The following is a 115,343-nucleotide window of genomic DNA, read 5'->3' on the forward strand; positions in this document are numbered from 1 at the left end:
GGACTCAAACTAGTTGCAACGCGAAAGTATAGTAATGACAACAACGATAAAATACTAAAGCCCCCTAATAAATGCCCCATCACTATAAAAGGTTGCAAATTCATAGTTACCGTCCACATTCCCAACGCGCCTTGGAATAAAATGAGTAAGGTTAATAAACAAACAAGCTTTGTAGGTAAAGGACTTTCCCGCTTATACCTAATCGCTATTACACACAAAAACAGAACAAGTAACCCTAAAATCGCCGCAAAATATCTATGGATCATTTCAATCCAAGCCTTTTCATGTTCAATCTCGCTTTCAGGGAACTGAGACTGCGCAACAAGCACATCTTCAGCTAATGTAGGTACTGACATAAAGCCATAACACCCTGGCCAATCTGGGCAGCCAAGGCCTGAGTTACTTAAACGCGTATATGCACCTAACGTGACAACCACAGCAGCCAATAAGCAACCGAAGAGTGCTATTTTTCGATAATTATATTGCATACTCCCCCCTAACTACTTCTTGCATAATTCAACAACTTCTTCAGATCTTTCAACATTCCTTTATGATTCATACGATTTTCTTGAGCATCAAAGCTATGATCATATGCCAACACGACAAGCCCTCGATGGTCTATCAAATACAACTTACCGGCCTCCAGTTCGGTCAAACTAGGATATGCCAGCATCTTACTATCGCCTGTCTCTCTCCCTAAAATAGCCAAACTGACCCGTTTTTTATTTTTCCCTAACGCTGTATACGTATTAGTTAAATCATTTAACTGATGAGTGCATGCTCGTGTACAATGAAGCGGTGCATTTAAAGCGATGGTCCAAAGTACGCCAGGCTCTTGTTGCCAACCTGCAATAGAAATCTCACCCTCAACGAACTTTCCATTATTTGTTACACGATCAGGTAACCAATTAAAAGACACTGCAATATAAGCAAACAAAAATGGCACACTACAGCAACATAGAAATAACCACATTGGTTTATTTTTCATTGAGTTTCTTCCTTTTTTTTCAACATAAAATATCCAATTGCAGCAGCGGATATGCCTATTAACAACCATTGCAGCGCATAGGCTTGATGCTTTTGAGGAGACATAACTACAGCTTGATAATGCGGTTGCCCAACGACTGCTTGAGTACCTACTTGATACGTCAAAAATGGATATATACTTAACCCCGTAATATTCAAAAAATAAGATAGATCGATATATTGAAGTAAATTAGGCTGATTAATATCCATTGCTGGCCGTGATGCTAACGTAAATCCTTGAATATCTTTGCTCTTAATCTGTAAGTTCAGCTCTATTTGCTCATCCGGCAAATTCAATAAAGGTAATGTTCTAGATGCAGGCGCTGCCACAAACCCTAAATTAACAAGCAGCATTCCATTGAGGTTATTGGCGTCAAATAGGGTCACCACGTCATACCCTGTTTGACCTTCAATAACTTTGTTATCTAAAAACCAGATATTCCCCTGTACAAAATGCCCAACAACTTTTATTTTTGCACTATGTAGCAGATCCGGTGACGTGGTCAGAAACTTCCTTAAATCAGGCCTAGGCGCGGCTAAGTGTGCTAGCTCCTGATTGAGTAGTGATTCTTTATTCTCCCCCCTTAACCATTGCCATCGCGCGAGCAATACACACACAGTAACAACAAGTATTACTGCCAATGTCGCCAAAATTGAACTAAGCTTGTAACGACTCACTTCTTGCATATAGGCCTCTAAATGTTGATTAAACTTGTTATCGTATTTTTATTATTATTTATCTTATTCAACCTATTTAGAGCACTGTATTTAATGGTCTCTAACACTCAAGAAAATAAACCTATGTCTTTTTACCTCGGGCGCCGGGTTATTTACTCTGTGTTTGTGGTTTTACTTATCTTATGTAGTGCACTATTCGGACTTATTCCGCTTAATAGCACACCATTACTCATAGAACATACACAAATACAAACAAACACAACCATACAACATCAACAAAATGCCAATACCAAGCAGCCGCTTGAAAAGCAAAGTGTTGTTTAGAGTCCAAATGCCCCTTGAATATACGTAGTAAAACAACCAATAACATCAAAGTGCCTAGTGTCACATGCATACCATGAAACCCTGTAAGCAAGTAAAATGTATTGCCATAAAGCCCTGATTGTAATGTCAAATTCAGATCATTATAGGCATGCATATACTCTGCGACTTGCAACCCTAAGAACACCACGCCAAGTAACACAGTTAAACTCAAAAATACTTTCAGTTTTGCTCGTTCATCACGTTCTATAGCGACATGTGCAAAATGAATTGTGACAGAAGAAGTTAAAAGAATAATTGTGTTGATTAACGGTAAGCCCTGCCACCCCATCGCATTTGTGGTATCACCTGCTGGCGTAGTTAACAGCGGCCAAACGGCCTCAAAATTTGGCCAAAGCACCTCGTAGGTCATCGCATTGTTGCTAGCCCCTCCTAACCAAGGCACAGATAACACTCGGGCATAAAACAATGCCCCAAAGAATGCTAAAAAAAACATTACCTCAGAAAAAATGAACCAACTCATACCCTGACGAAACGAACGATCCATTTGCGCCGAATATAATCCTTTTTGCGACTCTTCAATTACATGTTTAAACCATCCAAATAACATGTATATCAAAACACCAATCCCAGCATATAAAATATAACTCCCACTGGCGTTTTCGGAATTAACTTGCATGACAGTCAAACCAGCACCAATGGCAATTAAAAACATCGCGACTGCGCCGATTATTGGCCACTGACTTTGCTCTGGTACATAATAGTTTTCATATTTTTGTTCCACGAATCTCTCCTAACTTGCGACTGCACTTGCAGTCACAGTATGAATATTGGCTTGTGCTGAGTCACTAATATCAAATACGGTGTATGACAACGTTAACTCTTTCACATCAACGGGTAACTCTGTGTCTACATAAAATAATAGCTTGAACTCAAGTTGCTCACTTGCAGCAAACGCCTGCTTATCAAAACAAAAACATGCCATTTTATGTAGATACTTTGCTGCTCTTCCTGGAGAAACTGAAGGAACGGCTTGCATAACTCGTGCACTTTTACTTAAGTTTTGTGCTGAAAATGTCACTTCTGTCATCTCCCCAGGCTTAACTTGAACCATATACTGCTGCGCTTTCACAGCAAATGGCGCACTTTGTTGTGCATGGGTCGTAAAGCTCACATCAACCGTTCTTGAGTTGACAATTTGTTGGCTTTGCGTAGCCACTTCCATATTCGGCTTGCCATTAAGGCCCGTCACATCACAAAACACGTCATAAAGAGGCACTAATGCAAAAGCAAAAGCAAACATTGCCACCGCACTCAACAATAATTTCTTTAATAAGACACTGTGTTCCATTATTTAACCTCTGGCGGAGTACTGAAGGTATGATATGGTGCAGGGGATGCAACCTCCCACTCAAGCCCTTCAGCCCCATCCCAAACTTTGCTTGGGACAGACTCTCCACCACGAGCACATTTATAAACAACCAAAACAAACAATAACTGCGATAACCCAAAAGCAAAGCCGCCAATACTTATTATGGCGTTAAAATCCGCAAACTGGAGGGCGTAGTCAGGAATACGCCGAGGCATACCAGCAAGACCGACAAAATGCATAGGAAAGAATAAGACATTAACGCTTACTAATGACAACCAAAAATGCCATTTTGCAAGGGCAATGTTATACATGTGGCCAGTCCATTTCGGCAGCCAATAATAAGCTCCTGCCATAATTGAGAACACAGCGCCGGTTACCAATACATAATGAAAGTGCGCAACGACAAAATAGGTATCATGATACTGAAAATCAGCAGGTGTTATTGCTAGCATCAAGCCTGAGAAACCACCTAACGTAAATAACACTATAAAGGCAATGGAAAACAGCATTGGGATTTCGAACGTTATTGACCCTCGCCACATCGTCGCCACCCAATTGAATACCTTCACCCCTGTTGGAACCGAGATCAACATAGTCGCATACATGAAAAATAGCTCGCCAGCCAGTGGCATCCCAGTAGTAAACATATGATGCGCCCAAACAACAAAAGAAAGCAGTGCGATTGAAGAAGTTGCATACACCATTGAGGCGTATCCAAATAATTTTTTCCGTGAGAAGGTTGGTACAATGGTAGAGATGATCCCAAAAGCGGGCAAAATCATGATATATACCTCAGGATGGCCAAAGAACCAAAATATATGTTGGAACATTACCGGATCACCACCACCTGCGGCATCAAAAAAACTGGTGCCAAAATACTTATCAGTTAATACCATAGTGACAGCACCAGCTAATACAGGCATAACCGCTATCAAAAGAAATGCGGTAATTAACCACGTCCATACAAATAACGGTAACTTCATCCAAGTCATACCTGGTGCTCTCAAATTGACTATGGTTACAATCACATTAATTGCCCCCATAATTGAGCTGATCCCCATTATGTGAACCGCAAATACAAATAGCGCGGTGTTATCATTGCTATATGTCGTCGATAATGGCGCGTAGAATGTCCAACCAAAAGCTGGCCCACCACCTTCCATAAACAACGACATTAATAGGATCGAAAACGCGAATGGCAGAATCCAAAAGCTCCAGTTATTCATTCTAGGCAAAGCCATATCTGGCGCACCTATCATCATTGGTATCATCCAATTTGCTAACCCCGTAAACGCTGGCATTACAGCCCCAAAAACCATAATTAGACCATGCACGGTAGTCATCTGATTGAAAAAATGCGGATCGACTAGTTGCAGTCCAGGCTGAAATAGCTCGGCGCGAATGACCATTGCCATCGCCCCTCCAACGATGAACATAGTCAGAGAAAAAATTAAATACAGAGATCCTATATCTTTATGATTTGTTGTATAAAGCCAACGCTTAAATCCTTTCGGCATATGGTGGTGTTCATGGTTTTGCTCTTGAGATTCAACCAATGTACTCATTGTTCTTTCTCCTTAGTCGCGTCTATTTCTAATTGTATTTGACTAGGTTGAACCACTTCACCAGTATCATTACCCCAGCTATTACGCTTATAGGTAATAACACCAGCTATTTGTTTGATAGACAGTTGCTTCCCAAATGCCTGCATGGCCGTTCCTGGTTTACCATTAAGTAAAATATCAATGTGAGGTTGCAAATCACCTGTCACCATAGGGCTCCCCTTTAAAGCAGGAAACACACCAGGTAATCCCATTCCTGTTGGTTGATGGCATGCTGCACAGTAACCCATGTAAACTTGCTCCCCAACGGCCATTAACTCTTCTTTGCTTAACGTTTGGTCTAGTAATGCAGCACTTGCTGCCGCTTCTATCGATTTTTGTTGTTTGGCCTGAGCCAACCAGAGATCAAATTCATCAGGCGCTCTTGCATCAACGACAATTGGCATAAACCCATGATCTTTTCCACATAGCTCTGCACATTGTCCTCTATAAATTCCTACCTCATTTACATTAGTCCAAGCTTCATTAATAAAACCGGGATTTGCATCTTTTTTCACTGCAAAGTCAGGGACCCACCAAGAATGAATTACATCATCAGAGGTCATCAAAAATCGTACTTTTTTTCCGGTCGGTATAACCAATGCTTTGTCAACTTCCAACAAATAATGCTCACCTTTTTCTTCCTTATCATTCATCTGCTCTCTAGGTGTGGAAAGTACAGAGTAAAAATCTACATCATGACCCATATACTCGTAATGCCACTTCCATTGAGAACCGGTCACTTTAATGGTTAAATCTGCTTTACTAGCATCTTCCATCGCTATCAACGTTTTAGTAGCCGGTATAGCCATTACGACCAATATAACGAATGGAATCGCAGTCCAAAGGATTTCTACCTTGGTACTTTCGTGAAATTGGGCCGCAATAGCGCCTTTAGATTTTCGATGATGTATGAGTGCCCAAAACATCACCGCAAAAACGATGACACCTATAACACAGCATATCAGGAAGATAGTCATATGGAGTTGATAGACATTTTGACTTATGTCTGTCACCCCTTGTCGCATATTGTAAGCACTATTACTGGTCGCACTAAACGAGAGTAATAAAACGAATAAGCTTACAAACGCATGGCATGCTTTCATGTGACGCCCCTTTATTTTGCGCTAGTAAATGACCTTTTCACTAAAATGCGCTGGTGTTTTTATTATCGGATGACTGTCATGAGCTGCGACTTTCGTCGAATGCTAAACTGCGTGACTATTAACTAATTAGTCAATAAATAAGCAATTTGCAAGTTTTAAGGTGTTTTAAAACAACTAGAGGGGAAGTGTTTGAATTTATTTGGCTCAATAGAAATAAAATCTAAGTGAACGAGGTGAATTTAGAGATAAACTCACCATTTTACTTTATGAAGTTAATGCTATTGGATGTAATTACATCCAATTACCATTTCTTATCACACCAACGGCTAAGCCTTCTATTGCAAAAGACTCATGCTCTAAGTCAACCTCAATCGCCGAAAAGTCGTCATTTTCTGCATGTAATAAAACACGTTTACCTGCTTTTTCTAAGCGCTTTACAGTTACGTCTTCATCCACTCTAGCAACAACTACTTGGCCATTTTCAGCAACTTGAGTACGATGTACCGCGAGTAAATCCCCATCGATAATACCGATATCTTTCATACTCATACCATTAACCCGTAATAAATAATCAGCCGTAGGTTTAAATAAAGACGGATCGACTTGGCAATGCGTTTCAATATGTTGCTGCGCTAAAATGGGTTCACCAGCGGCAACCCGACCAATCAAAGGGAGACCTAATTGCTCAGCTTCATCTTCGACAGCTAATCGAATTCCTCTACTTGCTCCAGGGACCATCTCAATAACCCCTTTTTTTGCTAGTGCTTTCAAGTGCTCTTCTGCAGCATTTGCACTTTTAAAGCCTAATGCATCTGCAATTTCTGCACGCGTCGGTGGCATTCCTGTATCTTTAATAAATACCTTAACGAGTTCAAATACTTGTTCTTGTCTTTTTGTCAGAGGTCGCATACAACTGGTTTTCCATACAGTGTTATTTACTGTGAGTATATACAGTTAGATATAAATCGCAAATATTTGTCATAAAAATAGGTGAAGATACAAAATCGGGAAGCAAATAGCGATATAACCTAACATATTTAGGATTTCTCAAAGCGGTTTATTTCACCTGCTTAATTTAAAAGTTTTCTCTCCTATACGCATTAGCTACAACCTTTAAATTCAAAGGTAACCGCATCTAGAATTGATAAAAAACTTATTAAACATAACACTAAAAAAATGAACGTTATTTAATAGGGTACATTCACAAAAGTGATATGCTGATTTATAGGTCTATTATAAAAACATTAGCAAAAGAGCGAAGCGGCTAATAGATAGACTAATGAGACACTTAAGATCCTTTTATTGTTCTTGGATCAATTAAAAGTTCGTATCTTTATCGATGGGACTGCAGAGCTTAGGTAAGTCATAAAATTTCATTAAAGCTCCAAATATTTAAGAGCCAAAAATCCGCACGCTTTAACAAGTACAATCTCTTTCATCTCAACCAATACAACTTCATCTTTTTTGAACTTGCTTCAGAAGTATTCATAAGCCCTTTACATAAAAATTTATACTTAATATGAGTGATGCTTATTTTGAAAAGTAGATCCTATAGTACATCAAAAAATAATAAGGTATGGCTTGTCATTCAGGTAATGAACATCCCAAACCCCCAAACGCAAAAAACCCGTCGCATCTCTGCAACGGGTTTCTCTAATTTAATGCCTGGCAATGTTCTACTTTCACATGGCAACTGCCACACTATCATCGACGCTGTTTCGTTTCACTTCTGAGTTCGGCATGGGGTCAGGTGGGTCCAAAACGCTATTGTCACCAAGCAAATCTGGTGTGTCAACTCGCTATCGCAAGCCAACTAAAATCTGGAATGCTAATAAATTCTGTAAAACGCTACTTTAGTTACACTAACTTCTGTCGCTTAAACCACTTTGGCGTTGTATGGTTAAGCCTCACGGGTAATTAGTACTGGTTAGCTTAACATGTCACCATGCTTCCACACCCAGCCTATCAACGTTGTAGTCTCCAACGGCCCTTCAGAGAGCTTATAGCTCTAGTGAGAACTCATCTCGAGGCCTGCTTCGCGCTTAGATGCTTTCAGCGCTTATCAGTTCCGAACGTAGCTACCGGGCAATGCCATTGGCATGACAACCCGAACACCAGCGGTTCGTTCACTCCGGTCCTCTCGTACTAGGAGCAACCCCTCTCAATTCTCAAACGCCCACGGCAGATAGGGACCGAACTGTCTCACGACGTTCTAAACCCAGCTCGCGTACCACTTTAAATGGCGAACAGCCATACCCTTGGGACCGACTTCAGCCCCAGGATGTGATGAGCCGACATCGAGGTGCCAAACACCGCCGTCGATATGAACTCTTGGGCGGTATCAGCCTGTTATCCCCGGAGTACCTTTTATCCGTTGAGCGATGGCCCTTCCATTCAGAACCACCGGATCACTATGACCTACTTTCGTACCTGCTCGACGTGTCTGTCTCGCAGTTAAGCTGGCTTCTACCATTACACTAACCGTACGATGTCCGACCGTACTTAGCCAACCTTCGTGCTCCTCCGTTACTCTTTGGGAGGAGACCGCCCCAGTCAAACTACCCACCAGGCACTGTCCGCAATCCCGATTAGGGACCTACGTTAGAACATCAAAACTACAAGGGTGGTATTTCAAGGTTGACTCCACACAATCTAGCGACTGTGCTTCTAAGTCTCCCACCTATCCTACACATGTAGGTTCAATGTTCAGTGCCAAGCTGTAGTAAAGGTTCACGGGGTCTTTCCGTCTAGCCGCGGGTACACAGCATCTTCACTGCGATTTCAATTTCACTGAGTCTCGGGTGGAGACAGCGTGGCCATGGTTACACCATTCGTGCAGGTCGGAACTTACCCGACAAGGAATTTCGCTACCTTAGGACCGTTATAGTTACGGCCGCCGTTTACCGGGGCTTCGATCAAGAGCTTCGACCTAAGTCTAACCCCATCAATTAACCTTCCGGCACCGGGCAGGTGTCACACCGTATACGTCATCTTACGATTTTGCACAGTGCTGTGTTTTTAATAAACAGTCCCAGCCACCTGGTCACTGCGGCTCTCAATCGCTTAAGGAGTAAATCCCATCACAATCAAGAGCGTACCTTCTCCCGAAGTTACGGTACAATTTTGCCTAGTTCCTTCACCCGAGTTCTCTCAAGCGCCTTAGTATTCTCTACCTGACCACCTGTGTCGGTTTGGGGTACGATTCGAAATAATCTGAAGCTTAGAGGCTTTTCCTGGAAGTAGGGCATCAGCAACTTCACTACCGTGGTAGCTCGTCTCGTGTCTCAGCCTAACAACGACCCGGATTTACCTAAGTCATTAGCCTACTCACTTTCACATGGACAACCAACGCCATGCTTGCTTAGCCTGCTCCGTCCCCCCATCGCAATTATTCCAAGTACAGAAATATTAATCTGTTTCCCATCGACTACGCTCTTCAGCCTCGCCTTAGGGGTCGACTTACCCTACCCTGATTAACATGGGATAGGAACCCTTGGTCTTCCGGCGTGCGGGTTTTTCACCCGCATTATCGTTACTCATGTCAGCATTCGCACTTCTGATACGTCCAGCATACCTCCCGGTACACCTTCAACCGCTTACAGAACGCTCCCCTACCACTTGTCCTAAGACAAATCCGCAGCTTCGGTGATATGTTTAGCCCCGTTACATCTTCCGCGCAGGCCGACTCGACTAGTGAGCTATTACGCTTTCTTTAAAGGGTGGCTGCTTCTAAGCCAACCTCCTAGCTGTTTTAGCCTTCCCACATCGTTTCCCACTTAACATATACTTTGGGACCTTAGCTGGCGGTCTGGGTTGTTTCCCTCTTCACGATGGACGTTAGCACCCACCGTGTGTCTCCCGGATAGTACTTTACGGTATTCGGAGTTTGCAAAGGGTTGGTAAGTCGGGATGACCCCCTAGCCTTAACAGTGCTCTACCCCCGTAAGTATTCGTCCGAGGCTCTACCTAAATAGATTTCGGGGAGAACCAGCTATCTCCCGGTTTGATTAGCCTTTCACTCCTAGCCACAGGTCATCCCCTAACTTTTCAACGTTAGTGGGTTCGGTCCTCCAGTTGATGTTACTCAACCTTCAACCTGCCCATGGCTAGATCACCGGGTTTCGGGTCTATACCCTGCAACTAAGCGCCCAGTTAAGACTCGCTTTCGCTACGGCTACCCTAATCGGTTAACCTCGCTACAGAATATAAGTCGCTGACCCATTATACAAAAGGTACGCAGTCACCTAACAAGTAGGCTCCTACTGCTTGTACGTATACGGTTTCAGGTTCTATTTCACTCCCCTCACAGGGGTTCTTTTCGCCTTTCCCTCACGGTACTGGTTCACTATCGGTCAGTTGGGAGTATTTAGCCTTAGATGATGGTCCACCTATATTCAGTCAAAGTTTCACGTGCTCCGACCTACTCGATTTCACTGCTTATAAATTTTTGTGTACGGGACTATCACCCTGTATCGTGGCACTTTCCAGAGCCTTCCACTAATTACAAAACAGCTTAAGGGCTGTTCCGATTTCGCTCGCCGCTACTTTCGGAATCTCGGTTGATTTCTTTTCCTACGGGTACTTAGATGTTTCAGTTCTCCGCGTTCGCCTCATATGGCTATGTATTCACCATATGATACCTGCAAGCAGGTGGGTTTCCCCATTCGGAAATCCTAGTCTCAAGCGCCTCTTACTGGCTCAACTAGGCTTATCGCAAGTTAGTACGTCCTTCATCGCCTCCAACTGCCAAGGCATCCACCGTATACGCTTAGTCACTTAACCATACAACCCAAAATAGTTTTAAGTTGTACTGTCAAAGACAGTTTAAACTTCGCCAGAAGTTAATATTGAATACTAAAGTAGATGCTAATTAATCATTGATTAATTGGCATTGTTTTACTTTTGAAAACTCTTTATAGATACGAATATCTATAAGAATTTATTTATCAGCTTTTCCAAATTTTTAAAGAGCAAGAGAATTTAACTTCTCAAAGAGAAACACACTTCATACTCAGGATATACCTGAAGTATGCTTTTCTTTCAAAAGTAAGGTGGTGGAGCTAAGCAGGATCGAACTGCTGACCTCCTGCGTGCAAGGCAGGCGCTCTCCCAGCTGAGCTATAGCCCCACAATACTGGAATGACATTGTTTGATACCAAAGCTAAAAGGTTAGCAAAGTGGTGGGTCTGAGTAGACTTGAACTACCGACCTCACGCTTATCAGGCGTGCGCTCTAACCAGCTGAGCTACAGACCCAAACAATGTTTGTGTTCTCTAATTCTATTCAGCAATCATCTGTGTGGACACTACGAACAAACAAGTTCTAAATCGTATAAGGAGGTGATCCAGCCCCAGGTTCCCCTAGGGCTACCTTGTTACGACTTCACCCCAGTCATGAATCACTCCGTGGTAAGCGCCCTCCCTAAGGTTAAGCTACCTACTTCTGGAGCAACCCACTCCCATGGTGTGACGGGCGGTGTGTACAAGGCCCGGGAACGTATTCACCGCGGCATTCTGATCCGCGATTACTAGCGATTCCGACTTCATGGAGTCGAGTTGCAGACTCCAATCCGGACTACGACGCACTTTAAGTGATTCGCTAACCTTCGCAGGCTCGCAGCACTCTGTATGCGCCATTGTAGCACGTGTGTAGCCCTACACGTAAGGGCCATGATGACTTGACGTCGTCCCCACCTTCCTCCGGTTTATCACCGGCAGTCTCCTTAGAGTTCCCACCATTATGTGCTGGCAACTAAGGATAGGGGTTGCGCTCGTTGCGGGACTTAACCCAACATCTCACAACACGAGCTGACGACAGCCATGCAGCACCTGTATCAGAGTTCCCGAAGGCACCAAACCATCTCTGGTAAGTTCTCTGTATGTCAAGTGTAGGTAAGGTTCTTCGCGTTGCATCGAATTAAACCACATGCTCCACCGCTTGTGCGGGCCCCCGTCAATTCATTTGAGTTTTAACCTTGCGGCCGTACTCCCCAGGCGGTCTACTTAATGCGTTAGCTTTGAAAAAGTTGTCCGAAGACCCCAGCTTCTAGTAGACATCGTTTACGGCGTGGACTACCGGGGTATCTAATCCCGTTTGCTCCCCACGCTTTCGTACATGAGCGTCAGTGTTGACCCAGGTGGCTGCCTTCGCCATCGGTATTCCTTCAGATCTCTACGCATTTCACCGCTACACCTGAAATTCTACCACCCTCTATCACACTCTAGTCTGCCAGTTCGAAATGCAGTTCCCAGGTTGAGCCCGGGGCTTTCACATCTCGCTTAACAAACCGCCTGCGTACGCTTTACGCCCAGTAATTCCGATTAACGCTCGCACCCTCCGTATTACCGCGGCTGCTGGCACGGAGTTAGCCGGTGCTTCTTCTGTCAGTAACGTCACAGCTAATAGCTATTAACTACTAACCTTTCCTCCTGACTGAAAGTGCTTTACAACCCGAAGGCCTTCTTCACACACGCGGCATGGCTGCATCAGGCTTGCGCCCATTGTGCAATATTCCCCACTGCTGCCTCCCGTAGGAGTCTGGACCGTGTCTCAGTTCCAGTGTGGCTGATCATCCTCTCAAACCAGCTAGGGATCGTTGCCTTGGTGAGCCATTACCTCACCAACTAGCTAATCCCACTTGGGCTAATCTCTTGGCGTGAGGCCCGAAGGTCCCCCACTTTGGTCCGTAGACGTTATGCGGTATTAGCAGTCGTTTCCAACTGTTGTCCCCCACCAAAAGGCATATTCCCAAGCATTACTCACCCGTCCGCCGCTCGTCAGCAGATAGCAAGCTATCTCTGTTACCGCTCGACTTGCATGTGTTAGGCCTGCCGCCAGCGTTCAATCTGAGCCATGATCAAACTCTTCAATTAAAAGTTTTGTTGAAACCCTTTACTAGAAAGTATTTCGTGCTCATTGAATTCTGATTTTGATTCTTTCGAATCGAATTGACTGTGCTGAAACAAGTAAACTTGTTTCCGTTGGTCACTCAGTTTCTCCGAAGAGAAAATCAATTGAGACTCTAAATTTTTTTGCTTGCTTCAATCTAAGAAAGAAGTTTCGCTGTTAGAACTCAATCTGTACGAGTGCCCACACAGATGATTGCTTCATATTTTTAAAGAACAGTTCCTGTTTAAAACAGGGCGATGATTAAGCGCTTTGCTTTATCTCGCTAGGGCTGCGCATATTACGCCTTCCTATTTTTTTGTCAACACTTAAATTCAATATTTTCATAAAGAAATTTTAAAATTAAGTTTTACTCGACGCTGACTGCGTTTTGCTTTGCTAAGTTAGCGTAGCGCTCCGTGTCAGTGGGGTCGCATTATAGGGAGATGCAGAAAAAGCGCAAGCCTTTATTTTCAGAAAAGTGATAAAAACAATGAGTTCGAGCGAATATCATTCGAAAAGCACATTTTTAATACATTAAAAAAAAACCAGCATGTTTTACGTACAAAATGTTTTATGACATAAAAATGACAAAAACAAGCCACTTGAATGAAAATCATACTAACCTGGCTTTTTTGCTTATTTAGCATACAAAAAGAGCGCTAATTCTAGCGCTCTATAAATAATTTCCAAGACATTCTTTGCTGGTAAATGGTTTCTTGTTCCAATTCACTTACCATAAGTGGATGTGCCGACAGCCAATCTCCCGCAAATTCAAGCTTAACCGCATCAAATTTATCTGCGCATACGAAGAAATCAGCTAACACATCATCTTCACGCCTCATTGATAAGATCACAGCAAGCCTTACCAAACGTATCAATCTCGTTACAAGTAATGTTTGGTTACCTACTTCACTAAATTGCCTTTGATTTAAATCAGCTCGATGAGCATTCGTAATGGCGACTATCAGTTGCTTTTCAGCTTTAGTAAAGCCAGGCATTCCCGTATTATTGAGTATATATGCACTGTGCTGATGATATAGCTTATAATCAATCACCAAACCAATTTCATGAAGATGCGCCACAGCGGTCAAAATAGGTATGATTTGTTCCATTGGCAACTGCCATGTAGCAGAAAGTTGCCCTGCCAGTTCGATACTTACCTCAGCAACACGTTGTGCTTGGCGTTTATCAACATGATAACGCTCAGTAAACCCATCCAACGTACGCTTACGAATATCGGTATTATGAAAATCAGATATCATGCTATATAGCACACCTTCGCGCAGTGCACCCCCAGCCAAACCCATATATTTTATATCTAAGCTTTGAAATAGAGCAATTAATATTGCCAAGCCCGATACAAAGACTAAACGTCGCTCTTCACCTAAGCCCGCTAATTGCAACTTGTCTATACTAGCAAAGCCCATTGCTTGTTTTTTAATGGAGTCTAAACGCTCAAGCGTCAGTAATTCACTTTCCCCAGATGCCGCAAGTATCTCTTGAATTGCTTGTATTGTGCCTGATGCGCCAATCGCCAACTCCCAGCCAGCATCAATGTACGTTTGCTTAATCGGCGAAATAACTTGATTCGCGGCACTAATTGCATGGTCAAAATTACTCTGACTTAATGTACCGTCAGAAAAATAGCGCTCAAGAAATGTGACACACCCCATATCTAGGCTTTTATAGATCTCAGCAGTAAACCCCTTACCGATAATCACTTCAGTGCTAGCACCACCAATATCGATAACAAGCTGTCGACCTTGACAAGCAGACGTATGTGCAACACCTTTATATATGCTTTTAGCTTCAAGCTCACCACTGATAACATTAATCCGATGGCCTAATATACGCTCAGCTTCAGATTTAAACTCATCCGCATTTGAAGCCAAGCGCAGTGTCGCAGTGGCCACAATACTAATATTACTTGCAGGAATATCTTGTAAACGCTCAGCAAACAAAGCTAAGCACTCCCACCCCCTTTGCATTGCCTCAAGGGATAAAAGGTTATCTTTATTCAATCCTGCCGCTAAGCGCACTTTTCGTTTTACTCTGCCAATGGTATGAATCCCACCGGCCATATGCTTAGCAATTAACATATGAAAGCTGTTAGAACCGAGATCAATAACAGCAAACACATTATTTTGTGGAAAATCTTGCCCCACTTTAAATACCTCTTGCTACAACCATATATCCATAATCGCGGTTACGAATTAGAACGCGGTTTATGGTAACTGTTTTGACGGCGACCATTGTTGCTGCGGTTACGCTGTGGGCCCGACGAATAGTTTCGCTTTCTTTGAACTTGTGGCTTTGTCAAATCATCAAGTAATGCTGACTTGTCATAATGAGAAAGAGGAATAGCATGTTCAATATACTGCTCTATTTCATGTAAATTATATGCATACTGCTCACAAGCAAAACTAATTGCATTACCTGAAGCTCCAGCTCGGCCCGTTCGTCCTATACGATGCACATAATCTTCACAATCATCAGGCAAATCAAAGTTGAAAACGTGACTTACTTCAGGAATATGCAACCCTCTCGCAGCTACATCGGTTGCAACCAAAAAGTCAATTTCACCTTTAGTAAATTGTGCCAATATTGCTTGTCGTTTTTTCTGATTGACGTCACCTGTTAACAACCCTACCCGATGCTTATCTGCTTTTAGCCAAGCATAAACGTTCTCACAGCTTTGCTTAGTATTCGCAAATACAATCGCTTTGTCAGGCCATTCTTCTTCAATCAAAGTTAAGAGAAGCGGTATTTTATCATCGTGTGATGGGTGGAACAGCTCTTCTTCAATCAATTTACCTGTTTTAACATCAGGTTCAATTTGCACATGTTCAGGATTTGTCATGTGTTCAAATGCGAGTTCTTGTACACGATATGATAGCGTTGCAGAAAAAAGTAAATTTAGTCTCTCTGCCGTATCTGGCATTCGGTTAAATAGATAACGAATATCTTTAATAAAGCCTAAATCAAACATTCTATCGGCTTCATCAAGTACAACGACTTCGATTTCATTGAGGCTATACGCGCCTTGTTTGTAGAAATCGATCAAACGACCAGTAGTGCCAATTAAAATATCTACACCATTTTCAAGTTGGACCCGTTGTTTTTCGTAATCCTCGCCACCATATATTAAACCAAGTTTAAGATTACAGTGTGGCGCAATGATTTTTGCATCTTTGTGGATCTGAATCGCCAACTCCCGTGTGGGAGCCATGATCAGCGCTCTTGGGTGCTTTCTGGTTACACCTTTATTTTGCAACAAACGATGACAGGTGGCTGTTAAAAAAGCCAAAGTTTTACCTGTTCCCGTTTGAGCTTGGCCTGCAATATCACGACCATCGCAGATAAAAGGCAAACACTTTGCTTGGATTGGCGTACAGTATTCGAAGCCATTCTCAGCTAATCCGGCGACCACTTCCGGAGCTAAAGCAAAGTCAGAAAATTTATTATTGGTCAAATGTGTCTTAGTCATAGCAATTAAGCATAACGTTTAAACTTGCAATAAGAAACAAGAGTGTTTAAATACGCAGTAAATAATTCGCCTAATTCTAACGGAGAGCGTAATGAGCGACAAAATTATTCAACTAACTGATGAAAGTTTTGAGTCGGATGTACTTAAATCGAAACAACCTGTACTAGTAGACTTCTGGGCAGAATGGTGTGGCCCTTGCAAAATGATTGCGCCAATTCTAGATGAAGTTGCAACGCAGTACGAAGGTAAAGTAACTATCGGGAAACTAAACATTGACCAAAATGCAGGTACGCCCCCTAAGTTTGGTATTCGTGGTATTCCAACGTTATTACTTTTTAAAGATGGCGCAGTCGCCGCTACGAAAGTAGGCGCACTATCAAAAACTCAACTTATCGAATTTTTAGATACGAACACCTAAGTGCCAGACAGCATCAATATACGTTGTATCTTGATGCTGTTTTAAAACAAAATTGTATTTTTTTATGTTATTTTACATAAAATTTGTTTAAAGACTGGACGACTAGCCCCCTACCTGCTAGTTTATAAAACCACAAACCTTAGTAGTATCAAATCAACCTCCTCGTTACGACGAGAATGACAATTGTAATAAAGAACCCACCAATATGCATTTACGCGAACTGAAAGACAAGTCAATCAATGAACTTGTAAAACTAGCCGAGTCCATGGGACTAGAAAACGTAGCACGTCTTAGAAAACAAGATATTATTTTTGCAATTTTAAAAGCACATGCCAAAAGCGGCGAAAATATATACGGCGGCGGTGTTTTAGAGATTTTGCAAGACGGCTTCGGCTTTTTACGCTCATCGGAAGCATCATACTTAGCTGGCCCTGACGATATCTACGTATCACCAAGTCAAATAAGACGCTTTAGTATGCGGACAGGTGATACCATTAGCGGTTTAATCCGCCCACCTAAAGATGGTGAACGTTATTTTGCATTGTTAAAAGTTAATGAAGTTAACTTTGATAAGCCAGAAAACTCTCGTACCAAGATTTTATTCGAAAACCTAACGCCTATCCATGCTAACGAACGTTTCGTTATGGAACGCGGCAATGGCAGTAAAGAAGATATTACCGCTCGTGTACTAGACCTGGCATCGCCAATAGGTAGAGGCCAACGCGCCTTGATCGTTGCACCGCCAAAAGCGGGTAAAACGATGTTGCTACAAAATATCGCTCAATCTATTACATACAACAACCCTGATGCCACACTGATGGTGCTGCTGATCGATGAGCGCCCAGAAGAAGTTACTGAGATGCAGCGTCTAGTGAAAGGGGAAGTCATTGCATCTACATTCGATGAACCTGCTAACCGTCACGTACAGGTCGCTGAAATGGTAATCGAAAAAGCAAAACGACTTGTTGAACATAAAAAAGATGTCATAATTCTTCTCGATTCAATTACACGATTAGCGCGTGCATATAACACCGTCATTCCTTCTTCTGGTAAGGTACTTACCGGTGGTGTTGATGCTAATGCACTTCACAAACCAAAACGTTTCTTTGGTGCAGCACGTAATGTAGAAGAAGGCGGCAGTTTAACAATTGTTGCGACAGCACTTATCGATACCGGCTCTAAAATGGATGAAGTCATCTACGAAGAGTTCAAAGGTACTGGTAACATGGAACTTCACCTTAACCGTAAAATTGCGGAAAAACGTGTATTCCCGGCGATTGACTTTAATCGCTCAGGCACCCGTCGTGAGGAGCTACTTACTAAAGCAGATGAGCTTCAGAAGATGTGGATCCTACGTAAAATAGTGCATGATATGAGCGAAATTGATGCGATGGAATTCTTAATTGATAAACTATCAATGAGTAAAACCAACGATGAGTTTTTCGATCTAATGCGTCGTAAATAGTGATTTAAATCAATGATAAAACCTGCTTATGCAGGTTTTTTTATGTCTTAAAAATATGGAAGTATGCGCCATTATGTTCTATACCTAGATAGTCATTTTGCAGTTTTAACAAGGACTCGTCCGTTCATGAAGCCTAAACATGTTGTTATTTGGTATTTTGCAACCAATGTGTTGTCTGTTTTTACCATTATGCTAATTTTCTCTCTTCATTGGCCTGCAGTCATATGCCTATTAAGTGTTTCTGCCATAACAACATTGGTGCTGCTCAAATATGCCACTCAAGGTAATGCAAGTACCCCTTATTTAAGTGAACTTGTTGCTGCACTATTAAAAGACGATAATATTGACTTAACCTACCGGTTTAATGAAGCAGACGCCAATACACCACCAGCTTGCTTAGCAATTAATGCCAGTCTAGCAACCATTGAGCATTTAATTGGCGAAGTTTACTGCTCCTCATCACGACTATCCCCTATGGCTGACAGCCTCAGAGATACCTATTCTTCGATGACTCAAAAAGCGACCATACAGCATGCACATGGCACTGACCTTGCGACTTCATTCAATCGTATGATTTCTGTCGCACGAGAGCTTGATGAACATTTAGATCAAATATATGGGTCAGTGACAGAAGCTACCAATGCGGTAAAGAAAACGCGTATAGACACGGGAAAGAGCCAAGAAAGCCTTATGAGCCTAGCCAATAATATCCAAGCAACGAGTACGCAAATCGAAGCACTTAAGGTCGATAGTGATGCTATTAGCTCTGTCATTGATGTAATTAACTCAATTGCTGATCAAACTAATTTACTTGCACTGAATGCAGCCATTGAGGCGGCGAGAGCGGGCGAACAAGGCCGAGGTTTTGCCGTAGTCGCAGATGAGGTGCGTAGCCTTGCGGCTCGCACTAGTCAATCAACCCAGCAAGTGAGAGATATGGTCTCTAAGATCCAAGCTGGTACTGATAGTGCCCATAACTTGATGCTTGATGCATTAAGCGAAACTCAACAAACTGTATCCTTATCACAAGCCTCTACACGTGAAGTTGACCAGATAGAACAAGCCATGATCGATATCAACACACTTTCTAAAAGTATTCACGAACAGGTTAGCCGTCAAAAAGCCGTATCAGATGAAGCTCAAATGAGCATCGATTCAATGGTTGAGCTTAACTCAGATGCCCTCAATAACTCGCAAATTCAAGCGGTCTCTAGTAATGACCTAATTAACTTAGCGCGTAGTATCCACGCCAAGTTATCTATTTTTAAAGTAGATTCCACATTACTTGACCACGAACAAAGAGCGGATGAAAGTAGGCTCCATAAAGTAGCATTTGATGAAAGCATGATGCAACAAAATAACTCAAATGACATTGAGCTGTTCTGACGAAGCAGCTACTTTTAGCTCATCACATAAAATTAAATAGAAGTGCTGCGCTTGCATACGGTCAGTGGTTATCACGACTTGTTCTAATTGCTTAGCCGTTTGCGCAATATCATTAAAGCCAAACGTTACAGCGGCACCAGCTAAACGATGACATGCATTTTGCAACGATTTTGTCTGCCTGCTTTCCCATAAGTCCACTATGTTATATCTTTCTTCTTCAAGCGTTGCCAAAAAGCTCGCTTTGAGATCTGACATATCTATTTGCATTGCACTTATTTCATCTATGTACATTAAATGTTTTGCTAATATTTGATGAAGATGATCTGTGCTGATAGGTTTTCCAATATGACCTGTAAATCCATGCTCCAAATAGGCTTTCACTTCTTTTGGCATCACATTAGCCGTCAAAGCATAGATTGGGCCATCATAGCCCGCTTGCCGTAAGATCTTAAATGCTTCAAGCCCATCGACCTGAGGCATTTGTATATCCATAAGGACTAAATCTGGAAATTCAGTTAGACATACCTCCACAGCCGTGGCACCATTATTTGCAACAATAACATCAACCCCGAGGCTTGAGACTAAACGACAAAACAATGAGCGATTATCATCATGGTCTTCTGCAATTAATACTTTACCTGACAATGCTTTGAATTCTTTTAAGCCTTCCATTTTATCAATTTTACTTGGCATACTGCTGGGAACACACGGTACTAACACTGTAAACGTACTGCCTTTATTTAGCGTACTTTCTACACTGATTTTCCCGCCCATCATATCAACTAGCTGTTGAGATAGGGATAAACCTAAACCGGACCCTCCAAATCGACGTGAAATGCTGTTGTCTCCTTGTTGGAAAGAATCAAATATACCTTGTAAATAAATTTCATCCATACCAATACCGGAATCTTCAATGACAAACTCGACTCCACCTTCAACAATTGTGATTGTCAGCTGTATGGACCCAGCCTCAGTAAACTTGACTGCATTGCCAAGCAAATTAATCAGCACTTGCTTCAATCGAATATAATCCAACTCCACCACTAATGAGTCACGTAAATGGTTATGAATAACAAACTTTAATCCTTTCAATACACATGCATGCTGAAACATGTCGCTGACATCATTGATCAAGCTCTCTAGCTCAAACTCTGTAAATTCAAGTTCAAATTGCAATGCTTCAATTTTACTTAAATCCAATACATCACAGATTAAATCTCGTAAATGTTCCCCTTGACGGTGAACCACTCGTAACGAACTTTGTAGATTTTGATCTCTTTGATTATCAATTAATAATGCTTCGGTATGACCTAATATCGATGTCAAAGGTGTACGTATTTCATGACTGATATTTGCTAAAAACTGACTTTTAACTTGATTTGCTTCTCGTAATTCATCTGCAACTTGTTGTAACTGTGCTGTACGTTGAGCCACTTGCCGACTGAGTTCCGTCTTTGTAAGCTGTAAAACCCTTTTTCGGTAAACGCTGACACCTGCTATCCCCAACGACAATATAAATAAAGCTCCCAGCCAAACTAATTGTTCTCGTTGTTCTATCTGCAATTTCTGTAACGCCTGATATTGTTTGAGTGTTTTTATTTCTTGACTCAATTGATTCTCAGCTATCGTATCTTGGTACTGCTCTAACCGTTTGCTCAAACTCGTATTTAGTAACTTACTTTGTAATCGTTGATACTTCTGATAATTCGCTAATGCCTGTCGTGGCTGACCTAGGCTGGATTCAATAAAAGACAGCAAAAGTAAACTATCTCGCTCTCTCAATGCGGCACCCGCTTCTTTCGCTAATATAATGGCTTCTTGAATGCTCTCTTTCGCTTGCTGATATTGACCCTGAGCTAACAAAGCTTGCGCATAAGGGTACAATGCTTCTCGACGTCCCCCTTGACTATTTGCCTGCTCCGCATAATAAAGTGCAAAATTAGCTTCTGTTAATCCTTGTTCTATATTACCTTCTAGTAGACTCAGCGTTGCTAAATTGGCGTATTCAAAGCTTAAATGCTGCCAACTCTCTACTGATTCATAGTAATCAATCGCAGCCATCAAGCTAACTCGAGAAAGTGCCCATCGTTCAGTATGTTTATAAATAACGCCTAAATTAGCCTGCGATAAAGCCGTACCGTAATCATCTTGCAGCTCATTGAAGAGTTTAATTGCGCGTAACAACATCTCTTCTGCAATGTTATATCGCAGTTGCCGTATGTAAACACCTGACAAATTAAGCATAATGTCTGCTTTATCTTGTGTATCACCATGCTGTTGGTATAACTGATGGGCTGACACATAATGTAGAATTGCCAAGTCCAGTTCATGTGTTTGAGTGTAAGCCAACCCCAAATTACTGTGCATATTGGCTATCTCTAATGGCTTATCTCGTAATGTCGCAATCTTCAAAGCACGATGATACGCCAAAGTTGACTGCGTATAACTGGCTTGGAAATAAGCCGCTATCCCTTGTGATTTGACGGCTTTATAAAACACATCGCTTACAGGGTTCACTGCTGTTAGTTCCTCTAGCTCAATGAAGTAATCATTTGCGATTTGATATTTTTGATGCTTCAATGCTTCACGACCTAGATTTTCTATAAGGTGCTGTAATGTCATTAAAGAAATATCAGGATGAAGCCGCAATCGCTCTCCGGTTTCAACCACTTCCTGCCACGAAGCCAAGTCATTTAATTGCGACACTCTTTCATGCAAAGAAGCAGAAGATGCAAAAGCATTCATATTGCAAAACATGCTCAAACTGAACCACAAAATTAGCTTATAAAAATGCGTAACCGACTTGCCAGTCATCCTTGATCCTCATTGATATAGGAAATTTAATCGTGCTAAGGTGAAGATACACGAACTAAAATGATCGAACAATGTTCAACCCTTTACTTGACGCCATTTTTATTGAGCTCTCATCTGGGAGAGTATTTAAAATTCATACTTTAGCAGCTCAGTTAAATCAGCTAGATTGGTTTGAGCTATTGGATGATGATCCTAATAAAGCACTATTTAAGAAGAACTTTCTAATCATGAATGCATTGTTTCAGCTCCAAGATGAGTTGCTTACAACTGATCAGTCTCTGCATATTGACAGTATGGACATCTACCTAAGTGCTAAAGTAGATACTGGTGTAACTAAAGATAACCCTTTAAAAAGCTACTATTTAGATTGGGATAATTATAATACAAGCCGAGAAGATATTGAGTCTTTACTCACCCAGTTTTGGCAACGATTCAGTCAAAGCAATCACACTCAACCCATTGCGGCAGAAGAATTACAGGCACTCTGCGCGGTTTGGCAATTGCCCATCCCATTTTCATCGCAGTTATTAACAAAAAAATGGCGCAAATTAGCGTTACTATATCATCCTGACAAAAACCCCGCGGGAAGCGAGGCTTTTAAAAAATGGCATAGTGAGTATATAAAATTGAAATCGGCTGCTAGTAATTGACTCGACGGACTCGAAACTTACGACCTTTGAGCTTGCCTTCGGTTAATTTTCTAAACGCAGGCTTCGATGCATCTCTCGCCACAGCAACATACGCAGTATTGTCTAACACGTTGATTTTGCCAATTTGTGCAAATGAGATCCCTTGCTCACCCGTTAAACTGCCCACGATATCTCCTGGACGTACTTTTTGTTTTTTACCACCATCAATTTGCAGTGTTACCATGTCTGGTTTGTATGGTGCTTTGTCTAATAAGCTATGTGCAGGAACAGGTGATGGTTCAAAATCGCGATCATACACATCGCCAATCTGTGCCACTTTAAACTCCTCACTCTCTCCGAAAATAGAGCAAGCAAGTCCTTTCTTACCTCCTCGTCCAGTACGACCTACTCGATGCACGTGCGTCTGCGCATCATGGGCTAAGTGGTAGTTAATCACCATATCCATATCATCAATATCTAAGCCTCGTGCTGCAACATCTGTCGCGACCAAAATCGAGGCACTTTTATTCGCAAAACGGATCAGCGTTTGTTCACGCTCTCGCTGTTCTAAATCGCCATGCAATGCGACGGCATTAAAGCCAGCATCTTGTAAGTCATCACACACTTTTTGTGTTTCAACCTTGGTGTTACAGAACACCACACAGCTTTGTGGTTTGTTTTGCAATAGCAATAATCGCAATGTATTAAAACGTAATTTGTTATTATCTAATTTATAAAACAACTGTTTAATGCTGGTATTAACAACCTGATCTTCCACTTTGACCATTTCTGGCTGATGCATCACACGCTCAGATATAGTTTCAATGCGTTTTGGAAACGTGGCACTGAACATTAAGTTTTGACGCTTTTCAGGCAAATAGCTCACAATATTATCGAGCGCATCAGCAAACCCCATATCAAGCATTTGATCTGCTTCATCGAGCACCAACGTTGATACCTCATTAAAATTCAATGTACCTTTAAATAAATGATCTTCAATACGCCCAGGCGTGCCGACAATAATGTGCGCGCCATGCTCTAACGAACCAATTTGTGGTCCAATTGGTACACCACCACATAGCGTTAATATTTTAATATTATGAATACCGCGTGCCAGTTTACGCATTTCAGTGGCAACTTGTTCAGCCAATTCACGAGTTGGGCATAATACCAACCCCTGAATGCGAAAGCGTGCAACATTTAAGCGAGATAGTACACCTAAGCTAAACGCGACTGTTTTACCCGACCCTGTTTTTGCTTGGGCAATGACATCTTTTCCAGATAATATAACCGGCAAACTTTGTGCTTGCACGGGAGTCATATTTTTATAACCCAAATCACTCACGGTATCTAAAAGTGCCTGCTCTAAAGGCAAAGTGTTAAAAGCGATTGCGCTCACGGTACTATCTCATCAATAAAAAATATGCCCAATTTTAGCAGATTAAATTGGCTACGAATATCGCAGTGCACAGTATTTGATCTCATTTACGTTTGCATCACCTTTTGTTAATGCCACAATAGTGCTTTGTACTCAGCTGTAATACCAAGGACATCATGAAAAAACTATTTAGTACGTTATGTTTATTGAGTTGTATCTCTAATGCAGTGCACGCTCAAGAGTTTTCACCAGAACAGATTCAACAAGTTACACAAGTGCGTGAAGCCGCACTAAATAGTGATTTAAGCTGGCAGATCCTTGAATCTTTAACCACAGAGGTTGGCCCGCGTTTACCAGGTACCAAAAATGATAAAAAAGCTGTTGAATGGGCGCAATCACAATTTAAAGCACTCGGTTTTGATAAAGTATGGATTGAACCCGCAACGTTTCCACATTGGCGTCGATACCACGAATCAGCTTCTATTATTACCCCAAGTGAACAACCACTGCACCTAACAGCACTTGGTAACAGTGTGAGCACACCAAAGTCAGGCATTCAGGCTGAAGTGGTGTTTTTTGAAACTTTAGATGAACTCATTGCTTCGCCTGAGGGGAGCCTAAAAGGCAAAATCGCATTTATTAACTACCGTATGAATCGACATATTGATGGGAATGGTTATGGGCCAGCAGTAAAGGCCCGTAATAGTGGCGCAGTAGAAGCTGCCAAAAAAGGCGCTGTGGCTTATATGATGCGCTCAGTCAGTACCAGTCATCATCGCTTCGCACATACCGGTGGCAGCCATTACAAAGCTGGCGTAACCAAAATCCCAGCAACCGCCGTTGCGAACCCTGATGCAGACCAACTTGCTCGTCTTATCACTGCGGGTCATAAAGTAAAGGTAAAGCTCAATATTCAAACTGAAGATTTAGGCGAAGGCACCAGCTATAACGTAATTGGTCAATTCAACGGCACGCAATACCCTGAACAATATGTGCTTATTGGTGGGCACCTCGATTCTTGGGATCTGGGTACCGGCGCACTAGATGATGGTGCTGGCGTCGCATTAACCATGGCTGCTGCAAAACATATCAGTGATGTAAAACGTCCTAAACGCAGTGTTCGAGTAGTTTTATTTGCCGCAGAAGAACTTGGCTTATGGGGTGCAAAAGCCTATTTCAAACGTCATAAAGATACACTCGATAATATTGTTGCTGCTGCTGAATCTGATTTTGGTGCGGATGTAGTGTATGGCTTTGAATCAAATGTTGCTGCAGCGGCATTACCTCTAGTGCGCGAAATCGCTAAACAGCTAGCTCCTTTAAATGTACAGTATATCCGTAAAAATACAGCACGGGGTGGTCCTGACTTAATCCCCCTTAAAAATACAATGTCAGCCCCTATTTTTGCTTTACACCAAGATGGTACCGACTATTTTGATTATCATCACACCGCTGATGATACATTAGATAAAGTAGACCCTAAGAAGTTACAACAAAATACAGCTGCCTATGCGGTATTCGCAATGATGGCAGCAGATGCTAAAACTCGTATTACAGGTAAGTAATCATCGTATAAACCAAGCGGCTGTTTATGCAGCCGTTGTTACTTCAACCTTCTCTACCACCTGTTTGCAAAAAAAAGAGCTATGCATTGTGTAATGCAATGATATTTAATACCCTAAAAATATCTAACGGCCATTTTTAGCATGCACATATGTACTCACGGTTAACCCAACCTTTATTACAAAGTCTATTTACCTTTCACGGTTTTATTGAGCGCGTCATCAGCAAGCACTACCGTGTCCTGTTAGTCATCATATTAATTGCGACTTCTGCCTATAGCTATATTTCACATACTCAAAATATTGCCTTGCAGCACTCTTTATTAACACACCCAAGAATTGACGATGTGTATGTGATTAATCTGGGCCGAATTCAAACTGACCGTAAATATCAAGCTCAGTATCGAGTCGCACAGGTATTACAAGTCGCAGAAAACAAAATTATATTAACGCAAAGTACAACGACCTATCGCCGCAAGCGTGACGCTGAACGAGCCATAAAGCTAGATGCACTAATGCTCAATAGCTTTTTCCGCTCAGAACATCTTATCTTGGAGCGTGAGGCCCTGTTATCTATGTTTGCTCAAAATGCCATAGATGATGTTTATAGGCCTAGGGAAATATATGTCATGGGCGGTATCGTTAAACAGCGACAAAGCCCATTACCAATTAATCATAAAGCTCATATAAACAATAGCTTAACGACGCACAATAATGAAGGTATACGGTTGTATCGACAAAACAACTTCGTTCTGGCGTTCAATTCATTCAAAATTGCGGCCATATCTGGTGATGCGTGGGCACAATATAATTTAGCAGGTATGTTTGAGCTAGGGGAAGGCACCTCCCTTGACTTGAAACAGGCGCATTATTGGTATCAAAAGTCTGCAATGCAAGGCCATCAACGTGCACTACATGCCTTAGAAAAGCTCTGTAAAAGCACGCAATCACTATGCCTTTGAATCTAAAATGATTACCGTATACTCTCTATAAATGAATACACAGTAATCATTTTACTCTTGTGACAAACCACTCTTGGAATGCAGATGCACTGAGAGGTTTACTATGTAAATACCCCTGACTATAGTCACATTGTAAGGTCTGCAAAAACTCTAATTGCGATTGAGTTTCCACACCTTCCGCTACCACTTTCAAATTTAAATTACCTGCCATGGAGATAATTGCTTTTACTAATGCGCGGTCTTCTTGATCATCTGGTAAATCACGAATAAATGCTCTATCAATTTTTAACTTCGACAGCGGGAAGCGCTTCAGGTAACTCAATGATGAATATCCTGTTCCAAAGTCATCAATCGCCAATTCAACGCCCATTTCACGTAACGTGAGGAGCTGCTGTAGAATATTTTGCGCGTTATCTGCTAGTACTGTTTCTGTAATTTCAACCGTTAAACATCGGCTATCTAAGCCTGTCTCGCGTAAAACACGTGCTATCACTTTTGCCATATCGGCGCGTTGGAACTGAATGCTTGACACATTGACTGTGATAAATAGAGGATGCTGAAAACGATTGCACCATGCCTTAGCCTGAGAGCATGCTTGATAGAGTACCCATTCGCCGATTGTTATGATTAAGCCTAACTCCTCACAAATAGGAATAAACCGCCCAGGGGGCACCTCTCCAAGCGCCTCATTGTGCCACCTTAATAACGCTTCGCAACCAATTTGCTTCCCATCAAGGCTAATAATTGGCTGATACACAACCGTTAACTCTTGATTTGATAGTGCCTTATGTAACGCCCCTTCTAACTGGCGTCTTGCTTGAGCATGATCATGCATTGCCGACGTATAAAATTGATAACAGTTTCTTCCATGCTCTTTTGCCTTATACATAGCACTATCAGCATTACGAAGTAATGCCTTGCGATCACAGCCGTCATCAGGGAAAAAGGTCACCCCGATACTACCGGAAACAAATGTTTCATGCCCTTCCAGCTCAAATGGACTGCTCAATTGCTGTAATACTTTATTGGCTATTTTCTCAATATCACTGATGGTGTCGATATCAGGCAGTAATAAAGCAAATTCATCACCACCTAGCCTCGCTACAATATCAGAACTACGAGTACAGTCTTTGAGTCGCTGTGCAGCCTCAATTAAGAGCAAATCTCCAATATGGTGGCCTAAAGTATCATTAACAGCTTTAAAGCGATCTAAATCAATAAAGCAAATTGCCAAGCGACTCGATTGTTTTTTCGCTCTTTCTAATGTGTGATCAAATTGCTCATGAAAATGTAACCGGTTGGCCAGCCCAGTTAATGTATCGAAATTGGCCTGCTGCCACATCATTTGTTCGTGATTCTTGCGGGAGGTAATATCGTTAAATAGTGCTACATACATTTCAATATTCTGCTTCTCATCAAACACCGCAGAGACTTGCAGCCAACATGGATACACGTCACCGGCTTTGCGCCGATTCCAGATTTCACCTTCCCAGTGACCATGTTCATGTAAATCACTATATAACTGACTAAAAAATGCTGTGCCATGCCGACCTGAGTTAAATAAAGCTGGAGACTCTCCTAACACCTCATTTTGACTATAACCCGTAATCTGAGTAAAAGCCCGATTAACCATTTGTATTTTATTCTGTTTATCTGAAACTAGCACCCCTTCACTCGTCGTTGAGAATACCGTGCTAGCCAAGCGTTGTTCTCGTTCATTTGTTAAGCGTACGGTTATATCATGCAACACATAAATAAAACCGAGACGTTGTTCTTTACCATCAAGCACCTCATTTTTAGTCACATTGAATGAACGAAGCTGTCCTTGAACATGCAATTGACACTCTTTATTGACATAAGCGGGATCAGACAGACAACTGGGATTTGTTAATACTGTACCTATTGATTCATTGACCATATTCTCTGTCGGAACGAAGTCATCATTTACCCGTGTATTTGCAGACAGTATTTCTCCCTGCTCGTTAGTAAAAATAAGGTAGTCTTCAATTGCATTAAAAATAGATCGTAGCCTCGCGCCTTGCGATTCTGAGCGTTTTTTAGCCCGCCTAAATCGAATTAAGAATAACCCCAAGATCACAGTTGCCCCACATAAAATACCGATCACCACACTCAACAACATAGTCTGAGTTTGATTAGCAACCTTAATTTCCTGTGTTTGCAACACCACCTGTTGCTCTAAATTCGCTTGATAATGCCACAGTGATTGCTGCAGTGCACGCTGCTCACTAATATCATGAATAATAGAAAATAGTTGAGTTTCACCACTCAGGTCACGAAATGGCACTGAATACACACTGACAGTTCGAACAGATTGATCAGCCAGCTGGTGGCGAAAAATAAAGTAGTTTCTGCCTTCAGCTACTGCGATTTCGCGCTCCGTGGCCACCTGTTTGGCAGTCAGTTGATTAATCTCCTGAATACGCATTAACAATAAATCGCTTTCGGTATAACCATAAAACTGCACAGCTGCGTCATTTGCCGCAATTATGCCACCCGTGTCCGGATTAATGATCAACATAACTGCACTATTATTCCGAAATACCTGTTCAGGTAAATCGAGAGCTAAGCCACAACGACAAAAAAATAATAACGCGATACCGAGTATTATATTCACTTTCAACCTAGCCACCACCGTATATAAATTAGGCTCAGATAAAGACTATAATGCAAACTGACCTCCATGAAAATATGCCAAACATCAAGTATTGCACAATACTAAATAACCTCAGCTCTGGATAAGCGAATTTGCCCAATTAGGCTATTTTTCTCACTCTCGGCGTTGCTTTCATTTGTAATAGCCCGCTATTACTGCATAAAAGCGCCTTGATATTGAACAAAATATCATCATTAGATTGTACGTCAGTGTGTTTTCAACACATTTTCTATTCCAAAACCCTTATCCAAACCTGAGGTTAAATAAAGCGATTATTTATCGTCATTAATAAACGTCATATTATTATCTGCGTATAAAGCCTTTAGCTGCCATTTCGTAAACGGCTTGATATACTGCACATAACTATAGGTGTCCTAATAGCAAAATGAAATATAAAGACTTACGAGATTTTATCTATCGCCTTGAAGAACAAGGTGAATTAGTTCGCATCACACAACCCATTTCAACAAAATTAGAAATGACTGAAATTGCCGATCGTACATTACGAGCAGGTGGTCCAGCATTGTTGTTTGAAAACCCGACAGGCTTTGACATTCCGGTATTAGCTAACCTATTTGGCACCCCTAAACGCGTAGCGTTAGGTATGGGCCAAACAGATGTCAGCGAACTACGTGAAGTGGGTAAACTTTTGGCTTTCCTTAAAGAACCAGAACCACCTAAAGGCATAAAGGAAGCGCTAGGACAAATCCCTGTGTTTAAGCAGGTGCTGAATATGCCAGCCAAAGAAGTCCGCAAAGCTCCTTGTCAACAAATCGTGATCAGTGGCGATGACGTGGATCTGACCAAGTTACCCATTCAACATTGTTGGCCTGGAGATGCAGCTCCTTTGATCACTTGGGGCCTAACTGTCACGCGTGGACCTTACAAAAAGCGCCAAAATCTAGGTATTTACCGACAACAATTACTGGGTAAAAATAAAATAATAATGCGCTGGTTATCGCACAGAGGTGGTGCGCTCGATTTTCAGGAGTGGTGCAAAGAAAATCCAGGCGAGCCTTATCCCGTGTCGGTTGCGCTAGGAGCAGATCCGGCAACAATTTTAGGCGCGGTGACCCCTGTGCCTGACACGTTAAGTGAATATGCATTTGCTGGGCTGCTGCGAGGCTCAAAAACCGAAGTGGTAAAATCCATTTCAAATGACTTACAAGTGCCTGCCAGCGCAGAAATTATTCTTGAAGGTCATATCATGCCCGGTGAAATGGCTCCCGAAGGGCCCTATGGTGATCACACAGGTTATTATAATGAAGTTGATGATTTCCCTGTGATGACAGTAACCCATATGACCCACAGAGAAAACCCAATTTACCATAGTACATACACAGGTCGCCCACCAGATGAACCTGCCATTTTAGGTGTCGCACTCAATGAAGTGTTCGTGCCCATTTTACAAAAGCAATTTCCAGAAATTGTTGATTTTTACCTCCCTCCTGAAGGCTGTTCCTATCGAATGGCGATAGTAACGATGAAGAAGCAATATCCTGGTCATGCAAAAAGGGTGATGATGGGGGTATGGTCTTTCTTACGTCAGTTTATGTACACTAAATTTGTCATAGTTTGCGACGATGATGTCAATGCAAGAGATTGGAATGACGTCATTTGGGCTATCACGACGCGTATGGATCCGGCAAGAGATACAACCATGATAGAAAATACGCCGATTGACTACCTTGATTTTGCTTCCCCTGTTTCGGGACTTGGTTCTAAAATGGGTATGGACGCAACAAACAAATGGGCAGGAGAAACGGATCGAGAGTGGGGCGAGCCTATCGTGATGGATGAACAAGTGAAACAAAGAATAGATGATATCTGGGACAGCTTAGATATCCCACTCAAGCCATAGGATAACCTAGGTACCTATGCTAAAGTGCCTAGAGTTTATACAAAAATTTAGTGATTGGTAATATTCAAAAGTACATTGCCAAACAAGACCGTGCGAAAAGGTAACACATGCAAACAATCAATGCTGACGTGATAGCTATCACGCCACTTACAGAAATTATTTACAAAGTCACGCTTAAACCTGCTACTGCAGCAAAGTTTGAAGCAGGGCACTATTTACAACTTGTTTTAGGTGAAAAAGACAAGCGTGCATTTTCAATCGCAAGCAAACCATCACAACAAAACGAGTTAGAATTGCACATTGGTGCATCAGCTGCTGATGCATACGCATCACAAGCGCTTGAACATTTGCGCCAAGCTCATTTAAACAACCGCCCTGTTGCACTTGAAGTTGGCTTGGGTGTCTCGCAATTACGCATTGATTGCCAAAGACCCATTGTCTTGCTCGCAGGTGGTACTGGGTTCTCGTATGTTAAATCAATGGCCGATCACTTAAGCGAGGTTGGCTGTACTCAACCAGTGTATTTTTACTGGGGTGTAAAAGAAGAATCTGCGCTATATGCTAAAACAGAAATGGAAGCATGGGCAGCAACCAAAGAAAACTTCCACTTTATTCCGGTAGTAGAAAACCCTAACGAAGGTTGGGGAGGCCATACAGGCTATGTGCACCAAGCCGTGATGACAGATATTTCTTCTTTAGAAACGTACTCAATTTATATGGCCGGTCGTTTTGATATGATTGGTATTGTGCGTGATGACTTTATCAAGCATGGTGCCGTACGTGAGCACATGTACGCAGACGCCTTTGCTTTTATCAAATAATTCATAGCCCTAAGCAGTGTCATATCATACGGCACTGCTTATAATTTCACGGTTCATATATCGCCCCCTTTCAGTTTAAGTATTACTCAAGGTTACACCGCATAGTAATTGGCCCATATTCTATCCTCTTGCGCCAAAACACATATTTAGTGTGATGAGCTTTCCTATCAGTCCTGTTTTTTAAATTGAAACAATCTATTTAATCTATTTTATTAATTGAAAATAACAGAGCATACTGAATTCATCAACACAGGAGCACTAGAATGAAAACTGTAAAAGAAATCATGACGACACATATTCCTGCAATTTATGCAGATTCCGAGCTCACAGAAGCGATTGATGAACTGCACCAACACACATTATTCTGCGCACCAGTTTTAGATGGGCAGCAGCACTTAGTTGGCTTTATTTCAGAGCAACAAATGTTGGCCCCATTATTACAAAGTAGCTATTTTTGCGAAGGCAAAATAATGGTTAAAGAATTGATGACCGATAATGTGGTGTCAGTCACTGAACACATGAATATTGTCGATTTAGCTCAGCAAATGCAAGGCAATAAACCAAAGGTTTATCCAGTGACATCAAATGGCAAGGTTATTGGCTTGGTAACAAGAAGCCAAGTCATAGAGGCGTTAAAACAAGACTACTTGAGCTGCTCAGTGCATTAAGCAGCTCAAAGTGAACTGACTGGCTATTAACTCGCTTTTTTAGCTAACAACGCTTTTTTATCACTGTCACTTAAAAAGGCAATTTCTAATGCATTGCGCTGCGCTTGTTCCATATCTTGCGTCGATAACCCAGCCTCAGGTGCGGCAACAACATACTCATTATCAAGTTCAATACCTTGAACTGCAGGATCATCGGTATTAATACAGGCTAAAATACCATGATCCAAAAAGCGCTTAAGTGGGTGTGTGGTTAGTTCAGCCACCGTACTGGTTTGAATATTACTGGTTAAACATGACTCAATACCAATGCGGTTGTCTCTTAAATAATCCATTAACTTTGGATCTTCAATGGCTTTAACACCATGACCAATACGTGTTGCGCCTAACTCATTAATGGCTTGCCAGATACTTTTTGCACCTTCCGCTTCACCCGCGTGTATTGTGGCACCTAAATAAGCATCCCTAACTTGTTTAAAATGATCGACAAATAGCGCGCCTGGATAACCCAGTTCATCACCAGCAAGATCGATAGCAACTAAATCGTTTTTGCATGCTAATAATGAATCAAGCTCATACTGACATTTATCAACACCGAAAGTACGCGACATAATACCAATTAGATTCACTTTAATATCGGTATTGTGCGTTGCCGATTTAATGCCATCAACCACCGCCTCTACGACGCCTTGAGCGTGTAAATCATGTGTTTGTGCCATATAGTAAGGGCTAAAGCGCAGTTCGGTATAATCCATATTCTGTGCAATCGCATCTTCTACGTTTTCGATGGCAATACGGCGACATGCATCATAATCACCAAGCACTTTGACACCCCAATCTAATTTAGCTAAAAATGCCATAAGGTTAGGAGCGTTATCGAGTACTCGAACATGTGGGATCAAGCCCTCAATATCCGTCGCCGGTAATGGCATATTAAACTGCTGACCAAGCTCTAAAATCGTAGTCGCTCTCACGTTACCATCTAAATGGCGGTGTAAATCAAGTAAAGGTAAGTTGTTATTGATCATAATTCACTCGGCTGCAGATAAAATTTTGCGGATCATACTTGCCTTAATATAAAGATCAAGGACACATGTCCATTTTTAGCACGGCTACCTAGTTATGCAAGTATAAAAAAACCAGCGTATTCGCTGGCTTTTTCTAAGTATTTATTTGTGAATCGCCAATTCATAGGCCTTTTGATACTGTTGGGTCTGCTCGTAGCTGCGTAATGCGATACTCGTCCAACCAGTATGCCAATTACTTTTATTTATGTTATCAAAAACTTTAGCTGCGAGTTCAAAGTCCCCATCAACATGGGCCATGCATGCCAAACACGCTAACAAATCCGCATTATCAGGCTGCTTTTTCAGCTGGGCCTGTATCGCATGAGTTAATTGTAAATCACCTTCATTCGCGGCACTTATCACCGTCGATACATCGTGATATAACCCTTTTTTTAACCATTTCAGCAATACTGGCTGTACTTGTTTAATTTGCCCACTCGCCGCCATTGATTGTAAATAAGGCTGCTGCGCATACACTTTCAGTGCTTTGGGTAGCTGTTCATAATACGCTTGCCCATCAGATTGATTTTGCATAAAAAAACGCGTAAAGAAGCGCTGCCAATAATCCGCTGACCAAGTCACTTGCTTATGTTTGTCGTTCAATGTCTTTATCAATTCAACATGTTTTTTCTCTACCAATAGGCCCTCAAGGTAGGTCGTTATCTCGGTTGATTGTGGTTTTTTCTGCTGCATCGGCGTTTCAAGTAACACCAAAGCTTGCTCACCTTTGTCAGCCTGTAGCCAGAGCTTAGGCACTTTGCTTTGTGCTTCTTCTGACATAGCGCTTAGGTGCTGTACCGCAGTTGCCTGCTCGCCTTGCTGTAAGGCAGATTTCGCCAGCAACGCATATTGATAATCTTGCCACTGACTGGGCGCATCATGCTTCTTAAACGCCACTTGTACTTGCTCATTATCATCATTAAGAGTCGCCCATAGCGCCTGTTGCCAAGCCTGAGAAGCTTTCATTGCACGCTTATGACCAAAGTGCCCCGTTGATTTACGATAAAGTCGCCAGAAAAATTTAATCGCCTTTACGACGAGCCATATGCCAATCGTTAGCATGAAAAACATAATGGCCATTGCAACTATCGTGGCTTCAATGGTCACATCGTTATACGCTATGAGCACATAACCCTTTTCGTCAATTAATAAATGCCCTGCTGCCATGGCAATCACAATGGCGATAATTATTAATATCACTCGGATCATTTTAACCACCCCTGTACCGCTTTAGCTGAGCGTAACTGAACAGTTTGGTTAAACGCCAATGACTGACCCTGCATCAGGACTAATTCGTCATGCATTGCTTGTACCGCTGCAGAATCCATTTTAAAATAGCTTGTTAACGTTTGTTGAGCACTCGATAAAGCGCTAAAAAAGACACTGGCTTGCTTGTCCATCAAAGCACTCTGAGCTTGAGACAAGTGACTTCGTAGCTGCGCTTTCAATAGTTGCTGCTCTTGCTTATCAAGTAGTGGGTCAATAACAGCGACTTCACGATGGCGAATCGTAATAAAGTCGTCTACCAAATTTTCCCATGTGCGTAATAAATTGGCTTGCCAGTCACTGACATCACTAGATAGTTGTGCAATAGGCGCTGCTGTTTGCTCTGGTAAACGCAAAGTTTGCAGCTCAAGTTCAGGTACCTGTGCGAGTAAACCATGTAACTGTAAATATCTAGATTCCAATTGCGGCTTAGCTTGTGCATTCAACAATGCTATATCTTGGGCAATTGCGCTCAATACGCCCGTGCTATTTGGCTCATGCTGCAATACATCACTCAATCTTTGTAGTACCGCGATGCTGCCCTGAAAATCTTGTTCCGCAGAGGCCTTAAATTGTGCCATCCTTTGTAAGTACAGCACCTCACTGCTGAGTGCACCACTGACTTGTTGTTGGGCTGAGCTCAACGCCGTCTGCAACTGCGTATCAAACTGCTGAGTCTGTGCTGCTAAGCGAGACTCAATTTGCATATCAACTTGTTTTTGCTGACTTTGCAATTGAACTAGTTGCTCACGAGTAGTGCTTAATTGTGCGCTAAGCTGGCTATTTTGTTGTTGTAATTGTTCTAGCGCAAGGTAAGTTTTATCGCTGATCTGCTGACCATGAATGATTAAGCCGGCTGTTGCGGTACCACCAGCTAAAGCAACCAATAAAGCCAATACGCCCACTTTACTGATTTTCTGTTTTACAGGTTTATCTTCTACCGCGCGTGTTTCGTTTTGCTGATTCTGTTGTTCACTCATTTGGCTACCTTGCTGTGTTTGTTCAGGCATAATAGATTTAAAAATGGCCTCATCACTGGGCCCTGAAGCCACTGTAATATGGGAAGATGCTACCTGATGTTGTAGCATCAAATGATCGGCACTACGCTGACTCACCAAATAAAAATGACATTGATTCAGCCAAGCTAAAAACACTTTATTGGTGGTATTAAATATAGCATCAATTGCCGCGTTACTGGTTATGACTATACCGTCAATCTTAGCCGCTCGCCAGTGGTCTAACCAGGTATCTGATTGTGCCAAAACTGGGGTTCGCCTATAAACAAGGCATTGATTTAATACTGCACCATGCGCTTTTAGGGTTTTTGCCAACAATGTGCGCCCCCCCTCGCCTTTCACTATTACAACCTGTTTATCAGCGATGGATTGCAATGGAAGAAGCGCTAACATCCCTTCAGAATCTTGCTGAACGGGCGTTTGGGCCTGACGTGCATAGACTGTATCGATGGCTTTTGCGGTTTGCTCGCCAACAGCAACCAAGGTTGCGGTTGACGGTAATTGAGGTAAGTGTGCTGCTAATCCTTTCACAGCATCTTGCGAGATAAAGATGATCACATCCGCATCATCTATCGGCGACAACTGAGTGTTATCGACCGGCAACATTTCCAGCTTAAGGACGGGTGTTTTTACAATATCAATTTGTTGAGCTATCAGCAGCTCGGCTAGCTGCTCGCCTTTTCCTTCAGGTCGAGTAATTGCGATAGCCATACTAAGCGTCTCTATATACCTCAGCCAAAACCTTATCAGCGCCTTGCGCTAATAATTGTTCAGCTAACGCAATACCGATTTGTTCTGCCTGCTCTACTGGCCCACTCAATTGGGCATGCAAAATTTCACTGCCATCCACCGCGCCCACCAACCCGCGCAAATGCACGGTATCGCCATCAACCTCAGCATATGCGCCAATAGGAACCTGACATCCTCCTTCTAGGCGACGGTTCATGGCACGCTCTGCATTGACGCGAATACGAGTTGTTGTGTGCTCTAACGGTGCGAGTAACGCTTGTACACGCACATCATCGATGCGGCACTCAATTCCAACAGCACCTTGCCCATTCGCTGGTAAAGACATTTCTGGTTCAATATAGGCCGCAATACGCTTTGGCATGGCCAATCGTAACAATCCCGCCGCGGCTAAAATAATCGCATCGTACTGACCATTATCAAGCTTAGCTAAACGCGTATTCACATTACCTCGGAGATCCTTGATTTGTAAATCTGGACGTAATGCGCGAATTTGACACTGGCGGCGTAAGCTAGAGGTACCAACAACAGCACCCTGAGGGAGCTCATCTAATGTTTTGTATGCATTAGACACAAATGCATCTCGTGGATCTTCACGTTCACAGATTGTATGAAGTGCTAAGCCCTCAGGAAAGTCTACAGGGACATCTTTCATAGAATGCACGGCTATATCTGCGCGACCATCCATCATGGCTTGCTCAAGCTCTTTCACAAATAAGCCTTTGCCACCGATTTTTGCCAAGGGTGTATCTAAAATAATATCGCCTTGCGTAGACATAGGTACTAGTTCAACCGTTAAGCTCGGATGAAAATGCTCTAACCTTGCTTTTACAAACTCAGCTTGCCACATAGCCAAAGCACTTTTTCTGGTTGCAATACGCAGGATATTTGTTTGTTCAGTCATGATTTGCCTTAACTCTGCCCTTATTGAGCATCTGGAATAATACGAAAAGATTTTTGTGCTAATAGTTGCCCTTGCTGGGTAACAACTTCAACACGCCATTGCCCAGTTTGGCTTGGCATAATATTTTTACTTGAGTAAGTACGATACCTCACCGCATTCACGGGCAAGGGAATTTCTGCCATCAACTGGTCTTGATGAAACCATAAGTGATGCACTGTTTTGTCTTGCAAATTTTTAATCTCAGTAAAGAAGTAAAGTTTTTCTGAAAACTGAGTACGCTTTAAGTTGTCATTCAAAACGTCAATCGGCTCGCGCTTTTCAATGCCCGTAGTCAATACAGCACGACTCACGACGTTTGTATCTATTTTAGCCCCAAGTGCCACATTAGCAATATGCGCTGATTCTGAAAATACAGTTTCAGTCACCATTGCGGCTATCTCCTGCTCAGCATCCTCTTCATCTGCTCCCTCTACGGTTTCACTCGCCACAGTGCCTGCTTTCTCTGGCGGTAATTCAGGCTCCACTTCAGTAACGACTAAAATTGCAGGAGCTCGTGCCACTGACACAGCTGTGATCTCACTGTCTTTGCCTACCACGGCCACTGTCGTACTTGCAAGCGCGTCATCACCGGACACATTCTCATCTGCCAAATGTGCTACAACTGTTCCCGCACTAGGGATGTTATCAGGCGCCTGTAGATGCATTTCATCAGCGTTTACGACATTGGTTAAACCGTAAGTAACGCCCGCCGCAGACAACAACACAACACTCGATACCGCAAAAATACGTCGCCAGTGCCATTGATAACTTACCACTTGAACGGTAGGTGTCGTTTTAGTAACGGCCGTTTTGATGACTATCCGTTGTGTCATTGCTGCTCTTCCTCAATTAAGATAATGTGGCGATTAACCAATTACGGATCGCGGTTAACTCTTCATGGCATACTTGATGGGCCATCGAGTAATCTTGCCAGCTTATGTCGTATCCTTGCCCACGCAGTGTATCGTAAGCCAATCGCCCTAACGACATAGGTACAACTTGATCTTGATTACCATGTGCCATGAAAATATTTAGTTCGGTTTGTACAGCTTCATTGGCTAACTTAGCAGGCGCGCACATATAAGTCGATAACGCCATTACACCAGCAAGTTTAACTGATAATCGCGGCGCAAGATGTAAAGAGATCACCCCACCTTGTGAAAAGCCCGCTAAAATAATTCTGTCAGGGCTAATCCCTTTTGCAATTTCAGCATCAATCAGTTGCTGCACTTTATCAGCCGATTCCCTAACACCATGCTCATCAGCACGGCTTTCTGCATCCATAGATTTAATATCATACCAAGAGCGCATCACCATACCACCATTAATGGTGACCGGTTGTTCTGGTGCATGTGGAAAAACAAACCTAACACCTAACTCATCTGGTAACTTTAATTCCGGTGCAATAGGTAAAAAACCTTCACCCGAATCACCCAAACCATGTAACCAAATAATACTGGCTTTATGCTCGCCACGCGCTGCATATTCTACAAAAGGCAACATTAACTGTGCTTCCATTTAATTTCCGTACCCGCTTGACGCGTTGCAGCATCGCACATAAATTGCCAAAACTCAGCACCAGAGCGGTTATCAATCCACTTGTCACCATGTAGCTCGAAGTGATGGCCATTAAACTTAGTTGCTACCCACACCTGATGTAATGGCGCTTGTTTATTAATGATAATTTTACTCTTATCGGCAAATAAGATCTCTAAAATGCCCGACGCTGACTCATAATCCAAGTCCGCGTCACAATCATCAATTTGATCTTCAATGGTAAACATTAAAGCTTCTGCTAGCTCATGGTACTCGTGATCTGTCATAGCACTTTCCTTTTTCAGCACAATTTATTTACGATGCAGCTAAAATACCTAGTCGCAATAGCTGCTTTTTTTACGAATTCTGTTACTCTGCGATTATAAAGGCACTGACATCATTAATCTAATGAAAGCGATACTCTCTCAATCAAGCATGTTTATTTTAGTCATATTAAGCGTTTTGACCCTAACTGGGTGCGGACAAAGTGGCGTGTTATATCTCCCTGAGCACGGTTCAAAGCCTGATCTCAACACCCCAAAAAGCGACGTTAAACCAACGCAGCGCAGCCATAGCGCAGATGTTGAACCAATGATAGAAAAGGAGCGCTAACATGGACTTTTTCCATTATAAAGATCAACAGCTTTTTGCTGAAGAAGTCGCGGTGACGGATATTGCTCAGCAATACGGTACACCCTGTTATATCTATTCTAGAAAAACTTTTGAGCGTCATTACCATGCATTTACCAATGCTGCTGACGGGCATCCACACCTTGTTTGTTATGCGGTAAAAGCGAACTCGAACATTGCCGTCCTCAATGTGCTGGCAAAACTTGGCGCTGGTTTTGATATTGTATCAAAAGGTGAATTGGCAAGAGTCATAGAAGCCGGAGGCGATACCAGTAAAGTGGTTTTTTCTGGGGTCGCTAAAACCTCCGCTGAAATTGAGTTTGCATTGGCACACAATATCAAGTGCTTCAATGTTGAGTCTATTGCCGAGCTCAAACGGATCAGTCATGTCGCACACGGATTAAATAAAACGGCCCGTGTATCTATTCGAGTTAACCCAGATATCGACGCTAAAACGCACCCTTATATATCAACAGGTTTAAAAGAAAATAAATTTGGTATTGATATTAAACAAGCCTTTGATGTCTATCAACTTGCCTACGCACTGCCTGCACTAGATGTGGTCGGTGTCGACTTTCATATTGGTTCACAGTTGACCGAAGTGGAACCATTTCTTGCTGCATTAGATAAAGTTCTTGCGTTGATTGAACACCTTAAATCCGCAGGGATTAACTTACATCACCTAGATATTGGTGGCGGACTAGGTGTGCCCTACGACAGTGAGAAACCACCGCATCCCAGTGCGTATGCGGCTGAAGTAAAAGCAAAGCTGACGAACTACCCGCACCTAGAATTGGTGTTTGAACCAGGGCGTGCCATTGCCGCCAATGCCGGAATTCTAGTCACTCAAGTAGAGTACTTAAAGCCAAGCCAAGAAAAGCATTTTGCCATTGTTGATGCTGGCATGAACGATATGCTGAGACCTTCTCTTTACCAAGCATGGCAAAATATTATTGCTGTTTCACCACGTAACGACGATACACCAACACATAATTACGATGTGGTTGGCCCTGTATGTGAAACAGGTGACTTCTTAGGTAAAGACCGTCCACTTGCCATTCAAGCCGGTGACTTACTGGCCCAGCGAAGTGCAGGTGCATACGGTTTTACAATGAGCTCTAACTATAATTCGCGCCCCCGCGCTGCTGAACTAATGGTAGATGGCGAAAAATGTTATGTGATCAGGCAAAGAGAGACACTTCAATCATTGTGGCAAGGTGAGCAATTACTACCATAATTCATATATCGTAATAACAAAAAATCATGGCAAGGTGCCTTAGCAGGAGTAGTTTTAAGACATTATGTTTGTAAATTTTTCAAAAATGCACGGTTTAGGCAATGATTTTGTGGTGATCGATAATGTCACCCAAAACGTGTTCTTGTCTCGTGATCAAATAAAAAAGCTCGCCAACCGACACTTTGGGATCGGGTTTGACCAATTACTCATGGTTGAAGCGCCTTACTCTCCAGAATTAGACTTTCACTATCGAATTTTTAACTCAGATGGCTCTGAGGTTGAGCAATGTGGCAATGGCGCTCGTTGCTTTGCGCGCTTTGTTAGAATGAAAGGTCTTACTAATAAACATAAAATCTCGGTCTCTACCAAATCCGGTAATATCACTTTATATATGGAGAAAGATGGCCAAGTCACGGTCAATATGGGAAATCCGCACTTTGCGCCAAGTAGCATTCCTTTCAAAGCAACAAAACCAGAACTAACCTATATTATGCGCGCAGATGATCGTACTGTATTTTGTGGTGTTGTATCAATGGGTAATCCTCACTGTGTACTGGAAGTGGATGATATTGACACTGCTGACGTATCCATTTTAGGACCTTTACTGGAACATCATGAACGCTTTCCTGAACGAGCCAATGTTGGTTTTATGCAAATTCTCAACGATGAGCATATTAAATTAAGAGTGTGGGAGCGTGGTGCACAAGAAACCTTAGCCTGTGGCAGTGGTGCATGCGCAGCAGTGGTCGTCGGCATTGCACAAAAAAAGCTTGCCAACTCCGTACGAGTAGACTTACCAGGTGGTAGCTTACAAATACGCTGGCAAGGTGAAGGTCACGCAGTGAAAATGACAGGACCTGCCGAGCACGTATTTGATGGACAAACCGCGTTATAATTCACTTATGAGACAATAATATGAGCAAGCAGCAATTCACGATTGATGAACAAAAAATTTGTGACTATTTGATACGTCACCCAGACTTTTTTACCAACCATCAATATGTATTGCTCGAGCTGGAGTTGTATTCTCAAAGCCAAGGGCTACCAAATCTCGCACTACAGCAACAGCGTAAGTTACGGGAGCAAAATACTCAGCTAAAAACCCAACTTGCGACAACAGCTCGACTCGCCCTTGAAAATGAACGCGTATTTCGTCTATTTAGTGAGTGTCAGCGACAATTATGGCGATGCCATAGCTTTTCCGACCTCGCGACGCAGCTCGCTGATACTTTATGTCAGAACCCCAAAGTCATAGCGTGTGAATTACTGCCCTACACAGACCGATTACACGCCATTGTCGAGACTCGATTAACGCGGCAAAATTGTTACCTTGGTCGATTATCACAACAGGAACACAACTTAATTTGGCTTAAAGACAATCAGCTGCAAGCTCGCTCTGTTGCGTTGTATTTAATTGGTAGTGTTCAACACCCTGAGGCTATTTTAGCCTTCGCCAGTGATGATGTAACACACTTCAATTCAGACAACGATAACTTATTCATCAAGGAGTTTATTGCCTCTCTTGAACTGCGCTTGAGTGACTTGGCCTAGTCACATGCCGGCAACCAATACCGTGCTTAGCCAAGCTTGGCTTTCACCCATCAACGATTTTATGGCATATCTAAAGCATGAACGGCAATATTCTCCACATACATTAACCCAATATAGCACCCAGCTCCGCCAAGCTGCCCAGTACTTTCAAAGCAGCAGCAACAGCTGGCTACATGTATTACCCGAACAAATTCGCCGCTACAGCATGCATTTACGCGCTAAACAATATAACCCTCGCACAATAAACCTTAAATTAAGCTGTATTCGAAGTCTGTATAAGTTTTTAAAAGTAAAACATATACAAAAGGCAACAATCGCCAACCCAGGTGATGGGATCAAAGGCCCCAAGTTTCAGCGCCCATTACCAAAAAACCTTGATGTTGACCAAATGGGTCAATTACTGAACATCGTTGCCGAAGATGCATTAGCATTGCGAGATAAAGCAATGATGGAATTAATGTATTCAAGTGGTTTACGTATCAGCGAATTGGTCAATGTCAACATAGGCGACATTCGTGAAGGTGAGATTCGTGTCTTAGGTAAAGGCAATAAGGAACGTGTGATCCCTGTTGGCACCAAAGCACTCGATGCATTAACAGCGTGGTTGACTGTGCGTTCTATTATGGCGCATGACGAGGAACTCGCCGTATTTGTCAGCAAGCGTAAACAGCGCATATCTATTCGCCATGTGAGAGAAAGAATGAAAGAATGGGGCATTAAACAAGGGATCAGCACACCCGTTCATCCCCATAAGTTACGTCATTCATTTGCCAGTCATTTACTTGAATCTAGTGGTGATTTACGTGCTGTGCAAGAAATGCTCGGCCATACCAGCTTATCTGCCACCCAAGTATATACCCATGTTGATTTTCAGCATCTCGCTAAGGTTTATGATAGAGCCCACCCTAGATCGAAAAAACAAAATAACGATCCGAAATGACAGACTTTTAGTATAATAACACCATCTCCTCATTCGAAATAAGTAACAATGCGATTTAATAAAGCTATAGATAGCATCAGTGTTCTCAGCTTTGACCTAGACGATACGCTATACAATAACCACCCGGTCATCAAAGCAGCAGTTCAAGCACAGCTAGACTATTTAAATCAAATAACACAATGGTCTCAACAAGGCCCTAATTACTGGTCACACTGCCGCAATCAAACCGTTAAACAAACTCCCTCCCTTGTCAATGATGTAACACGGTGGCGTAAGGTTGCATTGCAATATGGCATGTCAGAACTACCATTGACCGAGGAGCAAGCTCACCATTATGCATCTTGTGCCTATCAAGCATTTAGTGATGCCAGAAGTAACATCACCGTTCAGCAATCTGTGCTCGACTTACTGGGTGCATTGCGCACGAAGTTTCGCCTGATTGCAATCACCAATGGTAATGTTGAAATTGACAAGTTTAATTTGCGTAATGAATTTGAACTCGTCTTAAAAGCAGGTCCTGACGGCGCGGCAAAACCCCATAGTGAACTATTTGACAAAGCCGCCGTCGTTTTAAATGTGAAAAAATCGGAGATTTTACATATTGGTGATAGCTTAGACAGTGATGTACAAGGTGCCAACTTGGCTGGCTGTTATAGCCTCTGGTTGAATAACCAACAGTTTAAGTACAAATACCTCGGCCTTCCTCATATCGAGATTCATAATATTAATGATTTATATCAACTAGTTAATACATCACCTTCTAAATAGAAATAACGCCTTTAGTTGCATTAACTGTGTGTTTAACGTACTAATAGTTCCAGACAATTACAATTATTATAATGGAACTCAGCCTATGTCATCACAGGATACGGGGTTTTTCGGTCACCCAAAAGGCCTCTCTACACTCTTTTTTACTGAGATGTGGGAGCGCATGAGCTACTATGGTATGCGTGCGCTCTTAGTCTTATTTATGACCGCTAGCCTTCAAGAACAAGGCCTCGGTTTCACCGTTGCTTCTGCCGCTGCCATCTATGGCCTATACACTGGCGCCGTCTATTTTTTAGGGTTGCCCGGAGGTTGGATAGCAGACCGCTTACTCGGCGGTCAAAAAACGGTATGGTATGGTGGCCTCATTATCATGATCGGCCACATAATTTTAGCGGTCCCCTCCACACATTCCTTTTTTATAGGCCTCATTTTTGTCGCACTGGGTACCGGCTTATTGAAACCGAATATCAGTGCCATGGTTGGTCAGTTGTACCATAGTGATGATGAACGCAGAGACAGTGGCTATGCCATATATTACATGGGTATTAATTTAGGGTCTGTCATTGGCTACTACGTGTGTGGTTATTTTATGGAGCATGTCGGGTGGCATTATGCATTTGGTGCGGCTGCAGTCGGTATGGCAATTGGTTTAATTCAATATCAACGAACGCTCAGCAATATCGCAAGTGTGGGGGAAAAACCCACCAGCCCGCTCGAACCAAAGCAAGCTAAGCAAGCTTGGTCAGTAATAACGCTTGTGCTGATCGGTATAGCCGTAGTGACGACTTTGACATACTCTGGTGTCATTGTCATAAATCCGGTGATCGTAGCGCAATATGTTGCCGTCGTATTTACCTTAGTCTTTTTTATTTACTTCGGTCTTATTTACTACAAAGGTGATCTGAATGAAGATGAACAAAAGAAGATGTGGGCTCTCCTTTTAGTTTGCATTGCCTCCGCTTGCTTCTGGTCTGGTTTTGAACAAGCCGGGTCATCGTTAAACCTATTTGCGCGTGATTATACAGATCGTATGATTGGTACATTTTCAATCCCCACTGCCTGGTTTCAATCTGCAAATGCGTTATTTATTATTATTCTATCTCCGTTCTTTGCAGCGCTATGGATAAACCTCTCAAAACGCATGATTTCCCCTTCATATAACTTGAAATGTGCAATTGGCCTTGTGATCATGGCAAGTGGATTTTTAGTTATGTTTATGGCGTCACAATATGCTGCTCAAGGCCTAAAAGTGGCACCATATTGGTTAATCACGACTTATTTTCTTCATACTGTTGGTGAGTTATGCTTGAGTCCGGTCGCGCTTAGCGCAATCAGTAAACTATCACCCAAGCGATTTGCAGGCCAAATGATGGGGGTATTCGTACTCACCTACTCCATTGGTAATATTATTTCTGGGTTACTTGCAGGGCACTTTGATCCAAATAATGTGCAAGAGATGCCAAACCTTTACTTACAAATCAGTCTCTTCTGTATTGGTGTAGGGATCATCATTGCATTAGTCAGCATTAAGTCTCGCGTGTGGGAAGGGCAGTCACACCCTTCTTAAAGTTCAAATCAAAGGCGAGGTGCATGCCTCGCCCTTTATGTTTAAAGCTTTATGGGTATCAGGGTACCCGCCACAACCGTATCATTATCAAGTACAAAATGACCCTCCCAGAGATTGTTACTCCATTCAATCACATCGAAATTCGCTTCACCCAACTCATTTGTGGGTAATTGGTTCACAGAGTCACCTTGAGACACAGTCCCAAACTGCCATGGTTTTAAACTCTGTAATAACTGGCTGCCTCCTTTCAATTCCATATTCGTACTTGTTAAAGGATCTAATAATTCAATTGATGTCACAGTGCCATAGTGGTTCATCTCAATTTTTTGATGGCACCCAGTCAACAAAGCACGCTTGCCACTCATCCCAAATAATTGGACTAACGACTTATCTAAGTCAGGGGCTCTCTGCAAGAGTGCCGCTGCGTCTGGACAAGGTAAAGTATCAAACTTCCCCGTGAGTAAAGAGGTATCTCCAACACTCAAGCCGACCAATTTATCGACGACAGCTTCATCTGATGTCTTTACTTTAACTATTTGCACATTTTTATACTCGCCTTTCAAGGCTTTAACGCGTGCAGTGGTTAGTTCTTCCCCACTTGAGAAGGCATCTCCCGTCGTCGGATCGTATACCCGAATCCCCTCATTAGAGAATTCCAAATGATTACGCAAAGCAATGGGCAGTAAAGATTCATTGTATTGATAGCCCACGAATTTGTGATCCGAAAAAAACAACGCATTGTCTCGACCAATGAACGCAATATATGCGCCATCAGATAGCGGCCAAAGCAGACTAAAGCGCCCTAAATCTTTTTCAACGGACTGCATCGATTCACCTAACTTAATACCAAATATCGCATTATCTGAAATCAAGTTTGATTCTAATTTCAATGGTGCCGTTTTGATCAGTTCCTTATTCACTGAAATTGCATATCCAAGATTTACTTTCTGCTTTAAATGCATAACATTATTGCTAAACAAATCTAAAGAGGTTGTGTTTACTCGAGGAATATCCTTCGCACAAGAGGTCACTGGAAGAAACTCAGCTTTGGCAACAAGCGCATCTTCACTATGACTTTTAAACCTCATCGACTTAATCATCATTGATGTATTATATTGTGCTAATGCCTTTGTTGCTTTTTCAAATAACCGTTGCTTTACATGCGCAATCTGCTCGAATTCGGTTTCTTTCTTTTTTGTGAAATACATCGCTGAAAGTGATATAGTTTTTGCGCTAAATGTCACTTCGCATTCACTTCCTTTTGGGTAGATATCATGGGCAATTGTTACAGTGGATAAAGCACTCATACCGACGCACAGAGCCACTGGTAGTTTTTTTATTATCATAAACAAAATCCTTTCATTATAGTTATTATCTAGTGAGTCCTTTACTGATAATATACCGTAAATCTCAATTTTAAGAGGCTGTATATGGATAAAGTAGCAATAACAGGTGCAACTGGCTTAATGGGTCGTTCATTAATGACCATTTTAGGGGCTTCTTTTAATACTCAAGGTATTGGCTTTAACCGCGCTAGCGGTAATATTCACAAACTCGATTTAAACGATGAAGCAGCAATAACTGCGTTTCTTGATGAACATCAACCAGATGCGCTCATTCATGCTGCCGCCGAGCGCAGGCCTGATATTTGTGAGCAGGCGCCAGAACAAGCTCTAGCGCTCAATGTCAAAGTCACTGAATTTCTCGCACAGCAATGTAAAAAAAGAAATATACGCCTATTATTTATTAGCACAGACTATGTGTTCGATGGTGACAATGCACCTTACGACGAGTTTTCCAAAACAAACCCTCTTAATTTTTATGGACAAAGCAAGCAGCGTGCCGAACAAGCTGTACTCGCAACTTGCGGCCAACATACGATTATTCGTGTGCCTGTTTTGTATGGTGATGTAACACATTTAGCTGAGTCAGCGGTCACCGTTATCGCCGAACAAGTCAATCCACTCAAACACTCAAAACACGATAATTGGGCAATTCGCTACCCAACCCATGTAGAGGATATTGCTTGTACCATTAGAGATTTACTCAAACACCCTCAGCATCTGGGCGGTATTTTTCACATTTCCAATCATCAAGCCCTCAGTAAATATGAGATGGCGTGTATCATTGCTGATGTTCTAGGCTACCCGAAAACGCTACTTGAGCCTCAGTCTAAACCTGAGCACACGGCACAAAGGCCCTATAACTGCGCCCTTAAAGATACTCGACTTAGTAAGCTCAATATCCAACATCAAAGAGATTTCAACAAAGCCATCGCACAGGTACTTAACAGCAATCGTTGAACGTGCGTATCGAAATACAGTATAGTGGCTCGATAAGCGCCACTATACGACACAGGAGTATCATGCTCGCACGATTAAAATACGTTGCCATCAGCACATTTGTTGCTGGTTTAACTGCATGCCAAACTCTACCAATTAAAACGATTGATAATCCTAATTTTAATAAAAATAGTCTCGGAAAGTTTAGCAATCAATATCCAAGTCCATTTAATGGGCATGGCCCCCACCATCCTTATGACAACATTGAGTTTCTTGAACGCCATGAAATTGAAAAAGTAGAACCTAATTTTATTAATATCGGGTCATTCACCGGCTTACGTAAAGATACCGGCTTCAATTATCAGGATCTGGTATACCCAACACCACGTATCGATGAAACTGCGCGTCAAACATTAACCTGGTTAGGCCATGCAAGCTTTCTCGTGCAACAACGCCATACCGACGCCTTTTTAACCGACCCTGTTTTTGGTGAATTTGACGGTTTTGTCGGCTGGTTAGCACGGCGTATCAACGATGATATGGCAAGGCAGGGACCGGCACCGATAAAAACAGCTCAGTTGCAATTTGTAGATGGTGTCGTCATTTCTCATAATCATTATGATCACTTAAGTGAACAAACGTTAAACCAGTTGGCCACAGATACACAGCTACTTCTTCCGTTAGCCGTCACAGACAATGTCGATTACAAGCAAGGCCCTATTACAGAGATGGACTGGTACACACAAACGTCAGTCGGTAACACGGATATTCATTTTTTACCTGCCCACCATTTTTCTCGACGAGGTTTAACCGATTGGAATAAAACACTGTGGGGATCCTGGTTATTTGATGACGGTGAGCATACTGTCTTTTTTGCCGGCGATACGGGTTACAGTCAAATTTATAAAGATATAAAAGCCCAATTTAACGGCTTTGATGTTTGCTTAATGCCCATAGTGGCATATGACCACAATTATCGTAGTATTCACTTGGCACCCGAAGATGCTGTCAAAGCTGCGCAAGACCTTGCTTGTAAAGTCTTTATTCCGTGGGGTTACGGTACTTGGCTTTTAGGCTATGAGCACGTTAACGAACCATTAAGGCGTTTAAAGAAAGCGTTTAAAGACATTAACCCCAACATGCACCTAAAAATAATGCAAATAGGTGAGAGCATCCGCTATACCGATCTGCTCCCCCCTCCCAATGTAAAAACTAATGTGGAACAAATCGCTGACTGAACATTTTTATTACGCTATTTGGTAAAGGGTACTTCTTATAAACAACCGCCAAATAGTCCTGCCATGCCCGTATTTTCAAATTAGTAACTTGCTCCACGGGCAAAAGGTTATGATATAAATTGCCAAAATCTTTCAAAAACTGTACATCTCGTCGACGGCTATTTTTAGCATACCCTTTCCCTGCATAATGTATAAAGTCAGCCTCTAAATAATCATCAGATCCAAACATATCCATACGGTTAAATGCTTTGTCCAACGACGCATGCTTTATTGAGTGCCTATGTAATAGATAATTAAAATAGCTTTGATCATAGTGAGTTATCTCATTACAGATACGCTGTAAGTCATCTAACTTTGTTTTTTCAAACAAACCGCTCTCTTTTGAAGTAAGAATAATGCCAGCATTATAATAAACAAACCGTTCATTATTTTTAGGCCAACAAACATCACCTAACGCATCACAGACCAACGCAATATCGTTATCTCGATCTTGTACCACCCCTTCATCAAACCAATAAGTTGTTTCTCGATCTGTGTATAGCTCAAACACATTCCGTGCATTAGGCGTAATTAATACATCTGCATCTACATAAAGAACACGATCATATTCACGAAGCAGGTCACCAATACGCAGCTTTTCTGTCCAAGCAGGACTGGCATTATATTTTGGCTTCTCAATAGAGATTGGGAAATGAAGTTGATCTGAAATAATTAAATCTGCGCCGACCTTATCGGCATAATAGCGGAAGCTAGCAATCGCAGCCCGATACATTGGGTTATCACCTATCGCTAAAGTAAATATGGCTTTTTTCACGAGAAATCCTATTCCATTGTATCGCTCTATGATTCAGCACATCAGGACTCCACGCAACCCTACATTACAATTTTAAACAATTCTCATAATATAATTACAACTCATTAGTATCGCTACTGGACTTCCCAGCTTTCACTAGACAGTTTTTAATTCAGAATAATACGCTTCTTCAAACTTAGCAGGTGAAACACCGCCTGTATGTGAATGGCGCTTTTTTGGATTGTAAAACATTTCTATAAAATTGAATATCTCAGCTTTCGCATCTTCGCGTGTCGAGTATATCTTACGCTTAATTATTCGCTTTTTAATCGTCGCAAAAAAACTTTCCACAACCGCATTATCATGACAATTCCCTGCGCGACTCATTGATGGCACGAGTTTATACTCTTTCATAAATGCGAGATCTTTTCATCCTCTGAAAAGACAGTGTGACCAAGGCGTATTAAATTTCGCTTAAACCTGATTCGCTCAACATCGACCCCAATTGGGTTCTTTTTACTTAACGCGCACGCTAACACGTTATCGCTATGAGAAAGATTAAACTCCAGTGATAAACCTTCATTGACCAACTGCGGCTTCCCATGCAAACCCCGCTCAAATTGAATCGCTTGTGGCGCTAACCCTGTGTACTTCGCAAGTACTGATCTTAAGAATGCGCGAGATACAATTTTGACTAACTTCTCCTACGGCCTTCTTATTAATGCAATCGCTTCTAAATCTGACTCCGTTAACATCGCCTCTAGCTCACCGATGGCATGATTTTCCTGAAATAAGCTCACTGAGGTTTGCCAAATATCTATTTGATTTTCATCTAGGCTTAATAACATTTACTACCTCCTTACTCAGTTAGTAGGCGATCCAAGTCACTTCGTATCAAGATTTGAGGATTAAACAACCTATCTGGTACAGAAATCGGTTCGATTAAATCATATTCAATCACTGTTTTATGCCCTTTGCGCATTTCATCGTGTAACGCCATTGCCGTCACCTTCTGTTTGCCATTACGTTCACCTTGCTGAAATTGAGCCGTCTTGGCATGCATGCCTGAACGTAAATACAATTCAGCCTCTTCAGGAAAGTAATTATCTTTGCGTACATTAAGTATAATTTTTTGATAGCTGAGCTTAGGCGATATGGCATGAAGCTCAAACTGCCACAATGAGCCTATATCCGTTGTTTGCTTGACGGTATAATCTTCACTCCAGCTGAGCGTAGCAATATCGCCAAGGGATGCTTCCCCTAACAACTTTTGCATTGGTGTTATCCGGATCGGGCGACGGCTTTTAGGCATGAACATCCAATAATCACTGCCTTTCATCAGTACTTTTTGGCCTTTTTCAGAATCAGACTTAAACACAACCAGTGAGCGCTTTGCTGAAGTTGAATAAACGTCATATTGCTTTGAATTTCGCAACTCATCTTGCTTATAAGCACGAACCGTCGCCGAAACTTTGACGGTGTTAGATTCGCTCCTATAGGCATCGACCGCTTTAAGTACCTGTAAAGGATTTACATCAACCTGAGCTATCGCACCCCATGAGCAGCTGCTCACCAAACATATCGATAGCATATTATTAATCATCTTTTTATACATGGCTAAGCGCCTCCGTAATTGATTTTGAACTTCCCTTATATGCAGCCCTGAATGCCGCTAGTACACATACAACCACCATCACGCTCATCACCGAAAGTGCTATTTCCCACGAAAAAGTTATCGTTAATGGATAGCCTTGATTACTGCCTGGCGGTGGTGGCATTTCTAGACCTAGATATACCAAGCCCCATGACACAATGATTGAAATAACGATACCTATGGCCGCGCCCAAAAAGCCTATAATGCTCGATTCCAGAATAAAATTACGAATGATCTCCCATTGATAAGACCCCATTGCTGCAACAGTCCCTATTTCTCGTGTTCTTTCTGTAACGGTCATTGCCATAGTATTGGATATTGAAAAGAAAACTAATAACACCATAATACCGCCTAACAATCCGAATATACGGTTATATAAAGCCTTAACTGACTGATAATAAAATGCCTTTTCCCACCAAGGTACAAATAGTAGTGACTGGTCACGAGATTGATACTGTGCCACTTTTCGTTGCGTTGCGTTGAGGTCAAAAAGATACACCGACAGTGAACTCACTTTATTGGTATATAGTAGTGATTGCGCATCAGATAACTTGACGTATAACTGTCGTTTATCCAAGTCAGGCACACCTGTGGTATAAATACCACGAACCACAAAATCAAGTGCGTTAAGCGCCCCATCGGTGGTGGTTGACATAAGTGTCACATAGTCTCCAACCTTTACTTTTAAGCTTCGAGCCAAATCCTTTCCTAACACAATTTGCGCTTGATTCTCATCTCCAAAATCAGATAATGCTTGCCCCGAGAGCATGCTCAAGAATGGGCCTTTTACCATAAACTCTTCAGGTTCTACACCTAAGCCAATGAATATTGAGCTCTTTTCACCATTGGAAATAAGTCCATTAAAGTTGATTCTTGGTAAAATACTTTTAATTTCTTCATCTTCAGCCAATTGGCTGCGCAGCACTTGCGTATCAGACAACCCATACTCTAGTGGCGTATCTTCCTCTTCTTCAAAGAATTTGGCATGTGTAATAATGAAGTTACCTTCATCCCTCGCTGCTTTCTCGGCGAGAGACTCATACGTGAACAATGCAAATCCGCTGGTCGTTAAGATTGCTGCAACCGCAACCGCTGAAACAAGTATGGTAAAGAGCGAGCGTCGCCCATTTCTGAGCACATTTAAAAATGCAAAAATAATCCAACGCATTAGCTTGCCTTCCTTGTATCTAATTGAGGTTGCACTTCTTGCAGCATGCCATCGGCAAGATCCAATACTCGATGACAACGATCTGTCATACGATGATCATGTGTGGCAACAATAAATGTACTCCCCATGTCATTACCTAAATCTCTCATAAGATCAATCACCATATTTGCTGTCGACGTATCTAAGTTTGCTGTTGGTTCATCCGCAATAACGATTTCAGGTCGTTTGACCAAAGCCCTCGCGATGGCAACTCGTTGTTGCTGACCCCCAGAGAGCTGATCTGGCCGTTTCGAAATATGATCTTTTAAGCCAACCTTATGCGCAATTTCAATTACCTGATCCATACGTTGACGCTTATTCATATCTAGCATGAGTAATGGATATTCAATATTTTCAAGCACCGACATCACAGGGATTAAGTTATATCTTTGAAAGATAAAACCTAATTTTTCACGGCGAATTTGGGTTAAGTCATTTTTATTCTTTGGAATGGGAGAATTGTTTAACCAGATGTCTCCTTCATATTGATCATCGAGTAGACCACAAATATTCAACAATGTTGACTTTCCGCTGCCCGAAGGCCCACACAGCGCCACAGTTTCACCCTTGCGAATATTTGCCGACACACCTTTTAAAGCAGCAACGGTCACATCCCCCGTTGTATAAGATTTTTTTATATTGTTAAAACTAAGCATGTTAATCCTTTATACCTGCTGTTGATTGACCTACGACACTTTGAGCCAATGCCATAAATTGTTCAGCCCCTTTTGCATCGTCCAACTTTTTAGCGGCAATCGAAGCACAGCGGTAAGCTGACGCTTGTAAAGTAGGCTCTAAGCTGCCAAATTGCGATTTTTGCTCCATGACTTGGTTGAGCAGGTAACGTCCATGTTCAGCCCGATTCATCATTTTTGGTAATTGAGAAAAAGTACAACCAGCTGTTACGTTCACTCTTGCATGCTGAAGGTAAGGTAAATCTTTTGCTTGCTTAATCGCTTTACTCAACTTAGCAATGCCTTTTTCTGCAAATTTCATTTTCTGCCACGGCTTATTGGTATATCTCGCTTGCGTTGTTTCAGAACTGCCTAATAAGGCCAATACCACAGGGTTAGGTGACGCTTCATTAATCTTTGTCAAAGCATTGAATGCTGCCTGGTTCTTCTCTTGATCTCCTGACAGTCCTTGCTGATATGCGCTCAATACATCCGCAGGTATTGATGACGCAAAAGTAGGCGCTGAGCCTACCAGTGAAAGTCCCGAAAAAAGTAATGTGATTATTGATTGCTTAGTCATATGATTCATCCGTTGTTATAATATTGATGTATACATATTAAGGCGTGAAACAACACTATGGGTAAGGAGGTGACAGTCGGTAGTTTATGAGTGATAAAAGGTAAATATCGAGGATAAAGTGTAAGAACAATAACACCAGAGGTATGACAAGATAGATATTAGAAGAGGAAATTAAGCTGAGATACGGGATTGATTAACGCATTCAATGTTCAACGCCCCTTTTTCCATACATGATTTATTTGCGATTATCCGACATACAACGCAAACCAGAAGGCAGTAAAAAAACCGGCTGGCATATCATCGGTCATCACATTGTCAGGCTTTCTGATTTAAGCTATTGATATTGGGAAGGCTGGGAGATCACCTAAATACGTACAACACAATCCCATATAATTAGAGAATACATCTGGTATTTAGACTACACTGACTGACTACTTTTTGTATTTAGGTAGCCAAAGGAAAAACACATTTTCAATTACATTTGCTTGAATAAACTTTGATATTTCCTACTTACTAACAGCTGCTCAGAAGTATTTTTAAGGTCGATATAAACATGGCCTAACTCGTCCTTAACAACGCGTTGAATGCTATCTACTTTAACAATACAGTTACGATGGACTCGCCAAAAAACATCAGGGTTTAGCTCATTCTCTAATGCTAAAATAGAGGTTTTTATCAAAAACTTTTCCTCCTCCACACTGACTTCCGTGTATTTATTATCCGCGATAAAATAATCAACACCATCCACATCAATAAGTTGTAATTCATTGTTTTTACTTACTTTAATCCATTTTAAATGTTCGTTCTTTGGCGCTGGCTTAGTCGCTTCTACCAATTCTTCGAATAGTTCACTCAATTGCAATTTTTGACTCGGTGACGAAGATTGACTGCAAAGCATCTTCTGCACTCTGGCAACCGTTTTTTCTAATCGTTCTTCTTCTATCGGTTTGAGTAAATAATCTATTGCCTGATTCTCAAAAGCATCTACGGCATATTCATCATACGCTGTCACGAATACCACATAGGGCGGATCATCATAATCACACAATGTCTTAGAAACCTCCAGCCCATTGATAGTTGGCATATTAATATCTAAAAACACCACATCAGGTGAAAACTCATCGATAAAAGCGAGCGCTTCTTCCCCATCCGACGCTTGCCCGACAATATCAACATCTGGCCACACAGTTTCCAGCATCAACTTTAAATGTGCTTTTAGTAAAGGTTCATCATCTGCGATAACAACTTTAGTGTGTTGAGACATCAATCGGGACCTCTAAAGTAACCGTTACAAAGCCAGCTTGACTCGCATCATAGTTAAGCTGAGCCTTATCTCCATATAATTGCTCAAGTCGGTCTCGTACATTTGTCAATCCAACTTGAGTACCTGTTCGCTTGCTGCCAACCTCATTACAATGGTTACTCAAAGTAACAATCATCATATGTTGATCTCGCGTCACCGAGAGCTTTAACGTGCCCCCTGTTTTTATTTGCTCAATCCCATGTATTACCGCATTTTCGATAAGTGGTTGCAGCAACATAGGTGGAAAAAGAATATTGTCGGTAATTTTATCGGTGACATCATATTCAACGTTGAGGCGATCGCCGAGTCTTATTTTTTGTATTGCTAAATAAGCCTTGTTAAATCTAAGTTCGTGACCAATCGTTAACCACTCTGTTCTTGTTCTATCTAAGCTTTGTCTTAACAATGCAGTTAAAGCCAGCAACATTTTGCTTGCTTGCTTAGCATCAACAGCAATTAATGCCTGAATATTCGCCAATGTATTAAATAAAAAGTGCGGCTCAATCTGGGATTGTAAAAGCCGTAATTGAGTTTCTAATAGCAGCTTATCTTTTTGGGCTTGCTCTAATTCAATTCGATATAAAGAACGTTTTAGCAGTAAGGTTTGTTCGCTGCGATAATAAATAAAACTTACTACCACCATGATAAATCCACCAACTAGAAAAATACCTAAATACTGTTGTAAGTCATCAACATAACCTCCTGAACTTTTTACAACTTTAAGAAGTAGCGGTGTTAGACCCCACACCAGAAATGACAATATCACAGCAAAGAGATACTGTAAGGCTAACCCCATATTTGGATAATGCGTACCGAGCCAATAACGCGAAAAGCGAATAGTAAATCCGACTCCTAGTGATATTAAAACAGATATAATTGCATACTTGGCCCAGCCAATTGCATAAATTGACAGTCCAAGTACCACACAAATTATGGCTAACTTTAGATTCTTGAATCCATTTTTTTCAAAGTCAGTTTGCGGTGTTGTTGATTGCATTTTATAAATTGATTTCCATCGTAAAATACCACGTTCGCTCATAGCTCAATTGTTCATAAATTGTTTCTGCACCGCCCGTATACTGCCTTATTCCCATACACAATTGACTGGCAGTCACACCACCATAACACAACTCACCATCAATTAACACACTGTTATCATTAGGGTTTGTGAGTAATGTAAGTGAGGGTGACCACTGAGTGCTGGAGGTTCGTATATGCACCATTGCATTATCTTGAAATAAACTCTGAGTCGCAAAATGAGATCGCAACATCTGCAACTGATGTTGATCTGGTGTTGACTGTGATAGGTTTATTACATCACGCCACTGGCTATCACTGGGTGCCCGCCCATCATGCCAGTATTCCGCAATCACGGTAATACCCGATTGAAAACTATAGTTCATGCCAAGCAATGCTTGAATACTATTATTTTTCCATTGAGTATTAATGCCTGAAATCCGATCATTCTGACCAATATGGATATTGTACAAAGCGGGCGTTCTATAATTTTCTTGCCACAATAATGAACCATGTAACTCAAGGTTTTCTCCAATGACCGTAAGTGCACTGCCACCAACCCGCATACCTAAGTCTTCATCATAGTGTCCTAAAACTTGTGCTTCAAAACCCTCAAAATAGCCATAATATCGGCCCCCACACCCAGTACTTTTGCTCACTTTTACACCGCGCTCTAGATAATCAGGACTACTCTCATTACAGATCAGTGTGACATTTCCAGAATCTAAAAAGTAATCTCCCGTGACCATAATCGCCCCTGGTGGGATTGCTGTATAAATGGCCAAGGAATCAGTCGGTGAAAACATATCTAGCGGTCGAAATCCGTATCCAACATCCCAGTCTACTTTTTTCTTACCCGCAGACATGAACCAATTCCCAATAGTAAAGTCGTAAAAAGCTTCTGATACTTGCACATCGGTGTCGCTTTTCCCTCCAACTTTAAGCCAACTTGCCGTTGCTGCGACACGTAGTCCTTCATATTCGGTGCTTATATCAAGCGCTGAGAATAATGACGTTGTATTACTTGCCACAAAAATACCCTGATCCGTTGCAGTCAGGTCCTGAATATTCATTCGATATTTTATATCGGTTGTTAAAGCTGCATTTGCTTGAAAACAAAGACAACATAACAAGCACACCACCACTTTAGTATTAAATAATTTTTGCATTACAATCCTCCATCTCATTTCAGTCTACCGAACTCATCTTGGTTGATGTTAAGAAGGTGATAAACGGAGAATGGAGCAGATAAGTGGTACTAGAGGCTGATGAAAGGCTGAGTTAATAAATAGATTCTCACCACATGCCGAGTTAATAGCAATACGATTGGTGACAATGACAGAGTCGACAAACCGGTAAGTTATCGCAATACCCATCATGCCAACTAACCTGATACAATACCTAGCGTCACCAATTGTCGTGATAATTTCATAGCGATATATCACTCACCACCATGAAAACACCATAGTACAAAGGGAACACATGAATCAACCTATACGCCTTGCTAAATTTTTAGGTCATGCAGGTGTTTGCTCTCGCCGACAAGCCTCTCGTTTAATTGATGCAGGAGAGGTTCGTGTCAATGGAAGGTATGCCAATCACATTGATCATGTCACGGAAAAAGATATTGTTATTGTGCACGGCAAGCAAATCACGACCCTACCTGACAAAGTACTTTACGCTTACCATAAACCTGTCGGTATCGATTGCAAGCTCAACGAAAATGACCCAGCAAGCCTTATTCACTACTTACCAAAATCTCAACGGGTTTACCCTATAGGCCGTTTAGATAAAGACTCTAGAGGTTTGCTATTACTCACCAACAATGGCGAACTGTGTAATCAGATGCTCCACCCTGAACACCACGAAAAAAAAGTCTACTTAGTCAAAGTCGACCGTCCTCTCGACCCGTTATTTTGTGAAAGAATGGCCAATGGTATCCCAATTGATAACAAAGTCACGCTGCCATGTGACGTAAAGTTAATCAGCACTGACCGCTTTATGATCACTTTGCAGCAAGGCCTCAACCGTCAAATACGTAAAATGAGTCAACATTGCGGTTATCAGGTGATTGATTTATTTAGAGTTAAAATCGCAAACTATACATTAGATCCTGATACCCTCACTGAAGGCACACACCAGCTCATTTCTATTAATGACTTAAAAATCGAACAAAAATAAACTTGCCTTTTGTGATTACAGGTGTAATCTAATATTAAAGATTACATTTGTAAGCCATCATATGATTGAATTATCAAAAGCAGAATTTGCGGTCATGAAAGCGCTTTGGGCAGGTTACCCTGCCAAAGCCAGTGATATTATTAAACGTTTGAGTGACGACACTCAGTGGCATGAAAAAACCATCAAAACACTCCTTGGCCGGCTGGTTAAAAAAAATGCCATAACATTTGAAAAACAAGGTCGGGAATATATTTACACCCCGACTATCGAACGAGATGAATACACCCACAAGGAAAGTAGCAGCTTTATTCAACGGTTATTTCAAGGTCGTATTGCCCCCTTAGTAAGTGGCTTTGCTAAAACACAACAATTGTCACAGCGTGACATTGATGAATTAAAGCAAGTAATTGACAAGTGGGAGCAAGAACAAGGGAAAGGAAAGTAACATGTTCGACATACTGATAAATTGGGTATTCGAAGTTCAATTATTGCTGAGTCTTATCGTGTTAGGGCTTATCTTTTGCGAACGCATAACGTTACATAAGCTGGGAGCGCGGTTTATTTACCTGCAGTGGTGGATTTTACCCTGTGCATTGATATTGATCAGTATACCCAATGAGCTTAAACCCCTGACATACGGCCCGATGCAATATATCAGCGTGTCAAACCCGCTACCACACGTTGAAACATGGGTGTTTAGTTGGTCGCTCGTCTATTTGCTCGGTTTTACCTTATTCATTTTCACTATGCTGTGGCAACATTTACGCTTTCATCAACAATTAGCTTTACAGCCATGTAATTTAAATCATCGTGATAGCATCACGTATACCAGCGCTCAAATAGCCAGTCCTATGGTTATTGGATTAATACACCCCAAAATCGTACTTCCTCGCGACTATGAACAACAATTCGAGGAAACGGCTTTATCATTAATGCTTGAACATGAGCATACGCACATAACGCGCTATGACAACATATGGAACCTCTGCTTTTATTCGTTCTGCGCATTAAACTGGTTCAACCCGCTCATTTGGTGCGGTTATCACAGCTTCCGTCGTATTCAAGAACTCGCCTGCGACGAAAAAGTCCTAAAAAACAAGTCCCATCATCAACAAATACACTATGCCAAAGCACTGATAAGTTGTATTGAAAGTGATAAAAAACAACACTTTGCTTATGCCCATTACGGAGATAAAAACACCATGTTACAAAGACTCAACTACCTTAAAAATACCTCAGGCTCATCACGCACCGCCAAATTACTATTGCTGACCTGTGCTTTTACATCAATCGGTGCCGTCGCACTTAACAGCACCACGAAGACGGAAAACGCAACATCCAAACTCATAGTCAAACCCATTATGCGTGTTGAACCTAAATATCCGGCCGAAGCGGCTAATGATGGTATTTCAGGGTATGTGCAATTGGCCTATACCGTTGACGAACGTGGCCATACAAATAATATAAAAGTCATTGCTGCACAGCCGGAGAATACATTTGAAAATAATGCTATTTTGGCCTTGCGCCAATGGCAATATACGTCGTCAAACACCCCTTCTCAGGTTTATCGAGTGCAGCTCGATTTCAAACTCGATAACCTCGCGGTTAATGCTCCAAAACAAACCCAATTTGAACGCATTGATGTGACGAATTAGCCAAAGAAAAGAGCAACAACGATGTTGCTCCTTGTACAACTACATACTGACACCTATCATTGCAACAGCAGAACCTAACCCAACCAACCACACCAACGAACGTAACTTATCTACGTTGGTATAATAAAAAGCACAATATAAAACTCTCGCGACAACATGGGTGATAGCCAAAGACTCAGTCACTGCATTAACACTATTGGTGCCAAGCACTACAGCCAAAGCAACCGAAAACACAATGAGTGACTCAAAGCTATTTTGATGTGCAGCCAAAGCTCTCGCACCGAATCCGTCTAATTTTGATTGTTGAGCTCGAGGATGCCGATTGTCATATCCCCCTAGCTTATTCATTTCAATTGCGACCGGTAGTTTTGCAATATAAGGCAACAAAACAGCTATCAACGCACACGTTAATAGGGTTGTCATAGTAACTCCTTTAATTATTCATAAACGGATAAATAAGTTAGCATAACGATATGGTAATAAAAAAGTCGCCCTGTGAATTCTGTTGGAAAATATAATAAGTCGCATCGCTGCACAGTATAATTAAAGAACGCTAAAAGGCTCTGCAAGAGGTCCTCATATCTATTCATAGAAAAGGTGTGATTAACCAGTAGCCAATTAATCTCAATATTGTTAGGTTAACCTCCCCCTCTCATAATTAGAATAAAAATATGGAATGGATCGCTTTTTCTGTTTTAGCAGCCTTCTCACAAGCTTGGCGTAATGCATTACAAAGTAAACTGAGCCAACATGCATCTGTTGCCGCCGTTACCCTCTCTCGCTTTCTCTTAGCCAGCCCAATTGCTGGTATCTATCTACTGGGTTTATATTACTGGCAACCCGCTCCTAGCTTATCCCTAAGTGCACCTTTTTTAAGCTATATTGTGGCTGCAAGTGTAATACAGATTATCGCGACTGGCTTGATGGTCTTGCTATTTAAACAAAGTAACTATGCCATCGGCGCGGGCCTTGCTAAAAGTGAAGCTTTGGTAGCCGCTATTTTAGGCATGTTGTTTTTCGGCTCTACACTGTCCTATTTGGGTTGGTTTGGGGTTGCATTAGGCAGTATTGCAGTGCTGCTCCTGAGCGGTTTTAGCCTTAAAAACTTTAACCTTACAACCGCTCTTTTAGGGTTATGTTGCGGAACGGCCTTCGCCCTAACCTCTTTATGGGTTCGTGAAGCAAGTTTAATCAGCGGATTACCCTTTCCACACAGTGCAGGGTGGGTGCTTTTGTTAGTGATCGGTATACAAACCCTGATATTAGGGGCTTATTTACGCTGCAAAGAGCCACACAGCATAACAACTCTATGGCAACACCGCACCCAAGTGAGTTGGATCAGCTTAACTAGCTGTATTGGTTCCATCGGCTGGTTTAGCGCTATGAGTTTACAACATGTGGCCTATGTAAAAACCCTAGGTCAAATTGAAGTCTTTTTTACGATGGCCATTTCAGTATGGTGGCTAAAACAGCCACTTAAAACGCGCGATAGTCTAGGCCTTATTCTCATTGCGCTTGCAGCCTGCTTAGTCATGCTCACCTAGAAAAGGCCTTCACTGCGCTAAAGAGCGATAAAACAACCGTGTTACTCGCTCTTTAGGTAACCAGTTAGCATACGTTATCGCTAACGTTGAGAGGGGATCCAATTGTACCATTTGCTCTTCAGTTTTAGCGCTCTTCATTGCCTGTAATATTAAAAAACGGGCTTTTTCTATTAATGCAATATACTGTAGCAGCTGATTTTTGTTGGAAATTTGACCATGCCCTGGTATCACAACCGTTTCATCATCAATACTCAAAGATATTGCCCGCAATGCTTTGAGTAGTCCATTCACCGAACCACCATGATCAACATCTATAAATGGCAATCCCCCTAAATTAAAATATAAATCCCCCATGTGCACCACGTTAGCCCGTGTAAAAGTGACGACGGCATCTCCATCGGTATGCGCATGTGAAAAGTGCTTAACTTGCGCCAGCTCATTATTAAAGTGTAAAGCCAAGTCATGGCTAAAGCTTATTTTTGGTAAATAATGTGACTCACTGCCATGTTTTGCCAATAACCTTTTATGCACATTATCATGTGCAATAACATGACTACCTGAACGCGCAAATACTTCGTTACCGCCGGTATGGTCACCATGAAAATGCGTATTTATTACAAATTCAGGAAAGCCCGGTTTTAACGCACTGATCTGCTTTTTTATTTGTTTTGAGAGTTTTGCAAATTGGTCATCAACAATGTAAATACCATCTTCACCGAGATGGATTGCAATATTGCCACCTTGCCCAAATAGGACATAGATATTTTCGGTAACTTTGTGCGTTTTAAAATTCACTGCCATAGCATTTGTACAAAGACACGCCATAAGCAATGTCACTATTTTTATTCTGATATGGAACGTCATAGCACCCTCTATTATGTCGATTTCATCAAGTAAGATAAAGTCAGCCCTTATTAAAATAGAATAAAAAGCAAACAATATCATCTATACTTTTATCGGTTACCTTGATAAGGGCTCACTCGCTTTGCAACATCCACACAGCCAACCAGATCAGGTCGAACAAGTTAAGCTCACATTACTTAAGCGTGTTGCTTGGTATTGCTTAAGTTTGCATGCCCTTTTAGTTATACTGTTTTTTGCACTGAGTATCCCAATATTAGGACTATTAAATGTCTTGAGTGTATTAACATGGGCTCTGGGAATTTACTTGCTCAATATCCAGCACCGCTCATTAGCATTGCGTTTATTTAGCGCTGAAGTGGCCATTCACGCTATCATCGTATGCGCAATACTGGGTATGCAGCTCGGTTTCCAATATTACTTATGGACTGTATCTTGCCTACTGTTACTCGACAATAATTTGAAGCTAAAACCTGCGGTTGGGGTGTCGGTTATCATGATCACACTCTTTGCAGCTATGCATATATGGTTTGCTGATGTCACTTATAAATATGCGTACCGTGATTGGCTGCAATACGTTCACTTTGCCAATGTCTTAATATGCGGTATCCCAATGATTTTCACCATTGCATTAATTCGAGATGTCACCATGGCGCAACGGCAAACATTAACTAAACTCGCCGCTCGTGACCCACTCACGCAAATGTACAATCGACGATATGCGCAAGAACTTATCACACATGCAAAGTATCACTGCGACGAAAATCATGAAGAATTATGTATTATCATGGCTGATATTGACCATTTTAAACAAATAAATGATGATTACGGTCATGCTCAAGGGGATGAAATATTAAAGAGAGTGGCTTTGGTTATTGCCAGTCATACTCGGCCAGTCGATATCTGTGCTCGCTGGGGCGGCGAAGAATTCCTGATTGTCATGCCCAACACTGCGCAAGTAGACGCCCTCGCCCGAGTTGACAAGTTACGCTATGCCATTACACATGAGATCTTTGAACATTTTGATAGTACCGTCACAATGAGTTTTGGTTTAACCATGTGGCCCACGAAAGTCGGCTTTTACGAAGCGTTTCAACAAGCTGACAATGCGCTTTATACCAGTAAAGAGAACGGTCGAAATCAAGTCACGACCGCTTCTACTTTGTATGCAGTACCAAATATACGTTAATTCATAGGCTTTATTGTCAATGAGTGTGTCAACATACCAGGTAATAATGCCGTTGCTTTGCCTTGCGCATAATCATCAAAACCCGCCCGGTAAAAAGGTGATAATGGGTGTCCACTTTGCCCACCAGCCATGGTCATAATTGCATTACCAAGCATGCCCGGTTGTGCGATAAACCGCTGTGACGCGCCAAAGCTTGGACCTTGAACTGCAGGCATAAATGTGTCTCCAAATGCTGGCTGTATTGGCATATCTAAAAAACGACTTAAAATAGGTAATTGCTTACTAAACGGGTGCTTAATCTGTAATGCATTAACAGTGCCCCACTGCCAATTTTCTAGGTCTGGACCGAATTCATCACTGAGTTTTTGTTTGGCGTTCTCGTAAGCTTGGCGCTGTAATACTGACCAGCTATCATGATGATTCAACCAGCTATCTGGTTGTTTTTCAATAAGTTGCCAAATCGCTGGCTCAAGATAACGTTTAATGTAACGTAAACTTCCTCCCGACATCTGCATTTTCGCTTCAACTGGCGCAAACGCACTATCTATAACACTTTCTCTAAAACGTTTTACCAAAGTATAGCCAACCGACATTTCACATGCACAAGCTTGCCACTGAGCAAGGTGCTGCAAATCACGTGCATAACGCGTTTTCATGGTTTCATTTTCACTGAGTAAGTCAATCAAGTGCTGATGCCAGCGCGTAAGAAATAATGCTTTGTTATCTTGTTGAAGCTGATTGAAATCGGTTTCATTAAACTGCGATTGCGCGAGTAGTCTATCCCTTATTTGCACGGCTCTTGCCCCTAATGCATATCCGCCGTCACCGTAACGTTTGTGCTGTTGTACTGACACCACCCGAGAATTCGCAGTCCATAACTTGCCATCTTCGGGGTTGAAAAGTGCGGGACGAGTCTCCTCATTATATTGCCATTGCGACGAGTAATTTTGCGCTTCCTCTGCTGTATCCACTGGATTCGTTCTTGCTGGGATGGCCCCTGCTGGACGCCACCCCGCATTGCCTAAACTATCAACCACCAGCATATTTTGTACAGGTATGCCAACTTCAGGCGCCAATGCCAAAGCTGCTTGCACTGTTTCTAGTGATTCCATTTCGAGCAATTTTAAGTTAACAGCATATGGTTGATGAGCGACCCAACTTAACGCATAATTTTTACCATTAAACGTTTTTACTGGGCCATACTCACTCATTAATAGTGAATAACGATGGGACTGCTGATTGGGTAATTGAATATATTCCTCTTCATGCCACGTTTTATCCTGTTCCGACAGCGCAATCCAGTCTGCGGTATCTAAATACCCATTGGTAAACCCCCATGCAATGTTATCATTGGTGCCCACCACGATGGCCGGTGCACCCGGTAATGAGACCCCCGTTACTTGCACTGTTTTGCCTTGCATCATGTAGTTTAATTGTGAGCGATACCAAATCGATGGAACGGCCAAACCTAAATGCATATCATCTGACAGCATGGCCTTTCCGGTGCCGGTCAATGCGCCTGTTACGGCCCAATTGTTACTGCCATACAAATCAGTAGTACCAATTTCACCAATCAAAGCCTGAATGCCTGTGTGCTCTAAAGTGGGTATAGGTTTTTCTACTTTGGCTATCATTGAGCCATCTAACGCCGCTTGGTAATGACTAGGCTGTAGTATAAATGTTCGCATTTCTTCACCGAACATATGGTCGACATAAAGTAATGCTTTGTCTCGCTCAAAGTTGGCTGATTGCAGATCCAAATACATACTAAATATAGCAAGTATACTGTCTTCACTTTTCCAAGGTCGTGCACTTGCTCCTGTTAGCAGATACTCAAAACTGTCAAAGCCAACTTGTGCCTTACCTTCATTCACCCCCTGGGCGTAAGCACGTAATATACTTCTTTGGCGTGGTGGTAACTGGGTCACAATTTTTTCACTGCGTTTTCGCAATTGATGAAAACGCATTTTTTCATCTAAATTGATTGCGGCTTTACCAAACAGCTCACTCAGCTCCCCAGCCGCATTTCTGCGCAGTAAGTCCATTTGAAAAAATCGGTCTTGACCATGTGCAAAGCCTAATCCATAGGCGGCGTCATCTCGTGAATTTGCGGTGATCACTGCTTGACCTAAACTATCCCGTTCAATTTGAACTGGCGCTATTACAGCGCTGCTCGTTCCTGTCCCGTCGAGGGCAGGTAAACTCAAAGACAGTAGACCATATAAACTTGCTGTTGCGGCCAGTGCCAATAAAACCAAGCCAGCCGTTATTCGCTTCAACCAAGGTAGCATTGTTTAATCCTTCCCTATTAAAAATTATTTTTATCATAACCACATCTATATGAAAGTGATATGTCTACGCTATCGCAAATCATACTCGCCAATATGATTAACGACGTAAGAACTGTACAAAGTCCATTCTGTCATCGGTTTCAAATACCATTATGACTTTTATGATAATACTCACTTTTGCTCATCGATTGGCTAGACTATAGTTAAAGGATGCTCAGCAGAATAAGTTAGGTAATGCTCAATACCCAATTACATGCGCCAAGGAAAGCTCGCTCTTTAAAGCTAGGCTATTGGTTTATTTTATGTACTGTACTGTGCTTTGGTTGGTACGTAGACACTGTTAATTACAACCGATTGATTGAAGTTGAGCGCAGCCGTGCCTATGAAGAAGTGAATGTTTATCGCACCCAAATTGAAGGCGTACTAGCCGCCAATATACAACTGGTGCGGGGCTTAGCCATCGCCTTAACCAACGAAGCACAGTTAGATCAAAAACGGTTTGAATATATCGCACAACCTCTATTTCGCTCAAGCAATGTATTACGAAACCTCGGTGCGGCACCTGATATGATCCTCTCAATGACCTACCCACTAAAAGGAAACGAAAAGGCACTTGGGCTAAATTACTTAACACACCCTACTCAAAGTAAAGATGCCATCAGGGCAAGAGATAGCAAGAAAATCGTTCTTGCTGGCCCATTGACCCTTATTCAAGGGGGGGAAGCACTCATTGCTAGAGTACCCGTCTACAACCCGGATGATACTTTTTGGGGATTACTGTCAATCGTCATTGATATGAAGAAGCTTTTTAAAGCGGTTAATTTAGATATGCTAGATGCGAACTACCGCATTGCTATTCGAGGGAAAAACGGGTTAGGTGAACAAGGCGCTTTTTTCCATGGCAATGAAGACATACTCCACTTACAGCCTTTGACATTTAACATCGCCATTGCTTCTGGAAAATGGCAGCTATATGCGGTACCTCGATTTGGCTGGGAGCCTGAAGTTTCAGCCATTTGGCCTTTTCGTCTCGCATTATTAACCATTATACTTTTGTTTATATCAGCCTTTATTTTCTTTAACAAACTCATCAAGCAGCTCCATGATAATGCCCAAACGTTAACGTCTATGGGCAACCTTGCCGAGGTCGGAGCTTGGTCCGTTGATTTAAAAACCCGCAATATTACTTGGTCTGAAGTAACGAAACGCATATTCGAAGTACCCGACCATTATCAAGCAACTTGGATGAGCTCTACTGAGTTTTTTAAAGAAGGACTACATCGACGTAACTTCCAGCGAGCCATTGAACAAACCATCAAACATGGGACCAGCTTCGAGGAAGAGTTAATTATTGTAACCGCACAAGGACATGAGCGCTGGATATTAATGAAAGGCAAAGCAAACCAAAATAATCAGTGGACGGTAGAGATATTCGGCTCAGTACAAAATATTCAAACCCGTAAAAATATGGAAATAGAACATGATAAAATTGCCCGTAATAACGAGTTACTCGCTCAACTGAGTAGTCACGATGCCGTACTCAATAACCACGTCGACAATGCACAAAGTCTTGCTGTAGATGCCATTTGCCAAGGTTTGAATGCTTCCCGGGCAAGTATCTGGGTCTTTAATGAAGAAAAAACCTTACTCATACCAAGCTGCTTTAGCAATACTCGACAAGATAGCTTGCAACACTTTCCCCCTTGGCGTAAAAATCATTTACCTGAACTATTTCACAATGTACAAAGAAATCAACTTATTAGAGCTAACTTTGCCCATAGCCATGAGTGTACACTTGGGTTAAGTGAGCATTATTTAGGACCCTTTGAAGTCAATGCCTTATTTGGGTGCACCATCACATATAAAGATAACGTGATTGGTTTATTGTGCGCCGAGTATACTTTGCCAAACCCCGACTGGGGACACAGTGATGAGCGTTTTATTCGGGCTATATCAGCAATGCTTGGCAGCTTATTTGCGAGTCAAGAGCAGCAAAAAGCCAAACAACAAGCACTCATGGCAAAGGAAATCGCCGAACAGTCTGCAAAAATAAAAGCCGATTTTTTGGCGAGCATGAGTCATGAAATTCGTACTCCCATGAATGGTATTTTAGGTATGCTCGACATTGTTCTTAATTCGAACATTGATCAATCTCAACGTCATCACCTAAATTTAGCCCAAAATTCAGCGGGGTCATTACTCACCATCATTAACGATATTCTTGATTTTTCAAAAATCGAAGCTGGCAAACTCGATATTGAAGTGATTGAATGTGATTTAATCCAAATCCTCAGTGACAGTATCAGCAACTTTGCCCCCAAAGCGATTGAGCAACATACAGAGCTATTTATCGATAGCCGTAATATGCAAGTTCAGCACGCCAAAACAGACCCTCATCGACTCAAACAGGTATTAAATAACCTACTGAGCAATGCGATTAAGTTTACAGAACATGGTAAAGTCACCTTAACCTGCTACACCGAGCAACAACCCGCTTCAATGCGCTTATGGTGCAGCATTGAAGACTCTGGTGTGGGCATAAGTAAAACACAATTAGATAAAATCTTTGATTCGTTCACTCAAGCCGATCCTTCAACAACTCGCCGCTTTGGTGGTACTGGCCTAGGGCTAACAATTGCTAGGCAGCTGTGTCAATTATTGGGTGGCGCACTCAATGCCTATAGTAAATTAGGAGTCGGTAGCACGTTTACCTTTTACATCGATTTACATGAAGCGAAAGAAATAGCACCGCTCAATACGCCATGTGATGGACTCTGTATTATCGACCCGCATCAACAACACGAATTGGCTGCTCATCATTTATTAGATGCATGGCGGATCCCCAGTGAGCACTTTGAAAGTTTGCCTGCGGCGATGGCTTTACTCCAAGAAAAACGCCTAACCTCGCCTGCAATCATTATTGCCGAGTCGATTGTTAATGACGCCTCAGATTATCAACTCTCCCTGTTAAAAAAAGTCACACAACAGCCTGACTGTTGTTTTGCAGTGATCAGTAATAAGCTCAGTAGCAATGAGCGATTTAGTCATTTAGACCCTGACTTGGTCTTTCTACAACCGCTCACACCAGCCAATGCACTTAAATTATGTACACTAAGCACGACGAAAGAAGCGATACCTCCAGCTAAGTTAGGTGCTATCGATGCACGTATTCTGTTAGTAGAAGACAATAAAGTGAACCAAGTTGTCGCGCTCGCTTTACTAAAGCGACTCAATGCCAAAATTACGTGTGTTGATAATGGTCGCTTGGCAATTGAACACCTAAAACATGCCAGTCGATATGATGTCATTCTCATGGATTGCCAAATGCCTGAATTGGATGGATACCAGACAACCGGTCAAATACGCCAAGCTGTCGCTGGTCAAAGTCATCAATCGACTCCTATCATTGCTTTAACCGCCAATGCGATGCAAGGCGATAAAGAGAAGTGCCTCGCAGCTGGTATGGACGATTACCTAAGTAAACCTATTGAATTTACGGATTTAGAAAAAGCATTACGAAAATGGACGCAAGAGGTTAGTCAAACTACTGCTGATAGCGTAAAGTAAATAAAAAACAATATAGGAACAGTGGTATGAAACTCACACCCAATGAGCAAAGGATCATCGGTTGCTTACTTGAAAAGCAAACGACAACGCCCGAACACTACCCACTATCATTAAATGCGCTAACCAATGCATGTAATCAAAAATCAAATAGAGAGCCAGTGTTATCTTTAACTGAATCGGAAGTGCTTGATACCCTTACACAATTAGAAAACCAACGGGTGGTGCTTTTAGATGAAGGCCTTTCTGGTCGCGTAAACAAATACAGTCATCGCTTTTGCAATACTGAATTTAGTGATTTGCAACTCTCTGACAAACAGCGCGCTATATTATGCATCATGCTCCTTAGAGGCCCGCAAACACCCGGAGAGTTACGGACTCGCTCGGCGCGCTTAGCTGAATTCAATAACGTAAGCGACGTTGAAAACACATTAGAGGAAATGCAAAGCCAAACGCTCATTTGTAAACTAGAGCGGGAACCTGGCAAACGTGAAAGTCGTTATCAACATTTACTCGGTGACCACAAACCAACGGTCCATGAACCACATGTGAGTAAACAGCTATCTCATTCTGAATTAGAGTCATTAGTTGACGAAATATCTCAGCTACGAACCGAGCTTGCGGCAATCAAACAACATTTAGGGCTTTAATTTTAGCTCAGATAAAAACATAATAGCAATTTGCAATAATTGTTCATTGAGGAACCCCATATGCGCCAAGATATTTTGGCTGAAATGAAAGTTCAACCTACTATAGATGCTGCTTATGAAGTATCCCGTCGGGTGAACTTTATTAAACAACGTTTAGTCGACGCGCATTGTGTCACATTAGTTTTAGGTATTAGTGGCGGAGTGGACTCATCAACATGTGGGCGTCTTTGCCAACTTGCTGTTGACGAGCTTAATCAACAACAAAGTGAAATTTGTTATCAATTTATCGCTATGCGCTTGCCATATGGCGTGCAAGCCGATGAAGATGAAGCACAACTTGCACTCTCATTTATTCAACCGAGTAAACGTATCACAGTCAATATCAAACCCGCCGCTGATGCTATGCATGAGCAAGCATTATGCGCCATGAATGATGCCAATATTCCGTTACCTACCGAGTCATCAGTCGATTTTGTCAAAGGCAATGTAAAAGCACGCCAACGAATGGTCGCACAATATGAAATAGCAGGGTTAACCCAAGGGCTAGTCGTAGGGACGGATCACAGCGCCGAAAACCTCACTGGTTTTTATACTAAGTTTGGTGATGGTGCATGCGATTTGGCCCCTCTATTTGGTTTATCAAAACGCCAAGTAAGAGCACTGGCAGCACAGTTAAATGCACCAAACATGTTAGTCAATAAAGCACCCACTGCAGATCTTGAATGTGATCGCCCAGGATTAACAGATGAAGAAGCGTTAGGACTCAGTTATGATCAAATAGATGACTTCTTAGAAGGTAAAGATGTCTCAGATCACGTCAGTAATAAACTCATCAGTATTTATGTTCGCACTCAGCACAAACGCCAGCCAATCCCCACAGTTTATGATTAACGTAAAATAGCACTTGTGATGTTCCTATAATCATGCAAGCATCCCTCTTTTGCTACTTTAGCTAACAAAAGAGGGAACATGTTACGCTTTATATTCGCACTCCTTTTTGTGTCATCAACACCACTCCTGCAGGCCTCAGCACAACCAAAAAAGCCCGACCAACTAAAATTACCGATAGAAGCTTACACAAGCTTACCATTGGTTAGTCAGGTAAATTTATCTCCCAGCGGTAAGCATTTAGCCTTTGTCCAAAATTATCAAGGTACCTTGATGCTGAATATAACCGACTTAAAAACCCAAGAAGTTACTCCTGTTTTAAGGTCAGACAATAAAGAAGTGACCTTGAATTGGTACGACTGGGCCAACGACAACACGTTAATTGTTGCCGCAGGTTACACACAAAGGCAACGCCTGGTGAAATATGATTCAACGCAATTATTTAAATTTGATATTAAAGGAACCAAAAAACTAGAAAATTTATTGCCTATCCGCAATCGCAATGTGAACAATTCCGCTCAATTTCAAGATAATGTAATTAGTATGCTGCCAGATGATCCTAAGCATATTCTTGTCGCAGTTGATTTTGACACTGCTAACAGACCGACTGTTTTCAAAGTAAATGTGGATACCAAACGCAGAAAACGGATATTACGACCAAGACGCAATATCTCAGATTGGATAGCTGACGAACAAGGTCGTGTACGTATTGGTTACAAATTAATAGACACTACCATCTCATATGTCATTTATGACCATGATAAAAACAAGTTGTATGAAAAGCCACTTTATCAATTTGATGCTTTCTCAGCAGAACGTGTAACGATATTGGGCTTTGGTAAGGATGGTGACACGTTATATATAAAAGCCAACCATGAAGGAAAAAGTGCTCTATTCAAAACTAAAATAAGTCAGCCCCAAAGCCGTGGGCTTGTTTTTTCCGATCCTGATTATGATGTCGATGGCACCATTTTATACTCTCAAATAACTGGGAAAGTAAATGGTTTCTCACACTCAAATACCGATGGGAGCCGCATATATTGGGATGAAGAATATAAAAGCTTACAAACCGCTTTATCTACCGCACTGCCAAATGCACATAATGTGATCATAGATAAAAGCCAAGATGGCGATACGTATGTTTTATATTCTAGTTCAGATGCCGATCCTGGTACTTATTATCTAGGGCACCGTAAAGCACAGTCGTTATATTTATTTGCCCCTCAATATCCTGAGATACAAGGCACAACATATTTAGGCAAACAACGCCACAGTTATAAAGCCCGTGATGGGTTAACCATCGAAGGTTATCTAACATTGCCGCCAGATGCTGCCCCTCATACAGTGACATATCCAACCATTATTCTCCCTCACGGTGGGCCGATGGCGAGGGATTATGCTGATTTTGACTATTGGTCAGAGCTTTTTGCCAGCCGTGGATATGCTGTATTTCAACCTAATTTTAGAGGGTCATATGGCTATGGCTATGAGTTTGCGCAAGCTGCACTGGGAGCATGGGGAGATGCGATGCAAAATGACTTACAAGACGCAGCTCACTTCCTTATCGAACAGAAAATTGCGAATAAAGAGCAAATCTGTGTCGGTGGGGGAAGTTATGGCGGTTATGCTGCAGTGATGGCGGTGGTAAAGCACCCTGAAACCTTTAAGTGTGCAGCCAGCTTTGCAGGGGTTATGGATTTAGAATTCATTGTGTCACGTGCTCGACACTATACCAACAGAGAGGTTGTAGAAAAGCAATTTGGTAACGATGATGACAAATTAGAAAGCAATTCGCCCATCAACAATGTCGCTTCAATCAAGCGCCCTATATTATTAATTCATGGGGAAGATGATAAAGTAGTCCCCGTCGCACATAGCCGCCGCATGTACGACAAATTACTCGACGAAAACAAAGCCGTTCAATACATTGAACTTGAGTCCGGCAACCACGACCTCAGTTTTCAAGCACATCGCCATACCACCTTGAGCGCTTTTTTAGCGTTTTTCGATACTCACTTGAAAACCCAATAGTGTAAGGTGCAAAGCACTCTAAGTTGAGTACTTTGCTTAAGTGACCACACAACTGCCCAACATAAAAAACTCATGTAGCTCTCTAAATATTTTAATATGAGCTAACAAGCTACTGATCAACAAAGTAAAACAACACGCAAAAATTAAGTTATAGTTATATTATTCCTACTTTTATACGAAGGTTTTTAGCTTTAATGACTGCTCCAATATTAATTACAGGCGCCGCGCAACGCATTGGCTTAGCTCTGGTACAACATTTTATTACGACTAATCAACCTGTAATAATGACGTACCGTACACGACATAACGTCATACATGAGCTTGAGCAGCAAGGGGTTACCTGCATTCAATGTGACTTTAGCGAAACAAATGCGATCGACCAGCTGGTTTCTAAAATTCGCATGCGGCACTCCAGTTTGAAAGCGGTGATACATAATGCATCTAGTTGGGATTGTGAAGAAAAAAACCATAATTTTAATGACTTATTTGATAGCATGATGCGAATTCATACCAAAGTCCCTTATTTACTCAACCTTGCATTGAGTGACTTGCTACTTGCCCATAGTAGCGTCAGTGACATTATTCATTTAACCGATTACGTTGCAGAAACCGGTAGCGCCAAACATATCGCATACGCGGCCAGTAAAGCAGCATTAGATAATTTGAGCAAATCATTCGCAGCGAAGTTTGCTCCAAATATCAAAGTAAACTCGATTGCCCCCAGTCTTATTATTTTCAATGAACATGATTCGTCTGAATACCGAGAAAAAACCCTTAAAAAATCACTAATGGCTATTGAGCCTGGTTGTCGAGAAATCGTCAATAGCGTCGAGCTACTGCTCAATAGTAACTACATTACAGGACGTACCCTGCCAGTTGACGGCGGACGCCACCTAAAATAGATAGAGAATTTGTTATGCACGAAGAATTAAAAAACAGCTATCACCAAATCATTGAAGCCGTTGGCGAAGATAGCAATAGAGAAGGCCTATTGGACACGCCAAAACGGGCTGCCAAAGCCATGGAATATCTAACAAAAGGCTACCGAGAGACGCTCGATGACATCACAAATAACGCCGTATTCACCTCTGATGCGGATGATATGGTATTGATTCAAGATATTGAGCTTTATTCTATGTGCGAACATCATCTGTTACCTTTTGTGGGCCGTTGCCATATCGCCTATATCCCCAATGGGAAAGTGTTGGGTTTATCTAAATTTGCCCGTATTGTTGACATGTATGCGCGGCGCTTTCAAATTCAGGAACAACTCACCCACCAAATAGCAAAAGCTGTTGAAGAAGTGACGGGTGCAAAAGGAGTTGGCGTGATTGTAGAAGCAAAGCACATGTGTATGATGATGCGAGGTGTCGAAAAACAAAACTCTAAAATGCGGACTTCCGTTATGCTAGGTAACTTTCGTGAAGATCCAAAAACACGTAATGAGTTTTTACAGTTAGTCAAAAACTAAGGATTGTTTATGCAAAATGCGATCATCAATATCACCAACTTAAGATTGCGTACTTTTATTGGATTCAATCCTGAAGAACGAGAAAAAAAGCAGGATGTCGTACTCAATTTAGAGATCCACTACCCTGCGGATATCGCCTGTGTTAGTGGTGATGAAGTCGAACATGCCCTCAATTATAAAACCGTCACGAAAGCGGTCATTAATCTTGTCGAAAGTGGGCACTTTCTGCTTTTAGAAAAATTAGTGGCTGATATTCTAAGTGAATGCCATCGCCACCCAAGTGTCACTTATGCAAAAGTTCGAGTCGACAAGCCACATGCTCTGCGCTTTGCAGATTCAGTTTCTCTGACGCTAGCTTGGTCTAAATAATGTTTCTGAGCGGCTAAATCAGTCGCTCAATATTTACCACCCCCAGTAACACAAAGCCGTATCGGGCACCTTTACTTAACCCAACAATAATAACAAATACCCAGAACCGTAATTTACATAACCCGGCAATTAAAGTGAGAGGATCTCCTATAATAGGCACCCATGCCAAACATAAGCTCCACACTCCATAGCGGTTGAATAGCTGTTCAGCACGCTTTGTTTGTTCTTCAGACACCGGGAACCACGCTTTGTCTCGATAGTGCGTGATATTTTTCCCTAACCAGTAATTAATACAACTGCCAAGCACGTTACCAAATGTTGCAACGCACCAAAGTAACCAGATGCTACTGCTACCAATCGCCATTGAAGACAACACCACTTCTGATGTTCCCGGCAATAAAGTAGCTGAGCTCAATGCCGAGAAGAACAATCCAAAAAACTCTAGCACACGCACTCCTAATGTATTGTTTACGCTGCACCTATATCGAGAAAATAATACTTATAACTCAATGAAATGTAAGGTAGGGTGAGTAATGTGCGGCTGAAAAATATATCAAATACCGTACTCTTAATAAGTCACAATGGAGAATAATAATGATAAACAAGCTAAGTGCAACACTCATTAGCACTCTTTTATGCGCCAATTTATCCGGATGTAATACCGTTACGGAGCCGGTCAATGTTGATAGTAGATATGAGACATACATTCAAGTAGGGCAAGCATTTAAACATACACACTTCAATAATATTCAAGGGACGCCCATAACACTCAATCCAAACAAAAATAAGTTGGTTATTCTCTTTGCTACCTGGTGCTCTGACTCTCAAAGAACGTTAAAGGAACTTCAAGCATCTCCTTTGCTTCATGACTCATCAGTACAAATTATCGCCATTGGCCGTGAAGAAAATAGCACAACGCTGAGTAAATTTAATATCGACTATCAATTGCCTTTTGACTTAGTTGCAGATCCAGATAGAGCTATTTATAAGCAATATGCCAACAAAGGAGTCCCACGCCTAATTCTACTAGATAAACACAATAACGTCGTAAAAACCCTCATTGGTGAGCAAGCTAACATACTAGATCAAGTCATTTGGTAGTTGGCGATAATAACAGAGGTCTAAATGAGCAATGATATAGTAAATATATTAACCATGGCTAAAGTCATACAAACAGCTGTTGCACCCGTCTTTTTGATCACAGGTATTGCAGCAACGCTCGGTGTTTTATCAAATCGACTCGCCCGTATCACTGACAGGGCAAGATTACTTGACCGAAAAGTCAACTCTAGTCAAGATGACGCTTTGAAAGCATCTTTATGTACTGAGATGCGTGCCCTATTAAAACGGTCTCGCTGTATCCACATTGCTTTTAGTATGAGTGTCTTAAGTGCTCTGCTAGTGTGTGCCGTCGTGATGCTACTCTTCACTTCACACCTATATAAAATACCAGTGGGTATCACACTCTCAAGCTGTTTTATTGCGGCAATGATGTTATTGATGGGGGCATTTTTAGCGTTGCTTGCTGAAGTATTTTTAGCCACTAGAAGTATGCGTCGAGGTATGATTTTTAAAGATTTAGAATAATACAATCACCTTATTCAGCACAAAAAAAACGCCAGTCATTGACTGGCGTTTTTAATTTTAGCTATCAACTTACTTTTGTTTACGACGACGTAGCGCAGCAAACGGAGCAGCCAATAGTGCTAACCAAGCCAAAGAACCTGAAGAAGAACTTGTTGATGCTGGAAGTACTGTTGGCTCTGGAGCCGGTTGCTCAGCTTCCGTATCAACTGTATTCGTAATTGTTACTGTCACTTCAGCAGCTTCTGATGCATTACCAAATACATCAATTGCAACAACCATTAATTTCGCTGTGTTGTTACCTGCTTCGAAATCAAGCACATCAGCATTAGCAACGATTACTTCGCCGTTCATGTTTACTGTGAAAGCAGTGTGTGAAGAAGATTTCACAAAATACTCTTTAACTTCAAGGGTATTTTCTTGTGCTTCTAACTCTAACTGACCAATTACAGTATCTTTCGCTGTATTTTCTTCTACTGAAAACTCAGCTGAATTCAATTTCGGCGCTGTGAATGGATTTTCATTTTCTAATACTGCTGGTGTTACCGTTGCCATTACACCTTCGAGCTCACCAGAAGTAAGTGCAAATGCAGAATCAGCATTGATGTACGCTTTTTCACCCGGCTTAATCTCAGTAACAGCATCACCTGCTGCATTTGTGAATGTTGCAGGAGATGTTGCGAATGTGGTTGTACCCGTTAGTGTATCAGTTACATCGTATGCACCAATCTGATAGCCGTAACCTACTGACGCTTCAATCGTGATTGCATCACCTAGGTTTTTCTTCTCAAGACCGATGATGTCTGAACAACCAGAGAAAGTCACTGTGTTCGAACCCGCTGTATGATACATGCTCGTTAACAATGCCCATTGTGGTGCACCATCAACAATAGGACCACTAACTGTACGTGAGCGGCCAGGTACTGCAGCACTGCGGCCTACATCACTATACTGCGCTAATGCGTAGTCGTAAGTACCGTCGTTATCAAGGTCTAAATTCATTGCATAACCACCTGCTCGACGCAAGTGTGTTAGCTCATCGCGTAGCATGATTGAAGCAGTAAATGCCACACCAGTATCACACCCTTCAGCCGTCACAGCGTTAAATGTAGTGGCTAAAATGTTGAAATCTTTTTCAGACTTACTTACCTCAGTACCCGTTGCAACTAATTGCTCTGACATAGGGGTAATATCTTTAAAGCCATTGTTTGTTGCAACAACTTTAACCTTGCCGTTCATTAGCTCATAACCTAGCTCTAAGCCAACGTTCGCTTTCGGTAGGGCATGATAAACAATGTGTAAATCATGGTCACCTTCAGTATTTGGGTCATCAAAGACTAATGCGCCATCAAATTCAGATAAAGTCAATGCAGGGCTACGCTCAGCTAGCTCATCAGCATTAAGTGGGTTCTTCAGTTTCCACTCAGGTAACTTAGCAGGGTCAATCGTCAAGGTTACATCAAACTCAACAGTTTGACCTGCTGGTACAGTAACAGATTCAGGCATTTCCCAGCTAGCAGCCCCCGTTGCAGCATCATTTTCATAACGCGCTTCAGTGCGAAGGTTATAGGTCTTAGCTTCGTTTGAGAAGTTTTTCAATGTCACAGTTTTAGTGTATGCCGTTACTTCTGACACATTCTCAAAACCAAATGACAACGCCGCTTGGTTAGTATCAAACTCTGAGTGATAGACCCATGCCGCAACCGGTGATTTAACTGCTTTATCAACGTTCACTAAACCTGCACCAATCAAACTAATAGGTGCCAATGGTGAATCAGGGTTAATCGATGTTGCTTCAACTGTTACGTTCAGATCAGCGGTGTTCATGATGGTTGCTTTAATTTCGTATGCATTACGCTCTGGTAACGCTTCACGAACAAGTGCCACAGCACCTGCTGTCATTGGGCCTGAGAACGAAGTACCCGTTGCGCCTGCAACCTTATCTTGTGTGCCCGTTGCTGCAACTTGAATATTCACACCTGGCGCTGTGATTTCTGGTTTTAATAGACCATTCACTGAAGGACCACGTGAAGAGAAGTCTGCAACTGCACCAGCAACATTCTTCATCTCAACTTGAATCGCGTATTCTGCTGTTTCACCTGCTGCTAATTTGTCTTTTATCGCTTTACCCGCTTGGAAGTTCACACCTACAGAGAAGATAGTGACTTCTGTAGAGCTGCCACCCATTGGTGCTGGAGTACCATTGTCGGTGTTATTAGCAATCAGTACAAATGCCGCACCTTTAGCTTGTGCATTTAATACTTTAGTGACGAATGCACATGCACCACGGTCAATCAATACCGCCTTACCTGTGAAGTCCACATCGTCAGCAAATGCATCACAACCATTTTGGTTTGCATCAGGGTATACAAGCTCTGCATTCGTGTTGCTGAACGAGAACGCGTCCTGTGGACCAAAGCTTGCAGCTTGAATAACCGTCTCAGCACCTGCAACAGTACCTGATGCAATACCTTCTTCTAACGTTGGGTGTGTCATTGCACCCACTGATAGTGCATTTGGTGTCGTACTTGGACCACCGATACGGAATGGATGGTCACCGTCATTACCTGCTGAAATAACCATATTCACACCCAAATCAACAGCGCGTTGAATAAGGTATTGTGTACCACTGCCTGTGTATGTATCACCGAACTCACCACCGAGAGACATGTTGATCACATCTACACGGTCTGAAATATCGCCATCCCCATTAGGATCCATTGCTGACTCGAGTGCCGCAGCTTGTGCTGCGCTTGGACAACCACCACCACAGACAGAATAAACATATAGCTCAACGTCTGGTGCAACACCTGTCACTGAGTGAGAAACCGATGTACCATGACTTGTTGGTGAGTCTTCTTCAGTAGGAACCGCTGGATCATTCTCAATTGGATCCGCATCGTTACGCATATAATCGTAACCGCCTTTGACTTGACCTTGAGGCCATGCAACCGTTGTTGGATCTGCTTGAGCAGCTTCATACGCTTCAACTGTACCGGCAGCTTCATTGAAGATTTTGTGAGTATAATCAATACCCGTATCGAGTACAGCGACCTTTTGGCCCATACCTGTAGCCAAACCTTCAGTACGTACTGGCGTTGCTTTAATGTAGTCAGATGATTCTGCAATGTGTAGTTCAGAATCAAACATAGGTAACACACGTTCTACGCGTGCGTCTTTTTCAATCGCTGCTAGCGCTTCTTTTGACGCTTCAACAATCAGTGTAGGGGCTAAAACACGTGTTTGACCAATAACTTTCGCATTGAAGTCTAAACTGTTTAGTTCAAGCGTTAACGCTTCTTGAAGTTGTGAAATTTGCGCCATTGTTGCACGAGCATCACCCGACTGGTATGTGCCCTGTGCATATAAGCTCGCCGCTGACGTTGCTTTCAGCACGATTAAATAAGAAGTTGGCTCATTCTTTTTCGTATCTTGTGCTGTCACTTTAACAGCATCGAAATTGGCAAAATTATTTACCATATTTGCCGTGTTTGCAGAGACACCCGCTGTGAGTAATACACTACCAACCGCAGCTGCAATTGTTGATTTCTTGATTAGCTTAGACATTAAATTCCCCTAGGACTTGTTGTTAACTGTTTTAACAGCCACCATCTTTATTGTTAACCCTCACATTGGTAACTATTGCGTTTGTTGATCTTATTTGACCAATGCGAAGGAACATTAATATAGTGTGAAAGTGCCAACGTAATCAACACCGAAAATACACAAACTAAATCCCCCATTTACATATGGTCAAATAAAAACTGTAACCGATTGAAATAAATAAATATTTTTTTGTAAAAAAAAGTAAATGGCATCATCATAAAAGTGACTTATCTCATCTTTAATTGGCATATTAACCGTCATTCAAGCCAAATGACCGCATCATGCTTGCCTTTTCTACAGCATTTACGTAAAACATTAAGCCACATAACTTAGGGGCAAAACATGAAAAAACTGATTATATTAAGTGCGTTCTTATCCGCTATATCAACGAATGTAGCGGCAAACTCACTCTTTGATGAACCAGAAGATGCTATCGAATATAGAAAAGCTGCATTTCAATTAATTCGTTATCAAATTGGTGACATGGGTGACATGCTCAAGGGAAAGGTGCCTTTTGATGCAGATAAATTTGCTCAACGCGCTAATAATGCAGCAAGCCTTTCAAGCCTGCCATGGGAAGCATTTACAGCAGGATCAGATAAAGGCGATACAAGTGCATTACCGGCAATCTGGAGTGATCGAGCTAAATTTGACGCAAAAGCTAAGTCATTTGCGGAATATGCACAAGCACTCGCGGTTGCTGCACAATCGGGAGATAAAAAAACCATTGCACCTGCTTTTAAAAACTGGGCTAAAGGTTGTAAAGATTGTCATAAATCGTTTAAAGATTAGGTTTATACTACCGAGCTAAAGTATAAAACGGTGTGAACACACCGTTTTATTTGTTATCTAGCCGACGTTAAATAAAGCCATCAAAGGCTCCTGACCCCATAAATACAATACCCCTATGGAAAGCACAACAAAAATGATGTAAGCCACCTTTCCGGAACGCATAAACGGCTGGTCCGCCGATTCTGTGGTATACCCCGTCACCAATGTCTTAACCAGCTTTTTTCCTTTCATGCGGTAGAATGCAATCGCACCAATATGTATTCCAATCGCCATCAGTAACAAGTCAATGTTGTCTCGATGTAAATCATTAGCAAGCTCCACCCATGCATATGGCACATACTGTACTAACGGTCCTTCGATTAATATATCGTCACTACTCATTAACCCACTTAATAGCTGGATGAATATCAGAGTAAAAAAGACTAAGACCATCACACTTCCAGCTGGGTTGTGTCCCGTTGTCGGTTGATCTTTTAGCAACGCATTCATTACAGCCTTAGGCGAATGAAAAAGTGAAGCTAGCCGCGCAGTACTACTGCCAAAGCAACCCCATATAATACGCGTTAACATCAATGCCAACAACACATACCCCGTCACGAAGTGTAGGTCCAGCCACCCCTCATCACCACTGATATACAAGATTGCAATCCCGCACACCAATAACCAATGAAACCCTCTAACAAAGCCATCCCAAACTTTAACCATTGCGCCCCCTCAAGTCTCTATTTGGTTATTTGAATCGCTTTGAGTATGACAAACTCTTTAGAGCAACGCATCAATAGATGCGATGAAAGTCTGACCTTATCAGCTAAAGTTGCGATAGAATGGCAAGTTATGTCTGATGCCGCTGTGATATATCATACATCGTCAAAATAACATGCCGTATAGCAGTGTAGTGTGCGTTACATACTCGCTAATAATATGCGTTTACTTTTTTCTAAGGTAACAGCTTGATGTTCACCTAATGCCACCATGCCATGGCGTTCTAATTGCGCACATACTTGCTGTGCAACCTCTTCACCCAAACCATGATCACTAAAACGTGTAGGCATATTAACCTGATGAAAAAACTGTTCAGTCAGCGAGATTGCTTCTGAAATAGCCCCTTCAGGATCTGTAATATCTAAGCCAAAGACTCGTTCTGCATACTGTAATAATTTTTCACGCTTTTCTTGCCGCTGCTGTACCATCATACGAGGTAACACAATCGCTAAAGTTTGTGCATGATCTAACCCATATAAAGCGGTGATCTCATGTCCAATCATATGTGTTGCCCAATCTTGTGGTACCCCAGCACCAATCAAACCATTCAATGCCATGGTTGCAGACCACATAATATTTGCGCGTGTTTGATAACTGGCCTCATCATTTAATACTTTTGGCCCCTCTTCAATTAACGTTAACAGTAGTCCTTCAGCGAAGCGGTCTTGAACTTTGGCATCAACAGGATAGGTTAAATACTGCTCCATAGTATGTACAAACGCATCAACAACCCCATTAGTCAGCTGGCGCTTAGGAAGTGATTGCATCACATTTGGATCCAGTACGGCAAACTGAGGCTGTACTAATGCAGACGCAAACGGCAGTTTGTCTTCAGTTTCAATGTTTGAGATAACGCTGAAACTATTTGACTCAGATCCGGTAGCAGGCAACGTCAGCACCACACCAATTGGCAGTGCTTTACTAATGTGTGCGCCCTTAGCAAGAATATCCCAAGGCTCAGCGTCAAACATCGAAGCCGCAGCAATAAACTTACACCCATCAATCACAGAACCACCGCCAACAGCCAAGATAAAATCATAACCTTCAGCTTTTATCAGCTCAACAGCACGCATACATGTTTGATAACTCGGGTTAGGTTCAATACCAGAGAACTCACCCCACTCAAACCCGCTTAGCGCTTCCACAACTTGATTATAGATCCCATTTTTCTTAATACTGCCCCCACCATATACCACCAACACCTTAGCGCTTGCCGATATATTGTGCTTGATTTCTAAAATCTGTTGCGCACCAAAGTGAATATGGGTTGGGTTTACAAAATTAAAATTTAACATTACTTTACTTGCTCCGATAACCGAGATGTTGTGACCGGTTTCACCTTTTGATTGTGCGTAGTTTAATTTCAATATAGATAAACAAACAGCTGTCAGATGGCAAATTACCTTTGCTACACAGCAATAATAAAGCGTATATAATGAATTTATCTATATATAGAGGGGTCATATCATGTGGCAAGGGTTAGATGTTTTCTTAGCGGTTGTTGAACACGGCAGCTTTAGTAAAGCAGCCAATGTACTTGATGTATCAACATCTTACGTTAGCAGACAAATTCAACAGTTAGAGCAGCGTCTTGGTACCATATTGATTCACCGCACCACACGTACCCAAAATCTCACCGACAGTGGTCGGGAGTATGCGATTAAGCTTAAAGTTATTCAGCAGGAGCTAGTCGATGCAACAAATCATATTCAGGGTATTCAAAGGCAACCCAAAGGGTTAATTCGCATCAGTGGTGCCGGGGATTTTGTCGCCAACAGCATCGCACCCATTGTTGCCGAGTTTTTAAAACGTTACCCTGAAGTCAGCATAGAGTTTGATTTTAATAATCGAAATATTGATTTAATAGAAGAGGGGTTCGACTTAGCCATTCGCTTTGGCAGGCTTCAAGATTCGAACCTCATCGCGCGAAAGTTATGCCATCGTCCTATGAGTCTTGTCGCTAGCCCTGAGTATATAGCAAACACCCCTATCCCAATTCACCCCTATGAATTGGTCAATCACAATTGTTTAATTGCTATTAGTAACCGCTGGCGGTTTAATATTACTCAGCAAGTGGAAGAGATTAAAGTTGCAGGCAATTGGCGTAGCAACAATCCGCACGCTATTCTCAATGCATGTATACAAGGGTTAGGAATTGCACATTTAGCACAAGATATTGTTGCCGAGTCTATTGCAAGTGGCAGGCTCATTTACCTTTTGCCAGACTTTCAAGTGCAAGATAATGCCACGTGGTTAGTTTACCCACGCAAAGATCTCATGCCGTATCGAGTACGGTTATTAATTGAGTTTTTACTCGAACACGTTAATTAAGTGTATGCTAGAGTAGTTGTTATCATTAAAAAGTACAAAAATAGGACCTCTTATGGATACCTTTTATCAGTTTTCTGCCACCACATTACAAGGCCAACCATTCGACTTTTCATCTTTGCAAGGTAAAACGGTGCTGATTGTAAACACAGCAAGTGAATGCGGCTTAACACCGCAATACGAAGGGCTACAAGCGCTACATCAGCAGTATGCTGAACAAGGGCTGGTGATAATCGGCTTTCCCTGTAATCAATTTGGTCAACAAGAACCCGGTAGTCCAGAACAAATTCAGCAAGGTTGCTTAATTAATTACGGGGTTGATTTTACCATCATGGAAAAAATTGACGTCAATGGAGAGCATACTCACCCTGTCTATATTTACCTTAAAGCACAGCTACCCGGCCTGTTTGGGCAACGGATCAAGTGGAACTTTAGTAAATTTTTAATTAACAAAGCAGGGCAGCCAATCAAACGTTATGCCCCCACAACAAAGCCCAATAAGCTACGCAATGACATTGAAAAAGCGCTAGCATAGCGCTTAAGGTTAAAGGCACCATACTTCTGAGCTTATTTATATCTGATACATTTACCTACTCCAAATAATCAAAATCGCTATCACCAACATCTTTACGCAACCGCTTCTGCTCAAGATAGTCTTCAATCTTACGTTTCACTTTACGTCTTTGCTTATCATGTTGATTTCGCTCTAACTCATCAAATTCACTAGCTGTAAAATCATCATCAAGCCCATCATATGAATATGTTTTACCCACAGTCTGCTCCAATCACGTTACAAAAACAGCGTATCCACTTTCATCAAGTGGCTTACTGCTGTTCACTTCTTAGTGTTTAGTTCGAAATTACCATTCTGAACAATGAGAATTTTTTATCGTGTAAATGAAAAATGCTTATCCATCATTTTTTATGGTCAACTTCGCTAACATTTAGTCTTCTTTACCATTTAAGCAGCTCGTTCATCACAACTAAAAAGCATATGTAATTGATAAGTAACAAAAATAAAATTGGCACTCATCTTGATTATTAAAAACTAACCCAATTAAAATCAAGGCATTGTCATGAAAAAATTACTTATTCTCGGCGCATTTTTTACAAGCTCTAGCGCACTCGCAACCCATAGTCACTCATTGCAATTCACCTCCGACGAGTGCCAGGTTGAGTTCAAAAATGATGTAATGATCACACCAGAACAATTACACATCACCACGGCACAACAAAGTAAGTGGACAATTAATGACAATGGGGACGTATTAAAGGATGGTGAAAGAGTGTCCCTAACAGCAACACAGCAAGATGCCATGCGCAACTACGCTGACTCGTTACGCGTTCAGTTACCAAAAGTAGCAAATATTGCGCTAGAAGGTGTAAAAATAGCTGGGGTAGCATTAGATGAAGTAAGCAATGCACTACAACTAAACAGCCTGGACTCTATCGGCTCTGTACTCGATGAACTGCATCTTGAAATTAACGAGACCTTCTACCAAGACGGCGCTTTTGTTATGGGGAAGCAAACATTTGACCAATTTGGTAATAACTTCGACCAACAGTTTGAAGAACGGATCGAATCAGCACTCCAAGGTGCCATGATGGAGTCTATTGGTAGTATTTTAGTGGCAATTGGGTCTGAAATGACGAATTCAAATGGTGATATGAGTAGCTTCGAGCAACGCATGGAGACTATGGGACAAGCCATAGAAGAAAAAGTTGAAATGCAAGCTCGAGTCATAGAAAAGCAAGCAAATCAACTATGCGGTCAATTTGAAGACATAGCCCAACAAGAGCAACAGTTAAGCCAAAATATTCCCGAGTTTATAGGTTACTCTGTTTTTAACGCCCAATAAAAGTAGCCAATACGCAACGTTGAAAAACTATCTCCCAACTGAAATAGCCAGTCAATAACTGGCTATTTTTTTGCTTCAGGCAAAAGCTGACCTAACAAAGCAATGGCCTGCTCTACAACCTCACTCCATACTAAGCCATAACTCATGCGTATACACGATTCATATTGCGTACCCGCGCTAAACAGTACACCAGGTGTAATACTGACCCCTTGTGTAATGGCCAATTGAAACAATTTGGCTCCGCTATATTGACGACCCAAGTCGACCCAAATAACACACCCCCCTTGTGGATCGCTCAATCGTACTGAACTTGGAAAATATCGACGCAATGCAGCAACCATCTGCGCTTTATTATCTAGTAAGCGCTTACGCATCAGCTTTAGATGCCGATCATATTCTCCACCAGCCAAATAGTCAGCTAGCACCCATTGATTCATCAATGAACTGGAGCAACTTAACGCACGTTTTAAACGTCGTGCTTTTGCAATATGAGGACCCGCCACCATCCAGCCAACACGATAGCTTGGCGCTGCCGTTTTTGAAAAAGAGGCGCATGTAATAACATGGCCCGATGATGTAAAACACTGGGCAGGCTTTCCACGTCGCTCAGTAAAGTGCAGATCCCCGTAAACATCATCCTCAATCAGCGTGACCTGATGTCGCTCTAACAACTCAACCAGTGCCCTGCGACGAATATCTGGCATAAACGAGCCTAACGGATTATTGATACTTGTAGAAAATACACACGCCTTTATATCATGTTTGAGCAACGCTTCATTTAAATCAGACAGCCATACTCCATCATCGGGACACACTGGAATTTCAATGGCTCTCAGTCCAAGACTTTCCACTAGTTCCACAATACCAAAATAGCAAGGAGACTCGATAGCCACCACATCACCAACGCAGGCAACACACTGCAGTGCTATGGCTAACGCTTCTTGAGCCCCATTGGTGATCACGAGCTCTTCTGTATTAACCGCTAAACCCAAATCTAAGTAACGATATGCAATTTGCTGCTTTAATCGGTGTAAGCCATCCATTGCACCATAACTCAGCATACCTTCCCCCATACTGTGCATAGCTCGACGCATTAATTTCGCTAATACCTTTTCAGTGCTGGCAACCATCACTGGATTCGCAATACCAAATGACACAACATGAGGTTGATGAATCGCGTCATAAACCTGCTCTATAAGTTGCTGTTTATTCACCACAACCGGTTTTTTCGACAACTTGACCCGCTTAGGCATTGAACTGCTGACCTGTGCGGCTTGTAAGAAATAGCCCGATTTCTCTTGCGCTCTTACCTTACCTTGAGCCTCTAATGTTTGATACGCCTGCTTTACAGTGGGAATACTCACCTCAAGCTTACTTGCCATTGCTCGCAATGATGGCAGCTTATCACCAGGACATAAAGTGCCTTGGCAAACCATATCATCAACAAGTGTGATCACTTGCTCATACAAAAATCGTTTGTGCTGTTTCGAAATAACAAAACTCATATACCACTCATCTGTATAGGTCTTTTTTTACTTATTCTGTATATAGCATATACACATTAAGTCTCTACAATAGTACATCTTCTCATCATAATAAATAGTAAGTTTATACTTACAAACCTTAAAGGGCATGAAATGAAAAGTATACTACTGTATACAATGACCGTATTAATTTGGGGGTCAACGTGGTTAGCGATTGAGTTTCAGCTAGGTGAAGTTAATGAAGTTGTCTCATTGTGCCTAAGGTTTACCCTTGCAGCCATTTGCATGTGGGCTTATGTCATTATAAAACGTATGCCCATGCGGTTTAACCTTAAAAACCATTGCTTTTTCATTTTGCTCGCAATGGGGAACTTCGGCTTGAATTACTTGATGCTGTACTTCGCACAAGGGTATCTAAACTCAGCCATGGCATCCATTGCATTTTCTCTACTTTTAGTGATCAACATTATCAATACGCGCTTATTCTTTGGCAAACCCATTGCCAAAAGAATATATTTTGGCGCTACGTTCGGGTTATTCGGGATTACCGCACTTTTTTGGCATGACTTACGACAATTTGACCTCAATAGTGGCGCGATAATTGGCCTAGGACTTGCGCTACTCGGTACATTAATTGCTTCATTCGGCAACATGGTCAGCGTAAGAAATTCAAATAACAACATTGGCGTTCTACAAGGCAACGCATGGGGCATGCTATATAGCAGTATACTGCTCGGTGCCTATGTTGTTTTAGCTGGTGAATCACTGATCATTCACGCCAACTGGCAATATTGGAGCTCACTTTTATACCTCGCAGTGTTTGGTACTGTTATTGCTTTTGCAAGCTACTTCTCATTGCTTAAAAACATAGGGCCTGAAAAGGCCAGCTACATTATCGTGTTGTTCCCTTTGGTCGCTGTGCTATTGAGTACATATTTTGAAAACTTTACTTGGCAATCGAATACTTTCATCGGCTTTAGCTTAGTGCTGCTAGGTAATGCCATTGTACTTACCCCTTTTGATAAACTGAAACTACATTTAATTCAATCCCCAGTGAGAAGCTAAACCTTGTCACTCAAACGCCGTCAGTCATTGACGGCGTTTATTTTTATTACAAAATACATATTTCAATCGCTTTCGGAAAACAACTAACGTGCGCTGGAGTTTCTCCTATGATCTCTCCATCGGCTTCTATATCTAACCCCACAGCATCAATACTAAATTGCTGTGACTCTGTTTTATGTACAATCGATAACCGCTCATGTTGAGCGAATAGCATTAACAAAAAAGTCATCAGCCTTGTAATAAGTGAATCGGCATGAAATTCTAGGCAAGTCAGAGTCCCACTTTGAGCATCAGCGCTAGGCGCACAAGGCAGACCTGCTGCAAAGTATCGACCGTTCGCTATCAACATCATCATCATAGGAGTCGGGTGACCGAGCGAGCTTGCAACCTTCACACTTTGGTACGAAACAAGGTTCAATAGCCCAGCCCAAACATAACTTAACTTATTTCGCTTGCTCTGAGATTTGATTGATCTCACTACTTTCGCACTGAAGCCAACCCCCATCATGTTGACGAAGTACCGCGAATTTACCTTGCCTACATCAATCGCCGAATATTTAGTTGAAAAAATACTCTGCCGCCACTGTGATAATGAATAACCAAACTGCCTTGCAAAGTCATTACCTGTTCCTGCAGGTAACAATGCAAAGCGGCAAGTTAACCCCACAATGCCATTGATCACTAAATGTAACGTTCCGTCGCCACCAATAACGACTACAACATCTTGTCCTTGCGAGAACTGACGGATATTTTTTACATCATTAATAAAGTTTCCCGTGGTAAAAAACCAGTCACAAGTCATTTTTTTACATTGAATTTGTTTTTTTACCCAATCTACGTGCCGCTGAGTACTCACTGCAGCACTTGGTTTCACCACAACCAGCATAGAACCCCTAAATAATTAAATTAATTAATATGAATAATTAGTCAAAATAAAACTCAAAAAAACCACAAAAAAAATAAAAACCAAAATAAAACAACAAAATACAAAAGAACAAAGCATTAAAAAACTGAATAAAGTTGCACAATAAAAAATAAACAAAAATAAATAAACAAAAATGCATTAGTTTTACTTATCCGAAAGCGGTAATTTTTATCGCTTTATTTTTAATCTAATCGCACGCAAAATAGCCTTGTTTTACATACTCTTTGACTTGATAGGAACCGACCATGCTTAATTCTGCAACCACTTATAATGAAACTGTAACACCAACACCAACCAAAGTACGCTTTGACTGGATGACCTATTTAAATCGCTTCGGTAAATTATATGCTTTAAGCTTCGTGTCTCTTCTTAAGTGATGACCTTGTCACTGAGGTCACCATCCGTTAATGAGTGACCTCTAATACAAAATCCGCCTACTCCAACTCCATAAATTTACGACATTTTTCTTGTTTTTTTAAATAAATCACGAAAAACAGTGTAAATTTTGTGCAAACAGTTCAAAAGTAGTTTACAGCAGCTCTTTCGCTAAGTATTATCAGTGGCTCTGGAGAGATGGCTGAGTGGTCGAAAGCACCGGTCTTGAAAACCGGCAAGGGTTTGTAGCCCTTCTAGGGTTCAAATCCCTATCTCTCCGCCATATTTTTACAGTTTTGCGCCGGAGAGGTGGCCGAGTGGCTGAAGGCGCTCCCCTGCTAAGGGAGTATAGGGTTTGTAGCCCTTCTAGGGTTCAAATCCCTATCTCTCCGCCATATTTTTACAGTTTTGCGCCGGAGAGGTGGCCGAGTGGCTGAAGGCGCTCCCCTGCTAAGGGAGTATAGGGTTTGTAGCCCTTCTAGGGTTCAAATCCCTATCTCTCCGCCATATTTTTACAGTTTTGCGCCGGAGAGGTGGCCGAGTGGCTGAAGGCGCTCCCCTGCTAAGGGAGTATAGGGTTTGTAGCCCTTCTAGGGTTCAAATCCCTATCTCTCCGCCATATTTTTACAGTTTTGCGCCGGAGAGGTGGCCGAGTGGCTGAAGGCGCTCCCCTGCTAAGGGAGTATAGGGTTTGTAGCCCTTCTAGGGTTCAAATCCCTATCTCTCCGCCATATTTTTACAGTTTTGCGCCGGAGAGGTGGCCGAGTGGCTGAAGGCGCTCCCCTGCTAAGGGAGTATAGGGTTTGTAGCCCTTCTAGGGTTCAAATCCCTATCTCTCCGCCATATTTTTACAGTTTTGCGCCGGAGAGGTGGCCGAGTGGCTGAAGGCGCTCCCCTGCTAAGGGAGTATAGGGTTTGTAGCCCTATCGAGGGTTCGAATCCCTCCTTCTCCGCCATTTCTTATAAGAAACCGCACTTTTTAATAAAGCGCGGTTTTTTTATGCCTAATATGTTGTGTAGTAACATCATTCGTTAAGTAATATAAATACTATCATTTGCTCATTTAATTTTATCACCCATGCACCGCGAGCTGTTTAAATCGACGTATTAAAGTTGCACGAAACATCAACTTACATCCGTGCCTTCATCAAAAAACGCGGCTATACTCAATGAGCGAACCATTACCCTAAAACTCTATGACGTTAACTTTTAAGCACAATTGGCAAAGCTGGCTCTGCTATGCACTTTTTGTATTTGGCTATTTCTGTTCCGGGAAAGTACTCAGTGCTTTTGCTTTTCAAGATCAAGTCCTTCCTATTTGGTTGCCTGCTGGCATAGCATTAATTGGCGTGTATATATGGGGCTGGCGATTCATCCCTGGATTACTGTTTGCATCATTCGCTTTTAATTGGGGCTCTGTATATGGCTGGCAGCCACAAACGGTGCCTTTTGCAAACGTAATACAAACGTTTATTGTTGCTACAGGCGCACTCATTCAAGCAACGTTAGGGGGTTACATTTTACGCGATTGGCTAGGCCACCCACTCCTCCTCAATAGTCGCAGACACATTGTTTATTTTGTTTTAATCCTCGGTATTGCCGTTAATCTCATTTCAGCAAATATCGGCGTGCTGTCTTTGAGTTTTTACCATCCGGATTATCACTTTTCAGACCACTGGCAGAATATGCTGGCATGGTGGCTTGGTGACTCCCTCGGGGTACTCATTTGTGCGCCCGTGTGCCTTATTCTAGTTAACCCCTGGCTTAATAAACCGGTCCCCAAGCATAACTTATTGGGTACTTTGAGCGCCTGTATCGTACTCTTTTTCTCAGTTGCTATGACAACCTACTTATATAATGAAAACAACAATAAAAATGCACATATTGCAGCTGAGCGCGAAGTGAAAATTATCGAGCATATTATTTATCGATATGTGAACCGCAGTATGCTTGCAGTTCAAAGACTGGCTAACCAACTTCAATCAACGCCAAACTTTGACCGTCAATCTTTTATGGATATCAGCAACGAAATAAGAAAAGAATACACTTTCATCCGCGCTCTTTCTTGGAACGCTTATTTAAAGCAAAACAAACAAAGTGCAATGAATGAGCAATTAAAAACACTTTACGGACCTAATGTTAAAATTAAAGGTCAGCCACTGTTACTCACAGATCCGATGGTTGTAGTGAAATATATCTCCCCAGAACAAAGTAACTACGGTGCGCTTGGGCTTAATATTTATGCCAATCCACAACGACAAGGAGCACTCAAAAAGGCACTCATTGCACAAGAACCCCAAGCGACTCATATTATATTTTTAGTACAAGAAAGCCGCCCATCTCCAGCTTACTTGCTTGTATCACCTGTTTATGAGCACTTAACTAAGCAAACTCACTCACTCAAAGGGTACGCAACGGGAGTCATTCAAGTAGACATTCTGTTGAATGAGGTATTAAAACAAGCCCAAGCACAACGATTTGATATTGCGTTTTTTGACGATAAAAATGATCATGCTTTTTATCAAAGCTATGAAGGGCAAAAAAAAACAACGACAACTAAATGGGTTGTTCCTTTGCATGTTGCGGGTCAAAAGTGGCATATGAAGCTGTCAGTGAAAGATGCATTCACTTCCCACGTAAACAAGTTGCAAACTTTATTTTTATTGACGCTGCAGTTAACCATTACGGCACTGATAACATTTATTTTATTACTCTTTAATTATCAGCATCATGCCTTAAATAACCTTGTCGAGCGACGAACCCAATCATTAGCAAAAGCGAAGCAGCAGTCAGATGAAGCCAACCAAGCAAAAAGTCGCTTTTTAGCGAACATGAGCCACGAAATTAGAACTCCTTTAAATGCCGTCATCGGCTTCGCTTCTTTGGCTATTGATAATCAAAATACCGCCCAACTGCAAAACTATATCCATCGAATTGGTTCCGCATCAAAAACCTTATTAAACCTCGTGAACGATATTTTAGATATCGCGAAAATTGAGTCAAACCGTTTACACCTAGATAAACATACTTTTGAGCTGCAAGCTTTATTAAAACGAATTGACTCTATGTTTGCGACCTCAGCAAACAACAAAAATATTACTTGGACAATCCATCACAACTTACAAAATGAATGCTGGGTCAAAGGCGATGAAATGCGCATTGAACAGATCCTGATTAACCTTTGCAGTAACGCAGTAAAATTCACTCAGCATGGTGGCATTAACGTAAAATTGGAAGTGGACGAAATAGCACCGCATTGCCAATTGCTATTTAGCGTCACAGATACAGGTATTGGTATCAAGGCATCTCAATATAAAGATGTTTTTAATGCCTTTAACCAAGCTGATAGCTCTACATCTCGTGAATTTGGAGGGACGGGGCTTGGCTTAGCTATTGCTAAAGAACTCGCAGAACTAATGCAAGGTAGCCTATCAATTGACAGTCAAGTGGGACACGGAAGTTGTTTTACACTCAGCATCAAATGTGAATTAAGCCAACCACCAACAATTCACAAATTAGAGATTGATACGCAACAGCTGCACAAGCTGCATATCTTAGTTGCCGAGGATAACCCTGTTAATAAGCTTGTCATTAAAGCGATGCTTGATACATTTAAAATAAGCCATACGATCGTAGAAAATGGGCAACAAGCAGTCAATGCCGTAGATGTAGATGAGTATGATTTGATACTCATGGACTGCCAAATGCCTGTTATGGATGGCTATCAAGCAACGTCACTGATAAGACAAAAAAAAGATGCGACACAACTCCCCATCATTGCTTTAACCGCAGACGTTATGCCAGAAGACAAAGCACATGCCCTCGCAGTTGGATTTAATCAGCACCTAGCAAAACCTTTGGAGCGTGATAAACTTGCCCAGTGCTTAGCACAGTACTGTTAAAGCATATTTACCTTAGAGATTTGGACTACGATACCTTCTCGCGTACGATAAGGCCTTATGCCAAATCGAACTATTTAATCACCGTGACTTGTTATTATTATGTTTAGCTCTCAATTCTTTAGCGAAATCTCAACCATTGGACTACAACAATGGAATACTCTAGCGCAACATGATTTATTCTGCCGCTATGAATGGCTTGCGGCACTTGAGCACAGCCAATGCGTCACTCATAAGACTGGCTGGCAGCCTCAGCATTTAGCGGTTTATCAAGATTCACAGTTAATTGCATTAGTGCCTGGCTATATTAAATCTCACTCATATGGCGAATATGTTTTTGACTGGTCTTGGGCTGAAGCATACGAAAACCACCATTTAGCTTACTACCCGAAGTGGCTCTCTGGCATTCCATTTACCCCAATAACAGGGAGGCGCATACTTACATTAGAGCTCACTGACGAAATAGTGGAATATATTTGCCAAGTATTGCAACAAGCAATGACCCTAAAGCAATGGTCTAGTACACATATCAATTTTTTGACCGAAGCAGGGCATTTTAGTAATACTATGATGGTTCGCCATGCCGTGCAGTTCCATTGGCAAAATAAGTACTTTCAATGCTTTGATGATTTCTTAGCAACCATGACCGCCCGAAAACGCAAAATGATTAAAAAAGAGCGCAACCATATCTCTGCACAATCACTCGACATTGTGTGGTTAAGTGGCGACGATATCTCTACGGAACATATGCAAGGCTTTTTTGCTTGTTATCAACAAACCTATTTAAAACGCTCAGGCCACTCAGGCTACCTCAATTGGGCATTTTTTAATGAGATTAAGCACTCAATGTCGAATAATATACATTTGTGTATAGCTTACAGCAACCAAGCCCTCGTGGCCGCGAGCCTTTATCTAAGCGATGGTGACACTTTATATGGAAGATACTGGGGATCTCTCGCTGATTATCAGCATCTCCATTTTGAATTATGTTATTACCAAGGCATTGAATTTGCGATACACAATAAACTTAATCGCTTTGATGCTGGTGCCCAAGGTGAGCATAAATTAACGAGAGGCTTTGAACCTGTTATCACCTATTCAGCCCACCAAGTCGCACATCCAATGTTTGCCAGCGCAATCACAGACTTCATAGCTCGGGAGCGTACGCACGTAGCGCAATACGCCGAACAATGCCTCACTCAGCTACCTTTTAAAGACCAATAATCGGTTATTCGCTGGCATAGCGTGATCTGCTAATAAGTCGAGCCCACTTTGATGCGCCAACTCTATGATCCATTCAACATCTCGGATCCCACTGCGTGGATCTCGTTGCAACAAATGTTGGTGAAATGCAGCATTACTACTGCTTGTAAACTGCCCATCATAGTTAAATGGGCCATAGATAATCAATAAGCCCTGTTGGCGTAAATGTTTTTTTACTCCTAGAAAAAATCTTTCTACTAAGTCTTTACTCACAATGTGTAATGTATTCGCCGTATAAATGGCTGGCACATCCTCTAGAGGCCAAGCATTCTGTAAGTCCAGCTCAATTGGCGCGTTTAAGTTACTTAGTTGCGCATCATGATGCCAACTTAAAATACCCGCATGATTGACGGCTCGATCGCTGGCTTGCCATTGTAAATGTGGTAAAGCATGAGCAAAGTGAACACTGTGTTGCCCTGTTCCAGAACCAACTTCTAGGACTTTTTCACATGTGGCAAGTAAGGGTTTTAAAATATTTAAAATAGGCTCTTTATTATTTTCACATGCCTGAGAAAAGGGTTTATCTACACTCATATATGCACCTTGATCATTCATCTTTGCGCTATATTGATGCAATATCAATTGCAAATTGCAAGTATACACAGAGAAAAAAATTAACACCATGTTTTATATGTCTTTTTGTTATTGGCACAATCACTGCTTTATCTACTATGTAATATATTAACAAACCATAGGACAACAATTATGTTTATTTCAACAATTACACATATGCCCATCAATGACACAGGCTTGGTTAACGAGCATGACGACAACTTATTTGTCACTAGTGAAGAATATCGTAAAGAAGTACAAGATCTCTTAACGCCAACAGAACAAGAAGATGTGCCAGCCACAGCATACACCTTTATACTCGGTTACAACTAGCCATGACCACACGCACTCTTCTATTGCGCTAAAACCCTTTTAGTGTAATGATAATGGTTATCGTTACACTAAAAGGGTTTGCTATGCATCCTCATCAGGCTGTCAGCTCTTATTCTCCAAAGCTAGCCACTCATTGTAAAAGACCCCAGCTCGAAGCGCCCATGGTTGTGGCACAGTTTATCGATGCAGGTATCACACTTGCCAAATGGTACGGATGCAATAAATGCATGTTGTTACAAGAGCTATATTTAAAGAGAACCTTTGATGAACTACTTCATAACATTGCTGACCCGCTAGTGCATCAAGCATTGCGACAGCAATGTCAAGACCAGCTTTATAAACCACTACTCGCATTAAAACGCTATTATAAATCCATTCCACATGGCAGATCTCGCTTCCTAAAAATAGAGCATGAAGCACGAGTTATCAGCCATATATTTAACCCTTATTCTTAGGAGTCAGCATGACCACCTTTCGCCAAGCTTCAGACAGTATGGGTACTTTAGAAGTACCTGAAACCGCTTTATATCAAGCCCAAACTCAACGAGCCATCAATAATTTCGCAGTCAGTAACCTAACCATGCCAGCCGCTTTTATCCAGTCACTGGCTTATATCAAACAAGCAGCTGCTGAAACTAATGCAGAATTAGGACACTTAGATGCAGATATAGCGAAAGCCATCATCAGTGCTGCGCAAAGTATTATTGATGGAGAACATTTGGCACATTTCCCTGTAGATGTATTTCAAACAGGCTCAGGCACGAGTTCAAATATGAATGCCAATGAAGTGATTGCCACGCTTGCTAGTCAGCAAAGCGGCCTAGATGTCCATCCAAATGACCATGTTAATATGGGACAAAGCTCTAATGATGTCATACCAACGGCCATTCACGTAAGTAGTGCAATCGCTGTTATTTATGACTTATTACCTGCACTTAAGCACCTTTCACAGAGTATTGAGCAAAAATCTGCAAGTATTGGCCACCATGTAAAAACCGGTAGAACGCATTTAATGGACGCTATGCCGATAACATTTGCACAAAGCCTCAGCGGGTGGCAGCATCAAATAGATAACGCGTATCAAGGCATACTAACAAGCGTTGAAAAAGTATTTGAACTAGCTCAAGGTGGCACTGCTGTCGGAACAGGCGTAAATGCAGACGCTAAGTTTTCTAACTTATTCAATCAATACCTCAGTAGTAATGTCGGAATTCGCTTCTCTACAAGTCAAAACTTCTTTTACAGTATTGGCTCTCAAGATGCCATTGTTGCACTGTCAGGCCAATTGAAAACGTTGGCTGTCGCTAATATGAAGGTTGCGAATGACCTTCGCTGGATGAATTCAGGACCATTAGCAGGCCTCAGCGAGATTGAGCTTGAAGCATTACAGCCAGGTTCTTCAATTATGCCCGGCAAAGTAAACCCTGTAATACCTGAAGCTGCAGCGATGGTGAGTGCTCAAGTTATTGGCAACGACACAACAATTACAGTGGCGGGCCAATCTGGTAACTTCGAACTGAATGTTATGCTACCAGTTATTGCCCATAACATATTAGAAAGTATCGATGTATTATCTAATGTAAGCCGTTTACTTGCCGATAAAGCCATCTCTAGTTTTGAGGTAAACGAAGGCAACATAAAGAAAGCTCTCGCTAAAAACCCTATATTAGTGACCGCATTAAACCCTGTTATCGGTTACGAGAAAGCAGCAAAAATTGCTAAATTAGCTTACAAAGAAAGCAGGCCAATCATTGATGTTGCCAGTGAAAATACCGACCTATCCATCGAAGAGCTTACCGCATTACTCGACCCAAATAAGTTAACTCAGGGCGGGCTATAAGCTTACTTTAGGCCATTGGTTTAATATTTTTAAGCGTCAATGGCCTTGTATCGTTGTGAAAACAAAGGCAAACTGGATCATAAATAACTCAGGATACCCTTACAATGCAACAATTGCTCATCAGTGCGCTTTTGCCTCTTTTCATAATCGGATGTGGGTCTACAGCTCAAACAGCTCAAACAGCTCAAACAGCTCAAACAGCTCAAACAGCTCAAACAGCTCAAACAGCTCAAACAGCTCAAACAGCTCAAACAGCTCAAACAGCTCAAACAGCTCAAACAGCTCAAACAGCTCAAACAGCTCAAACAGCTCAAACAGCTCAAACAGCTCAAACAGCTCAAACAGCTCAAACAGCTCAAACAGCTCAAACAGCTCAAACAGCTCAAACAGCTCAAACAGCTCAAACAGCTCAAACAGCTCAAACAGCTCAAACAGCTCAAACAGCTCAAACAGCTCAAACAGCTCAAACAGCTCAAACAGCTCAAACAGCTCAAACAGCTCAAACAGCTCAAACAGCTCAAACAGCTCAAACAGCTCAAACAGCTCAAACAGCTCAAACAGCTCAAACAGCTCAAACAGCTCAAACAGCTCAAACAGCTCAAACAGCTCAAACAGCTCAAACAGCTCAAACAGCTCAAACAGCTCAAACAGCTCAAACAGCTCAAACAGCTCAAACAGCTCAAACAGCTCAAACAGCTCAAACAGCTCAAACAGCTCAAACAGCTCAAACAGCTCAAACAGCTCAAACAGCTCAAACAGCTCAAACAGCTCAAACAGCTCAAACAGCTCAAACAGCTCAAACAGCTCAAACAGCTCAAACAGCTCAAACAGCTCAAACAGCTCAAACAAACAAGCTACGCCTCGATACGCAAGTAGTAATGCCAAAAATAAATGAAAATCTTGTAAGTGTGCGTAAGCAGTTAACTGAACTAACCAAAAACAATGCGTGTGACAACACCGTACAATGTCAAGTAATGCCAGTAGGTAGTCGAGCATGTGGCGGGCCTAGTAGCTACCTTGTCTTCTCAAAAAAATACGCAAACCCACATAAGGTATCCACACTAGCTGATAAAATAACTCATTTAGAAAGCCAGTATAATGCAAAAAACCGTATGGTCAGTATTTGTCAGCACTTAACGCAACCAAGCACCCAATGTGTTGAAAACAAATGTGTTAAAATTGAAGGCAGTGCACAAGCGACTTACTAAGGAGTCATGATGAAAAGCATTGCTTACTCAATAACTATTTTACTCTTAGGTGGCTGTGCCAGCTCTCCTATGCTCAGTTATAACAACGACGGCTCTTCCCCGTCATTGACAACTCTGATTGCAGATAAATCTTGTGATGCAAGCTTTCAATGTAAGGTACTCAGTATCGGAGAGCGCCCTGCTTGTGGTGGCCCTAGCCAATATTTAATCTATTCTAATAAAAGTTTAAACGAAGACCTTGTTGAACAGACGGCCGCACAGGTAACGAAACAAGAGCAAATGAGTAATAAGCAACAAACGAGTGTCGATGTATGTAAGCAAGTATTGCCTATTCAATCACTCTGTATTAATAAAAAATGTGAAGCGTTCAAGACCAAGTAACTACCTTATCAATTGCCCTACGAGTGACAATATAATTATCAGTAGGGCACATCCACCCGCACGCCAAATATAAACAACGTTAATTTCTTTCTTAACCCAATAATCATAGAGAAAACGCGAAAAGTAAGTTGCCGACACCCCAAATAAAGCAAAAGTCACTAATAGTAGTAATAGATAGTACGGCACATCAACCCTTACATATACCTAATCAAGCCATCATCATAAAGCCATTAGCGCTACGATGTACATACTTAGATGTGGATACTTACTCTATATTAGATAAATTGTTAGCCTGTATCACCGCGACATTTCGGTGTTTTATAGACATGCAGAGTTCTCAATCTGCGACAGAAAATCGCGAGTATCGTTTTTGGGGGAGTTATACCTTGAACAAATACGCAGTAATATATGATTTTAAGCCTCGGGGTAGCACCCACCGCACATTCTCACGATAAAATATCATCTTTGTAATTTATGAAGAACGGTGCCTAGTACGTAACTTATATATCAGTCGTAATATTTCACGATTTATTTAAACGAGATTCCAGCCAAGTGATCATGACCTGCGTCAGGAGGACAATAAGGTGTGAGTAATAAAACCCCCGTCTCTAAATACAAAGCTTCGTCTCCCTGAATTCATTTCAGGGTCTGTGGCTTTTACAGCATGCTATTCATAGTGACCTAAAACCCCCTTTCTAACTTCTGCTCTCCAAGTCACTTTTCCTAAACCTCAAATGCAAAAAACCCGCTGCATCTCTGCAACGGGTTTCTCTAATTTAATGCCTGGCAATGTTCTACTTTCACATGGCAACTGCCACACTATCATCGACGCTGTTTCGTTTCACTTCTGAGTTCGGCATGGGGTCAGGTGGGTCCAAAACGCTATTGTCACCAAGCAAATCTGGTGCGCTAACTCGCTATCGCAAGTTAACTAAAATCTGGAATGCTAATAAATTCTGTAAAACGCTACTTTAGTTACACTAACTTCTGTCGCTTAAACCACTTTGGCGTTGTATGGTTAAGCCTCACGGGTAATTAGTACTGGTTAGCTTAACATGTCACCATGCTTCCACACCCAGCCTATCAACGTTGTAGTCTCCAACGGCCCTTCAGAGAGCTTATAGCTCTAGTGAGAACTCATCTCGAGGCCTGCTTCGCGCTTAGATGCTTTCAGCGCTTATCAGTTCCGAACGTAGCTACCGGGCAATGCCATTGGCATGACAACCCGAACACCAGCGGTTCGTTCACTCCGGTCCTCTCGTACTAGGAGCAACCCCTCTCAATTCTCAAACGCCCACGGCAGATAGGGACCGAACTGTCTCACGACGTTCTAAACCCAGCTCGCGTACCACTTTAAATGGCGAACAGCCATACCCTTGGGACCGACTTCAGCCCCAGGATGTGATGAGCCGACATCGAGGTGCCAAACACCGCCGTCGATATGAACTCTTGGGCGGTATCAGCCTGTTATCCCCGGAGTACCTTTTATCCGTTGAGCGATGGCCCTTCCATTCAGAACCACCGGATCACTATGACCTACTTTCGTACCTGCTCGACGTGTCTGTCTCGCAGTTAAGCTGGCTTCTACCATTACACTAACCGTACGATGTCCGACCGTACTTAGCCAACCTTCGTGCTCCTCCGTTACTCTTTGGGAGGAGACCGCCCCAGTCAAACTACCCACCAGGCACTGTCCGCAACCCCGATAAGGGGCCTACGTTAGAACATCAAAACTACAAGGGTGGTATTTCAAGGTTGACTCCACACAATCTAGCGACTGTGCTTCTAAGTCTCCCACCTATCCTACACATGTAGGTTCAATGTTCAGTGCCAAGCTGTAGTAAAGGTTCACGGGGTCTTTCCGTCTAGCCGCGGGTACACAGCATCTTCACTGCGATTTCAATTTCACTGAGTCTCGGGTGGAGACAGCGTGGCCATGGTTACACCATTCGTGCAGGTCGGAACTTACCCGACAAGGAATTTCGCTACCTTAGGACCGTTATAGTTACGGCCGCCGTTTACCGGGGCTTCGATCAAGAGCTTCGACCTAAGTCTAACCCCATCAATTAACCTTCCGGCACCGGGCAGGTGTCACACCGTATACGTCATCTTACGATTTTGCACAGTGCTGTGTTTTTAATAAACAGTCCCAGCCACCTGGTCACTGCGGCTCTCAATCGCTTAAGGAGTAAATCCCATCACAATCAAGAGCGTACCTTCTCCCGAAGTTACGGTACAATTTTGCCTAGTTCCTTCACCCGAGTTCTCTCAAGCGCCTTAGTATTCTCTACCTGACCACCTGTGTCGGTTTGGGGTACGATTCGAAATAATCTGAAGCTTAGAGGCTTTTCCTGGAAGTAGGGCATCAGCAACTTCACTACCGTGGTAGCTCGTCTCGTGTCTCAGCCTAACAACGACCCGGATTTACCTAAGTCATTAGCCTACTCACTTTCACATGGACAACCAACGCCATGCTTGCTTAGCCTGCTCCGTCCCCCCATCGCAATTATTCCAAGTACAGAAATATTAATCTGTTTCCCATCGACTACGCTCTTCAGCCTCGCCTTAGGGGTCGACTTACCCTACCCTGATTAACATGGGATAGGAACCCTTGGTCTTCCGGCGTGCGGGTTTTTCACCCGCATTATCGTTACTCATGTCAGCATTCGCACTTCTGATACGTCCAGCATACCTCCCGGTACACCTTCAACCGCTTACAGAACGCTCCCCTACCACTTGTCCTAAGACAAATCCGCAGCTTCGGTGATATGTTTAGCCCCGTTACATCTTCCGCGCAGGCCGACTCGACTAGTGAGCTATTACGCTTTCTTTAAAGGGTGGCTGCTTCTAAGCCAACCTCCTAGCTGTTTTAGCCTTCCCACATCGTTTCCCACTTAACATATACTTTGGGACCTTAGCTGGCGGTCTGGGTTGTTTCCCTCTTCACGATGGACGTTAGCACCCACCGTGTGTCTCCCGGATAGTACTTTACGGTATTCGGAGTTTGCAAAGGGTTGGTAAGTCGGGATGACCCCCTAGCCTTAACAGTGCTCTACCCCCGTAAGTATTCGTCCGAGGCTCTACCTAAATAGATTTCGGGGAGAACCAGCTATCTCCCGGTTTGATTAGCCTTTCACTCCTAGCCACAGGTCATCCCCTAACTTTTCAACGTTAGTGGGTTCGGTCCTCCAGTTGATGTTACTCAACCTTCAACCTGCCCATGGCTAGATCACCGGGTTTCGGGTCTATACCCTGCAACTAAGCGCCCAGTTAAGACTCGCTTTCGCTACGGCTACCCTAATCGGTTAACCTCGCTACAGAATATAAGTCGCTGACCCATTATACAAAAGGTACGCAGTCACCTAACAAGTAGGCTCCTACTGCTTGTACGTATACGGTTTCAGGTTCTATTTCACTCCCCTCACAGGGGTTCTTTTCGCCTTTCCCTCACGGTACTGGTTCACTATCGGTCAGTTGGGAGTATTTAGCCTTAGATGATGGTCCACCTATATTCAGTCAAAGTTTCACGTGCTCCGACCTACTCGATTTCACTGCTTATAAATTTTTGTGTACGGGACTATCACCCTGTATCGTGGCACTTTCCAGAGCCTTCCACTAATTACAAAACAGCTTAAGGGCTGTTCCGATTTCGCTCGCCGCTACTTTCGGAATCTCGGTTGATTTCTTTTCCTACGGGTACTTAGATGTTTCAGTTCTCCGCGTTCGCCTCATATGGCTATGTATTCACCATATGATACCTGCAAGCAGGTGGGTTTCCCCATTCGGAAATCCTAGTCTCAAGCGCCTCTTACTGGCTCAACTAGGCTTATCGCAAGTTAGTACGTCCTTCATCGCCTCCAACTGCCAAGGCATCCACCGTATACGCTTAGTCACTTAACCATACAACCCAAAATAGTTTTAAGTTGTACTGTCAAAGACAGTTTAAACTTCGCCAGAAGTTAATATTGAATACTAAAGTAGATGCTAATTAATCATTGATTAATTGGCATTGTTTTACTTTTGAAAACTCTTTATAGATACGAATATCTATAAGAATTTATTTATCAGCTTTTCCAAATTTTTAAAGAGCAATATTAATTAAACAACCTAAGTCATTTAACTAACAATCATCTGTGTGGACACTACGAACAAATAAGTTCTAAATCGTATAAGGAGGTGATCCAGCCCCAGGTTCCCCTAGGGCTACCTTGTTACGACTTCACCCCAGTCATGAATCACTCCGTGGTAAGCGCCCTCCCTAAGGTTAAGCTACCTACTTCTGGAGCAACCCACTCCCATGGTGTGACGGGCGGTGTGTACAAGGCCCGGGAACGTATTCACCGCGGCATTCTGATCCGCGATTACTAGCGATTCCGACTTCATGGAGTCGAGTTGCAGACTCCAATCCGGACTACGACGCACTTTAAGTGATTCGCTAACCTTCGCAGGCTCGCAGCACTCTGTATGCGCCATTGTAGCACGTGTGTAGCCCTACACGTAAGGGCCATGATGACTTGACGTCGTCCCCACCTTCCTCCGGTTTATCACCGGCAGTCTCCTTAGAGTTCCCACCATTATGTGCTGGCAACTAAGGATAGGGGTTGCGCTCGTTGCGGGACTTAACCCAACATCTCACAACACGAGCTGACGACAGCCATGCAGCACCTGTATCAGAGTTCCCGAAGGCACCAAACCATCTCTGGTAAGTTCTCTGTATGTCAAGTGTAGGTAAGGTTCTTCGCGTTGCATCGAATTAAACCACATGCTCCACCGCTTGTGCGGGCCCCCGTCAATTCATTTGAGTTTTAACCTTGCGGCCGTACTCCCCAGGCGGTCTACTTAATGCGTTAGCTTTGAAAAAGTTGTCCGAAGACCCCAGCTTCTAGTAGACATCGTTTACGGCGTGGACTACCGGGGTATCTAATCCCGTTTGCTCCCCACGCTTTCGTACATGAGCGTCAGTGTTGACCCAGGTGGCTGCCTTCGCCATCGGTATTCCTTCAGATCTCTACGCATTTCACCGCTACACCTGAAATTCTACCACCCTCTATCACACTCTAGTCTGCCAGTTCGAAATGCAGTTCCCAGGTTGAGCCCGGGGCTTTCACATCTCGCTTAACAAACCGCCTGCGTACGCTTTACGCCCAGTAATTCCGATTAACGCTCGCACCCTCCGTATTACCGCGGCTGCTGGCACGGAGTTAGCCGGTGCTTCTTCTGTCAGTAACGTCACAGCTAATAGCTATTAACTATTAACCTTTCCTCCTGACTGAAAGTGCTTTACAACCCGAAGGCCTTCTTCACACACGCGGCATGGCTGCATCAGGCTTGCGCCCATTGTGCAATATTCCCCACTGCTGCCTCCCGTAGGAGTCTGGACCGTGTCTCAGTTCCAGTGTGGCTGATCATCCTCTCAAACCAGCTAGGGATCGTTGCCTTGGTGAGCCATTACCTCACCAACTAGCTAATCCCACTTGGGCTAATCTCTTGGCGTGAGGCCCGAAGGTCCCCCACTTTGGTCCGTAGACGTTATGCGGTATTAGCAGTCGTTTCCAACTGTTGTCCCCCACCAAAAGGCATATTCCCAAGCATTACTCACCCGTCCGCCGCTCGTCAGCAGATAGCAAGCTATCTCTGTTACCGCTCGACTTGCATGTGTTAGGCCTGCCGCCAGCGTTCAATCTGAGCCATGATCAAACTCTTCAATTAAAAGTTTTGTTGAAACCCTTTACTAGAAAGTGTTTCGTGCTCATTGAATTCTGATTTTGTTCTTGTTGCCAAGAACGAATTGACTGTGCTGCAATAAATAAATTTATTGCTGTTGGTCACTCAGTTTCTCCGAAGAGAAAATCAATTGAGACTCTAATTTTTTTGCTTGCTTCAATCTAAGAAAGAAGTTTCGCTGTTAGAACTCAATCTGTACGAGTGCCCACACAGATGATTGCTTCATATTTTTAAAGAACAGTTCCTGTTTAAAACAGGGCGATGATTAAGCGCTTTGCTTTATCTCGCTAGGGCTGCGCATGTTACGCTTTCCTATTTTTTTGTCAACACTTAAATTCGATGTTTTCATAAAGAAATTTTAAATTTAAGTTTTACTCGACGCTGCCTGCGTTTTGCTTTGCTAAGTTAGCGTAGCGCTCCGTGTCAGTGGGGTCGCATTATAGGGAGATGAAGAAAAAGCGCAAGCCTTTATTTGCAGAAAAGTGATAAAAATAACGAGTTCGTGCAAAAATCAATCTCTAACCCTGATTTTCATATAAAAACGCTCTAATATTATACAGAAATACAAAGGTTCTCTATAAATAGAAGAAAGATCAACTTTAAATGCTAAAAAATTGACCTTATTTATACAATGCGACTATACGATTTACCGTTTAAAACGGTGCTAATAGATAAACATTGATATCTATATCTCTTATATTCGTATAATACTGCCGAGCAATACTGCCTACCTTATCTAACCGTACGGTAACTTCTTGACAGCCAGCAGGGATATGAACAGAGCTTTTTACAATACTAGGCTTAACTCTGTAACTGACTCGCTCATATCTAACACCAAAAGTAGTGTCTTCCCCAATCTTTGTGTCATTACAGTATAATGAAGCGGTCATACCAAAATTAGATGAATACCATGCAGACGTAATCGAGCCACTCAAATGGACATCCAATTGAGATATACCCGCTGTATGTACAAGAGGTAATTTAACTTGATACGCTACTTCTGCATACCTGTCTACGCCACCTTCAGAAACAAAAAGTTTCTTTTCATGGGTAAAATCTGACTTTGTAAGTGAAGTCGTTTCACCACTCACAATGATTGGTAAAGCTGAAGCTGTACATGTAAATAAGCTTAGCAACAGCAAAGGTGCATATTTCATTTTACATATCCTCAATAGAAGACTAGTTTGGCAGCTTCTCTATAATGTGCACATTAAATTGTAGATCAGTCACTCTAGTGTAAAACTGCCGACTCAAATGGCCCACTTTATCTAGTCTAACCGTCATAGTCTGGCACTCACCACCGGTGTTCAGGTCATTAGAAAAACTCGGATTAGCTTCGTATGAAGTTCGATTGTAGCGGAAGCCTGTTGCTAAATCTTCGCCAAGAAATATTGGCACTGCAAGGCCAGGTCCAGTGCATGTAGCCGATAGTGATACAGCCATAGAACCAACGAACCATCGTGTATGGTACTTGCCACCAACTTGATAAGTAAGATCTTGTCCAAAATCACCATCCATCTCAAATGTCGCTTCATATGCCACAACAGCTTCCCGGCCTGCATATGGTTTTGTTATGGGTGAGAAGTCTTGAAAACGAAGCTCGACAACATTACCACCAACAGACACACTACCAGGGTCAGCAAACGCATTTACTGCACATAAAAGACTACCTATCGCTAATATTTTTTTCATAAATTTACATCATAATTTTTAAAAGTGGGAATTGACGTTGAATCTTTAAAACGAACAACGCCTGTAATAATGGCATCATTAGCACCATTAACTGTACGTACATTGACATTAAGATCAGAGCACTCAATCCGATTAAGCTTTATTTCAGAGTGAACAAATGCAAGCTGACTTGCCGTCGTCACTATTTCTTCATTAGTAAACTCAATATTGTTTTTGGTTTTCTGATAAAGAGCTTGACCGTTGCATTCCACAGAAACGTCAACTTCGTGCAAGAACTCACTATGCAAAATATCTTTAGCTGCCCCAACACAGGTACTGCCTTGCCACTCAGTACAAGCTGGTAGCATTTGAAAAACTGAGTCTCCTTCACCTTGGATTCGAATATCAACTTCTAATACCGACGCATTAATCGTATTCATGGTCTCTAGCGCATAAGAATAAGTTGCACCGTTTTGCACCATATCTTTATTTGTAAATGAGACTTCCATTTCAGATGCGTTAACTGCTGCGCTAGTCGTCATAAACGCTAGTCCTATTGCGGCTACTTTAAACATAATCAAACTCCTCCCGATGTGTTGTTGAGCCCTTTAACTGACAATGAGAAATTGATGTCTTGGATTCGAGTGTAAAATTGGCGGCTAATACTGCCTTCTTTGTTAAACTCGATCTTCAGTTGAGTACATGCACCTACATTATGTCTAAGTTCTGATATCTCTGGGCTAGCTGGCGTTGACACTCTGTTGATACGGTAGCCATACACTTTATCCATACCGATGGGAATCCCACTGCATGATACTTTTGCGGTCATCCCAAAATTAGAAGCAAACCATCTAGCCGTTAGCTCACCTTTGCCCTGAAACACCAAACTTGACTCGGCTCCCACAACATCGATTAAAGCTTGATATCCCGTTGTCACTTCACGATTAGCCCAATTTGTTGTAATAGGCTGAAAATCTTCCATCGATAACGTAATTACATCTTGGTTTACGGTCACTACTTTTTGTTGTTCTAGTGCATATGCTTGGCTCATACATCCAATCATACCGACTAAAATACATAGTTTTTTCATAAATAATTTCCTTATACTTTCACTTATTTGAAAGACTTAAATACTTTCTAAATTCGTTAAAATCGGATCTTAATGACCTTTCCTAAATACCTCTGGCAACGAGGAAAAGACAAACTTCATTTATTAACAAATCAGTTAGTGCCACGCAATATGAATTATATAAAACAAGTTAAGCTAATTAACAAATAAAAAACAAAAGCACCACACACAACCATTTAAAAATAAATTGATATTTAAAGAAAAATTAAAAATAAATACAAATAATTTAAAAATATAAAATCAGCACCTCGTACGCAGTAAGGTAACTACGACGAGGAACAGAAATTAATTTATTATATTTCTTCTGAAATAGTAACATTCAGATTAATATAACTCGGTGCTGACCCCGTAAACCTGAATTTAACATACATGTTTTTACAGCTTCCACCGGTATTTTTACGAGTAGAGATCACATATTTACTACCTGAATCAGAACCAGAGAAACTTCCACACGATGCCGATAGCGACATTGATTTATTCGAGCGACCTACCAGATCATAAATTAAGTCTTGACTCAAATCCCCATCAACTGGGAATGACACTTCATACCCGACAAGTTGGCGATAAGTGCGAGGTGGTTCAAAATCACAAGGGTCGTAAATAACACGTGTTTCATAAATACCATTGAAGTTAGATTTATTTAATGTATAGCGAGCACCTCCTATATAAATAGGTGCTGATAACATCGAAGGCTTGGCAGCAGCTAGCATCTCCTCAAGTGGCACTGAATTTGGTCCTGGGCAACCTTCCTCACCGGGTCGACCTCTGTCACGATCATAACAACAGCGAGGTCCGAAGACGATGTTATTAAACTCAGCTTGCTCTGAATTGTTTAATTCTACTTGCGCTGAATGGTCAATTTTCGATAGTGCTAAATCACTCTCTTGCTCATTTGCAGCAGATTGAAAAGAGATGGCCCCTACCGAAAGTACAGCCAATGTAATAAGATTTTTCATAAAGTAGTCCTTTTATTTTTTGTTATTTTAAATGTAATTATTAAAACAACGCTCTGTTGATTTTATTTTTAACTTTAGTAGCCAAAGTAAACAATTAAGTCAAAATTAAAATTATCAATATAAGCTTCTGTATCAGCAACTGAACTGTGAATTTTTTCAATTTTAACATTCAAGCTTTTACAAACACCATTTGTACGCAACCTATTATAAATAGAGAAACGTGCATTTCTAACGCTACCCGCCCTTTTTATAATAATATCAGCATCACGACCAATATCGACGCTTGATGCATCACCCGAACAAACAGCTGACATTTCGGCAAACATTGGGGCTGCCCCAATACTACCTTTGACTTCAGATTTAATATCAAAAACCAGCTCTGGATAACCAAAGAAAGGGTCTTCTAGATCCACATGCACTGGAATATTGGCTTCATAACCAATGACATGACCTCGCTCTATAATAGGATCAAAGTCACTTTCATTATATTGAAACTTCTCACCACTCACATATATAGGCACTACGGCATTAGCTGAAATAGATATAAACAAAAAAAGTATAGATAGATATTTCACTTTTAATTTTCCTTATTGAAAAGTTAATTACAGATATTAATTATATTAACTGCACCAAAATCAGGAGCGTAATATATAGTTTTAGTTGATTCCGATGCCGATATAGTTATATTGTCATCGGTAGTTACTTCGTATGTAGCTGTTGCTGGTAAAGAGATTTTTTTATTACCTTCAACAGTAAATAGAAATGATTTTTCAAACTGGCCTGTGAATTTTTCCATGGTAGGGAAAGTCTCTACCATTTTAAATTTAATGCTTACCTCTTGTGGCCCGGTATAGCCAGCACAACCCCAAATATAGGTATCTACAACCTGATTCACTGGCACAAATGACTCACCCACATTAACAATAAAGTCATTTTGACTTATATGAGTCGTTATATGCTTAGCACTGACCAAGCGCTCATCGTGTGTCTCAAGCGTTATTACTGCGCCATTTTCCACTTTTACTGGAAACTCATAAAACCCGTCGCTACCGGCTGTGTGTAACTCGTCATTTATCTTAAATACCGCATTTGGCACACCATTTAATCCAGTATCAACTACACGGCCTTTTACTGTCCCTGACAGGAGATCATCCATTTGCTCCGTGACCGTAACAGTGACTGTACTACTGGTCTGCAGCCCGCCTGCGTCTGATACGGTTAAATTAACACCGTAAAGCCCTGCTATATCAGGTGTGAAGTTCAATAGCCCAGTACGACTATCATCCATTACGGTGTTTGAGCCTGCTGGTGCAACAAACTTCCATTGATAAACCAGTGCTTCGCCCTCTGGGTCATAGCTAGCTGTTGCATCAAGGGTAACTTGATCTCCAATACGTGCACTTTGGTTATCTCCACCGTGAATATTAATCACTGGCGCTCTATCTTGTGTTACTAAAACAGTTTGTGTCACTGTATCGGAGTATTGTGTTCCATCATGGGTTTTGAGTGAAAATACATAGGTGCCCGTATGACTGGCTTGCAACATTGCTTTACCCACTATAGATGTATCAAGCACCTCATTAGCAGGCTGCGAAACAACCTGCCATTCATAGGTAAGGTCTGCACCTTCAGGATCTGAACTGCCCGTCCCATCCAAAACTATCTGAGAACCGAGAGCAACTGTAGATATAGAAGCTATTTGCGCGATTGGTTTTTGATTTGCCTTGACATCAAACATTTGAGTATTAGACGTTATAGAGTGCAGTCCATCTGAAACTCGTACTGCAACTAAATACTCCCCATCAACGTCCGGTGTAAACTCTGTAACAGCTGACTGACTTGACACTATGTGCGCGGCGCTGCTTTGCGGTGCCCCTAATAATAACCACTCATAGCTGAGCTGTTCACCTTCTGGGTCAAAGCAAGATACACAAGATAAAGACACGGTTTCAGATAGTTTAACCACTTTATCCGAGCCTAAAACAGCAATCGGTACCTGATTTTCTGATTGAACTATAAATTGATGCACCACCTCATCCTGAGCTCCATGCTGATCGGTAACCGCTAATTGCACATCGTAAACACCGTCGATATTCGAGGAGAAAGATGCTCTCTTTACGGATGCTTTACTCACAACCGGTTGACTATTCTCTGGGGCCGATAACACAGACCAGCGATAGCTCAAACGATCTAGGCGGTCCGGATCATGACTTTTAGAACCATCTAATCTAATAATCTCATTAGGTGCTAATGTTGACTTTTCAACATTAATTATTGCCATTGGCGGCGAGTTTACATCAATGGCATCACTGGTGATCACAACCGAATCCTGTGCCGTCAACCCAGCTTTATCCGTCACCGATAATTGCACTATAAATGTACCTACAGCATCCGCGACAAAATTAGTTTTAGTACTTTGGTTTCTAAAGATCCGTGCACTACTATCCGCTGGTTTATCAAGAATTTCCCAATGATATTCCGATATTGTTCCATTGCTTGCTTTGCTATTTTCCCCGCTTAATGGAATCACCTGCCCTTTTTTAACGGTAAAGTCTCTGCCCGCATCAGCAACAAGTGCAGCTTGCTCTGGTACCAAAAATTCAAACTGAGCTGCAGTGCTATCTTCATGCCCATCATTCACATACAGTCGCAAAGAGTAATTACCTTGCTCCGCGACACTGACGGCTATTTCATTGCCGGTATTTTGCTCTATGGGGATCACTTTCTGATCGATCACTCGCACTAAGCTCCAGTGATAAGTTAAGGCATCACCATCAGCATCGGAACTATCCGTGCCATTGAATTTCAATGGCGTTTGAATCGCTTTAATCGGAGTCATATCTACAATTTTCGCGACTGGCTTAATGTTACTTACAAGTACTGTATTGCCGGTGTCACTGTGGCCTTCGCTGCTGCCACATGCTGACACAACAAAACAAAGGGGAACTAATATGCTTTTTGTCCATTTCATTTACTTCATCTCCTTAATGGCTACTTATTGTAGGCCGCTTCTCTAATCGCTTGATTCAGCGCCATAGCTTGCTGTCCTAGTACTCTTGCTTGCGCCAACAAAATATCCTGTTGCTCCTTCAAGGCACTATCAGCACCACTATCAATATTTTTTGACAACGACACCTGTTTATTTCTTTCGCTCATATGTGCACTAAACACACTCACTTTTTGCCGCTGCTCTTTAATCGCATGTCGATATGTATTGACGTCTTCAGTCAACTCAGGGAAGTTTTCAATAATGAAGTCGTAATATTTGTCTTCTTCGCTGGTATCGATATCAATGGCGTTTTGTACTATATCCTGTACATTCGTCTCTTGTTCTACGCTGACTTGAGCGCCTTTCTCTCTACTTTTAATACCAACAGGTTTAGCTATGCCTTTACTCGTAGCAAGTTCAATATCTTCTAAGGTCACTGCAGTTGTTGAAGTGGAAGTTGGTGCCTCATTGGTTAAAGCAATCTCTTTACTGGAAAGCCCCACATAACCAATAATAGATACGGCGATAACAGCAGCAATTGCTTTGATTTTCATATCCAAATCCTAAAATTAAACATGATTAAAGGGGGCGGGCCCCCTTTAAAAACGCAAACTAATTACATTGCGTGTTATCAACACATACCTTAACTTGTACTAATGCACTGCCTTCTTGTACATTCCATATTTTCTTATCAAAACGTTTATAAATTTTTCCGTATTGACGAGAAACATGTGACGTTGTACCCGTTGCTTTAGTACCACCGAGTGCATTCAGTGCTTTAAGAACAATGTTGCTATAACGACAATATGTATTTCGACTGTTACATATCTCAGTTAAACCAGCTTCTTTCTTAGGATCTTGGAGCTCTGGCTTTTCTAGCTCAACATCATAAGATTTAGCATAGATTGACAAGAACATTTGCCACATATCGCTGTACATCTCTCTTTCGATTTCTTCAGCGATACGAGCTGCTTCATCAGGGTCATTTGTTTGTGGTTTAAGATCCAACTTACATTCCATTCCCATATTGTCTCTTGCCGTTTCAACAGTGTTATCCCAGCTCGATGTTTTACGCTTAAACCAGCTCCAACCCGTAGATTTTCCTACACTTCTCCAGTAACTATTCATACGGTCAACATTAATAGAACACTCACCAGAAATTGGACCAGGATAGGCATAGTAGTTATACGACAACCCTAAATTAGCAACAAATACTGCGCGATTTGGTTGTGGTTCCCAAAGTTTACGTGTGACTTTCCAAGAAACAGATACATTGTTCTCTGTACCTGAATAATTTTCTTCCACTGTCTGGCTGTAATCACCACAACGTGCATCACGAGTAACAAAGAAATCAATTCCGCCTGATGCAAATGACCCTTCATCCATTGCATCAAAGTGGATAGTGTCACCAATTTCTTCACGCTCAAACGGCATTTTCCAATCATTCAAGATATCTTTGTTGATCAAAGTATCCGCAGGGTAACTCCAAACATTACGTGAAAATAAACTCTCTCCAGATGCCGTCACATTAGGATTATTTCGTGTAACCCCTGAGTTCACCCGTACATTAAACAAGTTCAACTGTTTCGCCGAGAATTGGTGGTTGTTTGAATTTCTCAATGCGGTTGATAATAGATCTCGTTCTTTATCCCAAATGTTATAACCCGCACTGGCTAATCCAACTAACGCCTTACCATGTTCTTTGACAACGTCAGTTTCTAATGTCCAAGCATTTTTAGAAATAACAGATTGCGAGTTAATGATTAAACTATGGAAATTCACATTACTTTCAGCCAATACCAGCTTTTCTTTGTATGCGTCGTATGCCCCTTTCGCTGTTAGATAGCTCGTTCTGATATTGCCAACTTGCGTTTGCAAATCACTAATCGTCGAAGCAACAGCCGCTTCAAGAGGCTGGTACTTATTGGTCACCTTTGTAATACATTCAAAGTATTTGGCGAAATCACCACCGCTACTCGTAAAGCATCCTTGACCTTCCGATATTCTTGCTCGCTCTAACCTGTCACGCTCAGCAAAGGCTGCACTTAATTCAATGTTTAGCTGATTCCACTGTGCTTTCAATGTATTGTATGTATCAATCAAACCTTGATTCGCTAGCGCTGCATCAGTAATCACCTTGCGCGCCTTCTTGATCTCATTAAGACCTTCAAAGTTAGCTCGTGGAATACCATAAGTCAGCTGATACCAGTTACTGACAAAATCACCTTTTAAATACGCTTGCTCTTGTAATACCGGTGTTGCCAGCTGACGGTAGGCTTGAGTTTTAGTATTTACATAGTTATCACAACCAGGGCCTGCTCCTCCTAATTCTGCGTATAAACCATTGATTTGTTTCACAGGTACCGGTGCGACATGCAGCGTTAAAGGGTTCTCACTGTCAGACATAATATTGCCAACACCTGCAGGCGTTGACATGCCAAGTGCATCAAGTGGATTACCTGTCGTTAAATCCGGTAAAGCATTTGCTGCTGTACTTTGCAGTAACGCAGCGACAACCGAAGTTGTTATTAATTTTCCGTACATCTTTCATTTCCTTTATTACGGTTTGGGTGAATAAATCCTTACTCTTTAAAATCAGTTACAAGCGGCTACGTAATCTGTTAACCGCATTTGAAAGCACAAGTGCGTCTCTGCCGATTGATTGACCAGATAACCAACGCGTTTGCTCCGACAAATAAGTATGCAAACTTCTAATTCCGGCTTCATTCCACGTTAAATTATTCTGCAATACTTGACGCAAACGCGAGAGTTCTATGGTGCAATGAGATGAAGA

Annotated in this window: 100 protein-coding genes, 9 tRNA genes and 6 rRNA genes (2 of these 115 cut by a window edge); 53 read left to right on the forward strand and 62 right to left on the reverse strand. The window is 42.0% G+C overall.

The genetic code is table 11. The annotated features are described in order from the left end of the window. The 3 genes in view from PAUR_RS01850 to PAUR_RS01860 are tightly spaced (at most 8 nt apart) and all read right to left on the reverse strand, a layout consistent with a single transcriptional unit that may run on beyond the window. Positions 1-488, reverse strand: partial view of a COX15/CtaA family protein gene (locus tag PAUR_RS01850; protein ID WP_192506131.1) — the beginning only. The gene continues 511 nt to the left of window position 1, outside the view; the window shows 488 of its 999 coding nt (coding positions 1-488); it begins with the start codon at positions 486-488; its stop codon lies beyond the left edge, outside the window. A gap of 8 nt (positions 489-496) precedes the next feature. Further along, the gene (locus PAUR_RS01855) at positions 497-988 is read right to left on the reverse strand and encodes a transmembrane cytochrome oxidase associated protein (RefSeq protein ID WP_192506132.1); all 492 of its coding nucleotides are present in this window, start codon (positions 986-988) and stop codon (positions 497-499) included. Continuing rightward, positions 985-1,713 (reverse strand): SURF1 family protein, encoded by a 729-nt coding sequence (locus PAUR_RS01860; RefSeq protein ID WP_192506133.1) that lies wholly within the window; start codon positions 1,711-1,713, stop codon positions 985-987. The genes PAUR_RS01855 and PAUR_RS01860 overlap by 4 nt, the downstream gene beginning before the upstream one ends. 12 nt (positions 1,714-1,725) lie before the next feature. Between PAUR_RS01860 and PAUR_RS01865 the strand changes: the two genes are divergently transcribed. Next, the gene (locus PAUR_RS01865; protein ID WP_192506134.1) at positions 1,726-2,028 is read left to right on the forward strand and encodes a DUF2909 domain-containing protein; all 303 of its coding nucleotides are present in this window, start codon (positions 1,726-1,728) and stop codon (positions 2,026-2,028) included. Here PAUR_RS01865 and PAUR_RS01870 read toward each other — a convergent pair. The 12 genes from PAUR_RS01870 to rhlB all read right to left on the reverse strand — a co-directional run bounded on the left by PAUR_RS01870 (position 1,934) and on the right by rhlB (position 16,479). Further along, positions 1,934-2,809 carry a cytochrome c oxidase subunit 3 gene (locus PAUR_RS01870; RefSeq protein ID WP_192506135.1) on the reverse strand — a complete coding sequence of 292 codons (876 nt, stop codon included), beginning with the start codon at positions 2,807-2,809 and terminating at the stop codon, positions 1,934-1,936. The genes PAUR_RS01865 and PAUR_RS01870 overlap by 95 nt on opposite strands. 9 nt (positions 2,810-2,818) lie before the next feature. Then, positions 2,819-3,376 carry a cytochrome c oxidase assembly protein gene (locus tag PAUR_RS01875; protein WP_192506136.1) on the reverse strand — a complete coding sequence of 186 codons (558 nt, stop codon included), beginning with the start codon at positions 3,374-3,376 and terminating at the stop codon, positions 2,819-2,821. Further along, positions 3,376-4,962 carry a cytochrome c oxidase subunit I gene (gene ctaD / locus PAUR_RS01880; RefSeq protein WP_192506137.1) on the reverse strand — a complete coding sequence of 529 codons (1,587 nt, stop codon included), beginning with the start codon at positions 4,960-4,962 and terminating at the stop codon, positions 3,376-3,378. Before ctaD ends, PAUR_RS01875 begins: the two co-directional genes overlap by 1 nt. After that, on the reverse strand, positions 4,959-6,104 hold the full coding sequence (coxB, locus tag PAUR_RS01885) for a cytochrome c oxidase subunit II (RefSeq protein WP_192506138.1): 1,146 nt from the start codon (positions 6,102-6,104) through the stop codon (positions 4,959-4,961). Before coxB ends, ctaD begins: the two co-directional genes overlap by 4 nt. A gap of 291 nt (positions 6,105-6,395) precedes the next feature. Then, complete coding sequence (lexA, locus tag PAUR_RS01890) at positions 6,396-7,013, reverse strand: transcriptional repressor LexA (RefSeq protein WP_192506139.1); 618 nt, start codon at positions 7,011-7,013, stop codon at positions 6,396-6,398. A gap of 754 nt (positions 7,014-7,767) precedes the next feature. Next, positions 7,768-7,882 (reverse strand): 5S ribosomal RNA (rrf, locus tag PAUR_RS01895). A 118-nt stretch (positions 7,883-8,000) separates the two neighbouring features. Next, positions 8,001-10,886, reverse strand: a 23S ribosomal RNA gene (locus tag PAUR_RS01900). Between the two features lie 270 nt (positions 10,887-11,156). Then, positions 11,157-11,232, reverse strand: a tRNA-Ala gene (locus PAUR_RS01905). A 50-nt stretch (positions 11,233-11,282) separates the two neighbouring features. Beyond that, a tRNA-Ile gene (locus PAUR_RS01910) sits at positions 11,283-11,359 on the reverse strand. Between the two features lie 77 nt (positions 11,360-11,436). Continuing rightward, positions 11,437-12,976, reverse strand: a 16S ribosomal RNA gene (locus tag PAUR_RS01915). The 16S, 23S and 5S rRNA genes sit together here with 2 tRNA genes alongside, the layout of an rRNA operon. A 681-nt stretch (positions 12,977-13,657) precedes the next feature. Continuing rightward, on the reverse strand, positions 13,658-15,157 hold the full coding sequence (gppA, locus tag PAUR_RS01920) for a guanosine-5'-triphosphate,3'-diphosphate diphosphatase (protein ID WP_192506140.1): 1,500 nt from the start codon (positions 15,155-15,157) through the stop codon (positions 13,658-13,660). A gap of 41 nt (positions 15,158-15,198) precedes the next feature. Further along, on the reverse strand, positions 15,199-16,479 hold the full coding sequence (gene rhlB, locus PAUR_RS01925) for an ATP-dependent RNA helicase RhlB (RefSeq protein WP_192506141.1): 1,281 nt from the start codon (positions 16,477-16,479) through the stop codon (positions 15,199-15,201). Positions 16,480-16,570: 91 nt separating this feature from the next. Here rhlB and trxA point away from each other — a divergent pair, with 91 nt between their 5' ends. From trxA to PAUR_RS23880, 3 genes are all read left to right on the forward strand, one after another. After that, the gene (trxA, locus tag PAUR_RS01930; protein WP_192506142.1) at positions 16,571-16,897 is read left to right on the forward strand and encodes a thioredoxin TrxA; all 327 of its coding nucleotides are present in this window, start codon (positions 16,571-16,573) and stop codon (positions 16,895-16,897) included. Between the two features lie 205 nt (positions 16,898-17,102). Continuing rightward, positions 17,103-18,362, forward strand: coding sequence for a transcription termination factor Rho (rho, locus tag PAUR_RS01935; protein ID WP_192506143.1), 1,260 nt, complete (start codon positions 17,103-17,105; stop codon positions 18,360-18,362). Positions 18,363-18,488: 126 nt separating this feature from the next. Continuing rightward, entirely contained in the window at positions 18,489-19,748 is a 1,260-nt protein-coding gene (locus PAUR_RS23880; protein WP_192506144.1) for a methyl-accepting chemotaxis protein, read from the forward strand. Here PAUR_RS23880 and PAUR_RS01945 read toward each other — a convergent pair. Beyond that, the gene (locus PAUR_RS01945; protein WP_192506145.1) at positions 19,725-22,562 is read right to left on the reverse strand and encodes an ATP-binding protein; all 2,838 of its coding nucleotides are present in this window, start codon (positions 22,560-22,562) and stop codon (positions 19,725-19,727) included. The genes PAUR_RS23880 and PAUR_RS01945 overlap by 24 nt on opposite strands. A gap of 71 nt (positions 22,563-22,633) precedes the next feature. Here PAUR_RS01945 and PAUR_RS01950 point away from each other — a divergent pair, with 71 nt between their 5' ends. After that, entirely contained in the window at positions 22,634-23,212 is a 579-nt protein-coding gene (locus PAUR_RS01950) for a DNA-J related domain-containing protein (RefSeq protein WP_192506146.1), read from the forward strand. Here the strand turns inward: PAUR_RS01950 and dbpA are convergent. Continuing rightward, positions 23,202-24,590 carry an ATP-dependent RNA helicase DbpA gene (gene dbpA, locus PAUR_RS01955; protein WP_192506147.1) on the reverse strand — a complete coding sequence of 463 codons (1,389 nt, stop codon included), beginning with the start codon at positions 24,588-24,590 and terminating at the stop codon, positions 23,202-23,204. The genes PAUR_RS01950 and dbpA overlap by 11 nt on opposite strands. A 155-nt stretch (positions 24,591-24,745) precedes the next feature. Here dbpA and PAUR_RS01960 point away from each other — a divergent pair, with 155 nt between their 5' ends. After that, positions 24,746-26,134: a M20/M25/M40 family metallo-hydrolase gene (locus PAUR_RS01960; RefSeq protein ID WP_192506148.1), complete on the forward strand. Its 1,389-nt coding sequence runs from the start codon at positions 24,746-24,748 to the stop codon at positions 26,132-26,134. A 149-nt stretch (positions 26,135-26,283) separates the two neighbouring features. After that, positions 26,284-27,093 (forward strand): tetratricopeptide repeat protein, encoded by an 810-nt coding sequence (locus PAUR_RS01965; protein WP_192506149.1) that lies wholly within the window; start codon positions 26,284-26,286, stop codon positions 27,091-27,093. A 46-nt stretch (positions 27,094-27,139) separates the two neighbouring features. On the opposite strand, the gene PAUR_RS01970 is transcribed toward PAUR_RS01965, so the two are convergent. Next, on the reverse strand, positions 27,140-29,728 hold the full coding sequence (locus PAUR_RS01970; RefSeq protein WP_192506150.1) for a sensor domain-containing protein: 2,589 nt from the start codon (positions 29,726-29,728) through the stop codon (positions 27,140-27,142). 424 nt (positions 29,729-30,152) lie between these two features. Here PAUR_RS01970 and ubiD point away from each other — a divergent pair, with 424 nt between their 5' ends. From ubiD to PAUR_RS01985, 3 genes are all read left to right on the forward strand, one after another. Beyond that, on the forward strand, positions 30,153-31,628 hold the full coding sequence (gene ubiD, locus PAUR_RS01975; RefSeq protein WP_192506151.1) for a 4-hydroxy-3-polyprenylbenzoate decarboxylase: 1,476 nt from the start codon (positions 30,153-30,155) through the stop codon (positions 31,626-31,628). A gap of 107 nt (positions 31,629-31,735) precedes the next feature. Beyond that, positions 31,736-32,449: an NAD(P)H-flavin reductase gene (fre, locus tag PAUR_RS01980; RefSeq protein ID WP_192506152.1), complete on the forward strand. Its 714-nt coding sequence runs from the start codon at positions 31,736-31,738 to the stop codon at positions 32,447-32,449. 263 nt (positions 32,450-32,712) lie between these two features. Next, positions 32,713-33,117 (forward strand): CBS domain-containing protein, encoded by a 405-nt coding sequence (locus tag PAUR_RS01985; protein ID WP_192506153.1) that lies wholly within the window; start codon positions 32,713-32,715, stop codon positions 33,115-33,117. A gap of 26 nt (positions 33,118-33,143) precedes the next feature. Here PAUR_RS01985 and add read toward each other — a convergent pair whose 3' ends face one another. The 7 genes from add to cyaY all read right to left on the reverse strand — a co-directional run bounded on the left by add (position 33,144) and on the right by cyaY (position 39,976). Next, positions 33,144-34,142 (reverse strand): adenosine deaminase, encoded by a 999-nt coding sequence (gene add, locus PAUR_RS01990; protein WP_192506154.1) that lies wholly within the window; start codon positions 34,140-34,142, stop codon positions 33,144-33,146. A gap of 141 nt (positions 34,143-34,283) precedes the next feature. Next, on the reverse strand, positions 34,284-35,390 hold the full coding sequence (locus PAUR_RS01995) for a heme biosynthesis HemY N-terminal domain-containing protein (protein ID WP_192506155.1): 1,107 nt from the start codon (positions 35,388-35,390) through the stop codon (positions 34,284-34,286). Next, the gene (locus PAUR_RS02000; RefSeq protein WP_192506156.1) at positions 35,387-37,174 is read right to left on the reverse strand and encodes a uroporphyrinogen-III C-methyltransferase; all 1,788 of its coding nucleotides are present in this window, start codon (positions 37,172-37,174) and stop codon (positions 35,387-35,389) included. Before PAUR_RS02000 ends, PAUR_RS01995 begins: the two co-directional genes overlap by 4 nt. A gap of 1 nt (position 37,175) precedes the next feature. Beyond that, positions 37,176-38,114, reverse strand: coding sequence for a hydroxymethylbilane synthase (gene hemC / locus PAUR_RS02005; protein WP_192506157.1), 939 nt, complete (start codon positions 38,112-38,114; stop codon positions 37,176-37,178). A 20-nt stretch (positions 38,115-38,134) separates the two neighbouring features. Next, on the reverse strand, positions 38,135-38,986 hold the full coding sequence (locus PAUR_RS02010) for a DUF2914 domain-containing protein (protein WP_192506158.1): 852 nt from the start codon (positions 38,984-38,986) through the stop codon (positions 38,135-38,137). Positions 38,987-39,002: 16 nt separating this feature from the next. Then, the gene (locus PAUR_RS02015) at positions 39,003-39,656 is read right to left on the reverse strand and encodes an alpha/beta hydrolase (protein WP_192506268.1); all 654 of its coding nucleotides are present in this window, start codon (positions 39,654-39,656) and stop codon (positions 39,003-39,005) included. Further along, on the reverse strand, positions 39,656-39,976 hold the full coding sequence (gene cyaY, locus PAUR_RS02020) for an iron donor protein CyaY (protein ID WP_192506159.1): 321 nt from the start codon (positions 39,974-39,976) through the stop codon (positions 39,656-39,658). Before cyaY ends, PAUR_RS02015 begins: the two co-directional genes overlap by 1 nt. Before the next feature lie 121 nt (positions 39,977-40,097). Here cyaY and lptM point away from each other — a divergent pair, with 121 nt between their 5' ends. The 7 genes from lptM to PAUR_RS02055 all read left to right on the forward strand — a co-directional run bounded on the left by lptM (position 40,098) and on the right by PAUR_RS02055 (position 46,382). Further along, positions 40,098-40,301: an LPS translocon maturation chaperone LptM gene (lptM, locus tag PAUR_RS02025; protein WP_192506160.1), complete on the forward strand. Its 204-nt coding sequence runs from the start codon at positions 40,098-40,100 to the stop codon at positions 40,299-40,301. Between the two features lies 1 nt (position 40,302). Next, positions 40,303-41,556, forward strand: coding sequence for a diaminopimelate decarboxylase (lysA, locus tag PAUR_RS02030; RefSeq protein WP_192506161.1), 1,254 nt, complete (start codon positions 40,303-40,305; stop codon positions 41,554-41,556). A 64-nt stretch (positions 41,557-41,620) separates the two neighbouring features. Beyond that, positions 41,621-42,451, forward strand: coding sequence for a diaminopimelate epimerase (gene dapF, locus PAUR_RS02035; RefSeq protein ID WP_192506162.1), 831 nt, complete (start codon positions 41,621-41,623; stop codon positions 42,449-42,451). Positions 42,452-42,471: 20 nt separating this feature from the next. Beyond that, positions 42,472-43,107, forward strand: coding sequence for a DUF484 family protein (locus PAUR_RS02040; protein WP_192506163.1), 636 nt, complete (start codon positions 42,472-42,474; stop codon positions 43,105-43,107). 4 nt (positions 43,108-43,111) lie between these two features. Continuing rightward, positions 43,112-44,047 (forward strand): site-specific tyrosine recombinase/integron integrase, encoded by a 936-nt coding sequence (gene xerA / locus PAUR_RS02045; protein ID WP_192506164.1) that lies wholly within the window; start codon positions 43,112-43,114, stop codon positions 44,045-44,047. Positions 44,048-44,095: 48 nt separating this feature from the next. Then, the gene (locus PAUR_RS02050; RefSeq protein ID WP_192506165.1) at positions 44,096-44,815 is read left to right on the forward strand and encodes an HAD-IA family hydrolase; all 720 of its coding nucleotides are present in this window, start codon (positions 44,096-44,098) and stop codon (positions 44,813-44,815) included. Between the two features lie 85 nt (positions 44,816-44,900). Continuing rightward, positions 44,901-46,382, forward strand: a complete 1,482-nt coding sequence (locus PAUR_RS02055; RefSeq protein WP_192506166.1) for a peptide MFS transporter — start codon at positions 44,901-44,903, stop codon at positions 46,380-46,382. Positions 46,383-46,423: 41 nt separating this feature from the next. Here PAUR_RS02055 and PAUR_RS02060 read toward each other — a convergent pair whose 3' ends face one another. Next, positions 46,424-47,728, reverse strand: coding sequence for a hypothetical protein (locus tag PAUR_RS02060; protein WP_192506167.1), 1,305 nt, complete (start codon positions 47,726-47,728; stop codon positions 46,424-46,426). A gap of 84 nt (positions 47,729-47,812) precedes the next feature. Between PAUR_RS02060 and PAUR_RS02065 the strand changes: the two genes are divergently transcribed. After that, positions 47,813-48,685, forward strand: coding sequence for a dTDP-4-dehydrorhamnose reductase family protein (locus PAUR_RS02065; RefSeq protein ID WP_192506168.1), 873 nt, complete (start codon positions 47,813-47,815; stop codon positions 48,683-48,685). A 62-nt stretch (positions 48,686-48,747) separates the two neighbouring features. Next, complete coding sequence (locus tag PAUR_RS02070; protein ID WP_192506169.1) at positions 48,748-49,902, forward strand: MBL fold metallo-hydrolase; 1,155 nt, start codon at positions 48,748-48,750, stop codon at positions 49,900-49,902. On the opposite strand, the gene PAUR_RS02075 is transcribed toward PAUR_RS02070, so the two are convergent. From PAUR_RS02075 to PAUR_RS02120, 11 genes are all read right to left on the reverse strand, one after another. Continuing rightward, on the reverse strand, positions 49,877-50,716 hold the full coding sequence (locus tag PAUR_RS02075; protein ID WP_192506170.1) for a glycosyltransferase family 8 protein: 840 nt from the start codon (positions 50,714-50,716) through the stop codon (positions 49,877-49,879). The genes PAUR_RS02070 and PAUR_RS02075 overlap by 26 nt on opposite strands. Positions 50,717-50,851: 135 nt before the next feature. After that, the gene (locus PAUR_RS02080) at positions 50,852-51,109 is read right to left on the reverse strand and encodes an IS3 family transposase (RefSeq protein WP_192506171.1); all 258 of its coding nucleotides are present in this window, start codon (positions 51,107-51,109) and stop codon (positions 50,852-50,854) included. Further along, on the reverse strand, positions 51,106-51,384 hold the full coding sequence (locus PAUR_RS23955) for a 4'-phosphopantetheinyl transferase family protein (protein ID WP_404821664.1): 279 nt from the start codon (positions 51,382-51,384) through the stop codon (positions 51,106-51,108). Before PAUR_RS23955 ends, PAUR_RS02080 begins: the two co-directional genes overlap by 4 nt. Before the next feature lie 15 nt (positions 51,385-51,399). Further along, positions 51,400-51,543, reverse strand: a complete 144-nt coding sequence (locus PAUR_RS02085) for a hypothetical protein (protein ID WP_192506172.1) — start codon at positions 51,541-51,543, stop codon at positions 51,400-51,402. A gap of 11 nt (positions 51,544-51,554) precedes the next feature. Then, positions 51,555-52,310, reverse strand: coding sequence for an outer membrane lipoprotein-sorting protein (locus PAUR_RS02090; protein ID WP_192506173.1), 756 nt, complete (start codon positions 52,308-52,310; stop codon positions 51,555-51,557). Further along, the gene (locus tag PAUR_RS02095; RefSeq protein ID WP_192506174.1) at positions 52,303-53,517 is read right to left on the reverse strand and encodes an ABC transporter permease; all 1,215 of its coding nucleotides are present in this window, start codon (positions 53,515-53,517) and stop codon (positions 52,303-52,305) included. The genes PAUR_RS02090 and PAUR_RS02095 overlap by 8 nt, the downstream gene beginning before the upstream one ends. Further along, entirely contained in the window at positions 53,517-54,212 is a 696-nt protein-coding gene (locus tag PAUR_RS02100) for an ABC transporter ATP-binding protein (protein WP_192506175.1), read from the reverse strand. Before PAUR_RS02100 ends, PAUR_RS02095 begins: the two co-directional genes overlap by 1 nt. Before the next feature lies 1 nt (position 54,213). Beyond that, positions 54,214-54,810 carry a hypothetical protein gene (locus PAUR_RS02105; protein WP_192506176.1) on the reverse strand — a complete coding sequence of 199 codons (597 nt, stop codon included), beginning with the start codon at positions 54,808-54,810 and terminating at the stop codon, positions 54,214-54,216. Positions 54,811-55,285: 475 nt separating this feature from the next. Further along, a complete protein-coding gene (locus tag PAUR_RS02110) occupies positions 55,286-56,074 on the reverse strand; it encodes a LytR/AlgR family response regulator transcription factor (protein WP_192506177.1) in 789 nt (262 codons plus the stop codon). Next, complete coding sequence (locus PAUR_RS02115) at positions 56,058-57,110, reverse strand: sensor histidine kinase (RefSeq protein ID WP_192506178.1); 1,053 nt, start codon at positions 57,108-57,110, stop codon at positions 56,058-56,060. The genes PAUR_RS02110 and PAUR_RS02115 overlap by 17 nt, the downstream gene beginning before the upstream one ends. A gap of 1 nt (position 57,111) precedes the next feature. Then, positions 57,112-58,299 (reverse strand): hypothetical protein, encoded by a 1,188-nt coding sequence (locus PAUR_RS02120; RefSeq protein ID WP_192506179.1) that lies wholly within the window; start codon positions 58,297-58,299, stop codon positions 57,112-57,114. 313 nt (positions 58,300-58,612) lie between these two features. Between PAUR_RS02120 and PAUR_RS02125 the strand changes: the two genes are divergently transcribed. The 3 genes from PAUR_RS02125 (at position 58,613) to PAUR_RS02135 (ending at position 60,966) form a co-directional block, all read left to right on the forward strand. Further along, positions 58,613-59,311 (forward strand): pseudouridine synthase, encoded by a 699-nt coding sequence (locus PAUR_RS02125; protein WP_192506180.1) that lies wholly within the window; start codon positions 58,613-58,615, stop codon positions 59,309-59,311. Between the two features lie 61 nt (positions 59,312-59,372). After that, entirely contained in the window at positions 59,373-59,756 is a 384-nt protein-coding gene (locus PAUR_RS02130; protein ID WP_192506181.1) for a BlaI/MecI/CopY family transcriptional regulator, read from the forward strand. Position 59,757: 1 nt separating this feature from the next. Continuing rightward, positions 59,758-60,966, forward strand: coding sequence for a M56 family metallopeptidase (locus tag PAUR_RS02135; protein WP_192506182.1), 1,209 nt, complete (start codon positions 59,758-59,760; stop codon positions 60,964-60,966). 39 nt (positions 60,967-61,005) lie between these two features. Here PAUR_RS02135 and PAUR_RS02140 read toward each other — a convergent pair whose 3' ends face one another. Beyond that, positions 61,006-61,389: an MAPEG family protein gene (locus PAUR_RS02140; protein ID WP_192506183.1), complete on the reverse strand. Its 384-nt coding sequence runs from the start codon at positions 61,387-61,389 to the stop codon at positions 61,006-61,008. 248 nt (positions 61,390-61,637) lie between these two features. On the opposite strand from PAUR_RS02140, the gene PAUR_RS02145 reads away from it, so the two are divergent. Next, positions 61,638-62,510: a DMT family transporter gene (locus PAUR_RS02145; protein ID WP_192506184.1), complete on the forward strand. Its 873-nt coding sequence runs from the start codon at positions 61,638-61,640 to the stop codon at positions 62,508-62,510. Between the two features lie 9 nt (positions 62,511-62,519). Here the strand turns inward: PAUR_RS02145 and PAUR_RS02150 are convergent, their stop codons facing one another. Further along, a complete protein-coding gene (locus tag PAUR_RS02150; RefSeq protein ID WP_225738269.1) occupies positions 62,520-63,335 on the reverse strand; it encodes an MBL fold metallo-hydrolase in 816 nt (271 codons plus the stop codon). A 160-nt stretch (positions 63,336-63,495) separates the two neighbouring features. On the opposite strand from PAUR_RS02150, the gene PAUR_RS02155 reads away from it, so the two are divergent. Then, complete coding sequence (locus PAUR_RS02155; RefSeq protein WP_192506186.1) at positions 63,496-64,560, forward strand: GGDEF domain-containing protein; 1,065 nt, start codon at positions 63,496-63,498, stop codon at positions 64,558-64,560. On the opposite strand, the gene PAUR_RS02160 is transcribed toward PAUR_RS02155, so the two are convergent. Then, on the reverse strand, positions 64,557-66,851 hold the full coding sequence (locus tag PAUR_RS02160; protein WP_192506187.1) for a penicillin acylase family protein: 2,295 nt from the start codon (positions 66,849-66,851) through the stop codon (positions 64,557-64,559). The genes PAUR_RS02155 and PAUR_RS02160 overlap by 4 nt on opposite strands. A 234-nt stretch (positions 66,852-67,085) precedes the next feature. Between PAUR_RS02160 and PAUR_RS02165 the strand changes: the two genes are divergently transcribed. The 7 genes from PAUR_RS02165 (at position 67,086) to folX (ending at position 75,824) form a co-directional block, all read left to right on the forward strand. Beyond that, entirely contained in the window at positions 67,086-70,418 is a 3,333-nt protein-coding gene (locus PAUR_RS02165; RefSeq protein WP_192506188.1) for an ATP-binding protein, read from the forward strand. A gap of 26 nt (positions 70,419-70,444) precedes the next feature. Next, complete coding sequence (locus tag PAUR_RS02170) at positions 70,445-71,065, forward strand: YceH family protein (protein ID WP_192506189.1); 621 nt, start codon at positions 70,445-70,447, stop codon at positions 71,063-71,065. Positions 71,066-71,125: 60 nt separating this feature from the next. Further along, positions 71,126-71,956: an ammonia-dependent NAD(+) synthetase gene (gene nadE / locus PAUR_RS02175; protein WP_192506190.1), complete on the forward strand. Its 831-nt coding sequence runs from the start codon at positions 71,126-71,128 to the stop codon at positions 71,954-71,956. Positions 71,957-72,034: 78 nt separating this feature from the next. Beyond that, positions 72,035-73,984, forward strand: a complete 1,950-nt coding sequence (locus PAUR_RS02180) for an alpha/beta hydrolase family protein (RefSeq protein WP_192506191.1) — start codon at positions 72,035-72,037, stop codon at positions 73,982-73,984. Positions 73,985-74,178: 194 nt separating this feature from the next. Continuing rightward, positions 74,179-74,886 carry a dihydromonapterin reductase gene (folM, locus tag PAUR_RS02185; RefSeq protein ID WP_192506192.1) on the forward strand — a complete coding sequence of 236 codons (708 nt, stop codon included), beginning with the start codon at positions 74,179-74,181 and terminating at the stop codon, positions 74,884-74,886. A 14-nt stretch (positions 74,887-74,900) separates the two neighbouring features. After that, the gene (gene folE / locus PAUR_RS02190; protein WP_192506193.1) at positions 74,901-75,455 is read left to right on the forward strand and encodes a GTP cyclohydrolase I FolE; all 555 of its coding nucleotides are present in this window, start codon (positions 74,901-74,903) and stop codon (positions 75,453-75,455) included. A gap of 9 nt (positions 75,456-75,464) precedes the next feature. Continuing rightward, positions 75,465-75,824: a dihydroneopterin triphosphate 2'-epimerase gene (gene folX / locus PAUR_RS02195; RefSeq protein WP_192506194.1), complete on the forward strand. Its 360-nt coding sequence runs from the start codon at positions 75,465-75,467 to the stop codon at positions 75,822-75,824. A gap of 13 nt (positions 75,825-75,837) precedes the next feature. Here folX and PAUR_RS02200 read toward each other — a convergent pair whose 3' ends face one another. After that, the gene (locus PAUR_RS02200) at positions 75,838-76,272 is read right to left on the reverse strand and encodes a YqaA family protein (protein WP_192506195.1); all 435 of its coding nucleotides are present in this window, start codon (positions 76,270-76,272) and stop codon (positions 75,838-75,840) included. Positions 76,273-76,418: 146 nt separating this feature from the next. On the opposite strand from PAUR_RS02200, the gene PAUR_RS02205 reads away from it, so the two are divergent. Then, positions 76,419-76,925 carry a TlpA family protein disulfide reductase gene (locus PAUR_RS02205; RefSeq protein WP_192506196.1) on the forward strand — a complete coding sequence of 169 codons (507 nt, stop codon included), beginning with the start codon at positions 76,419-76,421 and terminating at the stop codon, positions 76,923-76,925. Positions 76,926-76,949: 24 nt separating this feature from the next. After that, positions 76,950-77,411 carry a DUF2721 domain-containing protein gene (locus tag PAUR_RS02210; RefSeq protein ID WP_192506197.1) on the forward strand — a complete coding sequence of 154 codons (462 nt, stop codon included), beginning with the start codon at positions 76,950-76,952 and terminating at the stop codon, positions 77,409-77,411. Positions 77,412-77,480: 69 nt separating this feature from the next. Here the strand turns inward: PAUR_RS02210 and PAUR_RS02215 are convergent, their stop codons facing one another. Beyond that, on the reverse strand, positions 77,481-80,975 hold the full coding sequence (locus tag PAUR_RS02215) for a S8 family serine peptidase (protein WP_192506198.1): 3,495 nt from the start codon (positions 80,973-80,975) through the stop codon (positions 77,481-77,483). Positions 80,976-81,356: 381 nt separating this feature from the next. On the opposite strand from PAUR_RS02215, the gene PAUR_RS02220 reads away from it, so the two are divergent. Then, the gene (locus tag PAUR_RS02220) at positions 81,357-81,806 is read left to right on the forward strand and encodes a c-type cytochrome (protein ID WP_192506199.1); all 450 of its coding nucleotides are present in this window, start codon (positions 81,357-81,359) and stop codon (positions 81,804-81,806) included. A 57-nt stretch (positions 81,807-81,863) separates the two neighbouring features. On the opposite strand, the gene PAUR_RS02225 is transcribed toward PAUR_RS02220, so the two are convergent. Continuing rightward, the gene (locus tag PAUR_RS02225) at positions 81,864-82,511 is read right to left on the reverse strand and encodes a cytochrome b/b6 domain-containing protein (protein WP_192506200.1); all 648 of its coding nucleotides are present in this window, start codon (positions 82,509-82,511) and stop codon (positions 81,864-81,866) included. A gap of 197 nt (positions 82,512-82,708) precedes the next feature. Beyond that, the gene (locus tag PAUR_RS02230) at positions 82,709-83,863 is read right to left on the reverse strand and encodes an iron-containing alcohol dehydrogenase (protein WP_192506201.1); all 1,155 of its coding nucleotides are present in this window, start codon (positions 83,861-83,863) and stop codon (positions 82,709-82,711) included. A gap of 172 nt (positions 83,864-84,035) precedes the next feature. Here PAUR_RS02230 and PAUR_RS02235 point away from each other — a divergent pair, with 172 nt between their 5' ends. Both PAUR_RS02235 and PAUR_RS02240 read left to right on the forward strand, forming a co-directional pair. Next, positions 84,036-84,899, forward strand: coding sequence for a LysR family transcriptional regulator (locus tag PAUR_RS02235; protein ID WP_192506202.1), 864 nt, complete (start codon positions 84,036-84,038; stop codon positions 84,897-84,899). A 52-nt stretch (positions 84,900-84,951) separates the two neighbouring features. After that, entirely contained in the window at positions 84,952-85,431 is a 480-nt protein-coding gene (locus PAUR_RS02240; protein ID WP_192506203.1) for a glutathione peroxidase, read from the forward strand. Positions 85,432-85,486: 55 nt separating this feature from the next. Here PAUR_RS02240 and PAUR_RS02245 read toward each other — a convergent pair whose 3' ends face one another. Next, on the reverse strand, positions 85,487-85,669 hold the full coding sequence (locus PAUR_RS02245; protein WP_192506204.1) for a PA3496 family putative envelope integrity protein: 183 nt from the start codon (positions 85,667-85,669) through the stop codon (positions 85,487-85,489). Positions 85,670-85,972: 303 nt separating this feature from the next. Between PAUR_RS02245 and PAUR_RS02250 the strand changes: the two genes are divergently transcribed. Next, positions 85,973-86,755, forward strand: coding sequence for a YggN family protein (locus PAUR_RS02250; protein ID WP_192506205.1), 783 nt, complete (start codon positions 85,973-85,975; stop codon positions 86,753-86,755). A 62-nt stretch (positions 86,756-86,817) separates the two neighbouring features. Here PAUR_RS02250 and PAUR_RS02255 read toward each other — a convergent pair whose 3' ends face one another. Beyond that, positions 86,818-88,260 (reverse strand): aminotransferase-like domain-containing protein, encoded by a 1,443-nt coding sequence (locus PAUR_RS02255; RefSeq protein ID WP_192506206.1) that lies wholly within the window; start codon positions 88,258-88,260, stop codon positions 86,818-86,820. 132 nt (positions 88,261-88,392) lie between these two features. Here PAUR_RS02255 and PAUR_RS02260 point away from each other — a divergent pair, with 132 nt between their 5' ends. Beyond that, on the forward strand, positions 88,393-89,304 hold the full coding sequence (locus PAUR_RS02260; protein ID WP_192506207.1) for a DMT family transporter: 912 nt from the start codon (positions 88,393-88,395) through the stop codon (positions 89,302-89,304). 46 nt (positions 89,305-89,350) lie between these two features. Here PAUR_RS02260 and PAUR_RS02265 read toward each other — a convergent pair whose 3' ends face one another. Next, positions 89,351-90,190, reverse strand: a complete 840-nt coding sequence (locus tag PAUR_RS02265) for a diacylglycerol/lipid kinase family protein (protein ID WP_192506208.1) — start codon at positions 90,188-90,190, stop codon at positions 89,351-89,353. Between the two features lie 284 nt (positions 90,191-90,474). On the opposite strand from PAUR_RS02265, the gene PAUR_RS23750 reads away from it, so the two are divergent. From PAUR_RS23750 to PAUR_RS02310, 10 genes are all read left to right on the forward strand, one after another. Next, positions 90,475-90,606 carry a hypothetical protein gene (locus PAUR_RS23750; protein WP_263973681.1) on the forward strand — a complete coding sequence of 44 codons (132 nt, stop codon included), beginning with the start codon at positions 90,475-90,477 and terminating at the stop codon, positions 90,604-90,606. Between the two features lie 190 nt (positions 90,607-90,796). Further along, positions 90,797-90,887 (forward strand) — tRNA-Ser (locus tag PAUR_RS02270). Between the two features lie 20 nt (positions 90,888-90,907). Continuing rightward, positions 90,908-90,999, forward strand: a tRNA-Ser gene (locus tag PAUR_RS02275). Positions 91,000-91,019: 20 nt separating this feature from the next. Beyond that, positions 91,020-91,111: transfer RNA gene (locus tag PAUR_RS02280), tRNA-Ser, on the forward strand. A 20-nt stretch (positions 91,112-91,131) separates the two neighbouring features. Beyond that, positions 91,132-91,223, forward strand: a tRNA-Ser gene (locus tag PAUR_RS02285). A 20-nt stretch (positions 91,224-91,243) separates the two neighbouring features. Then, positions 91,244-91,335: transfer RNA gene (locus PAUR_RS02290), tRNA-Ser, on the forward strand. A 20-nt stretch (positions 91,336-91,355) separates the two neighbouring features. Next, positions 91,356-91,447 (forward strand) — tRNA-Ser (locus PAUR_RS02295). 20 nt (positions 91,448-91,467) lie between these two features. Further along, a tRNA-Ser gene (locus tag PAUR_RS02300) sits at positions 91,468-91,560 on the forward strand. A gap of 240 nt (positions 91,561-91,800) precedes the next feature. Beyond that, positions 91,801-94,506: an ATP-binding protein gene (locus PAUR_RS02305; RefSeq protein WP_192506209.1), complete on the forward strand. Its 2,706-nt coding sequence runs from the start codon at positions 91,801-91,803 to the stop codon at positions 94,504-94,506. Between the two features lie 99 nt (positions 94,507-94,605). Then, on the forward strand, positions 94,606-95,727 hold the full coding sequence (locus PAUR_RS02310; RefSeq protein ID WP_225738261.1) for a GNAT family N-acetyltransferase: 1,122 nt from the start codon (positions 94,606-94,608) through the stop codon (positions 95,725-95,727). Here PAUR_RS02310 and PAUR_RS02315 read toward each other — a convergent pair. Next, positions 95,707-96,300 (reverse strand): DUF938 domain-containing protein, encoded by a 594-nt coding sequence (locus PAUR_RS02315; protein ID WP_192506210.1) that lies wholly within the window; start codon positions 96,298-96,300, stop codon positions 95,707-95,709. The two genes, PAUR_RS02310 and PAUR_RS02315, sit on opposite strands and share 21 nt — an antisense overlap. Before the next feature lie 171 nt (positions 96,301-96,471). Here PAUR_RS02315 and PAUR_RS02320 point away from each other — a divergent pair, with 171 nt between their 5' ends. The 3 genes from PAUR_RS02320 to PAUR_RS02330 all read left to right on the forward strand — a co-directional run bounded on the left by PAUR_RS02320 (position 96,472) and on the right by PAUR_RS02330 (position 98,491). Beyond that, positions 96,472-96,651 carry a hypothetical protein gene (locus PAUR_RS02320; protein ID WP_192506211.1) on the forward strand — a complete coding sequence of 60 codons (180 nt, stop codon included), beginning with the start codon at positions 96,472-96,474 and terminating at the stop codon, positions 96,649-96,651. Positions 96,652-96,734: 83 nt separating this feature from the next. Next, positions 96,735-97,106, forward strand: a complete 372-nt coding sequence (locus PAUR_RS02325; RefSeq protein ID WP_192506212.1) for a hypothetical protein — start codon at positions 96,735-96,737, stop codon at positions 97,104-97,106. An 8-nt stretch (positions 97,107-97,114) separates the two neighbouring features. Beyond that, positions 97,115-98,491, forward strand: a complete 1,377-nt coding sequence (locus PAUR_RS02330) for a class II fumarate hydratase (protein ID WP_192506213.1) — start codon at positions 97,115-97,117, stop codon at positions 98,489-98,491. A 159-nt stretch (positions 98,492-98,650) separates the two neighbouring features. On the opposite strand, the gene PAUR_RS02335 is transcribed toward PAUR_RS02330, so the two are convergent. Next, on the reverse strand, positions 98,651-99,340 hold the full coding sequence (locus tag PAUR_RS02335) for a hypothetical protein (protein WP_225738262.1): 690 nt from the start codon (positions 99,338-99,340) through the stop codon (positions 98,651-98,653). 29 nt (positions 99,341-99,369) lie between these two features. Here PAUR_RS02335 and PAUR_RS02340 point away from each other — a divergent pair, with 29 nt between their 5' ends. After that, a complete protein-coding gene (locus PAUR_RS02340) occupies positions 99,370-99,699 on the forward strand; it encodes a hypothetical protein (RefSeq protein WP_192506215.1) in 330 nt (109 codons plus the stop codon). Between the two features lie 6 nt (positions 99,700-99,705). After that, positions 99,706-100,080: a hypothetical protein gene (locus PAUR_RS02345; RefSeq protein ID WP_225738263.1), complete on the forward strand. Its 375-nt coding sequence runs from the start codon at positions 99,706-99,708 to the stop codon at positions 100,078-100,080. A gap of 781 nt (positions 100,081-100,861) precedes the next feature. Here the strand turns inward: PAUR_RS02345 and rrf (PAUR_RS02350) are convergent. The 13 genes from rrf (PAUR_RS02350) to PAUR_RS02410 all read right to left on the reverse strand — a co-directional run. After that, positions 100,862-100,976: ribosomal RNA gene (rrf, locus tag PAUR_RS02350) — 5S ribosomal RNA — on the reverse strand. Between the two features lie 118 nt (positions 100,977-101,094). Beyond that, positions 101,095-103,980, reverse strand: a 23S ribosomal RNA gene (locus tag PAUR_RS02355). Positions 103,981-104,249: 269 nt separating this feature from the next. Then, positions 104,250-105,789, reverse strand: a 16S ribosomal RNA gene (locus PAUR_RS02360). Positions 105,790-106,457: 668 nt separating this feature from the next. After that, on the reverse strand, positions 106,458-106,961 hold the full coding sequence (locus PAUR_RS02365; RefSeq protein ID WP_192506216.1) for a hypothetical protein: 504 nt from the start codon (positions 106,959-106,961) through the stop codon (positions 106,458-106,460). A 22-nt stretch (positions 106,962-106,983) separates the two neighbouring features. Beyond that, positions 106,984-107,496 (reverse strand): hypothetical protein, encoded by a 513-nt coding sequence (locus tag PAUR_RS02370; RefSeq protein WP_192506217.1) that lies wholly within the window; start codon positions 107,494-107,496, stop codon positions 106,984-106,986. Then, the gene (locus PAUR_RS02375; protein ID WP_192506218.1) at positions 107,493-108,050 is read right to left on the reverse strand and encodes a hypothetical protein; all 558 of its coding nucleotides are present in this window, start codon (positions 108,048-108,050) and stop codon (positions 107,493-107,495) included. The genes PAUR_RS02370 and PAUR_RS02375 overlap by 4 nt, the downstream gene beginning before the upstream one ends. Positions 108,051-108,052: 2 nt before the next feature. Further along, entirely contained in the window at positions 108,053-108,565 is a 513-nt protein-coding gene (locus tag PAUR_RS02380; protein WP_192506219.1) for a hypothetical protein, read from the reverse strand. Positions 108,566-108,897: 332 nt separating this feature from the next. Beyond that, complete coding sequence (locus PAUR_RS02385; RefSeq protein WP_192506220.1) at positions 108,898-109,560, reverse strand: hypothetical protein; 663 nt, start codon at positions 109,558-109,560, stop codon at positions 108,898-108,900. A gap of 74 nt (positions 109,561-109,634) precedes the next feature. Then, positions 109,635-110,135: a hypothetical protein gene (locus PAUR_RS02390; RefSeq protein ID WP_192506221.1), complete on the reverse strand. Its 501-nt coding sequence runs from the start codon at positions 110,133-110,135 to the stop codon at positions 109,635-109,637. Between the two features lie 23 nt (positions 110,136-110,158). Beyond that, the gene (locus PAUR_RS02395; RefSeq protein ID WP_192506222.1) at positions 110,159-112,531 is read right to left on the reverse strand and encodes a PKD domain-containing protein; all 2,373 of its coding nucleotides are present in this window, start codon (positions 112,529-112,531) and stop codon (positions 110,159-110,161) included. Between the two features lie 20 nt (positions 112,532-112,551). Then, entirely contained in the window at positions 112,552-113,103 is a 552-nt protein-coding gene (locus PAUR_RS02400; RefSeq protein WP_192506223.1) for a hypothetical protein, read from the reverse strand. 58 nt (positions 113,104-113,161) lie between these two features. Further along, the gene (locus tag PAUR_RS02405; RefSeq protein WP_192506224.1) at positions 113,162-115,093 is read right to left on the reverse strand and encodes a hypothetical protein; all 1,932 of its coding nucleotides are present in this window, start codon (positions 115,091-115,093) and stop codon (positions 113,162-113,164) included. A 55-nt stretch (positions 115,094-115,148) separates the two neighbouring features. Then, a protein-coding gene (locus tag PAUR_RS02410; RefSeq protein WP_192506225.1) for a hypothetical protein crosses the window boundary here: on the reverse strand, positions 115,149-115,343 show its 3' portion. The gene runs 723 nt beyond the window's last position; the window shows 195 of its 918 coding nt (coding positions 724-918); its start codon lies beyond the right edge, outside the window — the gene reads right to left on this strand; the stop codon is at positions 115,149-115,151.

Source organism: Pseudoalteromonas aurantia 208 (genome assembly GCF_014858725.1).
Taxonomy (GTDB): Bacteria; Pseudomonadota; Gammaproteobacteria; order Enterobacterales; family Alteromonadaceae; genus Pseudoalteromonas; species Pseudoalteromonas aurantia.

Coding starts and splice junctions, on each gene's coding strand:
- PAUR_RS01855 (WP_192506132.1), bottom strand. CDS start 988: ATGAAAAATAAACCAATGTGGTTATTTCTATGTTGCTGTAGTGTGCCA.
- PAUR_RS01860 (WP_192506133.1), bottom strand. CDS start 1,713: ATGCAAGAAGTGAGTCGTTACAAGCTTAGTTCAATTTTGGCGACATTG.
- PAUR_RS01865 (WP_192506134.1), top strand. CDS start 1,726: ATGTTGATTAAACTTGTTATCGTATTTTTATTATTATTTATCTTATTC.
- PAUR_RS01875 (WP_192506136.1), bottom strand. CDS start 3,376: ATGGAACACAGTGTCTTATTAAAGAAATTATTGTTGAGTGCGGTGGCA.
- ctaD (WP_192506137.1), bottom strand. CDS start 4,962: ATGAGTACATTGGTTGAATCTCAAGAGCAAAACCATGAACACCACCAT.
- coxB (WP_192506138.1), bottom strand. CDS start 6,104: ATGAAAGCATGCCATGCGTTTGTAAGCTTATTCGTTTTATTACTCTCG.
- lexA (WP_192506139.1), bottom strand. CDS start 7,013: ATGCGACCTCTGACAAAAAGACAAGAACAAGTATTTGAACTCGTTAAG.
- rhlB (WP_192506141.1), bottom strand. CDS start 16,479: ATGACTAAGACACATTTGACCAATAATAAATTTTCTGACTTTGCTTTA.
- trxA (WP_192506142.1), top strand. CDS start 16,571: ATGAGCGACAAAATTATTCAACTAACTGATGAAAGTTTTGAGTCGGAT.
- rho (WP_192506143.1), top strand. CDS start 17,103: ATGCATTTACGCGAACTGAAAGACAAGTCAATCAATGAACTTGTAAAA.
- PAUR_RS23880 (WP_192506144.1), top strand. CDS start 18,489: ATGAAGCCTAAACATGTTGTTATTTGGTATTTTGCAACCAATGTGTTG.
- PAUR_RS01945 (WP_192506145.1), bottom strand. CDS start 22,562: ATGACTGGCAAGTCGGTTACGCATTTTTATAAGCTAATTTTGTGGTTC.
- PAUR_RS01950 (WP_192506146.1), top strand. CDS start 22,634: ATGTTCAACCCTTTACTTGACGCCATTTTTATTGAGCTCTCATCTGGG.
- PAUR_RS01960 (WP_192506148.1), top strand. CDS start 24,746: ATGAAAAAACTATTTAGTACGTTATGTTTATTGAGTTGTATCTCTAAT.
- PAUR_RS01965 (WP_192506149.1), top strand. CDS start 26,284: ATGTACTCACGGTTAACCCAACCTTTATTACAAAGTCTATTTACCTTT.
- ubiD (WP_192506151.1), top strand. CDS start 30,153: ATGAAATATAAAGACTTACGAGATTTTATCTATCGCCTTGAAGAACAA.
- fre (WP_192506152.1), top strand. CDS start 31,736: ATGCAAACAATCAATGCTGACGTGATAGCTATCACGCCACTTACAGAA.
- PAUR_RS01985 (WP_192506153.1), top strand. CDS start 32,713: ATGAAAACTGTAAAAGAAATCATGACGACACATATTCCTGCAATTTAT.
- add (WP_192506154.1), bottom strand. CDS start 34,142: ATGATCAATAACAACTTACCTTTACTTGATTTACACCGCCATTTAGAT.
- PAUR_RS01995 (WP_192506155.1), bottom strand. CDS start 35,390: ATGATCCGAGTGATATTAATAATTATCGCCATTGTGATTGCCATGGCA.
- PAUR_RS02000 (WP_192506156.1), bottom strand. CDS start 37,174: ATGGCTATCGCAATTACTCGACCTGAAGGAAAAGGCGAGCAGCTAGCC.
- hemC (WP_192506157.1), bottom strand. CDS start 38,114: ATGACTGAACAAACAAATATCCTGCGTATTGCAACCAGAAAAAGTGCT.
- PAUR_RS02010 (WP_192506158.1), bottom strand. CDS start 38,986: ATGACACAACGGATAGTCATCAAAACGGCCGTTACTAAAACGACACCT.
- PAUR_RS02015 (WP_192506268.1), bottom strand. CDS start 39,656: ATGTTGCCTTTTGTAGAATATGCAGCGCGTGGCGAGCATAAAGCCAGT.
- cyaY (WP_192506159.1), bottom strand. CDS start 39,976: ATGACAGATCACGAGTACCATGAGCTAGCAGAAGCTTTAATGTTTACC.
- lptM (WP_192506160.1), top strand. CDS start 40,098: ATGAAAGCGATACTCTCTCAATCAAGCATGTTTATTTTAGTCATATTA.
- lysA (WP_192506161.1), top strand. CDS start 40,303: ATGGACTTTTTCCATTATAAAGATCAACAGCTTTTTGCTGAAGAAGTC.
- dapF (WP_192506162.1), top strand. CDS start 41,621: ATGTTTGTAAATTTTTCAAAAATGCACGGTTTAGGCAATGATTTTGTG.
- PAUR_RS02040 (WP_192506163.1), top strand. CDS start 42,472: ATGAGCAAGCAGCAATTCACGATTGATGAACAAAAAATTTGTGACTAT.
- xerA (WP_192506164.1), top strand. CDS start 43,112: ATGCCGGCAACCAATACCGTGCTTAGCCAAGCTTGGCTTTCACCCATC.
- PAUR_RS02050 (WP_192506165.1), top strand. CDS start 44,096: ATGCGATTTAATAAAGCTATAGATAGCATCAGTGTTCTCAGCTTTGAC.
- PAUR_RS02055 (WP_192506166.1), top strand. CDS start 44,901: ATGTCATCACAGGATACGGGGTTTTTCGGTCACCCAAAAGGCCTCTCT.
- PAUR_RS02060 (WP_192506167.1), bottom strand. CDS start 47,728: ATGATAATAAAAAAACTACCAGTGGCTCTGTGCGTCGGTATGAGTGCT.
- PAUR_RS02065 (WP_192506168.1), top strand. CDS start 47,813: ATGGATAAAGTAGCAATAACAGGTGCAACTGGCTTAATGGGTCGTTCA.
- PAUR_RS02070 (WP_192506169.1), top strand. CDS start 48,748: ATGCTCGCACGATTAAAATACGTTGCCATCAGCACATTTGTTGCTGGT.
- PAUR_RS02080 (WP_192506171.1), bottom strand. CDS start 51,109: ATGAAAGAGTATAAACTCGTGCCATCAATGAGTCGCGCAGGGAATTGT.
- PAUR_RS02085 (WP_192506172.1), bottom strand. CDS start 51,543: ATGTTATTAAGCCTAGATGAAAATCAAATAGATATTTGGCAAACCTCA.
- PAUR_RS02090 (WP_192506173.1), bottom strand. CDS start 52,310: ATGTATAAAAAGATGATTAATAATATGCTATCGATATGTTTGGTGAGC.
- PAUR_RS02095 (WP_192506174.1), bottom strand. CDS start 53,517: ATGCGTTGGATTATTTTTGCATTTTTAAATGTGCTCAGAAATGGGCGA.
- PAUR_RS02100 (WP_192506175.1), bottom strand. CDS start 54,212: ATGCTTAGTTTTAACAATATAAAAAAATCTTATACAACGGGGGATGTG.
- PAUR_RS02105 (WP_192506176.1), bottom strand. CDS start 54,810: ATGACTAAGCAATCAATAATCACATTACTTTTTTCGGGACTTTCACTG.
- PAUR_RS02110 (WP_192506177.1), bottom strand. CDS start 56,074: ATGTCTCAACACACTAAAGTTGTTATCGCAGATGATGAACCTTTACTA.
- PAUR_RS02115 (WP_192506178.1), bottom strand. CDS start 57,110: ATGCAATCAACAACACCGCAAACTGACTTTGAAAAAAATGGATTCAAG.
- PAUR_RS02120 (WP_192506179.1), bottom strand. CDS start 58,299: ATGCAAAAATTATTTAATACTAAAGTGGTGGTGTGCTTGTTATGTTGT.
- PAUR_RS02125 (WP_192506180.1), top strand. CDS start 58,613: ATGAATCAACCTATACGCCTTGCTAAATTTTTAGGTCATGCAGGTGTT.
- PAUR_RS02130 (WP_192506181.1), top strand. CDS start 59,373: ATGATTGAATTATCAAAAGCAGAATTTGCGGTCATGAAAGCGCTTTGG.
- PAUR_RS02135 (WP_192506182.1), top strand. CDS start 59,758: ATGTTCGACATACTGATAAATTGGGTATTCGAAGTTCAATTATTGCTG.
- PAUR_RS02140 (WP_192506183.1), bottom strand. CDS start 61,389: ATGACAACCCTATTAACGTGTGCGTTGATAGCTGTTTTGTTGCCTTAT.
- PAUR_RS02145 (WP_192506184.1), top strand. CDS start 61,638: ATGGAATGGATCGCTTTTTCTGTTTTAGCAGCCTTCTCACAAGCTTGG.
- PAUR_RS02150 (WP_225738269.1), bottom strand. CDS start 63,335: ATGGCGTGTCTTTGTACAAATGCTATGGCAGTGAATTTTAAAACGCAC.
- PAUR_RS02160 (WP_192506187.1), bottom strand. CDS start 66,851: ATGCTACCTTGGTTGAAGCGAATAACGGCTGGCTTGGTTTTATTGGCA.
- PAUR_RS02165 (WP_192506188.1), top strand. CDS start 67,086: ATGCTCAATACCCAATTACATGCGCCAAGGAAAGCTCGCTCTTTAAAG.
- PAUR_RS02170 (WP_192506189.1), top strand. CDS start 70,445: ATGAAACTCACACCCAATGAGCAAAGGATCATCGGTTGCTTACTTGAA.
- nadE (WP_192506190.1), top strand. CDS start 71,126: ATGCGCCAAGATATTTTGGCTGAAATGAAAGTTCAACCTACTATAGAT.
- PAUR_RS02180 (WP_192506191.1), top strand. CDS start 72,035: ATGTTACGCTTTATATTCGCACTCCTTTTTGTGTCATCAACACCACTC.
- folM (WP_192506192.1), top strand. CDS start 74,179: ATGACTGCTCCAATATTAATTACAGGCGCCGCGCAACGCATTGGCTTA.
- folE (WP_192506193.1), top strand. CDS start 74,901: ATGCACGAAGAATTAAAAAACAGCTATCACCAAATCATTGAAGCCGTT.
- folX (WP_192506194.1), top strand. CDS start 75,465: ATGCAAAATGCGATCATCAATATCACCAACTTAAGATTGCGTACTTTT.
- PAUR_RS02205 (WP_192506196.1), top strand. CDS start 76,419: ATGATAAACAAGCTAAGTGCAACACTCATTAGCACTCTTTTATGCGCC.
- PAUR_RS02210 (WP_192506197.1), top strand. CDS start 76,950: ATGAGCAATGATATAGTAAATATATTAACCATGGCTAAAGTCATACAA.
- PAUR_RS02215 (WP_192506198.1), bottom strand. CDS start 80,975: ATGTCTAAGCTAATCAAGAAATCAACAATTGCAGCTGCGGTTGGTAGT.
- PAUR_RS02220 (WP_192506199.1), top strand. CDS start 81,357: ATGAAAAAACTGATTATATTAAGTGCGTTCTTATCCGCTATATCAACG.
- PAUR_RS02225 (WP_192506200.1), bottom strand. CDS start 82,511: ATGGTTAAAGTTTGGGATGGCTTTGTTAGAGGGTTTCATTGGTTATTG.
- PAUR_RS02230 (WP_192506201.1), bottom strand. CDS start 83,863: ATGTTAAATTTTAATTTTGTAAACCCAACCCATATTCACTTTGGTGCG.
- PAUR_RS02235 (WP_192506202.1), top strand. CDS start 84,036: ATGTGGCAAGGGTTAGATGTTTTCTTAGCGGTTGTTGAACACGGCAGC.
- PAUR_RS02240 (WP_192506203.1), top strand. CDS start 84,952: ATGGATACCTTTTATCAGTTTTCTGCCACCACATTACAAGGCCAACCA.
- PAUR_RS02250 (WP_192506205.1), top strand. CDS start 85,973: ATGAAAAAATTACTTATTCTCGGCGCATTTTTTACAAGCTCTAGCGCA.
- PAUR_RS02255 (WP_192506206.1), bottom strand. CDS start 88,260: ATGAGTTTTGTTATTTCGAAACAGCACAAACGATTTTTGTATGAGCAA.
- PAUR_RS02260 (WP_192506207.1), top strand. CDS start 88,393: ATGAAAAGTATACTACTGTATACAATGACCGTATTAATTTGGGGGTCA.
- PAUR_RS02265 (WP_192506208.1), bottom strand. CDS start 90,190: ATGCTGGTTGTGGTGAAACCAAGTGCTGCAGTGAGTACTCAGCGGCAC.
- PAUR_RS23750 (WP_263973681.1), top strand. CDS start 90,475: ATGCTTAATTCTGCAACCACTTATAATGAAACTGTAACACCAACACCA.
- PAUR_RS02305 (WP_192506209.1), top strand. CDS start 91,801: ATGACGTTAACTTTTAAGCACAATTGGCAAAGCTGGCTCTGCTATGCA.
- PAUR_RS02310 (WP_225738261.1), top strand. CDS start 94,606: ATGTTTAGCTCTCAATTCTTTAGCGAAATCTCAACCATTGGACTACAA.
- PAUR_RS02315 (WP_192506210.1), bottom strand. CDS start 96,300: ATGAGTGTAGATAAACCCTTTTCTCAGGCATGTGAAAATAATAAAGAG.
- PAUR_RS02320 (WP_192506211.1), top strand. CDS start 96,472: ATGTTTATTTCAACAATTACACATATGCCCATCAATGACACAGGCTTG.
- PAUR_RS02325 (WP_192506212.1), top strand. CDS start 96,735: ATGCATCCTCATCAGGCTGTCAGCTCTTATTCTCCAAAGCTAGCCACT.
- PAUR_RS02330 (WP_192506213.1), top strand. CDS start 97,115: ATGACCACCTTTCGCCAAGCTTCAGACAGTATGGGTACTTTAGAAGTA.
- PAUR_RS02340 (WP_192506215.1), top strand. CDS start 99,370: ATGCCAAAAATAAATGAAAATCTTGTAAGTGTGCGTAAGCAGTTAACT.
- PAUR_RS02345 (WP_225738263.1), top strand. CDS start 99,706: ATGATGAAAAGCATTGCTTACTCAATAACTATTTTACTCTTAGGTGGC.
- PAUR_RS02365 (WP_192506216.1), bottom strand. CDS start 106,961: ATGAAATATGCACCTTTGCTGTTGCTAAGCTTATTTACATGTACAGCT.
- PAUR_RS02370 (WP_192506217.1), bottom strand. CDS start 107,496: ATGAAAAAAATATTAGCGATAGGTAGTCTTTTATGTGCAGTAAATGCG.
- PAUR_RS02375 (WP_192506218.1), bottom strand. CDS start 108,050: ATGTTTAAAGTAGCCGCAATAGGACTAGCGTTTATGACGACTAGCGCA.
- PAUR_RS02380 (WP_192506219.1), bottom strand. CDS start 108,565: ATGAAAAAACTATGTATTTTAGTCGGTATGATTGGATGTATGAGCCAA.
- PAUR_RS02385 (WP_192506220.1), bottom strand. CDS start 109,560: ATGAAAAATCTTATTACATTGGCTGTACTTTCGGTAGGGGCCATCTCT.
- PAUR_RS02395 (WP_192506222.1), bottom strand. CDS start 112,531: ATGAAATGGACAAAAAGCATATTAGTTCCCCTTTGTTTTGTTGTGTCA.
- PAUR_RS02400 (WP_192506223.1), bottom strand. CDS start 113,103: ATGAAAATCAAAGCAATTGCTGCTGTTATCGCCGTATCTATTATTGGT.
- PAUR_RS02405 (WP_192506224.1), bottom strand. CDS start 115,093: ATGTACGGAAAATTAATAACAACTTCGGTTGTCGCTGCGTTACTGCAA.